The 112,684-nt window shown below is 46.3% G+C and carries 118 protein-coding genes, 1 tRNA gene and 1 other RNA gene (2 of these 120 cut by a window edge); 74 read left to right on the forward strand and 46 right to left on the reverse strand.

The window, feature by feature from the left end:
• The 4 genes in view from ICN15_RS00330 to glmS are tightly spaced (at most 30 nt apart) and all read left to right on the forward strand, a layout consistent with a single transcriptional unit that may run on beyond the window.
• Window positions 1–314, forward strand: the 3' portion of a protein-coding gene (locus tag ICN15_RS00330) for a dihydroneopterin aldolase (protein WP_216200528.1). Its footprint begins 82 nt before the window's first position; 314 of the gene's 396 nt are visible here — the last part of the coding sequence; its start codon lies off the left edge, out of view; the stop codon is at window positions 312–314.
• Between the two features lie 30 nt (window positions 315–344).
• Window positions 345–1,253 (forward strand): tRNA 2-thiocytidine(32) synthetase TtcA, encoded by a 909-nt coding sequence (gene ttcA, locus ICN15_RS00335; protein ID WP_216200529.1) that lies wholly within the window; start codon window positions 345–347, stop codon window positions 1,251–1,253.
• Window positions 1,250–2,713 carry a bifunctional UDP-N-acetylglucosamine diphosphorylase/glucosamine-1-phosphate N-acetyltransferase GlmU gene (gene glmU, locus ICN15_RS00340; RefSeq protein WP_216200530.1) on the forward strand — a complete coding sequence of 488 codons (1,464 nt, stop codon included), beginning with the start codon at window positions 1,250–1,252 and terminating at the stop codon, window positions 2,711–2,713. Before ttcA ends, glmU begins: the two co-directional genes overlap by 4 nt.
• Complete coding sequence (gene glmS / locus ICN15_RS00345) at window positions 2,713–4,545, forward strand: glutamine--fructose-6-phosphate transaminase (isomerizing) (protein WP_216200531.1); 1,833 nt, start codon at window positions 2,713–2,715, stop codon at window positions 4,543–4,545. Before glmU ends, glmS begins: the two co-directional genes overlap by 1 nt.
• A gap of 95 nt (window positions 4,546–4,640) precedes the next feature.
• Here the strand turns inward: glmS and ICN15_RS00350 are convergent, their stop codons facing one another.
• Entirely contained in the window at window positions 4,641–5,192 is a 552-nt protein-coding gene (locus tag ICN15_RS00350) for a hypothetical protein (protein ID WP_216200532.1), read from the reverse strand.
• A 425-nt stretch (window positions 5,193–5,617) separates the two neighbouring features.
• Here ICN15_RS00350 and ICN15_RS00355 point away from each other — a divergent pair, with 425 nt between their 5' ends.
• The 3 genes from ICN15_RS00355 (at window position 5,618) to ICN15_RS00365 (ending at window position 11,508) form a co-directional block, all read left to right on the forward strand.
• On the forward strand, window positions 5,618–7,159 hold the full coding sequence (locus ICN15_RS00355) for an efflux transporter outer membrane subunit (protein ID WP_216200533.1): 1,542 nt from the start codon (window positions 5,618–5,620) through the stop codon (window positions 7,157–7,159).
• A 166-nt stretch (window positions 7,160–7,325) separates the two neighbouring features.
• On the forward strand, window positions 7,326–8,465 hold the full coding sequence (locus ICN15_RS00360) for an efflux RND transporter periplasmic adaptor subunit (protein WP_216201471.1): 1,140 nt from the start codon (window positions 7,326–7,328) through the stop codon (window positions 8,463–8,465).
• A gap of 7 nt (window positions 8,466–8,472) precedes the next feature.
• Window positions 8,473–11,508, forward strand: a complete 3,036-nt coding sequence (locus tag ICN15_RS00365) for an efflux RND transporter permease subunit (RefSeq protein ID WP_216200534.1) — start codon at window positions 8,473–8,475, stop codon at window positions 11,506–11,508.
• Window positions 11,509–11,590: 82 nt separating this feature from the next.
• On the opposite strand, the gene ICN15_RS00370 is transcribed toward ICN15_RS00365, so the two are convergent.
• The 3 genes from ICN15_RS00370 to ICN15_RS00380 are packed head-to-tail and all read right to left on the reverse strand — an operon-like array spanning window position 11,591 to window position 13,097.
• Window positions 11,591–12,253, reverse strand: a complete 663-nt coding sequence (locus tag ICN15_RS00370; protein ID WP_216200535.1) for a glutathione S-transferase family protein — start codon at window positions 12,251–12,253, stop codon at window positions 11,591–11,593.
• 25 nt (window positions 12,254–12,278) lie between these two features.
• The gene (locus tag ICN15_RS00375; protein WP_216200536.1) at window positions 12,279–12,767 is read right to left on the reverse strand and encodes a flavin reductase family protein; all 489 of its coding nucleotides are present in this window, start codon (window positions 12,765–12,767) and stop codon (window positions 12,279–12,281) included.
• Between the two features lie 18 nt (window positions 12,768–12,785).
• Window positions 12,786–13,097 (reverse strand): hypothetical protein, encoded by a 312-nt coding sequence (locus tag ICN15_RS00380; RefSeq protein WP_216200537.1) that lies wholly within the window; start codon window positions 13,095–13,097, stop codon window positions 12,786–12,788.
• Window positions 13,098–13,184: 87 nt separating this feature from the next.
• Between ICN15_RS00380 and ICN15_RS00385 the strand changes: the two genes are divergently transcribed.
• On the forward strand, window positions 13,185–14,168 hold the full coding sequence (locus ICN15_RS00385) for an MDR family oxidoreductase (RefSeq protein WP_216200538.1): 984 nt from the start codon (window positions 13,185–13,187) through the stop codon (window positions 14,166–14,168).
• Window positions 14,169–14,184: 16 nt separating this feature from the next.
• On the opposite strand, the gene ICN15_RS00390 is transcribed toward ICN15_RS00385, so the two are convergent.
• The gene (locus tag ICN15_RS00390) at window positions 14,185–14,352 is read right to left on the reverse strand and encodes a DUF1289 domain-containing protein (RefSeq protein WP_370625406.1); all 168 of its coding nucleotides are present in this window, start codon (window positions 14,350–14,352) and stop codon (window positions 14,185–14,187) included.
• A gap of 31 nt (window positions 14,353–14,383) precedes the next feature.
• On the opposite strand from ICN15_RS00390, the gene ICN15_RS00395 reads away from it, so the two are divergent.
• The gene (locus ICN15_RS00395; protein ID WP_216200540.1) at window positions 14,384–15,469 is read left to right on the forward strand and encodes an MBL fold metallo-hydrolase; all 1,086 of its coding nucleotides are present in this window, start codon (window positions 14,384–14,386) and stop codon (window positions 15,467–15,469) included.
• On the opposite strand, the gene ICN15_RS00400 is transcribed toward ICN15_RS00395, so the two are convergent.
• Window positions 15,381–15,848, reverse strand: coding sequence for a PhaM family polyhydroxyalkanoate granule multifunctional regulatory protein (locus ICN15_RS00400; RefSeq protein WP_216200541.1), 468 nt, complete (start codon window positions 15,846–15,848; stop codon window positions 15,381–15,383). The genes ICN15_RS00395 and ICN15_RS00400 overlap by 89 nt on opposite strands.
• A gap of 77 nt (window positions 15,849–15,925) precedes the next feature.
• On the opposite strand from ICN15_RS00400, the gene ICN15_RS00405 reads away from it, so the two are divergent.
• Together ICN15_RS00405 and metH are read left to right on the forward strand one after the other, a co-directional pair.
• Complete coding sequence (locus ICN15_RS00405) at window positions 15,926–16,990, forward strand: homocysteine S-methyltransferase family protein (RefSeq protein WP_216200542.1); 1,065 nt, start codon at window positions 15,926–15,928, stop codon at window positions 16,988–16,990.
• Window positions 16,987–19,752, forward strand: coding sequence for a methionine synthase (gene metH / locus ICN15_RS00410; protein ID WP_255532805.1), 2,766 nt, complete (start codon window positions 16,987–16,989; stop codon window positions 19,750–19,752). The genes ICN15_RS00405 and metH overlap by 4 nt, the downstream gene beginning before the upstream one ends.
• Window positions 19,753–19,777: 25 nt before the next feature.
• Here the strand turns inward: metH and ICN15_RS00415 are convergent, their stop codons facing one another.
• Complete coding sequence (locus ICN15_RS00415; RefSeq protein WP_216200543.1) at window positions 19,778–20,095, reverse strand: DUF1840 domain-containing protein; 318 nt, start codon at window positions 20,093–20,095, stop codon at window positions 19,778–19,780.
• Window positions 20,096–20,130: 35 nt separating this feature from the next.
• Between ICN15_RS00415 and argS the strand changes: the two genes are divergently transcribed.
• Genes argS through ICN15_RS00430 form a run of 3 tightly spaced genes read left to right on the forward strand, consistent with a single transcriptional unit; the run spans window position 20,131 to window position 23,196 of the window.
• The gene (argS, locus tag ICN15_RS00420; RefSeq protein WP_216200544.1) at window positions 20,131–21,876 is read left to right on the forward strand and encodes an arginine--tRNA ligase; all 1,746 of its coding nucleotides are present in this window, start codon (window positions 20,131–20,133) and stop codon (window positions 21,874–21,876) included.
• Between the two features lie 52 nt (window positions 21,877–21,928).
• Window positions 21,929–22,537 (forward strand): SPOR domain-containing protein, encoded by a 609-nt coding sequence (locus tag ICN15_RS00425; RefSeq protein ID WP_216200545.1) that lies wholly within the window; start codon window positions 21,929–21,931, stop codon window positions 22,535–22,537.
• Entirely contained in the window at window positions 22,534–23,196 is a 663-nt protein-coding gene (locus ICN15_RS00430; protein ID WP_255532806.1) for a thiol:disulfide interchange protein DsbA/DsbL, read from the forward strand. Before ICN15_RS00425 ends, ICN15_RS00430 begins: the two co-directional genes overlap by 4 nt.
• A 10-nt stretch (window positions 23,197–23,206) precedes the next feature.
• On the opposite strand, the gene ICN15_RS00435 is transcribed toward ICN15_RS00430, so the two are convergent.
• From ICN15_RS00435 to ICN15_RS00455, 5 genes are read right to left on the reverse strand one after another with little or no spacing between them, the layout of a single operon-like run.
• Entirely contained in the window at window positions 23,207–23,983 is a 777-nt protein-coding gene (locus ICN15_RS00435) for an SDR family oxidoreductase (RefSeq protein WP_216200546.1), read from the reverse strand.
• The gene (locus ICN15_RS00440; RefSeq protein WP_216200547.1) at window positions 23,980–25,272 is read right to left on the reverse strand and encodes a cyclopropane-fatty-acyl-phospholipid synthase family protein; all 1,293 of its coding nucleotides are present in this window, start codon (window positions 25,270–25,272) and stop codon (window positions 23,980–23,982) included. The genes ICN15_RS00435 and ICN15_RS00440 overlap by 4 nt, the downstream gene beginning before the upstream one ends.
• A complete protein-coding gene (locus ICN15_RS00445; RefSeq protein ID WP_216200548.1) occupies window positions 25,269–26,054 on the reverse strand; it encodes a DUF1365 domain-containing protein in 786 nt (261 codons plus the stop codon). The genes ICN15_RS00440 and ICN15_RS00445 overlap by 4 nt, the downstream gene beginning before the upstream one ends.
• The gene (locus ICN15_RS00450) at window positions 26,055–27,443 is read right to left on the reverse strand and encodes an FAD-dependent oxidoreductase (protein ID WP_216200549.1); all 1,389 of its coding nucleotides are present in this window, start codon (window positions 27,441–27,443) and stop codon (window positions 26,055–26,057) included.
• Window positions 27,443–28,021, reverse strand: coding sequence for a glutathione peroxidase (locus tag ICN15_RS00455; RefSeq protein WP_216200550.1), 579 nt, complete (start codon window positions 28,019–28,021; stop codon window positions 27,443–27,445). The genes ICN15_RS00450 and ICN15_RS00455 overlap by 1 nt, the downstream gene beginning before the upstream one ends.
• Before the next feature lie 90 nt (window positions 28,022–28,111).
• Here ICN15_RS00455 and rfaE2 point away from each other — a divergent pair, with 90 nt between their 5' ends.
• Complete coding sequence (rfaE2, locus tag ICN15_RS00460; RefSeq protein WP_216200551.1) at window positions 28,112–28,606, forward strand: D-glycero-beta-D-manno-heptose 1-phosphate adenylyltransferase; 495 nt, start codon at window positions 28,112–28,114, stop codon at window positions 28,604–28,606.
• 33 nt (window positions 28,607–28,639) lie between these two features.
• On the opposite strand, the gene ICN15_RS00465 is transcribed toward rfaE2, so the two are convergent.
• Entirely contained in the window at window positions 28,640–29,461 is an 822-nt protein-coding gene (locus tag ICN15_RS00465) for a type III pantothenate kinase (protein WP_216200552.1), read from the reverse strand.
• Window positions 29,458–30,258 (reverse strand): biotin--[acetyl-CoA-carboxylase] ligase, encoded by an 801-nt coding sequence (locus ICN15_RS00470; protein ID WP_216200553.1) that lies wholly within the window; start codon window positions 30,256–30,258, stop codon window positions 29,458–29,460. Before ICN15_RS00470 ends, ICN15_RS00465 begins: the two co-directional genes overlap by 4 nt.
• Before the next feature lie 46 nt (window positions 30,259–30,304).
• Here ICN15_RS00470 and ICN15_RS00475 point away from each other — a divergent pair, with 46 nt between their 5' ends.
• Genes ICN15_RS00475 through ICN15_RS00505 form a run of 7 tightly spaced genes read left to right on the forward strand, consistent with a single transcriptional unit; the run spans window position 30,305 to window position 35,005 of the window.
• Window positions 30,305–31,399: a VanZ family protein gene (locus ICN15_RS00475; protein ID WP_216200554.1), complete on the forward strand. Its 1,095-nt coding sequence runs from the start codon at window positions 30,305–30,307 to the stop codon at window positions 31,397–31,399.
• A gap of 12 nt (window positions 31,400–31,411) precedes the next feature.
• Complete coding sequence (locus ICN15_RS00480; RefSeq protein WP_370625375.1) at window positions 31,412–31,720, forward strand: ferredoxin; 309 nt, start codon at window positions 31,412–31,414, stop codon at window positions 31,718–31,720.
• Between the two features lie 23 nt (window positions 31,721–31,743).
• The gene (locus ICN15_RS00485) at window positions 31,744–32,460 is read left to right on the forward strand and encodes an alpha/beta hydrolase (protein WP_216200555.1); all 717 of its coding nucleotides are present in this window, start codon (window positions 31,744–31,746) and stop codon (window positions 32,458–32,460) included.
• A gap of 26 nt (window positions 32,461–32,486) precedes the next feature.
• On the forward strand, window positions 32,487–32,756 hold the full coding sequence (locus ICN15_RS00490; protein ID WP_216200556.1) for a YbeD family protein: 270 nt from the start codon (window positions 32,487–32,489) through the stop codon (window positions 32,754–32,756).
• Window positions 32,757–32,764: 8 nt separating this feature from the next.
• Window positions 32,765–33,409 carry a lipoyl(octanoyl) transferase LipB gene (lipB, locus tag ICN15_RS00495; RefSeq protein ID WP_216200557.1) on the forward strand — a complete coding sequence of 215 codons (645 nt, stop codon included), beginning with the start codon at window positions 32,765–32,767 and terminating at the stop codon, window positions 33,407–33,409.
• A complete protein-coding gene (gene lipA / locus ICN15_RS00500) occupies window positions 33,406–34,425 on the forward strand; it encodes a lipoyl synthase (protein ID WP_255532807.1) in 1,020 nt (339 codons plus the stop codon). The genes lipB and lipA overlap by 4 nt, the downstream gene beginning before the upstream one ends.
• A 4-nt stretch (window positions 34,426–34,429) precedes the next feature.
• Window positions 34,430–35,005 (forward strand): hypothetical protein, encoded by a 576-nt coding sequence (locus tag ICN15_RS00505; RefSeq protein WP_255532808.1) that lies wholly within the window; start codon window positions 34,430–34,432, stop codon window positions 35,003–35,005.
• A 24-nt stretch (window positions 35,006–35,029) separates the two neighbouring features.
• Here the strand turns inward: ICN15_RS00505 and ICN15_RS00510 are convergent, their stop codons facing one another.
• Window positions 35,030–35,284 (reverse strand): accessory factor UbiK family protein, encoded by a 255-nt coding sequence (locus tag ICN15_RS00510; RefSeq protein WP_216200559.1) that lies wholly within the window; start codon window positions 35,282–35,284, stop codon window positions 35,030–35,032.
• Window positions 35,285–35,542: 258 nt separating this feature from the next.
• On the opposite strand from ICN15_RS00510, the gene ICN15_RS00515 reads away from it, so the two are divergent.
• The 8 genes from ICN15_RS00515 (at window position 35,543) to ptsP (ending at window position 43,144) form a co-directional block, all read left to right on the forward strand.
• Complete coding sequence (locus ICN15_RS00515; protein ID WP_216200560.1) at window positions 35,543–36,439, forward strand: TorF family putative porin; 897 nt, start codon at window positions 35,543–35,545, stop codon at window positions 36,437–36,439.
• Between the two features lie 25 nt (window positions 36,440–36,464).
• Window positions 36,465–36,803: a P-II family nitrogen regulator gene (locus ICN15_RS00520; RefSeq protein ID WP_216131138.1), complete on the forward strand. Its 339-nt coding sequence runs from the start codon at window positions 36,465–36,467 to the stop codon at window positions 36,801–36,803.
• A gap of 13 nt (window positions 36,804–36,816) precedes the next feature.
• Window positions 36,817–38,301 carry an ammonium transporter gene (locus ICN15_RS00525; RefSeq protein WP_216200561.1) on the forward strand — a complete coding sequence of 495 codons (1,485 nt, stop codon included), beginning with the start codon at window positions 36,817–36,819 and terminating at the stop codon, window positions 38,299–38,301.
• Window positions 38,302–38,407: 106 nt separating this feature from the next.
• Window positions 38,408–39,706: a glutamate--cysteine ligase gene (gene gshA / locus ICN15_RS00530; RefSeq protein WP_216200562.1), complete on the forward strand. Its 1,299-nt coding sequence runs from the start codon at window positions 38,408–38,410 to the stop codon at window positions 39,704–39,706.
• Between the two features lie 27 nt (window positions 39,707–39,733).
• Window positions 39,734–40,675 (forward strand): glutathione synthase, encoded by a 942-nt coding sequence (gene gshB, locus ICN15_RS00535; RefSeq protein ID WP_216200563.1) that lies wholly within the window; start codon window positions 39,734–39,736, stop codon window positions 40,673–40,675.
• 2 nt (window positions 40,676–40,677) lie between these two features.
• Window positions 40,678–41,112: a PTS sugar transporter subunit IIA gene (locus tag ICN15_RS00540; protein WP_216200564.1), complete on the forward strand. Its 435-nt coding sequence runs from the start codon at window positions 40,678–40,680 to the stop codon at window positions 41,110–41,112.
• A gap of 8 nt (window positions 41,113–41,120) precedes the next feature.
• Window positions 41,121–41,390 (forward strand): HPr family phosphocarrier protein, encoded by a 270-nt coding sequence (locus ICN15_RS00545; RefSeq protein ID WP_216200565.1) that lies wholly within the window; start codon window positions 41,121–41,123, stop codon window positions 41,388–41,390.
• A 2-nt stretch (window positions 41,391–41,392) separates the two neighbouring features.
• Window positions 41,393–43,144 (forward strand): phosphoenolpyruvate--protein phosphotransferase, encoded by a 1,752-nt coding sequence (gene ptsP, locus ICN15_RS00550; protein ID WP_216200566.1) that lies wholly within the window; start codon window positions 41,393–41,395, stop codon window positions 43,142–43,144.
• A gap of 18 nt (window positions 43,145–43,162) precedes the next feature.
• On the opposite strand, the gene ICN15_RS00555 is transcribed toward ptsP, so the two are convergent.
• The 3 genes from ICN15_RS00555 to gpmA are packed head-to-tail and all read right to left on the reverse strand — an operon-like array spanning window position 43,163 to window position 46,080.
• The gene (locus tag ICN15_RS00555; RefSeq protein ID WP_216200567.1) at window positions 43,163–43,915 is read right to left on the reverse strand and encodes a molybdopterin-synthase adenylyltransferase MoeB; all 753 of its coding nucleotides are present in this window, start codon (window positions 43,913–43,915) and stop codon (window positions 43,163–43,165) included.
• Between the two features lie 27 nt (window positions 43,916–43,942).
• Window positions 43,943–45,376 (reverse strand): S41 family peptidase, encoded by a 1,434-nt coding sequence (locus tag ICN15_RS00560; RefSeq protein WP_216200568.1) that lies wholly within the window; start codon window positions 45,374–45,376, stop codon window positions 43,943–43,945.
• Window positions 45,377–45,390: 14 nt separating this feature from the next.
• Window positions 45,391–46,080, reverse strand: coding sequence for a 2,3-diphosphoglycerate-dependent phosphoglycerate mutase (gene gpmA / locus ICN15_RS00565; RefSeq protein WP_216200569.1), 690 nt, complete (start codon window positions 46,078–46,080; stop codon window positions 45,391–45,393).
• Between the two features lie 22 nt (window positions 46,081–46,102).
• On the opposite strand from gpmA, the gene ICN15_RS00570 reads away from it, so the two are divergent.
• From ICN15_RS00570 to ICN15_RS00585, 4 genes are read left to right on the forward strand one after another with little or no spacing between them, the layout of a single operon-like run.
• Window positions 46,103–46,516, forward strand: a complete 414-nt coding sequence (locus ICN15_RS00570; RefSeq protein WP_216200570.1) for a rhodanese-like domain-containing protein — start codon at window positions 46,103–46,105, stop codon at window positions 46,514–46,516.
• Between the two features lie 17 nt (window positions 46,517–46,533).
• Window positions 46,534–46,788 (forward strand): glutaredoxin 3, encoded by a 255-nt coding sequence (gene grxC, locus ICN15_RS00575; protein ID WP_216200571.1) that lies wholly within the window; start codon window positions 46,534–46,536, stop codon window positions 46,786–46,788.
• Between the two features lie 22 nt (window positions 46,789–46,810).
• On the forward strand, window positions 46,811–47,332 hold the full coding sequence (gene secB / locus ICN15_RS00580; RefSeq protein WP_216200572.1) for a protein-export chaperone SecB: 522 nt from the start codon (window positions 46,811–46,813) through the stop codon (window positions 47,330–47,332).
• A gap of 26 nt (window positions 47,333–47,358) precedes the next feature.
• Window positions 47,359–48,381: an NAD(P)H-dependent glycerol-3-phosphate dehydrogenase gene (locus ICN15_RS00585; protein WP_216200573.1), complete on the forward strand. Its 1,023-nt coding sequence runs from the start codon at window positions 47,359–47,361 to the stop codon at window positions 48,379–48,381.
• A gap of 7 nt (window positions 48,382–48,388) precedes the next feature.
• Here the strand turns inward: ICN15_RS00585 and trmL are convergent, their stop codons facing one another.
• Together trmL and ICN15_RS00595 are read right to left on the reverse strand one after the other, a co-directional pair.
• On the reverse strand, window positions 48,389–48,859 hold the full coding sequence (trmL, locus tag ICN15_RS00590; RefSeq protein ID WP_216200574.1) for a tRNA (uridine(34)/cytosine(34)/5-carboxymethylaminomethyluridine(34)-2'-O)-methyltransferase TrmL: 471 nt from the start codon (window positions 48,857–48,859) through the stop codon (window positions 48,389–48,391).
• 25 nt (window positions 48,860–48,884) lie between these two features.
• Window positions 48,885–49,628 (reverse strand): ComF family protein, encoded by a 744-nt coding sequence (locus ICN15_RS00595; protein ID WP_216200575.1) that lies wholly within the window; start codon window positions 49,626–49,628, stop codon window positions 48,885–48,887.
• A gap of 23 nt (window positions 49,629–49,651) precedes the next feature.
• Between ICN15_RS00595 and ICN15_RS00600 the strand changes: the two genes are divergently transcribed.
• The 7 genes from ICN15_RS00600 (at window position 49,652) to ICN15_RS00630 (ending at window position 55,259) form a co-directional block, all read left to right on the forward strand.
• On the forward strand, window positions 49,652–50,455 hold the full coding sequence (locus tag ICN15_RS00600) for a methyltransferase domain-containing protein (protein ID WP_255532809.1): 804 nt from the start codon (window positions 49,652–49,654) through the stop codon (window positions 50,453–50,455).
• Window positions 50,456–50,641: 186 nt separating this feature from the next.
• Window positions 50,642–51,799, forward strand: coding sequence for a cytochrome c oxidase subunit II (coxB, locus tag ICN15_RS00605; RefSeq protein ID WP_216200576.1), 1,158 nt, complete (start codon window positions 50,642–50,644; stop codon window positions 51,797–51,799).
• A 40-nt stretch (window positions 51,800–51,839) separates the two neighbouring features.
• On the forward strand, window positions 51,840–53,459 hold the full coding sequence (ctaD, locus tag ICN15_RS00610) for a cytochrome c oxidase subunit I (protein WP_216200577.1): 1,620 nt from the start codon (window positions 51,840–51,842) through the stop codon (window positions 53,457–53,459).
• On the forward strand, window positions 53,443–53,574 hold the full coding sequence (locus tag ICN15_RS00615) for a cytochrome oxidase small assembly protein (RefSeq protein ID WP_216200578.1): 132 nt from the start codon (window positions 53,443–53,445) through the stop codon (window positions 53,572–53,574). Before ctaD ends, ICN15_RS00615 begins: the two co-directional genes overlap by 17 nt.
• A gap of 16 nt (window positions 53,575–53,590) precedes the next feature.
• On the forward strand, window positions 53,591–54,184 hold the full coding sequence (locus ICN15_RS00620; RefSeq protein ID WP_216200579.1) for a cytochrome c oxidase assembly protein: 594 nt from the start codon (window positions 53,591–53,593) through the stop codon (window positions 54,182–54,184).
• Window positions 54,181–54,375 carry a DUF2970 domain-containing protein gene (locus tag ICN15_RS00625; RefSeq protein WP_216200580.1) on the forward strand — a complete coding sequence of 65 codons (195 nt, stop codon included), beginning with the start codon at window positions 54,181–54,183 and terminating at the stop codon, window positions 54,373–54,375. The genes ICN15_RS00620 and ICN15_RS00625 overlap by 4 nt, the downstream gene beginning before the upstream one ends.
• Window positions 54,376–54,404: 29 nt before the next feature.
• On the forward strand, window positions 54,405–55,259 hold the full coding sequence (locus tag ICN15_RS00630) for a cytochrome c oxidase subunit 3 (RefSeq protein ID WP_216200581.1): 855 nt from the start codon (window positions 54,405–54,407) through the stop codon (window positions 55,257–55,259).
• Window positions 55,260–55,323: 64 nt separating this feature from the next.
• On the opposite strand, the gene ICN15_RS00635 is transcribed toward ICN15_RS00630, so the two are convergent.
• On the reverse strand, window positions 55,324–55,536 hold the full coding sequence (locus tag ICN15_RS00635) for a twin transmembrane helix small protein (protein WP_216200582.1): 213 nt from the start codon (window positions 55,534–55,536) through the stop codon (window positions 55,324–55,326).
• A 14-nt stretch (window positions 55,537–55,550) separates the two neighbouring features.
• Here ICN15_RS00635 and ICN15_RS00640 point away from each other — a divergent pair, with 14 nt between their 5' ends.
• Genes ICN15_RS00640 through ICN15_RS00660 form a run of 5 tightly spaced genes read left to right on the forward strand, consistent with a single transcriptional unit; the run spans window position 55,551 to window position 59,613 of the window.
• Window positions 55,551–56,330: an SURF1 family protein gene (locus tag ICN15_RS00640; RefSeq protein WP_255532810.1), complete on the forward strand. Its 780-nt coding sequence runs from the start codon at window positions 55,551–55,553 to the stop codon at window positions 56,328–56,330.
• The gene (locus ICN15_RS00645; RefSeq protein ID WP_216200583.1) at window positions 56,327–56,986 is read left to right on the forward strand and encodes a hypothetical protein; all 660 of its coding nucleotides are present in this window, start codon (window positions 56,327–56,329) and stop codon (window positions 56,984–56,986) included. Before ICN15_RS00640 ends, ICN15_RS00645 begins: the two co-directional genes overlap by 4 nt.
• Complete coding sequence (locus tag ICN15_RS00650; protein ID WP_216200584.1) at window positions 56,983–58,110, forward strand: heme A synthase; 1,128 nt, start codon at window positions 56,983–56,985, stop codon at window positions 58,108–58,110. The genes ICN15_RS00645 and ICN15_RS00650 overlap by 4 nt, the downstream gene beginning before the upstream one ends.
• On the forward strand, window positions 58,107–59,000 hold the full coding sequence (gene cyoE / locus ICN15_RS00655; RefSeq protein WP_216200585.1) for a heme o synthase: 894 nt from the start codon (window positions 58,107–58,109) through the stop codon (window positions 58,998–59,000). The genes ICN15_RS00650 and cyoE overlap by 4 nt, the downstream gene beginning before the upstream one ends.
• 7 nt (window positions 59,001–59,007) lie before the next feature.
• Window positions 59,008–59,613 carry an SCO family protein gene (locus ICN15_RS00660; RefSeq protein ID WP_216200586.1) on the forward strand — a complete coding sequence of 202 codons (606 nt, stop codon included), beginning with the start codon at window positions 59,008–59,010 and terminating at the stop codon, window positions 59,611–59,613.
• 2 nt (window positions 59,614–59,615) lie between these two features.
• On the opposite strand, the gene rpoH is transcribed toward ICN15_RS00660, so the two are convergent.
• Window positions 59,616–60,557 (reverse strand): RNA polymerase sigma factor RpoH, encoded by a 942-nt coding sequence (gene rpoH / locus ICN15_RS00665; RefSeq protein ID WP_216200587.1) that lies wholly within the window; start codon window positions 60,555–60,557, stop codon window positions 59,616–59,618.
• Between the two features lie 92 nt (window positions 60,558–60,649).
• Entirely contained in the window at window positions 60,650–61,540 is an 891-nt protein-coding gene (gene ftsY, locus ICN15_RS00670; protein ID WP_216200588.1) for a signal recognition particle-docking protein FtsY, read from the reverse strand.
• Window positions 61,541–61,580: 40 nt separating this feature from the next.
• Here ftsY and ICN15_RS00675 point away from each other — a divergent pair, with 40 nt between their 5' ends.
• The 5 genes from ICN15_RS00675 (at window position 61,581) to ICN15_RS00695 (ending at window position 65,759) form a co-directional block, all read left to right on the forward strand.
• On the forward strand, window positions 61,581–62,954 hold the full coding sequence (locus ICN15_RS00675) for a pitrilysin family protein (RefSeq protein ID WP_216200589.1): 1,374 nt from the start codon (window positions 61,581–61,583) through the stop codon (window positions 62,952–62,954).
• A complete protein-coding gene (locus ICN15_RS00680) occupies window positions 62,951–64,300 on the forward strand; it encodes a pitrilysin family protein (RefSeq protein ID WP_216200590.1) in 1,350 nt (449 codons plus the stop codon). The genes ICN15_RS00675 and ICN15_RS00680 overlap by 4 nt, the downstream gene beginning before the upstream one ends.
• 67 nt (window positions 64,301–64,367) lie before the next feature.
• Window positions 64,368–64,940, forward strand: coding sequence for a 16S rRNA (guanine(966)-N(2))-methyltransferase RsmD (gene rsmD, locus ICN15_RS00685; protein WP_370625407.1), 573 nt, complete (start codon window positions 64,368–64,370; stop codon window positions 64,938–64,940).
• 36 nt (window positions 64,941–64,976) lie between these two features.
• A complete protein-coding gene (coaD, locus tag ICN15_RS00690) occupies window positions 64,977–65,474 on the forward strand; it encodes a pantetheine-phosphate adenylyltransferase (RefSeq protein WP_216200591.1) in 498 nt (165 codons plus the stop codon).
• 18 nt (window positions 65,475–65,492) lie between these two features.
• Entirely contained in the window at window positions 65,493–65,759 is a 267-nt protein-coding gene (locus ICN15_RS00695) for a YfhL family 4Fe-4S dicluster ferredoxin (protein WP_216200592.1), read from the forward strand.
• 22 nt (window positions 65,760–65,781) lie between these two features.
• On the opposite strand, the gene pth is transcribed toward ICN15_RS00695, so the two are convergent.
• From pth to ICN15_RS00725, 6 genes are all read right to left on the reverse strand, one after another.
• On the reverse strand, window positions 65,782–66,378 hold the full coding sequence (pth, locus tag ICN15_RS00700; protein WP_216200593.1) for an aminoacyl-tRNA hydrolase: 597 nt from the start codon (window positions 66,376–66,378) through the stop codon (window positions 65,782–65,784).
• A gap of 89 nt (window positions 66,379–66,467) precedes the next feature.
• A complete protein-coding gene (locus ICN15_RS00705) occupies window positions 66,468–67,106 on the reverse strand; it encodes a 50S ribosomal protein L25/general stress protein Ctc (RefSeq protein WP_216200594.1) in 639 nt (212 codons plus the stop codon).
• 137 nt (window positions 67,107–67,243) lie between these two features.
• On the reverse strand, window positions 67,244–68,212 hold the full coding sequence (locus ICN15_RS00710) for a ribose-phosphate pyrophosphokinase (RefSeq protein ID WP_216862764.1): 969 nt from the start codon (window positions 68,210–68,212) through the stop codon (window positions 67,244–67,246).
• Between the two features lie 61 nt (window positions 68,213–68,273).
• Window positions 68,274–68,350 (reverse strand) — tRNA-Gln (locus tag ICN15_RS00715).
• A gap of 5 nt (window positions 68,351–68,355) precedes the next feature.
• Window positions 68,356–69,228, reverse strand: coding sequence for a 4-(cytidine 5'-diphospho)-2-C-methyl-D-erythritol kinase (gene ispE, locus ICN15_RS00720; RefSeq protein WP_216200595.1), 873 nt, complete (start codon window positions 69,226–69,228; stop codon window positions 68,356–68,358).
• Window positions 69,225–70,712, reverse strand: coding sequence for a lipoprotein insertase outer membrane protein LolB (locus tag ICN15_RS00725; RefSeq protein WP_216200596.1), 1,488 nt, complete (start codon window positions 70,710–70,712; stop codon window positions 69,225–69,227). The genes ispE and ICN15_RS00725 overlap by 4 nt, the downstream gene beginning before the upstream one ends.
• A 35-nt stretch (window positions 70,713–70,747) precedes the next feature.
• Here ICN15_RS00725 and mutM point away from each other — a divergent pair, with 35 nt between their 5' ends.
• Both mutM and mutY read left to right on the forward strand, forming a co-directional pair.
• On the forward strand, window positions 70,748–71,584 hold the full coding sequence (gene mutM, locus ICN15_RS00730) for a bifunctional DNA-formamidopyrimidine glycosylase/DNA-(apurinic or apyrimidinic site) lyase (protein WP_216200597.1): 837 nt from the start codon (window positions 70,748–70,750) through the stop codon (window positions 71,582–71,584).
• The gene (mutY, locus tag ICN15_RS00735; RefSeq protein ID WP_216200598.1) at window positions 71,569–72,708 is read left to right on the forward strand and encodes an A/G-specific adenine glycosylase; all 1,140 of its coding nucleotides are present in this window, start codon (window positions 71,569–71,571) and stop codon (window positions 72,706–72,708) included. Before mutM ends, mutY begins: the two co-directional genes overlap by 16 nt.
• Here the strand turns inward: mutY and rapZ are convergent.
• The 9 genes from rapZ to ICN15_RS00780 all read right to left on the reverse strand — a co-directional run bounded on the left by rapZ (window position 72,653) and on the right by ICN15_RS00780 (window position 79,123).
• On the reverse strand, window positions 72,653–73,543 hold the full coding sequence (gene rapZ, locus ICN15_RS00740; RefSeq protein ID WP_216200599.1) for an RNase adapter RapZ: 891 nt from the start codon (window positions 73,541–73,543) through the stop codon (window positions 72,653–72,655). The two genes, mutY and rapZ, sit on opposite strands and share 56 nt — an antisense overlap.
• Before the next feature lies 1 nt (window position 73,544).
• On the reverse strand, window positions 73,545–74,534 hold the full coding sequence (gene hprK, locus ICN15_RS00745) for an HPr(Ser) kinase/phosphatase (RefSeq protein WP_216200600.1): 990 nt from the start codon (window positions 74,532–74,534) through the stop codon (window positions 73,545–73,547).
• Window positions 74,531–74,989, reverse strand: a complete 459-nt coding sequence (locus ICN15_RS00750) for a PTS sugar transporter subunit IIA (protein WP_216200601.1) — start codon at window positions 74,987–74,989, stop codon at window positions 74,531–74,533. The genes hprK and ICN15_RS00750 overlap by 4 nt, the downstream gene beginning before the upstream one ends.
• A 33-nt stretch (window positions 74,990–75,022) precedes the next feature.
• Entirely contained in the window at window positions 75,023–75,346 is a 324-nt protein-coding gene (gene hpf / locus ICN15_RS00755) for a ribosome hibernation-promoting factor, HPF/YfiA family (protein WP_216200602.1), read from the reverse strand.
• Between the two features lie 191 nt (window positions 75,347–75,537).
• Window positions 75,538–76,305: an LPS export ABC transporter ATP-binding protein gene (gene lptB, locus ICN15_RS00760; RefSeq protein ID WP_216200603.1), complete on the reverse strand. Its 768-nt coding sequence runs from the start codon at window positions 76,303–76,305 to the stop codon at window positions 75,538–75,540.
• Window positions 76,302–76,874 (reverse strand): lipopolysaccharide transport periplasmic protein LptA, encoded by a 573-nt coding sequence (gene lptA, locus ICN15_RS00765; RefSeq protein WP_216200604.1) that lies wholly within the window; start codon window positions 76,872–76,874, stop codon window positions 76,302–76,304. The genes lptB and lptA overlap by 4 nt, the downstream gene beginning before the upstream one ends.
• Window positions 76,871–77,515, reverse strand: coding sequence for an LPS export ABC transporter periplasmic protein LptC (lptC, locus tag ICN15_RS00770; RefSeq protein ID WP_216200605.1), 645 nt, complete (start codon window positions 77,513–77,515; stop codon window positions 76,871–76,873). Before lptC ends, lptA begins: the two co-directional genes overlap by 4 nt.
• Window positions 77,516–77,526: 11 nt before the next feature.
• Window positions 77,527–78,099: an HAD family hydrolase gene (locus tag ICN15_RS00775; RefSeq protein ID WP_216200606.1), complete on the reverse strand. Its 573-nt coding sequence runs from the start codon at window positions 78,097–78,099 to the stop codon at window positions 77,527–77,529.
• A 31-nt stretch (window positions 78,100–78,130) separates the two neighbouring features.
• Window positions 78,131–79,123, reverse strand: a complete 993-nt coding sequence (locus ICN15_RS00780; protein WP_216200607.1) for an SIS domain-containing protein — start codon at window positions 79,121–79,123, stop codon at window positions 78,131–78,133.
• An 11-nt stretch (window positions 79,124–79,134) separates the two neighbouring features.
• On the opposite strand from ICN15_RS00780, the gene ICN15_RS00785 reads away from it, so the two are divergent.
• Window positions 79,135–81,117: a monovalent cation:proton antiporter family protein gene (locus tag ICN15_RS00785; protein ID WP_216200608.1), complete on the forward strand. Its 1,983-nt coding sequence runs from the start codon at window positions 79,135–79,137 to the stop codon at window positions 81,115–81,117.
• Here ICN15_RS00785 and uvrA read toward each other — a convergent pair whose 3' ends face one another.
• Window positions 81,118–84,006 (reverse strand): excinuclease ABC subunit UvrA, encoded by a 2,889-nt coding sequence (uvrA, locus tag ICN15_RS00790; protein WP_216200609.1) that lies wholly within the window; start codon window positions 84,004–84,006, stop codon window positions 81,118–81,120. It abuts the gene before it with no gap.
• A gap of 37 nt (window positions 84,007–84,043) precedes the next feature.
• On the opposite strand from uvrA, the gene ICN15_RS00795 reads away from it, so the two are divergent.
• Together ICN15_RS00795 and ssb are read left to right on the forward strand one after the other, a co-directional pair.
• Complete coding sequence (locus ICN15_RS00795) at window positions 84,044–85,228, forward strand: MFS transporter (protein WP_216200610.1); 1,185 nt, start codon at window positions 84,044–84,046, stop codon at window positions 85,226–85,228.
• Window positions 85,229–85,309: 81 nt separating this feature from the next.
• On the forward strand, window positions 85,310–85,765 hold the full coding sequence (gene ssb / locus ICN15_RS00800) for a single-stranded DNA-binding protein (protein WP_216200611.1): 456 nt from the start codon (window positions 85,310–85,312) through the stop codon (window positions 85,763–85,765).
• Window positions 85,766–85,839: 74 nt separating this feature from the next.
• Here ssb and queF read toward each other — a convergent pair whose 3' ends face one another.
• The 3 genes from queF to ilvA are packed head-to-tail and all read right to left on the reverse strand — an operon-like array spanning window position 85,840 to window position 89,124.
• Window positions 85,840–86,667, reverse strand: a complete 828-nt coding sequence (queF, locus tag ICN15_RS00805; RefSeq protein WP_216200612.1) for an NADPH-dependent 7-cyano-7-deazaguanine reductase QueF — start codon at window positions 86,665–86,667, stop codon at window positions 85,840–85,842.
• On the reverse strand, window positions 86,667–87,575 hold the full coding sequence (locus ICN15_RS00810; RefSeq protein WP_216200613.1) for a 5'-nucleotidase: 909 nt from the start codon (window positions 87,573–87,575) through the stop codon (window positions 86,667–86,669). Before ICN15_RS00810 ends, queF begins: the two co-directional genes overlap by 1 nt.
• 28 nt (window positions 87,576–87,603) lie before the next feature.
• Entirely contained in the window at window positions 87,604–89,124 is a 1,521-nt protein-coding gene (gene ilvA, locus ICN15_RS00815) for a threonine ammonia-lyase, biosynthetic (protein ID WP_216200614.1), read from the reverse strand.
• Between the two features lie 134 nt (window positions 89,125–89,258).
• Between ilvA and ICN15_RS00820 the strand changes: the two genes are divergently transcribed.
• The 13 genes from ICN15_RS00820 (at window position 89,259) to rnpB (ending at window position 105,137) form a co-directional block, all read left to right on the forward strand.
• Entirely contained in the window at window positions 89,259–93,098 is a 3,840-nt protein-coding gene (locus ICN15_RS00820) for an FAD/FMN-binding oxidoreductase (RefSeq protein ID WP_216200615.1), read from the forward strand.
• Window positions 93,098–93,487: a gamma-butyrobetaine hydroxylase-like domain-containing protein gene (locus ICN15_RS00825; RefSeq protein ID WP_216200616.1), complete on the forward strand. Its 390-nt coding sequence runs from the start codon at window positions 93,098–93,100 to the stop codon at window positions 93,485–93,487. Before ICN15_RS00820 ends, ICN15_RS00825 begins: the two co-directional genes overlap by 1 nt.
• 27 nt (window positions 93,488–93,514) lie before the next feature.
• Window positions 93,515–94,258: a bifunctional demethylmenaquinone methyltransferase/2-methoxy-6-polyprenyl-1,4-benzoquinol methylase UbiE gene (ubiE, locus tag ICN15_RS00830; protein ID WP_216200617.1), complete on the forward strand. Its 744-nt coding sequence runs from the start codon at window positions 93,515–93,517 to the stop codon at window positions 94,256–94,258.
• A gap of 57 nt (window positions 94,259–94,315) precedes the next feature.
• Complete coding sequence (locus ICN15_RS00835; protein ID WP_216200618.1) at window positions 94,316–95,224, forward strand: Tim44 domain-containing protein; 909 nt, start codon at window positions 94,316–94,318, stop codon at window positions 95,222–95,224.
• 52 nt (window positions 95,225–95,276) lie between these two features.
• Window positions 95,277–95,894, forward strand: a complete 618-nt coding sequence (locus ICN15_RS00840; RefSeq protein ID WP_216200619.1) for an SCP2 domain-containing protein — start codon at window positions 95,277–95,279, stop codon at window positions 95,892–95,894.
• A gap of 6 nt (window positions 95,895–95,900) precedes the next feature.
• Window positions 95,901–97,493 carry a ubiquinone biosynthesis regulatory protein kinase UbiB gene (gene ubiB / locus ICN15_RS00845; protein ID WP_370625376.1) on the forward strand — a complete coding sequence of 531 codons (1,593 nt, stop codon included), beginning with the start codon at window positions 95,901–95,903 and terminating at the stop codon, window positions 97,491–97,493.
• 52 nt (window positions 97,494–97,545) lie between these two features.
• Window positions 97,546–98,199: a DUF502 domain-containing protein gene (locus ICN15_RS00850; RefSeq protein ID WP_216200620.1), complete on the forward strand. Its 654-nt coding sequence runs from the start codon at window positions 97,546–97,548 to the stop codon at window positions 98,197–98,199.
• Window positions 98,200–98,215: 16 nt separating this feature from the next.
• A complete protein-coding gene (gene aspS, locus ICN15_RS00855; protein ID WP_216200621.1) occupies window positions 98,216–100,015 on the forward strand; it encodes an aspartate--tRNA ligase in 1,800 nt (599 codons plus the stop codon).
• Between the two features lie 22 nt (window positions 100,016–100,037).
• Window positions 100,038–100,481 carry a dihydroneopterin triphosphate diphosphatase gene (gene nudB / locus ICN15_RS00860; RefSeq protein ID WP_216200622.1) on the forward strand — a complete coding sequence of 148 codons (444 nt, stop codon included), beginning with the start codon at window positions 100,038–100,040 and terminating at the stop codon, window positions 100,479–100,481.
• Between the two features lie 24 nt (window positions 100,482–100,505).
• The gene (locus tag ICN15_RS00865; RefSeq protein ID WP_216200623.1) at window positions 100,506–102,329 is read left to right on the forward strand and encodes an ABC transporter ATP-binding protein/permease; all 1,824 of its coding nucleotides are present in this window, start codon (window positions 100,506–100,508) and stop codon (window positions 102,327–102,329) included.
• Window positions 102,330–102,338: 9 nt separating this feature from the next.
• The gene (locus ICN15_RS00870) at window positions 102,339–103,694 is read left to right on the forward strand and encodes a glycerate kinase (protein WP_216200624.1); all 1,356 of its coding nucleotides are present in this window, start codon (window positions 102,339–102,341) and stop codon (window positions 103,692–103,694) included.
• A complete protein-coding gene (gene pyrC, locus ICN15_RS00875; protein ID WP_216200625.1) occupies window positions 103,684–104,742 on the forward strand; it encodes a dihydroorotase in 1,059 nt (352 codons plus the stop codon). Before ICN15_RS00870 ends, pyrC begins: the two co-directional genes overlap by 11 nt.
• An 88-nt stretch (window positions 104,743–104,830) precedes the next feature.
• Window positions 104,831–105,137, forward strand: an RNA gene (rnpB, locus tag ICN15_RS00880) — RNase P RNA component class A.
• 11 nt (window positions 105,138–105,148) lie between these two features.
• On the opposite strand, the gene ICN15_RS00885 is transcribed toward rnpB, so the two are convergent.
• Window positions 105,149–105,574 carry an OsmC family protein gene (locus ICN15_RS00885; protein ID WP_216200626.1) on the reverse strand — a complete coding sequence of 142 codons (426 nt, stop codon included), beginning with the start codon at window positions 105,572–105,574 and terminating at the stop codon, window positions 105,149–105,151.
• Between the two features lie 416 nt (window positions 105,575–105,990).
• On the opposite strand from ICN15_RS00885, the gene rplM reads away from it, so the two are divergent.
• The 4 genes from rplM (at window position 105,991) to erpA (ending at window position 108,470) form a co-directional block, all read left to right on the forward strand.
• A complete protein-coding gene (gene rplM, locus ICN15_RS00890) occupies window positions 105,991–106,419 on the forward strand; it encodes a 50S ribosomal protein L13 (RefSeq protein ID WP_015422034.1) in 429 nt (142 codons plus the stop codon).
• Between the two features lie 9 nt (window positions 106,420–106,428).
• Window positions 106,429–106,830, forward strand: coding sequence for a 30S ribosomal protein S9 (gene rpsI / locus ICN15_RS00895; protein ID WP_216200627.1), 402 nt, complete (start codon window positions 106,429–106,431; stop codon window positions 106,828–106,830).
• Between the two features lie 112 nt (window positions 106,831–106,942).
• Window positions 106,943–108,001, forward strand: a complete 1,059-nt coding sequence (argC, locus tag ICN15_RS00900; RefSeq protein WP_216200628.1) for an N-acetyl-gamma-glutamyl-phosphate reductase — start codon at window positions 106,943–106,945, stop codon at window positions 107,999–108,001.
• Window positions 108,002–108,083: 82 nt separating this feature from the next.
• A complete protein-coding gene (gene erpA / locus ICN15_RS00905; RefSeq protein ID WP_216200629.1) occupies window positions 108,084–108,470 on the forward strand; it encodes an iron-sulfur cluster insertion protein ErpA in 387 nt (128 codons plus the stop codon).
• A 10-nt stretch (window positions 108,471–108,480) separates the two neighbouring features.
• On the opposite strand, the gene ICN15_RS00910 is transcribed toward erpA, so the two are convergent.
• Entirely contained in the window at window positions 108,481–109,611 is a 1,131-nt protein-coding gene (locus tag ICN15_RS00910) for an anhydro-N-acetylmuramic acid kinase (protein WP_216200630.1), read from the reverse strand.
• 88 nt (window positions 109,612–109,699) lie between these two features.
• On the opposite strand from ICN15_RS00910, the gene tyrS reads away from it, so the two are divergent.
• Window positions 109,700–110,932 (forward strand): tyrosine--tRNA ligase, encoded by a 1,233-nt coding sequence (tyrS, locus tag ICN15_RS00915; protein ID WP_216200631.1) that lies wholly within the window; start codon window positions 109,700–109,702, stop codon window positions 110,930–110,932.
• Window positions 110,933–110,936: 4 nt separating this feature from the next.
• Here tyrS and ICN15_RS00920 read toward each other — a convergent pair whose 3' ends face one another.
• Window positions 110,937–111,716 carry a MipA/OmpV family protein gene (locus tag ICN15_RS00920; RefSeq protein WP_216200632.1) on the reverse strand — a complete coding sequence of 260 codons (780 nt, stop codon included), beginning with the start codon at window positions 111,714–111,716 and terminating at the stop codon, window positions 110,937–110,939.
• A 15-nt stretch (window positions 111,717–111,731) separates the two neighbouring features.
• Window positions 111,732–112,684, reverse strand: the 3' portion of a protein-coding gene (gene ruvB / locus ICN15_RS00925; RefSeq protein WP_216200633.1) for a Holliday junction branch migration DNA helicase RuvB. It continues 124 nt past the right edge of the window; only the last 953 of its 1,077 coding nucleotides appear in the window; the start codon falls outside the window, past its right edge — the gene reads right to left on this strand; the stop codon is at window positions 111,732–111,734.

Below are 112,684 nucleotides of genomic sequence, written 5' to 3' on the forward strand. Positions count from 1 at the left end.
GTGTTCATGATTTTGAGAAAAAGGGTGAGCAGCGTGTCATTCTGAATGTAGACCTATACATTCCTTTGGATATGAGTACCCCTTCCCAAGATTTGTTAGAAGAGGTGGTGGATTATGACTTCATGCGTGAAACCATTAAGGGGCTGTCCTCTCAGGGCCATATCCATTTGCAAGAAACCTTTTGTGATGACATTGTCGCAGCCATGTTGCGACATCCCAAGGTCGTTGCTGCGTGTGTAAGCACGGCTAAGCCAGATGTCTATCCAGATTGCCACTCCGTTGGTGTTGAAGTGTTCCGCATGAAGCAAGCCTAAGAGCAGTAAGGTGAAAAGAATTTAACCGCTATGAGTGATATTCGTAAAGTTGTTTTTGAAGAAAACAAGCTGGAGAAAAAATTATGTCGCTTGGTTGGTCAAGCGATTGGTGACTTTGGCATGATTGAAGATGGCGATAAAGTCATGGTGTGTCTGTCGGGTGGCAAGGATAGTTACGCCATGCTCGATATTCTTTTGAAGTTACGTGAACGTGCCCCCATCAATTTTGAGATTGTTGCTGTCAATCTCGATCAAAAGCAGCCCGGATTTCCGGCAGAGACTTTGCCAAATTATTTAACTGCGCTAGGCGTGAAGTTTCATATTGAAAATCAAGACACCTATAGCATTGTGAAGCGCGTTATTCCTGAAGGCAAAACTACCTGTGGACTGTGTTCGCGTTTACGTCGCGGAATTTTATATCGCGTAGCCGATGAGTTAGGTGCTACTAAGATTGCTTTAGGCCATCATCGCGATGATATTTTAGAAACTTTAATGCTAAATATGTTCTTTGCTGGCAAGCTCAAGGGAATGCCGCCAAAACTGCGTTCAGACGATGGTAAGCACATCGTGATTCGCCCTCTCGCATATGTTCCAGAAAAGTTGCTCGAACGGTATGCCGTGGATATGAACTTCCCGATTATTCCGTGCAATCTTTGTGGCAGTCAGCCCAATTTACAGCGAGGCGCCATGAAAGAGATGTTGCGTGAATGGGAAAAAAAGCATCCCGGCCGAGTTGAGAATCTATTTCGATCAATGCACCATATCGTTCCCTCCCATTTAATGGATGGCGAAGCTTTTGATTTCAAAAACCTGGAGATCTCGACGGAGTTATCTGGTATTGCCGCGAGATCCGCTGGCGATAAGGCAATTGATGAAACAGAAATCGATGAATTAGCCTGCGGAACCCTGATTCAGGGGACTTATAATCCCTCCTTATGAACATCGTTATTTTGGCTGCTGGGCAGGGAAAGCGGATGAAATCCGCATTACCCAAGGTTCTTCAAACCTTGGCCGGGAAGCCGCTTCTCCATTACGTTCTCAATACGGCCCTGGTCTTACAGGGTAAAAATACCAAAATTGGCCCTATCGTAGTGGTAGGTCATGGTGCTGCTGATGTGAAGCAATTCCTGCAGGTCGCCAGTGAGCAGGATTCAAACTTGACTAGGGTGAGTACGGTATTGCAGGCCGAGCAAAAAGGTACAGGCCACGCCTTATTGCAGGCTCTGCCGAAATTGGATGTGAACGAGCCCACTTTAGTTCTGTACGGGGATGTTCCGCTCACAGGCAAAAAGACGCTGACTAAATTAGCCAAATTGGCCGACGGTGTGCGTGGCCAAGATGCTGCTGTAGCGCTACTCACTCAACACCTTCAAAATCCAACTGGCTATGGTCGCATCGTGCGCGATATTGAAGGCTCAGTAAAAGCCATCGTTGAAGAAAAAGATGCGACTGCTGAGCAAAAGCGCATTCAAGAAATCAACACCGGCATCATGGTATTGCCAACGAATTCATTGAAGAAGTGGTTGAAGGCTTTGCGCGCCAGTAATGCCCAGGGTGAATACTATTTAACGGATGTCATCGCGATGGCTGTTAAAGATGGTGTACCCATTCGTACATCCCAAGCTGATGCTGAATACGAGACTGTGGGTGTGAACAGCCGCGATCAGTTGGCTGCGTTGGAGCGTGTACATCAAATGAATCAAGCAAATGCAATAATGGACGCGGGTGTTTCTTTAGCAGACCCAGCGCGCATCGATATCCGTGGCACATTAGAGTGTGGCACCGATGTATTTATTGATGTTGGTTGTGTATTCGAAGGTTGTGTGACTTTAGCTGCTGGAACAACAATTGGCCCTTACTGCGTGATTCGCAATAGCGTGATTGGTAAGAGCGTCACGATTCATCCCTATAGCCATATTGATGGTGCTAAGGTTGGTGCCAATTCATTGATTGGGCCTTATGCTCGTTTACGTCCGGGAGCTGATTTAGCAAACGATGTGCATATCGGTAATTTTGTTGAAGTTAAGAACAGTAAGATCGCTGCTAATAGCAAAGCCAATCACTTGGCTTACGTGGGTGATGCCATTGTGGGCTCTAGAGTCAATATCGGTGCCGGCACAATTACTTGCAACTATGATGGTGTGAATAAGCATCAAACGATTATTGAGGACGATGTCTTTATCGGTTCTGATACTCAGCTGGTTGCCCCGGTCCGCGTAGGGCGCGGGGCTACTTTGGGTGCAGGAACTACTCTAACTAAAGATGCGCCACCGAATCAGTTAACGGTATCTCGTGCAAAGCAAATTTCTTTACAGTGGCAGCGACCAGTCAAGAAGACAACCCCAAAAGCGGCGGCAAAAAAAGCCAGCATTAAAAAATCCGTTAAGGCTAAAAAATAATGTGTGGCATTGTTGGCGCAGCATCGCGCAAGAATATTGTTGATGTGTTGATTGAAGGCCTACGTCGTCTTGAATACCGTGGTTATGATTCCTGTGGCTTTGCAGTGATTAATGGGGATGATGCTAAGCACCCGATTGAGCGCGCCCGCACTACTGCACGGGTTTCTGAACTAGCAGAGCAGGGTAAAGATTTTCACGGCACCCTCGGGATTGCCCATACCCGTTGGGCAACGCATGGCAAGCCAGACACCCAAAACGCGCATCCCCATATCTCTGGTGGACTCATTGCTGTCGTGCATAACGGCATTATTGAAAACTACGAATCCCTGCGTACTGAACTCAAGGCTGCAGGATATCTCTTTACTTCAGAAACAGATACTGAAGTGATCGCCCATCTGGTTCATCAGGCTTATACATCTAGCAAACAAGTGGACTTAGTAGCTTCAGTGCGCTCTGTATTGCCAAGATTGCATGGTGCCTATGCAATTGGCGTCATTGCGCAAGATCACCCTGATATGTTGGTAGGTGCGCGTGTTGGCTCTCCATTGGTTGTAGCACTTGGTGAACATGAAAATTTCCTCGCCTCCGATGCCTTAGCTCTGGCTGGCCGCGCGCATTCGATGATGTATCTGGAAGAAGGTGATGTTGCCATCCTGAAAGCGGATGGTGTAGAGATCGTTGATCAAGCTGGTAAGAGTATGCAAAGGGAGCATAAGGCAATGCCCGCACAAGCTGACTCTGTAGATCTAGGCCCTTATCAGCATTACATGCAAAAAGAGATCTTTGAGCAACCAAGAGCCATTGCCGATACGTTGGCTAATATTGCCCATTTTGGTCCAGAGCTTTTTCATGCCGATCCAAAGCAATGGGAGCAGTTTGATCAAATATTAATTTTGGCTTGTGGTACCAGCTATTACTCTGCCTGTGTTGCTAAGTACTGGTTAGAAGATCTTGCGGGAATTCCGACCCAAGTGGAGATCGCGAGTGAATATCGTTATCGCACCTCTGTACCGAATCCTAAGACATTAATCGTAGTGGTGTCTCAGTCTGGTGAGACTGCAGATACTTTAGCCGCCTTGCGTCATGCGCAAGCCTTGGGCCATCAGTACACCTTAGCCATTTGTAACGTAGCAAGCAGCGCGATGGTTCGTGAAACGAACTGGAATTTTTTGACGAAGGCCGGCACCGAGATTGGTGTGGCTTCTACTAAAGCATTTACAACTCAGCTCGTTGCACTTTATCTGTTGGCAGTGTCATTGGCTAAGCGTGCGGGTAAGGTGAGCCCCGAGCAAGAAAAGGCGCTGCTTAGAGAATTACGTCATCTCCCTAAGGCCTTACATGCCGTCTTAGCGCTAGAGCCGCAGATCATGGCATGGAGCACGGCATTTGCTAAATGTGAAAACGCTCTGTTTTTAGGTCGTGGCATGCACTATCCTATTGCACTTGAAGGCGCACTAAAGCTCAAAGAGATTTCTTATATTCATGCTGAGGCTTATCCAGCAGGAGAGTTAAAGCATGGACCTCTCGCACTTGTGACGGAAAAGATGCCAGTAGTTACTGTGGCTCCAAAAGATGACTTGCTGGAGAAGCTCAAGTCCAATATGCAAGAAGTCAAAGCTCGTGGTGGTAAGTTGTATGTCTTTGCTGACCACGATACCGATATCACTAGTAGTGAGGGCATTAACGTCATCCGTCTGCCGGAACACTACGGCAATCTTTCCCCAATCTTGCATGTTGTTCCCTTGCAGCTCCTGGCGTATCATACTGCTTGTGCCCTAGGTACTGATGTGGATAAACCGCGTAATTTAGCGAAGTCGGTTACGGTCGAGTAGTTATTTGTAGCAATACGACAATTGCGTAGCTGTAACAATTCGGCTGAATTAAAACGTTTACAACTTTGCTTAAAGACCAAGATGGTTAACTATTTCTAAATCATCCCTATTTTTTGATTGAGTACGACCAACCAATGTGGGTCAGCTTTGCCTGTCCCGGCGAAGATTACTTCGGGGTGTAATTTAAGTATTTGCTGTAAAGCCAATTCCTGACTGGGGTATAGGTCTATATAAAAGACATGTAAACCATCTTTTAAAACCTGCTTAAACTTTCCAAAAAGTGTGTTTTTCCTTTGGATGCCAATAAAACCACCCTCCCAAACACAAAACCAGAACAAGATTAGCGCAAGAAATATAAATGGTACCCAACCAGCACCAGATTTATACCAACCTAAATATTGTGTAAGCATTAGTACAGCTGAAAAAATACAGGCACCAACTGCAGCACCTATGAAGCCAGAACGAACTATGTCTAGTTTCATGAATGATCCAACTCCATAAAGGTGAGGGTGCTCTAGAACTCCTTCAACGTCATTGCTCAGTACGTGAATTTGTATGGGGGAAATAGCTTCTTTCCCAAGCTGTTTTTCGAATAGATCTAGATCGTCTAAGTTATTACTAATAAAGTAATGTCTTAATAATTTCATGATGCACTCCAAGTTGAATTAACCTGATCTCATCTTTAAGTCTTGATGTGGCCTTGCAAAAGTTAATGAAAAAATAAAAAGGAATGGAGATTTGGCGATTACAAGCTGTAAGTTGGAAAGCAGAAAAACTTCTTACTTATCGTTTCCTCTGATGTCTGCTTGACCACCCCTGAATTGACTTTATAGGTTTTGTTTGAAAACAAGGGTTCTACAGCACACATAGCCAATCTTTTATATTTTTCTCCAGGCTGTGAAAAAACAGCAAAATCACCTTCGGGCGGCGTTTACTATTTTTGTAGAGGTCCGTATAACTAGCTTACCTGTACGTTGAATTAATTTAAGCTGATAAATCAGGGCGTTAGAAGGCTGTGAATTGAAATCTGTGTTCAAATAACTCTTGTAAAAGAGGATATTTTTTGCAATTCATGTTTCTTTCAAAGGTAGCCCCATTCTCACGTTTGCATTTACTTGCGTTGATTTGCGTAGGTACGCTATCAGCATGCGCAGTGGGCCCAGACTTTAAGCAACCCGATCCGCCCAACACCTCTACCTATACAGAAACTACCCTTTCTCAAAAATTAGCTACTGCACCTGGCGTACCCGGAGGAACGGATCAAGAATTTGTCGTGGGCGCGGATATTGAGGCTCAGTGGTGGGAATTATTTAAGTCTCCCGAGTTAGATGCTCTGATCAAAAAAGCACTACAGCAAAATCCGAACTTGGGTGCTGCTGATGCAGCCTTGCGCGCAAGCCAAGAGAATGTGAGTGCACAAATTGGCGGGCGATACCTCCCGGCAATTGGTTTAAATGGGGGTGTTACGCGACAGTTGCAGCCTGCGGCTATTTACGGCCTACCTTTTGGCTCCGATACCTACAACCTTTATAACGCTTCAGTCAATGTTACTTACAAGCTAGACGTCTTTGGTGGCGCTCGCCGCGCGGTGGAAGGGGCAAGAGCCCAGGCAGAAATTGCCCAATTTCAATTGGAGGGCGCTTATCTTTCTTTAACGGCCAATATTGTTACTGGCGCTGTTCGTGAGGCAGCCTTACGCGCTCAGATGCAGGCTACGGAAGAAATCCTTAGTGCGCAAACTAATCTGGCTGAAGTCACCGAAAAACAATTAATCATTGGAACAGTTTCTAGAGTGGACGTGACATCACAAAGAACACTGGTATCGAATTCTCAAGTAGATTTATTTACCTACGAGCGTAATCTCGCATTTGCTCGTAATCAGCTGGCAGTCTTGGTTGGAGAGCTTCCAAGTAACGCCAATATTACCAAGTTTGATTTAAAGTCATTACAGTTGCCGGAGAAGTTGCCGCTGTCAGTTCCTTCCAGTTTGGTTCTTCAACGCCCCGATGTGCGCGCAGCCGAAGCGCAACTGAAAGCAACGAATGCTTTGGTAGGGGTTGCCACTGCGAACTTGTTGCCACAATTTAATATCACAGGAGCCATTGGCTCTGCAGCCTTAACCAGCTCAGCCTTGTTTGGGCCAAATGCCGCCTTATGGTCAATTGCTGGTGGTATCTTTCAGCCACTTTTTCAGGGTGGTCAGTTATTGGCGCAACGCCGTGGTGCTGTAGCCAATTACGAACAAGCTGTCTATCAATATCAAGCCACAGTACTCAAAGCATTTCAAGAGGTTGCTGATGCATTACGTGCTTTAGAGACCGGTGCGCAAGCCTTGAAGTCCGCATCTGATGCAGAGCGTTATGCATACGAAACTCTCGATTTAGTTCAGCAACAATATAAGTTAGGTACTGCCAGCTATCTGGCTGTTCTTTATTATCAGAATCAGTATCAAATTGCTAAAGTCAAATCCGTGTCTGCGCAAGCAACCCGTTTCTCTGATACGGCAGCATTATTTGCAGCATTGGGTGGTGGTTGGTGGAATCGCACCGGCCCAGCCTTTCAACCAAAAGCCATAGCGAACAAAGATCAAAATGAAACTTCTGGAAACAATTAAAACAAAAGTAACTGCTGTCGCAGTTGCTTCCTGGGCTTGGGTTCTTGCCAAAGAAGAAGAGTGGAAGCTACGCGAGAGGTTGGGCGGGCTATGGACACGGATTGGACAAAAATTGCGTCCACGCGAACGCTTTATAAAAACGAAGGCCTACGCGAAGTTGCAGGCCATGACTCCCCTACGTCGCCGCATGACCATCATGTTATGTGGGGTATTTTTATTGCTTGGATTGATCTTTGGTTTTAATCAACTGAAGACTTTTATGATTAAGTACTTTATTTCTGGGATGGGATTGCCTCCTGCAACTGTATCGACAATGGTGGTTGCTACTTCTGAATGGCAACCTCAGCTTTCTAGTGTTGGCAATGTTCGCGCTTACAGAGGGGTTGAGCTGAGTACTGAAATCGGTGGCCTTGTGCAAACGGTGCCTATTAAGTCCGGTATGGATGTGAAAGAGGGCGAGCTGCTGATTAAGTTAAATGATGCTTCTGATGTTGCGCAATTGAATTCATTAAAAGCCTTAGCAGATTTAGCTAAAGTAATTAATGAGCGCGATAGACAGCAATTAGAAATTCAGGCGATTAGTAAAAATGTCTTTGATACTAGTAAAGCGGATGCTAAATCTAAGCAAGCTCAGGTCGAGCAACAAACCGCGCTAGTGGCGAAGAAGAATTTAAAGGCCCCCTTCAGTGGACGCGTGGGCATTGTCATGATTAATCCTGGGCAGTATGTCAATTCAGGGGATAAATTACTCACTCTACAAACCTTAGATCCTATTTTTGTCGACTTCAATTTGCCACAAAGCAATGCCTCACAGATTCAGGTTGGGCAAGAAATCGTGGTCACCACAGATGCATTTAAGGACGCCAGTTTTGTTGGTAAGGTCACTGCAGTCAGCCCAAAGATTGATACTAATTCGCGCAATATTCAGATTGAAGCGCAGTTGGCTAACCCCGATAAAAAGATCCTGCCGGGTATGTTTGCTAATGTGAATATCAAACTGGGTGGTGAAGTAAAGCTTCTGACCTTGCCGCAGACAGCGGTGACGTATAACCCCTATGGATCTACAGTATTTATTGCGAAGACCACAGGTAAGAAAGACAAGCAAGGTAAGCCTGTCCTAGAGGCGCAGCAGGTCTTTGTTACTACAGGATCAACCCGTGGCGATCAAGTAGCTATTTTGAAGGGCATTGAAGAAGGTGCAACCGTAGTGACGAGTGGGCAGCTCAAGCTGAAGAATGGCACACCACTAATTGTGAACAATAAAGTGCAGCCTGCGAATTCTCCTAACCCACAGCCACAGGAATAAGTCCTAGATGAATTGGACTGATATCTTTATTCGCAGGCCAGTGCTATCGCTGGTAGTTAGTGCGGTTGTCTTGGTATTTGGCTTGAAGGCAGTGGGCTCTTTGCCGGTTAATCAATATCCTCAAACGCAAAATGCCATCGTTACGATTACGACGGCGTATTACGGTGCCGATCCAGAAACGATTGCCGGATTCATTACGCAGCCACTGGAGACTGCAATTGCCCAGTCTCAAGGCATTGATTACTTATCTTCAACGAGTGTCAGTGGAGTGTCCACCATCATCGCTACCTTGAAGTTGAACTATGACTCCAATGCAGCGTTGACGCAGATCCAGACGCAAATTAGCTCGGTGAAGAATCAATTACCGCCCCAAGCCCAGCAACCAGTATTGACAGTGCAAATTGGCCAATCCACTGCGGCGATGTACTTGGGTTTTTACAGTGATGAAATCCCCAATAATGCGATTACCGATTACCTATTACGCGTCGTCAAGCCAAAGTTAGATTCTATTGACGGTGTGCAGAATGCCGAGATTACTGGCGGTAGAAAATTTGCCTTACGAGCTTGGCTAGATCGCGAAAAGATGGCTGGTTTAGGCGTAGGTGCTGATGACGTGTATAGCGCAATGAGCGCTAATAATTACCTTTCAGCAGTAGGTAGTACCAAGGGCGATATGGTTGCCGTGGATTTGGTGGCAGGTACTGATTTACATACGTTGGATGAATTCCGTAAATTAGTTATCAAAAAAGACGGCATCAATATTGTCTATTTAGATCAGGTAGCCAGCGTGACCATGGGCTCCGAGGACTACAACACGAATGTGGCCTTTAGCGGTAAGCGGTCTGTGTTTATTGCGATTAAGGTGGCACCACAAGCGAACTTATTGGATGTTGCTGCTCGGATCCGTGCTGCAGTTCCCAATATTCAACAGCAATTGCCAACAGGCGTGTCTGGCAAGATAGTTTATGACTCTACTAAGTTCATTACGACCTCTATTGATGAGGTGGTGGCAACTCTAATAGAGGCATTATTGATCGTGACGGTAGTGATCTATCTCTTTTTAGGAAGTGCGCGTGCAGTGGTAGTTCCTGTGATTGCAATGCCACTCTCCTTGATAGGCACTTTCTTCTTAATGCAAATTTTGGGTTATTCCATTAATTTGCTAACCCTACTGGCCTTAGTGCTGGCAATTGGTTTGGTTGTAGACGACGCCATCATTGTGGTTGAAAACGTTGACCGCCATATGAAAGAGGGGAAGTCTCCGTTAGAGGCATCCCTCATTGCTGCTCGTGAATTGGGTAGCCCTATTTTGGCGATGACGGTTGTATTAATCGCAGTTTACATACCGATTGGTTTCCAAGGGGGCTTAACCGGAGCGCTGTTTACCGAGTTTGCATTTACCTTGGCTAGTGCTGTGGCGGTATCAGGATTAATTGCGTTGACGCTTTCTCCGATGATGTGTTCACGGATCTTTACTGAGGAGCAAGAGGTATCGCCTTTTGTACAAAAGATCGATCGCATTTTTGATAAGGTTCACCACGGCTATCAAACGACTTTGCGTGAGCTCTTAAGTACATGGCAAGTCATCATTGTGATGGGTGTCATTTTATTGGGCGGCGTTGCCTATCTGTACGCTACCGCCAGAGCTGAATTAGCTCCAACTGAAGACCAGGGCATTGTCTTGATGTCAGCTTCAGGACCGCCCAATAGTACGGTCAATCAGATGCAGACCTATGCTGACCAGATTTACCAAATATCAGCTGCAGAGCCTGAGTATGAGCAAATGTTCCAAATTACTAGCCCCACTAGTAGTTTTGGCGGCGTATTACTCAAGGATTGGGATCAGCGCAATCGCAATGCTACTAAGTTCCAGCAGGATATGCAGACTAAGTGGAATACGATTGCGGGAGCTCGAGTGGCTGCTTTTCAGTTCCCAGCTTTACCAGGTGCTCAGGGTTTCCCGGTGCAGGTAGTGATTAATACCACTGAGTCTTATGAATTACTCAACGAAGTATCTCAGGCTGTACTGGATAAAGCCCGTCGTAGCGGCAACTTCTTTTACGTGGACTCTGATTTAAAAATTGATAAGCCACAAGATGTTCTGGTCATTGATCGTGAAAAAGTTGCTGCACTTGGCATGACTCAACAACAAGTGGGTAGCGCTTTATCAGCGGCTTTAGGTGGCGGCTACGTGAACTACTTCTCTGTGGCTGGACGTTCTTATCGCGTCATTCCGCAAGTCAAGCAGGTAGACCGTTTAAACCCTGATCAGATCTTGGATTACTACATTCGTACTCCTAGTGGACAGATGATTCAGGCGCGGACGATTGCAAGCATTAAACAAAAAGTAGTTCCGCAATCGATTAATCACTTTCAGCAGCTGAACTCTGCAACGATCGCTGGCGTGAGTACTCCATTTATTTCTCAAGCTGATGTCTTGGAGTTTATGCGTCAGAGCTTAAAAGAGGTTGCGCCTAGTGGGTACTCCATGGATTATGCTGGCCCATCACGTCAATTTATGGCGGAGTCAGGTGGCTTCTTGGGCACCATGTTTTTTGCGATCTTGATTGTGTTCTTAGTGTTGGCTGCGCAGTTTGAAAGTTTCCGCGATCCTATTGTGATTTTGGTTTCAGTGCCACTGGCTTTATTTGGCGCACTCATTTTTATTAACCTCGGATTTACTACGCTCAATGTGTATACGCAGGTCGGACTAGTCACGCTGATGGGTTTAATTAGTAAGCATGGTATTTTGATTGTGGAGTTTGCAAATGAACTGCAAGAAGCAGGGCGTAGTAAGTTAGATGCCATCGTTGAGGCGAGTAGTGTTCGTCTGCGTCCGATCTTGATGACAACCGCTGCAATGGTATTGGGTGTGGTTCCACTGGTCATTGCCTCTGGCGCAGGTGCTGCAGGTCGTCAGTCAATGGGAATTGTGATCTTTACTGGCCTGTCGATTGGCACACTGTTTACGCTCTTCGTAGTCCCGGCGATGTATTTATTTATTGGCGCCGACCATCATCAGAAGAAATTTAAACAACAGTAATTCCTGATCAAGCCTCTAAGAAAAAGGGTGAACTTGATTCACCCTTTTTTGTATTTCAGGCCTATTAGACCTATCTGAATCACTACTTCGCAATATTAAATTCTTTTTCAGCTACCACGTGATACTGGGTGCCCTCTTCAATGCGCTTCATCCAAGCATCGATGTTATGTAGCTGGGGGCGTGGGCCTGTTTTATCTGGAAAGGTTTGATTCAGTAGAATCCATCGGCTCACGCAGAGTGCCAGCGTAATATCGCCAATCTGAAAAGTATTTCCTGAGCAGTACGCTTGAGTTGCTAACTGTTGGTCTAGCAAAGCAAGTAGTGTATTGGTATCTTGATAGGCTTTTTGAATGGCTACGTAGTTTCGTTCATTTTCAGGGACGCGAGTCAGGCCGAGAAAGGCAGGTCGTAAAGCGGGCCACATCGTTCCTAGCTGCCAATCCATCCACTTCTCAGATTGATACTGGGTTGTAATGTCGGCGGTGAAGCGTTTCGATTGATCGTGCTGACGAGCAAGATAGCGCAAGATGGTATTCGATTCCCAAAGCACAAGCTCACCATCTTCAAGCGTTGGCACTAGGCCATTAGGATTCAGCGCTAGAAATTCAGGTGTGCGATTTTTACCAAAATGGAGGCCCGCATCAATTTGCTCAAAATCTTTGCCTTCTTCAAATCCTAGCTCTGCAAGGCACCATAAAACCTTTTGAACATTGATAGAGCTTTTTCTTCCCCATAAACGTATCATATGAATTCCTATTATTGAGTATTTTTTAAAGCGGTAAATCTAGGCCAACAAATTGGCTATGAGCAAAAATGAGTGGTTGGCTTTCTGGGCTGTGTTTGAGGTGAAGCACTTTGGCAACAATAATATTGTGATCACCGCCGAGATGAACAGAAATCGTTTCGCACTCAAAGTAGGCGGCACATCCCTCGATTTGGGTAAGTCCACTGACTGCAATTTTATGTGGGATATCAATGAACTGATTTTCTTTTACCGTAGCGAAATGCATCGCCATGGCTTCTTGTGAGCGTGCCAGCACATGAATCAGTTGTTTGTGACCCACTTCAAAGTTAGGCATTAAGCGGGAGTGCTTCTTCAGACTCCAGAGAATGAGCGGCGGCTCCAACGAAACGGTATTAAAAGAACTGATCGTGATGCCATGAGCTTGTTGATTAGAATCTAAGCAGGTAATAACGGTAACCCCTGTTGCAAAACTAGAAAATCCTTTGCGTAACTCTTGAGAGGTAAATGGGGACATATTGTCTTATTGACCCGCTTACTTCGCTGCCGACGGGACAGGCACTTCAGCGGGAATGGTTGTGCCAGGAATAGGTGTCAGAATTTCATTCTCTTCAGCTTTTACGCATTTAAAGCGATATTCCTTACCAGCCTTGGAAAGAAAGCTAGCGCCTTGGTAGAAATCATTCTTACAGGTAGTATTGGCAAAATCCATGACATCTTGTGGCGCAGCGCTAGAGGTGATGAGGCGCATATTACCCATAGACATATTAATTTGGCTGGATGAACAACCAAGTAGCCCTAAGCCAGCCATGCCAGCAGTCGTAGTTAATAATAGAATTTTTTTCATGGAAACCTCCATAATTAGCAATGCTCGTTAGGATAAACCTATTACGTATTTGCTGTGGAAAATGCAGCGCTTTTAAAAGGAAGAAACATGTTTAAAGCGATTTTGGTAAATAAAGATGATCAAGGCTATCGGGCCGAACTTTCTCAGGTTGATGAGGCTAGCCTGCCAGAGGGCGATGTCAAAGTAAAAGTGCTTTATTCGACCCTGAACTACAAGGATGGCTTAGCCATTACGGGCAAAGGCCCGGTGGTGCGTAGCTTCCCTATGGTTCCGGGGATTGATTTTGCGGGCGAGGTCCTGGAGAGTGCGAGTCCAGACTTCAAAGTGGGCGATATGGTGCTTCTCAATGGCTGGGGTGTTGGCGAGGGCCATTGGGGTGGATTAGCCCAGCAGGCCCGTGTGAAATCGGAGTGGTTGATTCCTCTGCCGAAGGGTTTTACCCCAAAGCAGGCATTGGCCATTGGTACCGCAGGCTATACCGCCATGCTCTGTGTCATGGCCCTTCAAAAGCATGGTCTCAAGCCCAGCGATGGTGAGGTATTGGTCACGGGTGCGGCTGGTGGCGTTGGTAGTTTCGCAATTACGCTTCTGAGTAAATTGGGCTTTACTGTTGTGGCGAGCACTGGACGTATGGCTGAGGCTGATTATCTGAAGAGGTTGGGCGCAGCGGAGGTGATCGATCGCGCCACCTTATCCGCCCCTGGAAAGCCTTTGGCCAAAGAGCGCTGGGCTGCGGTGTTGGATAGTGTTGGAAGTCATACATTAGCTAATGCCTGTGCACAAACCAAGAGTGATGGTGCTGTTGCTGCCTGTGGACTTGCTCAGGGCATGGATTTTCCATCTAGCGTAGCGCCGTTTATTTTACGTGGCGTCACTCTGTATGGCATTAATAGCGTGCCTGTGCCAAAAGCAAAACGGATCGCAGCCTATGAGCAACTGAGTCAGTTAGTCGATCTGAAGACTTTAGAAGAGATCTCACATGAAATTAGCCTGGAAGATTCTTTGAAGTACGCTACAGAACTCATGGCTGGAAATGTTCGTGGTCGTTTAGTTGTGGATGTGAATAAATAACATCATTGAGAAATGCTTACTGAGTTGTTTGAGGTTTGCGGACGTTCAGTTTTGCTAATACTTCAAGCTTGTCAGAATGAGATAGTTCAGACCAGTCCGCAATCTCAGTCAGTGTGCGATAACAACCACGGCAAAAGCCGCTATCTGGATTGATATCGCACCAATTGATGCAGGGTGATGGCACTGTTGTCAAAGCAAACCTAGAATGGAAATAAATGAATACCAAAACCCAGCCCAGCGATCTTAGCGCTATTCATTATCCCCTAGTGGATGCTTTGCCAGAAATCGGTAGCTCGATAGAGCTGGCGCCTGGAGTACGTTGGCTCCGCATGCGCCTGCCCTTTGCTTTGGATCATATTAATTTGTGGCTTTTGCGAGATGAATTTGAAGAAGCCCAAGGATGGACGATTGTCGATTGCGGTATTGCTAACGACGAAACCAAAGCGGCATGGGAGCAGATCTTTGCTACCCAGCTAGAAGGCTTGCCTGTAATCAGAGTGATCGTTACTCATATGCATCCTGACCATATTGGACTCTCTCAGTGGTTATGCGAGAAGTGGAATGTGCCAATGTGGATTTCTATGACAGATTATTTGACTGCGCAATGGCTCAGCCACAAAGAGGGTGGCGCCGCAGTTGGTGCGCGTGCCGGTGGCGGCGGTTCTGCTGACCACTTTCAGAAACATGGATTAAGTGCCCCGGAAGATTTAGAGAAAATTCGGGCGCGCTCCAATTACTACAGCAATATGGTTCCAGGTGTACCTCGTCAATATCGTCGCATCATTGAGGGTGAAATGATTTTGATTGGTGGACATGAGTGGCAAGTCATGATGGGTTTCGGTCATGCGCCTGAGCATGCTTCACTATTCTGCCAAGATCTTGGTGTCTTGATTTCGGGGGACATGTTGTTGCCACGCATTTCAACGAATGTCAGTGTCTATGACGCCGATCCAGATGCTGATCCATTGGGCTTATATCTGAGCTCCTTAGATCGATATCTCCCTTTACCTGATGACACGCTCGTGTTGCCATCCCATGGCAAACCATTTACCGGCATGAAGCCACGAATTGACCAACTAAAATCCCATCATGATGCGCGTTTGGCTGAGACGATCGAGGCCTGTAAAAAACCGGCTACTGCTCGTGAGATAGTGCCGGTTTTATTTAAACGTGAATTAGATATTCATCAAATGACATTTGCTATGGGTGAGGCTATTGCTCATCTGAATTACCTACTTCGTCGAGGTAAGTTGAGTCGCCAGCTTTGCGACGACGGGGTGTTGCGGTTTTGCGTGGTTTAGCAGCTTTGGTAGTTTTATTAGCTTTTGTGCCGGAGTCAGCTGTTGATCCCCCGCTAGCAGCGGCAGCAGTTGCTGAAACAGCATCCCCAAAGGATTTGAGCGCCATCATGGTGGCATGTTGCACTTCTAAGCCTTGAATAGTTGACTTTAAGATATTGAGGTTGAGATTGAGCCAGTTTTCAACGCTTTTCAGGTCTTTGATGCGTTTCTCTAGTTCATCTGTATCGAGCCCAGGAAATGCGGCTCCAAAGCCTCCAGCAGCCTTGGAGGCATCCGTAGTGAAGGGAAATTGACCCGGCATCTGCCCAGCCGCTCCTTGACCCCACATGGTTTTCATCATTTCAAGGCTTTGATTGAATTCTGGGATAGTTCCAAACATATGAGGGCTCCGGGTCAGATAAAAGTGGCGTAATGCCAATACAATAGGAGATTCTAGAGATTAATTCCGGTTAAGCAATGCAATTTAATGGTTTATCGCAGACTTACACGCGTGGTCAGGCGCTTCCTGAGCTACTAAAGCAACGTATTCTGATTTTAGATGGTGCCATGGGCACCATGATTCAGCAATATAAGCTGACTGAGGCTGATTATCGCGGCCTACCTAGCAATAGCCGTTTTGCGGATCATCCGGGTGATATCAAGGGCAATAACGAGCTCTTAGTGCTGACCCAAGCTCACATTATCAGCAAGATTCATGAGCAGTATTTGGACGCCGGTGCTGACATTATTGAAACCAATACCTTTGGTGCTACTTCCGTAGCGCAAGAAGATTACAAGATGGCTAGCCTAGCGCGTGAGATGAATGTAGTCTCCGCCCAATTAGCCCGCGCCGCTTGTGAAAAATACAGTACCCCAGATAAACCCCGTTTTGCTGCGGGCGCGATCGGACCCACTCCAAAGACGGCTAGCATTTCTCCCGATGTGAATGATCCTGGTGCGCGTAATGTGAGCTTCGATACCTTGCGTGCTTCTTATCGAGAGCAGATTGAAGGCCTGTTTGAAGGCGGCGTTGATTTATTTTTAGTTGAAACGATTTTCGATACGCTCAACGCTAAAGCGGCATTGTTTGCCCTTGACGAATTTTTTGAAGAAACTGGCGAGCGTTTGCCGGTGATGATTTCAGGAACGGTGACGGATGCTTCCGGTCGAATCTTGTCGGGACAAACGGTTGAAGCTTTTTGGAATAGCTTACGTCATATTAAGCCCCTTACCTTTGGTTTGAACTGTGCTTTAGGTGCAGCGCTCATGCGTCCCTATATCGCTGAGCTCGCTCGTATCTGTAATACGGCTGTATCTTGTTATCCCAATGCTGGCTTACCTAATCCCATGAGCGATACCGGTTTCGACGAGACCCCAGATATTACTTCTAGCTTGGTAGATGGCTTTGCAAAAGATGGCTTGGTTAATCTGGTAGGTGGTTGCTGTGGAACCACTCCAGATCACATCCGCGCGATTGCTAATGCAGTGGCAAAGCGTAAGCCACGTGTTTTCTATCGCGAGAGCGCGGAGGAAGCAACATGAGCGCCAAAGACAGTCAGTTAGCAAACAAACCCGCTATGTCAGCAATGAAGTTGTCTGGTTTAGAGCCCTTCAATGTCACAAGCGATATCCGCTTTGTGAACATTGGGGAACGCACTAACGTCACAGGCTCTAAAGCATTCTCACGCATGATTCTGAATAATCAGTTTGATGAAGCATTAGTAGTGGCAAGGCAGCAAGTGGAGAATGGCGCCCAAATTATCGATATCAATATGGATGAGGCAATGTTGGATTCTGAAGCTGCGATGACCCGCTTCTTGAATCTGATTGCTTCTGAACCCGACATCGCGCGGGTTCCGATCATGGTGGACTCCTCTAAGTGGAGCGTGATTGAGGCCGGCCTCAAATGTATTCAGGGTAAGCCGATTGTGAACTCGATCTCTCTCAAAGAGGGTGAGGAGCCTTTTAGGAAACAGGCCCGTTTAATTCGCCGTTATGGTGCTGCGACTGTGGTGATGGCATTTGATGAAGCAGGCCAAGCGGATACCTTTCAGCGTAAAACAGAAATCTGTCAGCGTTGCTACGAGATCCTAGTCAATGAGATTGACTTCCCTGCTGAAGACATTATTTTTGATCCCAATATTTTTGCTATTGCTACTGGTATTGAAGAGCATGATAACTATGCGGTCGATTTCATCAACGCCACACGCTGGATTAAAGAAAATTTACCTGGCGCCAAAGTAAGTGGCGGGGTATCTAATGTCAGTTTCTCATTCCGCGGTAATGACCGTGTACGTGAGGCAATTCATACCGTATTTTTATATCATGCTATTCAGGCGGGTATGGATATGGGCATTGTCAACGCGGGGCAGCTTGGCGTCTATGCAGACTTAGACCCTGAATTGCGAGAGCGGGTTGAAGATGTCGTACTGAACCGATTTAAAGAAAAAGAAGGCAAAACTCCAACCGAGCGTTTGCTTGATATCGCCGATCAATTTAAAGGCGGTGGTGCAAAGCAGGTTGAGAATTTAGTTTGGCGTGACTCACTAGTTCGTGAGCGTTTAACGCATGCTTTAGTCCATGGCATCACGACCTTCATTGAAGAAGATACGGAAGAGCTACGTGCCCAAATCATGGGTGATGGCGGTAGGCCGATTGAGGTGATTGAAGGTCCGCTGATGGATGGTATGAACGTCGTCGGTGACTTATTCGGTGAAGGCAAAATGTTCTTACCTCAGGTAGTCAAGAGTGCGCGTGTGATGAAGCAAGCCGTGGCTATTTTGATTCCTTATATTGAAGAAGAGAAACGTCTCCATATTGCTTCTGGTGGCGAAGCAAAAGCCAAGGGCAAAATTGTCATGGCTACTGTGAAGGGTGACGTTCACGATATCGGTAAAAATATTGTCACTGTAGTGTTGCAATGTAATAACTTCGAAGTTGCCAATATGGGTGTGATGGTTCCTTGCGCAGAAATTCTGAAGCGTGCAAAGGAAGAGAAAGCCGATATTGTTGGTCTTTCTGGTTTGATTACGCCATCCTTGGAAGAGATGACTTATGTTGCCCAAGAAATGCAACGTGACGACTACTTCCGTGAACGTCAGATTCCACTCATGATTGGTGGTGCAACAACTTCGCGTGTACATACTGCCGTCAAGATTGCGCCACACTATGATGGTCCAGTAGTCTATGTCCCCGATGCCTCTCGCTCAGTCTCAGTAGCATCTAGCTTACTTTCAGATGAGAGCGCTAAGAAATTTATTCAAGACTTGCGGGATGACTATGTCCGCATTCGTGAACAGCACGCGAATAAAAAGGCAGCCCCAACTATTTCATTAGAAGCTGCGCGTAAGAATCGTGAGCTCATTGATTGGGCGCATTATGTGCCGCAGAAGCCCAAGTTTATTGGGCGCCGCCTCTTTAAGAATTTTGCTTTAAGTGATATCGCCAAATACATTGATTGGACGCCATTCTTCCAGACTTGGGATTTGGCCGGTAAGTTTCCCGCAATACTCGATGATGAGGTTGTTGGTGTGGAGGCTCGTAAAGTTTTTGAAGATGCTCAGGCGCTGTTAGATAAGCTCATCAAAGGCCAATGGCTTCAAGCGGATGCAGTGGTCGCTTTCTACCCCGCTAATACAGTTGGTGATGACATCATTTTGTACAGTGATGAAACGCGCGAGCATCCTTTGTTTGTTTGGCATAACTTACGCCAACAAGCTGAGCGTCCGATAGTCGATGGTGTGCGTCGACCCAATCGTTGTTTAGCGGATTATGTTGCCCCCAAAGATTTGCATGTGGCTGATTATCTAGGTTGCTTTGCAGTCACTACGGGGCATGGCGTTGAGAAGAAGGTTGCCGAGTTTCATGCTAAGCATGACGACTACAGCGCAATCATGTTGCAATCTTTAGCCGATCGTTTGGCTGAGGCATTTGCCGAGCTCATGCACCACCGTGTGCGAACGGATCTTTGGGGATATGCAACGGATGAGATTCTGACAAACGATCAAATGATTAATGAAGAGTACCGTGGTATTCGCCCAGCTCCTGGATACCCCGCTTGTCCTGCGCATGAGGTTAAGAAGGATTTATTGCGTGTGATTGGCTCTGAAGATATTGGCATGACCTTGACTGAATCGATGGCTATGAATCCCGCCTCAAGTGTCAGTGGTTTTTATTTAGCCCATCCAGATGCACAGTATTTCAACGTCGGTAAAGTTTCTGCGGATCAGCTAGAAGATCTCGCTAAGCGCCGTGATGAGTCTATTGAGGATGTGCGTCGCCAATTGGCTAGTTCAATCGATTAAATATTGATTGGGTGGGTGCGTAGCGTCAAACGCCCCACATTACTGGCTCATCTTGCTCCCTGGCCTGCTTCATAAGCTCTAAGAAGGGGTAGGCGCGCTGCCCTAGTCTATCCGCCAGCCTTGGCTTTTCACCTCCATCTTGTGCCTCTGGATTGCTATTAGCTCGATCTCCTAAATCTTTCAAAATGGCAGTTTCTAGGGCGGTTATCAAGAGTGGTAATTGCTCAACTGTCAAAATCCCTCTGGGCTCCAAGGGACGAGCCAAAATATCAAATATCCGCTGGGTCAGATCAGCCAACATAATGACATCTGGTCCTGCTTTCGAGCGAAATTGATAGATCATTTCAATAGCTTACCACCTGATAAACTCACTTATCTATGCTGTTAACTAATAAAAATCGTTTAATCGAAATGCTCAGCGTCGTATTGCAGAGCTTGGCTCAGGAGCGTGGTTTAGGCGAGGCCCCGCAGCCCCGTTTGGAGCGCCCTAAGTCCGTAGATCACGGAGATGTGGCGTGTAATATTGCACTCCAGCTCTCTAAGGCCTGGAAGCTCAATCCACGGGAATTGGCGCAAATACTTGTTGAGCGCTTAGAGAAGCAACCCGGTTATGGCGATCTAATTGCTGCTTGCGAAATTGCAGGCCCTGGATTTATTAACTTCCGACTGAGTAATGCTGCCAAAACTACAGTGGTTCAAGAGGTATTGACGGCAGGTTCCCAGTTTGGTCAATTGGCACCAGAGAATGCTCTAGTCCCAAGTGCCATGATTGAGTTTGTCTCCGCTAATCCTACCGGTCCATTGCACGTTGGTCATGGCCGACAAGCTGCGCTAGGTGATGCATTGGCAAACTTATTGGCAACCCAGGGAATCAAAGTACACCGTGAGTTTTATTACAACGATGCTGGTGTACAAATTGCCAATTTGGCGCTTTCTGTTCAGGCCCGATTAAATGGTCTCAAGCCTGGTGATGCTGCTTGGCCAGAAAATGCCTATAACGGTGAATACATTGCCGAGATTGCAGCCGCCTTTAAGGCGGCCCCAAGCCATCAAGAGGATTTATCTGATGCAGAAAAGCTTGAGACTATTCGTCAATTTGCTGTTGCTTACTTGCGTAATGAGCAGGACATTGATTTAAAAATCTTTGGTGTGAAGTTTGATTGCTATTACCTAGAGTCTTCCTTGTATACCGATGGTAGTGTTGCAAAAATTGTCGAAGAGTTGGAGAGTATTGGGAAGACCTATGAGTCTGAGGGTGCGCTTTGGCTTAAAACTACCGATGATGGTGATGACAAAGATCGCGTCATGCGCAAGTCTGATGGTAGCTTTACTTATTTTGTACCGGATGTTGCGTATCACACCAGCAAGTGGGGGCGTGGCTTTGAGAAGGTAATTAACGTTCAAGGTAGCGATCATCATGGCACGATTGCCCGCGTCCGCTCTGGCTTACAGGGCGTAGCACAGAAGCGTGGCTGGAATATTCCTAAAACCTACCCTGACTATGTACTTCACAAGATGGTCACGGTCATGCGCAATGGCGAGGAAGTCAAAATTTCTAAGCGCGCAGGATCTTATGTGACTGTGCGTGACTTAGTTGAGTGGTCTGGTGGGATTACGTCAGAGATGAGCTCTGAAGAGCGCGAGATCGCATTACAGCGTGGTAGAGATGCTGTGCGATTTTTCTTAATTTCACGTAAGGCCGATACTGAATTTGTCTTTGATATTGATTTGGCATTGCAGCAAAATGATGAGAACCCGGTATTCTATGTGCAATATGCGCATGCACGCATTTGTTCCATCTTGGCTCACTGGGGCGGGCAGGCATCTGACCTGAAGAAAGTCGATCTTTCTTTGCTGCAAAGTAAGGCCTCCGATCATCTACTTCGTCGCTTAGCTGAATATCCAGAGGTTTTGACTGACGCAGCCGCAGATTTAGCACCGCATGCCTTAGCGTTTTATTTACGGGATTTAGCGGGAGATTTCCATACCTTCTACAACGCAGATCGTGTCTTGGTGGATGATGCTGCCTTAAAGCTGGCTCGCTTGGCTTTGCTTTCTGCAACTCGCCAAGTGCTTGAAAATGGTTTAAAAGTATTGGGTGTTTCAGCGCCCGCTAAGATGTAAGCTATGAGTGTTTAGTAGCGCTAAAGAAGTAAAAAAGAAGCTTGGAGACGAAATGAAAAAAACGAATCAACAGAGTGACTACACTTCAAAATCGGATGCTTTAGGCTCAGAGTATGGAGGCACTATCTTGGGCTTTATCCTGGGCTTAGGAGTTGGCTTGGGTGTGGCATTTGTGATTGCGTTTTATCTCTCAAAAAACACTCCACAGGAACGTCCTGGAGTAAGGGCACCCAATCTTCCATTGACGATTAAATCTGGCTCGGCTGAAGGTGAGGCATCGGCGCCAGCAGGACCCTTAGATCTGAATAAACCTTTGCAAGGAAAACCTTCTGTACCTGCTGCCAATGGCCCAGATCCAATTGGCGACTTGGCTTCCGGTAAAAAGCCTACAGAGACGGCTCCAGCCCCGGCCGCAAAATCTGACGCGATCTATTTCTTACAAGTAGGCGCCTTTAATAAACAGGCAGACGCTGATGCACAAAAGGCCAATTTGGCTATTCAAGGGATTCAGTCGCAACTGAGTGAGATTACTAGCGAAGGTAATACCTTGTGGCGTGTTCGCGTAGGTCCATATAATAGTGTTGAAGAAAGCAATCCCGTGCGAGATAAGCTCAATGGCATGGGCATTAAACCTAGCGTTATTAAATCGAGCAAATCATGATGACCATATCTCAGTCGAAGCGAGCCCTTTTATCTATCACCATCCTCGGTTTTATTCTTTGCTTCTCCAGTCTTTCAGGAGCGCAAACTTCCAAGATTGAAGAGGGCTTTGACTACCGCATTCTGCCCATAGCTCAACCTGTTGAGTCCAAGGGTAAGGTTGAGGTGATCGAGTTTTTTTGGTATGGCTGCCCGCATTGCTATGACTTTGAGCCTGAGTTAAGCGCATGGGTTAAGCGCCAGCCTAAGGATGTGGTATTTCGTAGGGTGCCGGTTGCTTTCCGGGATGACTTTATGCCCCATAGCCAGTTGTTCTATGCCTTAGAGGCAATGGGTAAAGGCGATGCCATGAATGAAAAAGTCATGTATGCCATGCATAAAGACAATAAGCGTTTGATGACCGAAAATGAGATTGCAGATTGGGTAGCTTCTCAGGGAATTGATCGTAATACTTTCTTGGCGACCTACCGCTCATTTGCAGTGGTATCTAAGGCGCGTGCTGCAAGACAGTTAGCAGATACCTATCGGATAGATGGTGTGCCGACCATTGTGATGCAAGGCCGTTATGTCACTTCACCTTCAATTGCTGGAACAAAGGCCAAGACAATCACAGTGATGGATTATTTAGAGCAAAAAATCCGTAAGGATAAGTTCAAATAATTGCTAAGCTTTAGATTTTGACGAAGCGTCGGATAATCCAAAAGTAGAGTGGGTATGGCAGTATTCTAAGAAATTTCAAGAATCCTGAAAACCGCTTGGGGAAATGAATATCAAACTTTCCAGCCTGAATTCCTTCTAGAATTTCTTTAGCCGCTTCATCTGCAGTGATGAGTGCTGGCATTTCAAAATCATTTTGCGCAGTAGCTTCAGTAGCGACAAATCCTGGAGAAATCATGTGGACACTGACACCTTCCGGCAGCAAGTCGTAAAAGAGGTTTTCACAAAAATTAATAATTCCTGCTTTACTGGGTCCATAGGCCAAAGCTTTGGGGAGCCCACTATATCCGGCTACGCTACCTACAATTGCAATATGACCAGCATGGCTTTTGAGCATTTCAGGCAAGACAACGGCAACTGCTCGCATAGGCCCAAGCAGATTTGCATCAATTGTTTTCTGTGCAATCTCGAAGTCAAAATTATCAGCACGCAGTGGGGTATATACACCAGAGACAAACAACATTAAATCTAGGCCACCCCAGTTTTCGAGGATAGTTTGATAAGCCGATACTAGTTGATCTGTATGGGTAACATCGAGCGGAAGAACCAAGGTTTGCGCTTGATCTACTGATTGTGCAATGGAGTTTAGTCGCTCGGTACGACGACTTGAGAGCGCTATTTTTGCACCGGCCTTGAGAAAGGCTCTTGCACAGGCTTCGCCAATACCGCTAGAGGCACCAATCACCCAGATGCGTTTATTGGCAAAACTATCGATTCCCTTTTGTTTCATGATGCTAGTTCGGCTCTAGAGTGAATATTCTGATGTTTCAAGGTGTACTGCATGACATCAATATTCTTTTCAGCGAAACCAGCAGCGCAATACATGAGGTAAAAATTCCAGAGACGCACAAAAGCCTCATCGAAACCGAGATGATAAATTTCTTCTATTTTTTGATTAAAACTATCGCGCCAAAGGCATAAGGTTTTTGCGTAGTCAGCACCAAAGGCAAACTCGGATTCCACTATTAGGCCCGCCTTAGCAGCAGCTGCCTTGAATTTAGAGGGAGAAGGAAGCATGCCCCCGGGGAAAACATATTGCTGAATAAAGTCAGTGCTGTGGCGATATCGTTCAAATAGCTCTTCTGCGATCACAATGGTTTGTATGCACGCTCTACCACCTGCTTTGAGTCGTTTGGCAATCGTCTCGAAATATTCACCCCAATGGTTTTCTCCAACGGCCTCAAACATTTCAATAGAGGCGATACCGTCAAACTGCTCCTTGCAATCCCGGTAGTCTTGTAGGCGAACCTCAAATTTTTGCGAGCCACCTACTTCCGCCACAACTTTTTCTAGTCGAGACTCTGCAAAGACTTTTTGTTCTGTGGATAAAGTCAGGCCGGTGATCTGATTACCATTTCTTAAGGCTTCTTCCATGAAACCACCCCAACCACAACCGATCTCCAGTATTTGATCGCCTGCTTTGGTATGGATTGATTTAAGAATGCGCGTGATCTTGGCGCGCTGGGCATCCATCAGCGATTGTTTGTCGCCTTCCGAGAACCACGCACTGGAATAGCTCATAGTGGGGTCTAGCCAAAGCGTATAAAAGGTATTACCTAAATCATAGTGCGCATGAATATTTTTACGGCTACCCGATTTCGAGTTATCTCGAAACCAATGCTTCACGCGATAAGCAATAGAGCCTAACCAACTTCCATAGATGGCTTTTTCTAAGATGGCGCGGTTTCGAACGGTGAGCTCCAGAACAGCCTGGAGATTCGGTGTATTCCATTCGCCACGAATGTAGCTCTCAGCAAAGCCAATATCGCCATGCGACAACACTTGCTTAAATACGGACCAATCTAATACTTGGATTTCTGCATGAAGTTCATCGGACCTATTGCCAAACTCTTTTACTTCCTGGTTGGGCAAAGTCAGCTTAAGATGCCCACTGCGTAATTTGGATAGTAAGCCCAATAAGACTTCAGTGCTTGCACGATGTTGCTCTAGTTTAGATTGATGCTTCTCTGGACGAGAAAATATCAGACGGGATAGCAGAGATTGACCGGGGCGATTCATCGAGTAATTTCAGTTTCAGGGGGTTGGGGTTTTGAGTAAAAAGGAACGCCTTTAAGCCATAACTTCAAGGCTTGCCAATGGATTCTACCAATGACTCCTAAACTCATCAGCGGGTAACGCAGAAAGGCCAAATAGAGCGCACTTTTTTCCAAGGGTTGAGTGAGTCCACTAATGCTAGTGTTAATCAGCGGGGCCCCATCTTCATGGAGCTCAATACGGCAGACGAGGTTTCTTTTGGAACTACTGTCTTGGGGGAATAAAAAGCGAAAGTGATAGTTCCCACTGACATCGCAGAAAGGGGAAACATGAAACACTTTTTTGCTAACGAGCGACTCTCCAGACTTTAGGGGTTCGCCAGAATCATGGTACAGAAGGTAGCCGTGCCGCTCACCAAAGGTATTGTTGACTTCCGCCAGTACTGCTTGAACCTGACCATCTGATCTGGTGCAAATCCAAAAGCTCACGGGATTGAAAACGTAGCCCAGCACTCTTGGGAATGTTTGCAGCCAAATCTCCCCATCAATATGAGGAATACGACTCTCTTGAAGAATCTGCTCAACCCAGACGAGGCTATTCCCGCTACCCCTTCCATGATCTTGATCGTAGAATGAAAAAAGTCCGAATTGGTTATCTCTCAAGCCATGTTTGCTCAGCAGCGCCTTATCTGCTTTGCGCGCACGCATTGGAATGGATAAAGTAAATACACCATAACCAAATGCATTTTGGGCAGGACGAAAGCGCCGATGCTGCACCGCTCCAAAATTAATCGTGGGTAAATTCATCTACTCAGCATCTTGAGTCGAGTTTGATTGAACGCGATGGGAGATGCTTTCTATCAGATCCTTTGCTACTAGCTCGCCAGAGCGCAAGCCATCCTCATGAAAGCCGAAGCCCGTCCATGCACCGCAATACCAAATAGAGGCGTTGCCCTGAATCAGGGGCAGTTCTTTTTGCGCCTGCACAGCACGCATATCAAATACAGGGTGCGAATAATGAATTTCTTCGTGCACCAACTGTGGATTCGGGTCCGTTAGTGGATTTAAGCTCACAATAATTTGCGTGCCTTGAAGGGCCTTAGGCAAGGGCTGTAAGCGATTTATTAAATAATTTACGCTGACGTGTTGTTGTGCAGTAGGGGTGGCACCAGACTTTGCAGTGTAGTTCCAGGCCGCCCAGCAACGCTCATTGGCAGGCAAGAAGTCCGTATCGGTGTGCAAAATAGCCCGATTCTTCTGGTAAGGGATTGATGCCAGAATATTGCGGGTGTCTTGCGCAATGCCATGAACTAAATCTAAGGTCTGATCGCTATGGGAAGCCATTACTACTTCATCAAACCAATGTGAACCGGTGGATGTAATTACTTCTGCTTGGACCTGTTCATTTTGACTTGCATTAACACGGGTAACCGACTCGCGCAAAACCTTCACTTGGTGTTTTTCCAAGGCTGCTAGTAACAGCTTGACATACTCACGTGACCCCCCTTGAACAGTGAGCCACTGAGGGCGATTCTGAATTTGTAATAGACCATGGTTGTGACAGAAGCGCACCATCGTCTGAATCGGAAATTCCAGCATTTGCTCAACGGAACATGACCAGATTGCGCCAATCATTGGTAGGAAATAATTTTCTTTAAAGCTGGTGCTAAAGCGATTGCGATCTAAAAAATCTTTAATGCACTCATCCGGTTCAGAGTATTCCAGTTTGGCGCTAATTTGTTCTTCGGCTAGTTGAGTAGCTAGACGATTGAAGCGCAAGATATCGTAGGCCATCCTCCAAAATGATGGCGAGAACAGATTAGACCGTTGCCCAAAAAAAGAATTGAGATCATTTCCAGCCCATTCAATTTTTTTGGAGCGCCCCGTTTTTCCACTAGCATCAATCGATACCGAGAACGACATCTCAGATGGCGCAATCGGAACCTTGATCTCTTCAAAGAGGCGTACTAGGCGCGGATAGGTTTTGCGATTAAATACTAAGAACCCCGTATCTACTCCATGCGTCATCTTGCCTTGAGGGGTTTCTAGCGAGATGTCTACAGTATTACTGTGACCACCAATATGATTCCCGCCTTCAAATAGAGTGATGTCTAAATCAGGATGCTGTCTTAATGCATAGGCACAACCTAAACCAGAAATACCAGCGCCAACAATGGCAACTTTTCTCTTAACCACTAAATTTTTTCTCCAAGAAGTTTTTCAATCTCACCAGTAAGGCTGGCGCTAGTTGGTTTGGTCATACTGCCATACGCATCTATTACATTGCCGTTGCGGTCGATGAGATATTTGTAAAAATTCCATTTAGGTGTCGTACCGGTTTTGGCAATCAGCATCTTAAATAAGGAGTTAGGATTACTTCCGCTAACTGAGCTCTTGGCAAACATAGGGAACTTGACGTCATAGGTGTTCTTGCAGAAGTCCGCAATTTCTTTATTGCTGCCAGGTTCTTGTTGCCCAAAATCATTCGATGGGAATCCCAGAACAACAAGGCCACGATCTTTGTATTTGGCATATAAGCTCTCTAGACCTTCATATTGGCTTGTGAATCCACAAAAACTCGCAGTATTCACTACCAAGATCACCTTGCCTTGGTATTGGCAAAGGTTTTGGGGTGCCTCATCCTGTAGTCTTGGGAAGGTTTTTGATAGCAGGGGACTGCAACTTGTGGGTAGTGAAGGGGCGGCCTGTGTAAACTGGGTTGCTGAAATGAGCAACAGCAGTGCCAATAAATGCCTAGTTATATTGCAAATCATCTTGAGCCTTTTGCTTGGAATTTTATCTCCAAGTCTAAGACATTCTGGTAAATATCGTTGAACTCAGCTCAATGCCATTAATATGGCGCTATGACCACCATTCCGTTGCCCTCCTTTGAGCTCAAAGTCTGCCCCCCAAAAGAATTGGATGCCCGTATTGCCAAGCTTCCAAGACCAGTTGTGTTTACTAATGGCGTCTTTGATATTCTGCATCGTGGACATGCCAGTTACTTAGCTCAAGCTAGAGAATTGGGAGCTAGTCTGGTGGTGGGAGTGAACTCAGATGCTTCAGTAAAGATGCTTGGAAAAGGAGATGATCGACCCATCAATATCGAGGCTGATCGCCAGGCTTTATTGGCAGCTCTAGAGAGCGTAGATTTGGTGGTGTTATTCGCTGAGCAGACGCCAGTGAATCTCATTACCCAAATTCGTCCGGATATTTATATCAAGGGCGGTGATTATGAAATCGATACTTTAGAGGAAGCCCGCTTGGTCAAATCCTGGGGCGGTAAAGCGATCTCTATTCCATTTTTGTATGAGCGCTCTACAACGACCCTTTTAGGGAAAATCCGCACCAGAGACTAATTAGGGTGTGGAATGAAGACGGGCTCAGGAAGCTTAGATCTTGCTAAGTAGCCAAGCCCAAAGACCGCGTAAAACCAGACCTTCTATAGGTTCAATCGGCAGCGCTGCTAACTCTGGAAATTGCTTGATTTCATTTGCCAAAATTTTGGCATTACCACCATCAATCCAAATGCGCGCTACTGGATGATTTATTTCTTTAGCTAAATTAGCCGCGCGTAAGATTGCCCCGATTTGGGCTGCATCACAACCGCCCGTAATTGCCGCATTCGTTGTTGTGCCAAAACTGGCTTGAGTTGTGATGGTGCTGGAGCGAACTGCTAATGGGAGTTGCGCAGTATTGCTTTGCAGACTTTCTTGCATCAAACTTAGCCCCGGCAAAATCCAGCCGCCGTAGTGAACACCATTGCTACCTAGTAAATCAATGGTGGTTGCTGTTCCTGCATTAATTACCAGTGTGTTGGTGCTAGAGAGTGCTCTTGCGCCGATCAGCGCTGCCCAACGATCTGCACCCAACTTCATGGGTTCTTGATAGAGCGTACGCATTCCCTCATAGGGGCTATTGCCTTGAAGCTGTTGCCAATTGAGATCCTGCCATTGCGGAAAAAGACTACGCAGATTTTCCATTGCAGAATCGCCCGCCACACAGCAAAAGCCAATGGCATCGGGTCTTGGCAAGGTTTTAGAAATATATTCCGATAACTCTGCGCGAAGCTCGGCTGATTGGAAGGACTTGCTACTAATAGATCCAGAGTAGGCCCACAATTTTTTGTTGCGATCGGCAATGTTTTGCGTTGACTCAACGGCAGCCCATTTGAGGCGAGTATTACCAATATCAAATACCAAATAAAGACTCATGTTTGCACTCGCAAAGAAACATCACCCGCATGAATACTCATGGTTTTGTCATGTTGTTTTAGAAGAAGAGCGCCGCTGTCATCTACTCCGGTAGCAATGCCGATAATGGATTCATTGCTAGCACTAGAAATGCAAACGGTTTGTTCTGCGAAGGCATCCCACTGCGCCCAACTATTTTTAAAGTATCCAAAGCCATGGAGATCGAATTCGGTAATATGCTTTTCAAATGATTCAATCAATTTGAGCCAAATAAACTCGGTATCTGGAATCGGCATCTGATTCGGTACCAACTGATCTAAGGAAGCCGCACCGAGGGATGGCTGCGCCTCCAAACGATGCGAAATTCTGTCTGCGTTGCGCAAGTTTAGGCCAAGGCCGATCACCATCCAGGTGAGTGAGTTTGGATTGGTTTGACCGCCTTCAATCAGGATGCCGCCCAGCTTGGCATTATTTATTAGGAGATCATTGGGCCACTTCAGTCGCAAACCTTGTTGATATAAAGCGGCTTCACTGATTCCTAATGCCGCAGCAATACCAGCAATAACTGCTAAGCCTATTGCTAGACTGAGGCCGCTTACTTCATTTGGGCGCTTGTGGAAAGGGTGGGCTAAGGAGAAGCAGAGGGAATCTTCAGGATTGGATAACCACACTCTTCCAGCCCTCCCTTTTCCGGCAGTCTGCTCATGTGCTATCCGGGCAACGGGATCGATCAATTCTCCGGCACGCCAACGGGCCATTAAATCATCATTAGTAGATTGGCTTGTAGCGACGCGTTCTAGGATGCAATTCGGACTCATTTGCCTATTGTAGAAAGATCTGACCTGGCTGACCTAGAATAAGGGGATGCATCAAGAAGATCAGCGTCCTCGCAAGTTCATTTGGCCTCTCCAGGCAATGCCTTTGGCCAGAGCTATTAGCTTGAGTTATGCGCTATTAATCATTTACGTCAGCCTCAATCCCTTTGATTTCAACTTTCAGAATGGGATTGCAGCTTGGGCATGGCTAGATGCTCCTTTGCCACGGTTTATCACGCTTTTTGATGTCTCAGCAAATTTATTGGCTTACATCCCCCTAGGATTTTTGCTGGTCTTTGCCTGCTATCCCCGCTGGCGCAATTTTGTTGCCTTAGGCATTGGTTTGAGTTTCAGTGCCATCTTGGCTTTTAGCGTGGAATCCTTACAAACTTGGTTGCCCACTCGGATTCCAAGTCAGATGGATTGGTGGGCTAATGTTTTAGGTGGCTTGTTGGGTGGCTTATTGGCTATCCCTTTGGGTCCCCAGTGGCTATCTGGTAGTGCGGTTCGCCGACGATTTGATCAGTGGTTTGGTTTGAACTGGGCTGCCTGCGCATTATTTCTACTCTTCCCTTGGGCTCAGATTTATCCCCAGAGCTCTTGGTTGGGTACTGGGGTATGGGGGCATGCTATTTTTGCCTCCGTTGACTGGGGAACGATCGTGGTAAACCATGTCATCCAGGAGTCCATCATTACTGCAATGTGTTGGCTAGGTACAGGACTATTGCTGTCCTTAGGGATGCGAGCTAAGGCACCTCAGTGGGGCATCTTAAATGGCTTACTTTGTTTTACTGTATTAGTAAAAGTTATCTTCACGGCTTTGCAATTCGGGGCAGAATTCAGTTTGCTCTGGCTTACAGCTGGAGCTATCTGGGGAATGGTTTTAGGAAGTCTGTTGCTGAGATGGGCCTTACATTTTTCTGGTCTCAGTAAAGCTTGGCTTGCAGTCGTTTGTTTGGTCAGCGCCACCATCGCAATTAATCTTTTGCCGGACAATCCTTACTTTATTCTTGTCTTACGGCACTGGTACCAAGGGCGACTGTTGCACTTTAATGAATTAATGCGGTGGGTTTCAGTGGTATGGTTGCCATTAGCTTTACTTTGGGTGATTCGAAATAAATCTACCTTTAATCTAAAACCTTGAACAAGGCTGTGTATGAGTTTTAAACACCATGTATTTTTCTGCCTAAACCAGCGCAGTAATGGCGAAGACTGTTGTGATCGCCATAATGCATTCGCCTTATTTGATTACGCAAAAAAACGCGTAAAAGAATTGGGTCTATCTGGTTCGGGCAATATCCGCATTAATAAAGCGGGATGTTTAGATCGTTGCTCTGATGGCCCCGTCATGGTGGTATATCCCGAGGGCATTTGGTATACCTTTATTGATACAGAAGATGTTGAGGAAATTATTCAGTCTCATTTAATCCAAGGGCGTCCAGTAGGGCGTCTGCAGTTAGCTTAAAAAGATTTCAGAAAGCGCACTTCATGAATGGCCGTACAAAAATAATTCATATTGATGGTGTTGTAGGTAAGATTGAAATGTCGATTGATCTACCTGATGAATTAAAAAATAACCCAGACTTCTCAGTGAGGGGTTTAGCCTTGGTAGCGCATCCGCATCCCCTGATGGGTGGAACGATGGATAACAAGGTTGCGCAAACGGTCGCACGTACATTCAATCAGCTGGGTTACGTCAGCATACGTCCGAATTTTCGCGGAGTAGGCACTTCAGCAGGCGTGCATGACGACGGTATTGGTGAGATGGAGGATTTGCTGCATGTAGCTAATTGGATGCGTAACCCTGTAGGTTGGGGTCAAGTTGAGGCAGACTTACATCAAGCATGGATTCAGACTGTGAATACCTTACCTTTAGTAGTTGCAGGGTTTTCATTTGGCAGCTTTGTTGGCACTCATTTAGTCCAAAGGTTAGCAGATTTGGGTCGGCCAGCCGAGCGACTGGTCATGGTAGGTAGCGCAGCGGGCAAGTGGGTATTGGCTCCCGTACCTCCCGATACAATCCTGATCCATGGTGAATTAGATGAAACTATTCCGTTGATTGATGTGCTTGATTGGGCGCGACCTCAAGAATTAACGGTTCAAGTGGTGCCAGGTGCAGATCATTTTTTCCATCGGCGCTTGCATTGCATTAGAAACATCATTAGCAGTGCTTGGTTAGGCATGCCCAATCACCGCAATCCATAAAGTAAAAATGAAGAAAGAAAAAATGCATGACTGAAGAACAGAAATCTCTCATTGAATACCCATCGGAGTTTCCAATTAAGGTGATGGGTAAAGCCAATCCAGACTATCTTCCTGCGATCATTCATATTGCTCGTCAATTTGATCCGACATTTGATGAGAGCAAAGTTGAGCAAAGACCCTCGAAAGATGGAAATTATCTGGGTATTACTTTACCCATCACTGCAACAAGCCGTGAGCAGTTAGATGAGCTGTACCGCACTTTATCGACACATCCTTTAGTTAGTGTTGTGCTCTAAGCTAGCTCATGTCTTTCATAGTAAAACGTCTGGGAGTAGCTGATTACGAATGGACTTATCAAGCGATGCGGGATTTTACGCAACAGCGTAACGGCGATACGCTTGATGAAATTTGGATCCTAGAACATCCCCCGGTTTTTACTTTGGGCCTGGCAGGTGATCCAAGCAATCTGCATTCTCCCAGCAATGACATTCCTATGGTTCAAGTAGACCGAGGTGGTGAGATCACCTATCACGGCCCCGGACAAATCGTGGTCTATCTCCTATTAGATCTCAGGCGTTTGGGGATTTTTGTAAAAGAGCTGGTTTCTCGTATTGAACAGGCTTTGATCGACACCCTAGCGGATTTTGGTATTTCAGCAGAAAGACAGCTTGGCGCCCCTGGCATCTATGTGGCGCAGGGCCCCTCCTCTTCGTTGGAGCATCAGGGCGCGAAGATTGCCGCCCTGGGCCTGAAAGTCTCCAAAGGCTGCTCCTATCATGGCCTTGCCTTAAATGTGGCAACGGATTTGGCGGCATTCTCCCGTATCCACCCTTGCGGTTATGAGGGTTTAAAAACAGTTGATATGCAAACCTTGGGGATCAAGGACAATACGGACATGATTAGCCAAACCCTCTTAGGGCATTTGCAGAAGCAACTGATTTCATCATGACCACAAATAAGCTGGATCTCGATCCCATTACCGATACTAGTAATCCTCGGCAAGACTTAGACTACGATGCTTCACGCAAGCAGAAGTCGAGCGAGAAGACAGCGCGCATTCCAATCAAGATTGTGCCCCTGGAGCAAGTTCTCAAGAAGCCTGATTGGATTCGGGTAAAGGCAGCCTCCGGAAATTCACGCTTTTCAGAAATCAAACAGATTCTCCGTGAAAATGAATTAGTCACTGTTTGTGAGGAAGCGAGCTGCCCGAATATTGGAGAGTGCTTTGGCAAAGGCACGGCTACCTTCATGATCATGGGTGATAAATGTACGCGTCGTTGCCCATTTTGTGATGTGGGACATGGCAGACCAGATCCGCTGGATACAAAAGAGCCTGGTAATTTAGCGCGCACGATTGCTGCCCTCAAATTAAATTATGTGGTGATTACTAGCGTAGACCGTGATGATTTGCGTGATGGCGGCGCCATGCATTTTGTAGACTGCATTTCTCAAACAAGAAGTTTGTCACCGAATACACGCATTGAAGTGTTGGTTCCAGATTTTCGCGGACGCTTAGACAAGGCTTTGGATATTTTTTCTGAGCATGCACTAAACGGTTTACCCAATGTTATGAATCACAATTTAGAAACTGTACCGCGTTTGTATAAGCAAGCAAGACCCGGCGCAGACTATGCCCACTCTCTCAAGTTATTAAAAGACTTTAAGGAGCGCTTTCCTCACATTCCAACGAAGAGTGGCTTGATGGTCGGCTTAGGTGAAACCGATGAAGAAATTTTGGAAGTGATGCGCGATATGCGTGAGCACAATATCGACATGCTCACTATTGGCCAGTACTTAGCACCGTCTGGTCATCACCTGCCAGTGCAGCGCTACGTTCATCCTGATGTGTTTAAGCATTTCGAAGAAGAGGCATATGCCATGGGCTTCTCCCATGCTGCAGTAGGCGCTATGGTTCGGTCTAGCTATCATGCAGATCAGCAGGCACATGAAGCTGGGGTTGTCTAAACCCATGCTCCAAAAACTTGGAGTATTCCTAGTATTTTCATTTCTGTTGATCGCCTGTAGTCCCAAGTTGGATTGGCGCACTATACAGTCTCCCCAAGAAGGCTACAGCGCATTATTTCCAGGTAAGTCTGAGAAAATTGAGCGACGCCTTCCCTATCAAAATCAAGAGATACCACAGACGTTAGAAGCGGTAAAAATTGATGATGATATTTATTCAGTGAGTACTATTCGTCTGACTAAAGATCAAGTAACGCTTGTGCCAAAATTATTAGAGCAGTTGCAAGGCAATTTACTCAATAGAGCTAAAGTGAGTTTAGAAAGTGAAGTAAGTGTTGAAGCGTTTTATCAAACTACAAATCGCCAGCGGATTTCTACAAAAGATTATTTTTTAGAGTTGCAGTCTACAGGTGCCGTAGAGCAATCAATGCGAGTGCGTTGGATTACAAAAATTACCCCAGATAACGGCGCAAGGATCTATCAACTCTCCGTTTTGCATACTGCCCCAGCACGAGTCAATGCAAAACAGTTTTTTTCTGAAGAAGCCTACTCAAACTTCTTTGATGAGTTTCATCCGGAATAATTTCCGATGAAGTTGAAGTGCAGATTATGACTTTTCTAGAGCAGCAACTTTAGCCTCAAGGGCTTCTAACTTCTCTCTAGTCTTTGCCAAGACTTTCGATTGCAGCTCAAACTCATCGCGTGTTACTAGATCCATCTTCTGAAAGCCTTGGTTCATCATCGCGCGTACATTCTTTTCAATTTCTTGTGCAGGTGAATTACGAATGGCATCACCAACCTTGTTTTGCATATCGCTCGCAATGCGCTGAATTTGTTCTAGGATTTCGCCTGGTTTTTGCATGGTGTTGCCCGCCGTTCTGTAGAGAGTTGCTTAAAAGACACAATAACCATTTTAAGTTGTATAGCCAAAATCATGCAGAAACCGCTAAAAACAGGGGAAATGTACTAAAACGAACTGAAATGGTGCATTAGTAAGCACCAAAATCGTGCATATGCATTATTTGGGGGAATTGTGACAAATGCGTGAATCCCTCGCCATTCATGATCACTCCATGCAATAAGCATTTATCCCTTTTTCATGACCACTTAGGAGTTTTATATGAAGACGATTCAAAAGACAGCCATCGCTCTAGCGGCTTCCGGTTTATTCGCAACAGCAGCATTTGCACAAACAGCACCTGCAGCTGCCCCTGAGGCGCCAGAAGCTAGCCCGATTACTGCAAACGTAACAGTGGTAAACGACTATCGCTACCGTGGTCTCAGTCAGTCAAATTTTAAGCCAGCGATTCAAGGCGGATTTGATTACGCTCATGAAAGTGGTTTCTATATTGGTAACTGGAACAGCTCAATTAGCTGGATTGGGGATTCCTATGGCGCAGGTGGTTCGAATAATTATCCGGCAAATAGCTCAAGTAATGTGTCTGCTCCGATTGAAATGGATTTTTACGCGGGCTTCAAGAAGGAATTGATTGGCGAAGGTTTTGCAACAGATATCGGGTTCTTGCAGTACTACTACCCAACTTCTGGGATTCCTAATTCTGGTGGTAAGGCAGCAAATCCAAATACTAGCGAGGTCTACGTTGCTCAAAACTTTACATTTGGCCCGTTAAGTGGATTTGCCAAAGTTTCTTACGCAGTATCAACTTTATTTGGTACCGTAAACTCATCGGGCTCTTACTACCCTGACTTGACAGTTAACTATGACACTGGTTTTTATGGCATCACCGCGAACGGACATATTGGTTACCAATATGTTGCTGGAAATCAGCCTACTGTAAGTACCTTTGTGCCTGCAACTGTTAGTAATAGCACTGTTTATTCATACACCGATTGGAAGCTTGGCCTAACTAAGGATTTTGGAGCTGGTTTATCGGCTGCTGTAGCTTACGTTGGAACTAATGCAGCAACATACAAGGGAGCTTATGGTTACTACAATCCACAAGGTAAAAACCTTGGACGCTCTGGCGGTTTGATCTCTTTAACAAAAACTTTCTAATTCTTTCCTCTGAACGGAGAAACATATGAAATTAATTACCGCAATCATCAAGCCCTTCAAGCTTGACGAAGTGCGCGAAGCTCTCTCGGAAGTGGGAGTTTCGGGCATCACCGTCACTGAAGTTAAAGGCTTTGGCCGTCAAAAAGGTCACACCGAGTTGTATCGCGGTGCCGAGTATGTAGTCGACTTTTTGCCGAAGGTAAAAATTGAAGCTGCTGTTGAAGATGGCATCTTGGAGCGAGCGATTGAAGCAATTGAAAAATCAGCTCGTACTGGCAAGATTGGTGATGGCAAGATTTTTGTCTCCTCAGTTGAGCACGTCATTCGTATTCGCACCGGTGAAACCGGCGCGTCAGCACTTTAAAGAGAGGTTCAAAATGTTAACTTGGATTAAACGACTCGTTGCTGGTGGAGCTATGGCCTTGGCTATTGGTTCTACCGGTTTGATGGTGAGCGCACCAGCTTTTGCTGATGATGCAAAACCTGCTGTATCAGCGCCTGCAGCCGCTACAGCTGCTGCTGAGGCACCTGCTGCCGTGCTTTGCTCGGAAAAGTGTAATAAGGCCGATACCGCATGGATGATGGTGTGTACAGCTTTAGTGCTTCTGATGACACTGCCTGGTTTGGCTTTGTTCTACGGTGGCTTAACACGTAGCAAAAATATCCTGTCAATCTGCATGCAATGTTTCATGGTCTTCTCCATGATTACAGTGTTGTGGTCGATTTATGGTTACAGCTTTGCATTCACGGAAGGTGGGGCATTTATTGGTGGCCTAGATCGTCTGTTCTTGGGTGGTATGAATCCAGAATCAGTTGCAGCAACCTTTAGTAAGGGTGTTGTGATTCCTGAGTATGTATTTATGGCTTTCCAAGCAGTGTTCGCAACGATCACTTGCTGCTTGATCATCGGTTCTTTTGCTGAGCGCGCTAAGTTTTCTGCAATCTTAGCATTCATGATCATTTGGTTCACATTTAGCTACTTACCAATCGCTCATATGGTTTGGTTCTGGCCTGGTCCTGATGACATCAAAGATGCTGCATCGCTTGAGGCAATCACTGCTCGTGCTGGTTGGTTATGGCAGAAAGGTGTTCTCGACTTTGCTGGCGGTACTGTTGTCCATATTAATGCTGCAATGGCAGGTTTGGTTGGTTCATTTGTAATCGGCAAACGCTTGGGTTACGGCAAAGAAGCAATGAAGCCACACAACTTAGTTTATGTCATGGCTGGTGCTGCACTTTTGTGGTTCGGTTGGTTTGGTTTCAATGCTGGTTCAGCACTGGAAGCAAACGGTAGCGCTGCATTGGCTTTCGTAAATACCTATTTAGCAACTGCTGCCGCTGTTTTAGGCTGGTCTGTCGCTGAGTGGATTCTTAAAGGCAAGCCATCAATGTTGGGTGCTGCTTCAGGTTGCGTAGCTGGTTTAGTAGCTATTACCCCTGCTGCTGGTTTTGCTGGTCCGATGGGTTCCATCATCATTGGCTTGATTGCTGGTGTAGTTTGCCTTTGGGGTGTTACTGGTCTGAAGAAACTTTTGGGTTCAGATGACAGCTTAGATGTATTCGGTGTGCACGGCGTAGGTGGTATTACTGGAGCATTATTGACTGGTGTATTCGCTGACCCCGCATTAGGTGGCTCCGGTATTTGGGACTACGTAGCGAATGCAGTTGCTCCTGATTACTCGATTGCTAGCCAATTATGGATTCAGGCACAAGGCGTAATTACGACTGTAATCTGGTCTGGCGTAGTTTCTTTCATTGCCTTTAAATTGATCGATATGGTGATTGGTTTGCGTGTTAAGGAAGATGAAGAGCGCGAAGGCTTGGATATTAGCTCCCATGGTGAGACTGCATACGAGTCTTAATCAGTAGATTTACCCCTCACTGGGTGACTTTTGTTGGTTGCCCAGTTTTTAAGCGCGGAATCCTCGGATTCCGCGTCTTTCTTTCAAAAAATCTTACAATGGTGAGATGGTTCCACATCTCATCACAGCCCTTAGTGGCCCTCTGCTCGATCTCGAGTCAAAGGTATTAGAAGCAACCCCAACGATTGAGCGCTGGTTCAGGCTCGAATGGCAGGAACACACTCCGCCGTTCTACTGCTCAGTTGATTTACGTAATTCAGGCTTTAAGCTGGCCCCGGTTGATACCAATCTCTTTCCGGGAGGCTTTAATAATCTAGCCCCTCAGATGTTGCCTTTAGCAGTTCAGGCTGCCATGGCGGCGATTGAGAAGATTTGTCCCGAAGCAAAAAATTTACTGTTGATACCAGAGCGACATACTCGCAATACTTTCTATTTGCAGAACATTGCGCGCTTGTCCTCCATCTTGCGTCAAGCAGGACTCAATGTGCGCTTAGGCACTCTGTCTGATGAAATTAAAAAGCCCACTTGGATTGATTTGCCAGACGGCAATCGTCTTTTGATGGAGCCGCTGTCACGTCTTGGGCTCAAGAAGCAGCGCTTAGGATTAAAAGATTTTGATCCATGCTCTATTTTGCTGAACAATGATTTGTCGGCTGGCATTCCTCCCATTTTGGAAAACTTACACGAGCAATATCTTTTACCAGGCTTGCATGCAGGATGGCATGTCCGTCGCAAATCCAATCATTTTGCAGCCTATGACGAAGTGGCAAAGAAGTTTGCCAAAGTAGTTGATATTGATCCATGGATGATCAACCCTTATTTTGCGAGTTGCTCTAATGTCAATTTCCATGAGCGCATCGGTGAAGAAGAGTTGCAAGCATCTGTCGAGAAAGTCCTCAAAAAGACCGCCAAGAAATACCGTGAGTACGGCATTAAAGAAAAGCCTTATGTCGTTGTGAAAGCAGATGCTGGGACTTATGGCATGGGCATCATGGTGGTGAATGATCCTGCTCAACTTAAAGGCCTAAATCGTAAAGATCGCAATAAGATGAGTGTGGTTAAAGAAGGTCTTGAGGTAAGCGATGTATTAATTCAGGAGGGTGTCTATACCTTCGAGAAGGTTAACGAAGCTGTTGCTGAGCCGGTGGTATACATGATTGATCGCTATGTCATCGGTGGCTTCTATCGAGTGCATACAGATCGGGGTCCTGATGAGAATCTGAATGCGCCAGGCATGCACTTTGTGCCTTTGGCATTTGAGCAAAACTCCATACCAGACATGGGCGCTAAGCCTGGTAGTGCGCCACCGAATCGGTTCTATCTCTATGGCGTGGTAGCACGATTGGCTTTGTTAGCATCCTCCTTAGAGTTAGAACGCTCTGATCCTAATGCCGAAGTAGCTTAATTTACTTTCTTATATTCAGACACCAAGATGGATCTCCTTTTTATTGCTGACCCATTGGAATCTTTCAAGATTAGTAAGGATTCCACTTTAGCAATGATGCGTGTAGCACAGGCGGCTGGTCATCAGCTTTGGTTTTGTCAAAGCCGCAATGTCCTCTGGGGAGATGGTTTAGTAAAAGCTGATTGCCAAGCGCTTGCTATTAAGCCAAGTGATTCAGCTTGGTTTGAGTTGGGCGATATAGAGAGCCGCCCTTTAAATACCTTCAATGTAGTCTTGATGCGTACCGATCCGCCATTTGATATCGAATATCTCAATACCACTTGGTTGTTATCTGCTGCAGCTCGACAAGGCGCAAAGGTATTGAATAATCCCACGGCTATTCGTGATCACTCTGAGAAGATCTCCATTGCAGAATTTCCTGAGCTAATTCCACCAACCTTAATCACGCGTGAACTAAGTGCCATTAAAGCATTTCATTGCGAGCATCAAGACATTGTGATTAAGCCTTTGGACGGCATGGGTGGGATGGGCGTATTTCGGGTTGGCTCAGATGGCTTAAATCTCGCTAGCATTGTCGAGACCTTGGGTGAGAATGGTGTCCGTACTTTAATGGTGCAACGATTCTTGCCAGAAATTATTCAAGGCGATAAACGGGTTCTTCTGATTGGCGGTGAGGTAGTACCATTTGCATTGGCCCGCATTCCCCAAGGCAGTGAAATCCGAGGAAACTTAGCGGCTGGTGGCAAGGGTGTTGCAATGCCATTGACAGAGGCTGAGATGAAGATTGCAGTTCGCCTCGCCCCAGTTTTGAATGAGCGTGGTTTGTTCTTGGTAGGATTGGACTTAATTGGTGCTTACCTTACAGAAATTAATGTGACTAGCCCGACCTGTTTTGTAGAAATTACTGAGCAGAGTGGATTTGATGTCTCCCAGTTTTGGTTAACAGCGCTCGAAAAGGAATTGACATAAAGATGGTAGGAATCGTAATTGTGGCCCACACCCCAGTGGCAAGCGCGATGCTTGGTTTTGCTGAGCATGCTTTTGGTGTGTTGCCTGAGGGTGTGAGAGCGGTAGATATTCCGCCCTATGAAGATACCAAAGTGAGTTTTGATCGGGTTGTAAAGGCAGCTTATGGAGTGAATACGGGCCACGGTCTTTTGATCCTGACTGATGTGATGGGCGCAACTCCAGCTAATGTAGCCTCTAAGCTAGAAGCCTTAGGGCCATTGTCGGGTCTTGATACACCCATCATTGTGTTGGCTGGGTTGAATTTGCCAATGCTCATGCGCTGTATCTCCCATCGCGAAGAGGATTTAGAAGGCTTAGCTCACAAAGCGCTTCAGGGCGGCCAAAACGGAATTTTACGATTAGGCTCTAAAACCTCGCAAGAAACAACTGAGAAATAAGGTGGACTATGCCGGTTGCTGAAATAGAAATTATTAATAAGCTGGGGTTGCATGCGCGTGCATCTGCCAAATTGTCACAACTGGCTGCTGAGTTTCCTTGTGAAATTCTACTATCGCGTAACGGCCGTCAAATTAATGCTAAAAGTATTATGGGTGTGATGATGCTGGCTGCCGGTATCGGTAGTACGGTGACATTGGAGACGATAGGCGAAAAAGCGGATGAAGCGATGAGTGCTTTAACAGCGCTAATTAATAACCGATTTGGCGAAGGCGAATAAGGATGACTTTTGCTTTACACGGAACACCAGTCTCCAATGGTATTGCCATTGGCAAGGCGGTACTGATTTCGCGTGCAGCATTAGAGGTTAGCCATTACTTAATTGAAGTTGGTAAAGAAGAGGCTGAGTCTCAAAAGTTATTAGATGCTTTTGAACAGGTACGTCTTGAACTGGCACAGCTACGAAAAGGTTTGCCCAAGGACGCGCCTCAAGAAATGGCGGCGTTTTTGGATGTTCATGGCATGATTTTGTCGGATCCTGCTTTGACTGAGAAGCCGCTCACTCTCATCCGAACCCAGCGTTTAAATGCTGCTTGGGCTTTGACTACAGAGCTCAATGACCTCTTGGAGCAGTTCGCAGAAATTGAAGATGCTTATCTTAAAGAGCGGGCAAACGATATTCGACAGGTTGCGGAGCGAGTACTCAAGGCGCTCAATGCTCAGAAAAAAGACGCCTTAAGTGATTCAGATCTATTGTCGCCTAGTGATGTTGGAGTAGACGCCATTATTGTGGCGCATGATATTGCTCCGCATGACATGTTGCGCTTTAAAGAACATGCCTTTACCGGCTTTGTGACTGACTTAGGTGGCAAGACTTCTCATACTGCTATTGTTGCGCGCAGTATGGAGATACCTGCAGTAGTGGGTGTGCGGCATGCCAGCGAAATGATTCGTCATGGCGATTGGTTGGTGATTGATGGTAAACAGGGTGTCGTTGTAGTAGCTCCTGACGATCAATTGCTTGCCGAATACCGCCTCTTACAAGCGCAGGATATCCAGGAGACTCGCAAGTTACAAGAGCTTAAATACTCTCCTACTGCTACAGTGGATCATGTTTCGATTGAGTTATTAGCGAATATTGAATTACCGGAGGATGCAACTCAAGCTGTTGAATTAGGCGCAATTGGCGTCGGCTTATTTCGCTCAGAATTTTTATTTATGGACCGCAAGCAAGCGCTTCCAGATGAAGAGCAACAATATCAAGAATATCGTCGGGTAGTAGATTTGATGCAGGGCTTGCCAGTCAACATCCGTACTATCGATGTCGGGGCTGATAAGGCTCTGGGTGCAGGCTCTGATTTATCCGAGACAGGTACCTCACCTTTAGGTTTGCGTGCTATTCGATGGTCATTGACCGAGCCTGAAATTTTCTTGACACAATTGCGGGCCATCTTAAGAGCTTCAGCACATGGTCAGGCGCGCATCATGATTCCAATGCTGGCGCATGTTAAAGAGATTGATGAAACATTACGTCTCATTGAAAAAGCAAAGCAGCAATTACATCAGCGCGGGTTAGCATTTAATCCCGATATTCAGGTGGGCGCGATGATTGAGATTCCGGCGGCTGCTTTGGTATTGCCCTTGTTTATTAATCGATTTGATTTTTTATCGATTGGTACGAATGATTTGATTCAGTACACTTTGGCAATCGATCGGGCGGATCATGCGGTTGCCCATCTTTATGATCCCTTCCATCCGGCGATTCTGAATTTGCTTTTTAGCATTATTGATCAGGCCAAGCGCGCCAATATTCCTGTAGCGGTCTGTGGAGAGATGGCTGGAGATCCTTCAATGACCAAGTTGCTATTGGGCTTGGGTTTGACTGATTTCTCAATGCACTTCAGTCAACTGCTATTAGTCAAGCGCGAGATTTTGAAGGCAGACGTAGGCTTACTGAAATCTCGTATTGCTGCCGTATTGCAGGCAATTGAGCCAGAAGATCAGGCTAAGGCACTTCACAAACTGCTGTCCTAATCAATTCTGAGCCTAGGCTTACTGGGGTTGCCCACAAACTGCACACTCTGGGTTTCTGGAAATACGAATCTCATTAATTTGGGTGTTGAGCGCATTCCAAAGCAGCATTCTTCCCACTAATGGCTGGCCAAAGCCAATCAATACTTGTAATGCTTGCGCTGCTTGCATGGCACCAATAATGCCTACTAGAGGGGAAAAAATACCCATGCTGGCACAGCTGACTTCCTCGAATTGCTCTTTTGGAGAAAAAAGACAGGCATAGCAGGGCGATACTGGATTACGAAAATCAAAGACGCTTAATTGACCATCAAACTTCAGTGCCGATCCAGAAACTAAGGGAACTTGATGCCTAAAGCAAGCGGCATTAATCAGGTGGCGGGTAGCAAAGTTGTCCGTGCAATCCAATACGATATCCACTGTTGGGAGAAGCTTATTCAATAAATCCTCTGATGCCATTGCTTCAATCGCATCGATCTGCAGGGCTGGGTTGATACTTTGTAAAAACTGCCTGCCAGATTCCACCTTACTCTGCCCAAGAGAATCTTGGGAGTGCATGATTTGTCGTTGTAGATTCGTAAGTTCTACTTTGTCGTGATCTACCAGTGTAATTTTTCCTACGCCTGCAGCTGCTAAATAGGGTGTGGCCGCACTACCTAAACCGCCAGCTCCAATAACGAGAACATGCGAGCCAAGTAATTTTTCTTGGCCGGCGACATCAATTTCCTCGAGTAGTAAATGTCGTGAGTAGCGCAGTAGCTGCTCATCATTCATGTGCGTGCACCCAGCGTTGGTTAAAACTTATTCGAGCTTAGAGGCTGACCGTTTTACAGGTTCACCATTGATAAATGCTACAGCTTGAGTGAGCATAAAGTCATCGGCACTACCAAGTTCCACTGGCTTCTTGGACTTTTCTTTCTCTTTTTCTTCAGGAGTCTTCTTGGCATTTTTTTCTTCAATCCGTTGTAACTCTTCAAGGCGTCGTTTCTCACGATCAGCAATCAGTTTTTCTTCTGAAGACTGCTTATTACGTAAATGTTTCTCGCTATCAATCTCTCGTGTAATGAGGACATCATCTGGATCACCGTCTTTATTTTGATCGACGGCGATATCTGGCTTAATGCCATAAGCCTGAATCGATCTGCCGGTAGGCGTGTAGTAGTAAGCCGTGGTGATCTTGAGGGCTGAATCATTGGTTAATGGGCGAACAGTCTGTACTGAGCCCTTGCCAAAGGTAGTCTTACCAATAATGGTTGCCCGTTTGTAATCCTGCAATGCTCCAGCAACAATTTCAGAAGCAGAAGCAGAGTAAGCATTGACCAAAACAACCATTGGCAGCTTTTTGAAAATAGCAGGCACGCTGGCTAGAGGATCGCCGGACTCACTGAGTCGATACATCGCTGGTGTTGAACTAAAGACTTGCTTGGAGTCAGGTGTCTGACCTTTGGTTGAAACGATGACCGCATCTGCTGGCAAGAAAGCGGCAGCAACACCGACTGCGCCTTGGAGTAAGCCACCACCATTATTTCTGAGGTCAAGAATGATGCCTTTCAGTTTGGGATCTTGGTTTGCAAGATCGGCTAATTTCTTTGCTAGATCTGGAACGGTACGCTCCTGAAAGCTGGTCACTCTAACCCAAGCAATATTGTTATCCAATATTTTGGCTTTGACGGATTGCACTTTGATCTCCGCACGGGTAATCGTGACAGGAAAACTACGCTCTTCACTTTTGCGGAAGACGGTCAAGGTAATTTTTGTGCCAGGCGCGCCCCGCATAGTACGTACTGCTTTATCAAGCGACATGCCGCGAACGGGTTTGTCATCTAAGCGGGTAATTAAGTCACCCGCTTGTAAGCCAGCACGCGCTGCTGGACTATCTTCAATAGGGTTCAGAACTTTGACAACGCCATCTTCTGAAGTGATCTCAATGCCAAGGCCAGCAAACTTACCGCTGGTTTGCTCTTGCATTTCAGAGAAATCTTTTTTATCTAAATAAGTGGAATGAGGATCAAGACTGCTGACCATGCCTTTGACAGCATCCGTCAGCAATTGTTTATCTTCAATCGGCTCTACGTATTCACGCTTAATCTGGGCAAAGACATTAGACAGGGTACGCAGCTCATCTAAGGGCAGCGTAGCGCCCTGCTGGGCAGTTGCTGATAGCTGAATGGTGGCTGCAACCCCGGCGATGAGGCCAACAGCAACTAGGGCAAAGTTCTTAAAAAATGTGCGCATGCTACCGTTTTACCTTAATCCAAATAAAAATGCTGAAGGGGCTTTAGATTGTCGTCAAGCTCATAAATCAGTGGGATGCCATTGGGAACGCTAATTTCCATAATATCTTTGTCAGAAACCTGGTCAAGATACTTGATTAAAGAGCGAATACTGTTGCCATGCGCTACCAGCAATACCCGCTTACCCGCCTTAAGGGCTGGGGCAATGGATTCATTCCATAAGGGTAAGACGCGCTCGACATTGTCTTTTAAGCACTCACCTAAGGGGATATCAGAGCGATTGAGCTTTTCGTAGCGACGATCTTTTTGTGAATTACGCTCATCATGGGGCTCAAGAGGCGGCGGGGGTACATCGTAGGAGCGACGCCAAAGGTGGACTTGAGCATCTCCATATTGGGCTGCAGTTTCTGCTTTATTCAAACCAGTGAGGGCGCCATAGTGGCGCTCATTCAATCTCCAGCTATGAACCACGGGCAACCACATGAGGTCCATCTTATCTTGAACATGCCAAAGAGTATGGATGGCTCTTCTCAAGACTGAGGTGTAAGCCACGTCAAACTCATAGCCAGCGTTGCGGAGGGTTTCCCCTGCAGCAAAGGCTTGTTCAGTCCCTTTTGGGGTTAAGTCAACATCCGCCCAGCCAGTAAATCGGTTTTCAAGATTCCAAGTGGATTCGCCATGACGAATAAGGACAAGTTGTTTCATAGAGCCATTCTATAATCCGGTGATGAACTTTCTCACGCAAATTGATAATTTAGCGCTTATCGCCCTCATGTTGGTTTCGGGCGCGGCGCTTTTCCTTCCCACATTATCTACGCTAATCAGCGGAAAAGGCTTATCCCCTACCGAAGCGACCATTTGGATAAATCGTCGCAAGGCGGCTGTTCTAGACTTGCGCCCAGAAGAAGCATTTAAAGCAGGGCATTTGCCAGGCGCAAAGCATGTCCCATCCAATGAGATCGCCGCTAAGATTGAAAAGTTGAAGCTGGACCGTAAGAACCCACTGATTTTGGTTTGTGAAACCGGTGTGAGTTCTCGTAAGGCGATTGCAGAGGTGCAAAAGCTGGGCTTCGCTGAAGTTGGTGCCTTAGATGGCGGTGTTCAGGCATGGCAGGCTGCAGCGCTGCCATTGGTTAAATAATTCAGCGAGGTTTAGGTATGGCACCAGTCACGATGTACAGCACTCAAGTTTGCCCTTACTGTGTGATGGCAGAGAAGCTCTTGCAGAAAAAAGGTGTTGCTAATCTAGAGAAGATTTTGATTGATCGGGACCCTGCACAGCGCGAGCTCATGATGACTCGTACGGGGCGCCGTACTGTCCCTCAAATTTATATTGGGGAAACTCATGTTGGTGGTTACGACGATCTAGTTGCTTTAGACCGTGCTGGCCAACTTGACCCTCTATTAGCTTAAAAATTTACTCAGAAAGTTCCCCATGACTGAACAAACTACTTCCGCTCCAGATGCAGTTGATAACTCAAAAAATCCTGGTTTTCGTATTCAACGGATCTATCTCAAAGACTTATCTTTAGAGCAGCCGAATGCCCCGCAAATTTTATTGATTGCAGCTGAGCCACAAGTAGAGGTTGAAGTGGATGTTGAAGTAACTCGCTTGGGTGATGAGATGTTTGAGGTTGCCTTAATTTCGACAGTCACTGCCAAAGTGGAGGGCAAGGTACTCTTTTTGGTTGAGGCAAAGCAGGCTGGCATTTTTGAATTTAATAACATCCCTCCCGAGCAAATTGATCCTATGTTGGGCATTGCTTGCCCAACTATTTTGTATCCTTACTTGCGTTCGAATGTTGCCGATACCATTAGCCGTGCTGGCTTCCAACCAATTCATTTGAATGAAATTAACTTCCACGGTATGTATGAGCATCGCATCATGCAAGCCGCACAAGCTGCTGCAACGGAGAGTAGCTCTGCAGATGAAAGCAAAATTATTCTTCCGCACTGAACCTGATTAGCCAAAGCCCACAGATCATGAAAGTGACACTGCTTGGAGCTGGCTCTTGGGGGACTGCTATGGCGGCGCAAGCTGCGCGTTATCTTCAAGCGGGAGAAGTTTGTCTTTGGTCGCGCAATGCCAAGCAGTTAGAGGGTATTCAAAAGACGGGTGAAAATACAGCGTATTTGCCTGGCGTCACCTTGCCTGCGGGTCTGCAATTAGAGGATGTTTTTGAGCGTGCTATTACACGCCTTTCGGAAAATGATCTTCTGGTAATCGCCACCCCAATGTCAGGATTGTCAGAAACCGTGGCAAAGGTATTACAGCTTGCTAAACATTCACTTAATATAGTTTGGTTATGTAAGGGTTTAGAGCCCAGCACCGCGTTATTGCCACATCAAGTAGTTGCTCGCGAAGATCATTTGCATAGCCACGGTCTGCAACATGCGTATGGCGCACTGTCTGGGCCTAGTTTTGCTCAAGAGGTTGGCAATGGCATGCCTTGCGCACTAACAATTGCTAGCAAATCATCTGCATTGTGCGACCTGGTTCAAGGCGCCTTTCATCATGGCAATATGCGTATCTATGCCAGCGATGATTTAGTCGGTGTTGAATTAGGTGGCGCTATTAAGAACATCTTAGCCATTGCGGCTGGTATTGGTGATGGTTTGGATCTGGGACTAAATGCACGAGCCGCAGTCTTAACCCGTGGTCTCGCCGAGATGATGCGCTTGGTTAAGGCAGCTGGTGGTAGGCCAGAGACCTGCATGGGATTGACTGGTGTAGGCGATTTGATTCTGACTGCTACTGGTGATCTCTCTCGCAATCGTCGGGTAGGTCTCGCTCTTGCTGCAGGAAAACCATTGCCTGAAATTTTGGATAACTTAGGGCATGTTGCAGAGGGCGTCTTGTGTGCTTCTGCTGTCGGTAGTCTTGCTAGTCGCCTGGGTGTCGAGATGCCCATTACTGCCATGATGAGTGAGGTGTTATCCGGAAAACTCTCGCCGCAGAACGCGCTTAAAAAACTGATGGGGCGCGATCCTAAGGTTGAAGCCTAAGTTTCGTCTAGCCTCCTCCTAGCAGTTCATTTTGGCGCCAAGCTTCATACACCACAATCGCTACCGTATTTGAGAGATTCAAACTGCGACTGCTGTCTTGCATTGCTAGGCGCATTTGATTAGGTATTGGAATAGCGCTCCTAACTTCTTCCGTAATTCCTTTGGTCTCCGAACCAAAAATAAAATAATCATCAGGCAAGTATTTGCCATCATGAAACTTTCCAGATCCTTTGGTCGTTAAGGCAAAGAGGCGATCAGGTTGCGGCTGTTCATTTGCCAGAAATTGAGCCCAATTTTGATGTACTTTTACTTTGGCGAACTCATGATAGTCAAGACCTGCTCTACGCAGTTTGGCATCTTCCATCGGAAAACCCAGTGGCTCGATTAAATGTAACTTTGCACCTGTATTTGCGCAGAGGCGAATGATGTTGCCTGTATTGGGTGGGATTTCTGGTTCAAATAAAACGATATTAAACATAGCCTGATCTTTGTACCATTCTTCGTTACGCTGGGCGAAGTGTTCTGAGTAGAACCCAATTAATCACCCGGGATACGCCATTGTCCTTCAGAACGTAGGCGATTTCATTTAAGGTGGCTCCGCTGGTCATCACATCATCAAATACGATGACGGTTGTAGACTCCAGGCTTTCCCAATATTGAGGGTTAATGTAGAACATGCCCTCAATGGCTTTGTAACGATTGATGCGAGTTTCATTCGCCTGATGTTGTGTGTGATGGTGACGCAGCAAAATATAAGGATTTTTATTTATTTGGCTCGCACAGTGAATACGCCTAGCTAACTCCCAACTTTGATTAAATCCTCGAGCGCACAGTTTTTCTTGGCTTAGGGGAACTGGTAGTAAATAATTTGCATGAAGATTGCTTAAACTCGCGGCCATCAATTGACCCCATGCAGATGCAAGTCCATGAGCGCAAGCTAAGCGCCGCTGATATTTCAGTTGATGTAGGGCGGACTGTAATTTACCTTCATAGCGATCAAGGCAGTATGTTGCATCAAAGTAGGGTGGATGAGTTACGCATTCAAGACAACGTTGTTCACTAATTTCATTGATCTGAAGGGGGAGGCCACACTGCTGACAACATTCATAGTTTGAAAGTTGTTCTGTGGCTAAGCCCGCGGCGCATTCAAGACAAAGAGTGTGTTGTTGAAATATCCCGCAAACAATACAGGCACTAGGCAATAAGTAAGAGCAAATAACTTGAAGTAGATTCTCTATTGGATGCATGGGCCGCTGAGTATACTGAGCCAATGACCCAATCAATCAGATGGCTTCAGGATGAAATTGCAGACCGAATGCTGCAAAAATTAAACATCGTGAAACTGGAGGTAAAGGATGTACTTGTCATTCCAGATTTCCCCGGTACACATGCGCATTTTCTGACAACCCGTTTCCCGGGAATACGTTTTCATAGCGCACCTGAAGTAGCGTTATCTGGCTTTGATTTATTGAAATTGAGGGCGACGCGTTTTTGGAATTCCAGAATGCGATCTATATCCTCACTTTCCTTGGATGACTACAAAAAGACAGGGCGATTTAATCTTCCCGATCATTCGGTTGATTTGGTGTTCAGTGTCTTGTTCATGCATGATTTAGTGGAGCCAAAGCGTTTTTTGCAGGAGTGCTGGCGAGTGCTGAAAGAGGGAGGGTTACTCACTTTTAGTTATCTAGGCCCAGATACTGCTAAGGAGCTTTTCTCTGAGGATTTGTTACAGCAACTACCCCTGACTAGGTTGGCTAGCCCATGGGATATGCACGATATGGGTGATGCCCTATTGGGCCAACGTTTTTCTGATCCAGTGATGGATATGGAGTTCCTGAACTTAGACTATGAGTCTGAAAAAGTTCTTTTGGCGGATGCCATGGCCTTACAGTTGCTTGAGCTTGAAGGTCAAAATAGCGCGCCAGCCAGTCCATTACCTAAAAAGCTCACTTTAGAAGTAATTTATGGACATGCCTGGGCTTTGGGAAAGCATTTGGCTAAAGCGCAGGATCATGTTGCTTATATTGATCCCAGCCAAATTGGACGCATTACTAGAAATGATTCTGCTTAAGTGTAAGTATTCACTATCTTTTTCACCTTTGCTTGATAATGCCTGAGACAAGCCTGGGTAGCTTGGTTTGTCGTTCATCCGAATTAACCCTATAATCAGGTCTATCGAAATAGCTTGATACCGCATTTTTTGACTCTCTGAGGCTGTATTGCTTCGGAATTTCAGAAAAGATAAACAGAGAATAAGATGAATTTATTTGGAAAAGTCACTAGGGCATCGCTCTTTTTAGTCGCTGCGTTTGGCACAGCGTTTGCTCATGCTGCAGAGAACATGCCTGGAGGTCCAGCCGTAAATCAGCTCAATTTTGCTGCACCCGCAACAAAAATTATGCAAGAGATCCATTGGCTACATTGGATGATGTTGGTAATTTGTGCGGTGATCTTTTTTGGTGTTTTTGGAGTGATGTTTTATTCCATCCTCAGGCATCGCAAGTCATTGGGAGCAAAGTCCGCTTCATTCCATGAGAGCACAACAGTTGAGATTATTTGGACCGTGATTCCATTGCTGATCGTGATTGGAATGGCTTTGCCAGCAACAAAAACAGTAGTAGCTATGAAAGATACTACTAATTCAGATATCACCATTAAGACCACTGGTTATCAATGGAAATGGGGCTATGACTATATTAAGGGTGAAGGTGAAGGCATTAGCTTTTTATCCACACTCGCTACTTCGCGTGAAGCCATTAACAATCTAGCACCTAAATCAAATACTTATCTGATGGAAGTAGATAACGAAATGGTTGTGCCAGTTGGTAAAAAGATTCGCATGATTACCACTGCAAACGATGTCATTCACTCCTGGACCATTCCCGCATTTGGCGTGAAACAAGATGCGATTCCGGGCTTTGTTCGTGATGCTTGGTTCCGTGCTGACAAGATCGGCGTCTACCGTGGTCAATGTTCGGAATTATGTGGCGCACAGCATGCATTTATGCCGATTGTTGTGAATGTCGTTTCTCAAGAGGATTACACCAAGTGGGTAGAGCAGAAGAAAAAAGAAATGAGCTCTACCGCAGATGATCCATCCAAGGTGTACACCTTAGAAGAGCAAAAAGAGCGTGGTGCAAAAGTGTATGCAGCAAACTGTGCAGCATGTCACCAGCCTAACGGCAAAGGTGCCGGTACATTCCCCGCTTTAGATGGCAGCAAGGTTGTCAATGGACCTAAAGAAGGTCAATACAACATTTTGCTTAACGGTAAGGGTGCAATGCCGAAATGGGCTGGCGTACTTTCTGACGGCGACATCGCTGCAGTTATTACGTATACCCGTAATTCCTGGGGCAATAAAACGGGTGACATTGTTCAGACTCAGGACATTATTACTACTCGCGCAGGCAAGTAATTTATTTATTCATACAGATCAAACTAAACCGGAGTAATCCATGAGCACCATTTCCACTTCCCACGATCAAGCACATGATCATGCGCATGATGATCACACGCCGCACGGATGGCGTCGTTGGTTGTTTGCAACCAACCATAAAGATATCGGTACGATGTATCTCATCTTTTCATTCGTTAGCTTGCTAGCGGGTGGGGTAATGGCCATGGGGATTCGTTTGGAGTTGTTCCAGCCAGGCTTGCAATATTTCCGCCCGGAATTTTTCAACCAGCTCACCACCATGCATGGCTTGGTAATGGTGTTTGGCGCAATCATGCCGGCGTTCGTTGGATTTGCAAACTGGATGGTGCCATTGCAAATCGGCGCATCCGATATGGCCTTTGCCCGTATGAATAACTTTAGCTTCTGGATTCTTCCAGTAGCGGCTACTTTATTGTTCGGCTCTTTCTTAGCTCCTGGCGGAGCGCCAGCCGGCGGTTGGACTTTGTACGCACCATTGACTTCACAGATGGGCCCAGGTTTAGATATGGCCATTTTTGCGCTTCACTTATTGGGCGCTTCTTCCATCATGGGCTCGATTAATATCATTGTGACCATCTTGAATATGCGTGCTCCTGGCTTGACCTTGATGAAAATGCCCATGTTCTGCTGGACTTGGCTCATCACTGCTTATTTATTGATCGCTGTGATGCCAGTGTTGGCTGGTGCGATCACCATGGTTCTCACAGACCGCCATTTCGGTACCTCTTTCTTCTCCGCAGTGGGCGGTGGCGACCCAATCATGTTCCAGCATATTTTCTGGTTCTTTGGTCACCCAGAGGTCTACATCATGATTCTTCCAGCGTTTGGAATTGTGAGTGAAATTATTCCTGCTTTTTCTAGGAAAACATTGTTTGGTTACAGCTCCATGGTGTATGCAACTTCATCCATTGCGATCTTGTCATTCATCGTATGGGCTCACCACATGTTTGCAACCGGTATGCCAGTGACAGGTCAATTGTTCTTCATGTACGCGACGATGTTGATCGCTGTTCCTACTGGTGTAAAGATTTTCAACTGGGTAGCCACGATGTGGAAAGGTTCAATGACCTTTGAAACTCCGATGTTGTGGTCAGTTGGCTTTATCTTTGTCTTTACGATGGGTGGCTTTACTGGCTTGATCTTGGCGATGGCGCCAATTGATATTGGCTTGCAAGATACCTATTACGTAGTTGCTCACTTCCACTACGTCTTAGTAGCAGGCTCACTATTTGCAATGTTCGCTGGTTTTTATTACTGGTGTCCTAAGTGGACTGGCTACATGGCCAATGAAACTCGCGGCAAGATCCACTTCTGGACTTCCATGATTTTCTTCAACATCACCTTCTTCCCAATGCATTTTCTGGGCTTAGCAGGTATGCCACGTCGTTATGCTGACTACCCAACTCAGTTTGCGGATTTCAATATGTTGGCTTCTATTGGCGCTCTTGGATTTGGCTTATCTCAGGTTTACTTCTTAGTATTCGTGGTGTTGCCAGCTTATAGCGGTAAGGGCGAAAAAGCGCCTATGAAGCCATGGGAGGGCGCTAAGGGCTTGGAGTGGACTGTGCCATCACCAGCGCCACACCATACCTTTGAAACTCCTCCCACTACTGAAGAGTTAAATGCTGCAGGAGTCTAAAACTGCTCTACAAAAAACCCAGTCTGCCCGTAATCGCAGATTGGGATTGATTCTTTTAAGTGTTGCTGCGGTTTTCTTTATCGGTATCGTTTTTAAGTGGAGCGTATTGAACTAATATTCAATCAATACTCATGTCTGCTATTGCTTCCATCAACCGCCAAATATTGCTGAAGTTACTGATTGCCTCAGTAATGATGTTTGGTTTCGGTTATGCATTAGTGCCAATGTATAAGGCCTTATGCGAAGTGACGGGTATCAACGTAATCACAAACAAGAATGATTATGGTATCCGAGCTTATAGCCCCAATAAAGTGGGTAATACTCAGGTGGATTACTCTCGCGTGGTGACAATTGAGTTTGACTCTAATAGCCGCGGCCCATTTACATTCCGCCCTGTAAAGAATTATCTGGAAGTGCATCCAGGTGAAATGACGGAAATTGTGTATGAAGTCACTAACAATATGAGTCGCCCAGTAGAAGCCCAAGCTATTCCGAGTTACGCACCTAAAAGTGCCATGGAGTTTTTTACGAAATTAGAGTGCTTCTGTTTTCAGCAGCAAACCCTGGCAGCTCATGAAGTTAAAAAAATGCCAGTGGTATTTGTGATTGATGCAGGCTTACCCGCTGATGTAAAAACCATTACTTTGTCCTATACATTTTTTGAGTTGGGTGTTGGTCAGCAACCAGCAGGCTCAACAACGCCTAAGTCGAAATCGGCATCATGAGTAAGAAAAATACTTTTATGCAATCCATGATCGCTGTCATGTGGGCTTTTTTGGGCGTGCGTAAGAAATCAGGATTGCAAGAAGATGTCGCTTCACTTAGTTTTGTCCACATTATTATTGCGGGAGTACTTGGTGCCTTAGTATTTATGGGCGCACTCCTTTTGATAGTTAAAGCAGTTGTTTCCCATTGATTATTTTTTGATTGAATAGAGAGAATAAGATGTCATCCAATTCAACCCCCTACTATTTTGTCCCTGGACTATCTGGTCATCCCGCTGCAGCAGCATTAGGTTTACTTGCCTTCACGGCTGGTATGTCTGGTTGGGTAAATCATGCAGCCTGGGGCGGTCCTGTTACCGCAGCAGGTGTTCTTTGGGTTTTGTTTGTTCTGTATCAATGGTTTGGTGAGACTATCGCTGAATCCAATGCGGGCAAGAACGGCATTAACGTTGATATCTCCTATCGTTGGTCGATGGCCTGGTTCATCTTCTCCGAGATCATGTTCTTTGCTGCCTTCTTCTCAGCCTTGTTCTATGCCCGCAATATTGCAATGCCTTGGATGGGTGATGTGGAGAGCAAATTACTATGGCCTAACTTCACGGCTGTATGGCCTAATGATGGCCCTGCAGGCTTGGTCGAGAAATTCACAACCATGGGCCCATGGCCAATTCCGACTATTAACACCTTGCTACTCTTAAGCTCAGGCGTCACTGTGACTTATGCTCATCACGCGATTCGTGAAAATCACATGAAGCAGGCTATTTATGGCTTGGCCGCTACGGTAGCTCTGGGTCTGATCTTCTTAGGATTTCAGGTATATGAGTATTACCATGCTTATCATGAGTTAAATTTAAAGTTAACTTCAGGCATTTACGGCTCCACCTTCTTTATGTTGACAGGCTTCCACGGCTTCCACGTCTTTCTGGGTGGCTTGATGCTAGCAATTGTCTTGCGTCGGATGATTCGCGGTGACTTTACCGCTGAGAACCACTTTGCTTTTGAAGGTGCGGCCTGGTATTGGCATTTTGTGGATGTGGTCTGGCTTGGTCTCTATATTGCCGTCTACTGGATGTAACGAATAAAAAATCGGGGCTTCATGCCCCGATCTAATTTAGATTGCTGCTTTTGCTGCGAATAGCTTAGTTTGTTCCGACCCGGACTCCGGTAGCCTCAATCCAGCCAAAATAGTATGCAATGAGTATCCCAAGAAATAGCATTACAGAAAGACCGATTCGTAGCATTAATGAATAAACCATTCTTGAGCTACCGCCCTTATCTTTCATCATGAAATACAGCGCAGAGCCCAAACTCCCTACAATGAAGAGTAGTGCAACTGGAATAATCCATTTCATCTTAAAGTCCTTAATTGAATATTTTTTCTAGCTTAATTACAAGTCGTATGGTCGCTACTTTATCAGCCTTAGTAGTGATTGGTATCGGTTGTAGTGCGGGTATTTGGCAATTAAACCGAGCAGAACAAAAAATACGCTTGGGTGAATCTCTGGCAATTAAGTTGGCGATGCCGATACTGAACGCGAATACTACAGATTTGTCCTTAGAGTTGGCTACAGAGCGCCGCATCACAGTGCGTGGACGCTTCCTAGTAGAAGAGGCAGTATGGCTTGAGAACAGACCAAGGCCGATTCCAGAGGGGATCGCTAATAGTGCACAGGCTGGTTTTTATTTAATGATGCCGCTGCTACTGGAGGATCAAAAAAAAGTGCTTTGGATTAATCGGGGTTGGGCTCCACGTAATAACCTTAATCGGGTGGAGTTGCCGCCAATTAGTACGCCAGAAAGTGCTGTAGTAATTGATGGAGTGGGTTTCTCACATCCTGGGAAGGTTTATGAGCTAGGGCAGCAGGCTGAGGTAATGAGTAAACCACGCATCGAGCAAAATTTTGATTTAAGTAAAGAAACCAAATTGCATTCTTGGAATCAACTCCCCTTTATTGTGAGGGAGTCTAGCTCTAATAAAAGTGATGGTTTAGTCAGAAATTGGCCCTTACCAACAAATGGTGTCGATCGCCATTATGCTTATGCCTTCCAGTGGTTTGCATTAGCCTTATCAGGATTCTTATTTTGGCTCATCACTGGGTTTCTGAAATATCGGCGAGAACGCGTTGTTAATGGAGATAGAGTGTGAGTGATAAAGAGTTGTTAATTCCAGCTTCACAAATAGATGCATCTGCGATTAATGCGCGGACCCGACGTGGTCGTCTGCAGATGTTGTTCTTATTACTTGCATGCGCCTCGCCTGTCATTGCCTCCTATTTAGCTTATTACGTTTTTAAGCCCGAAGGTGCTAAGACAAACTTTGGAACATTGGTACAGCCAGTCCAAGAGATGAATGCTGCCTGGTTTGATATTCCATTTAATGGGAAGTGGACTTTATTAGTTGCGAGACCTGCGGGCGAGTGCACTGTTAAAGATGAATCTTGTTTAGAAGCATTATTTTTAATGCGTCAATTACGTATTGCTGTGGGTCGAGAAAGTGGCCGTGTACAACTTGTTTGGGTCAATATCGATGGTAAGCCGGTGGATCCTGAGGTCTTGGCTGCTTATGACGAGCAAAAGGCTGGATTTAAAGTATTGCCATTGCCTGCAGATCCAAAATTAACTGCAGATTTTTTAGCTTGGCTTAATCAGGATGGAGCAGGTCAGAAGATTCAGTTGATTGATCCAAGTCCTGCCAAGATGATGGTCTTTCCGGTAACGAGCTCGCCTAAAGAATTTGGCAACATCAAAAAAGATCTTGAGAAACTATTACGCCTGAATCGTAGGGGCGAGAAACTGCAATGAGCAGTCTCTTACTATTCGGTGAGCTTGCTGCAATTGCTCTGATTTTTGCTGGCCTTCCTTTGCTCTACCTATGGACAAGGCCAGGCTATAACTTTTTCCAAAAGCTCAATTGGGTATTGGTCTTCATCACCTTTGATCTGATTGTATTTGGTGCTTTTACTCGCTTAACCGACTCCGGTCTAGGTTGTCCTGATTGGCCAGGCTGTTATGGCACCTCAAATCCGTGGCATGCACTGGGAGAGATCAATCTGGCTGAAGCGGCAATGCCTACTGGTCCAGTCACAGTCATTAAGGCTTGGATCGAAATGATCCACCGCTATTTAGCAATGACGGTAGGTGCCTTGATTTTGATTCAGGTGGGCTTTGCCTGGACTAAAGTGAGTCGTTTAGGTAAAGCACCTTTGATGGGCAGTTTGGGTTTGTTGATCTTGGTTTGTGCGCAAGGTGCTTTTGGTGCCTGGACAGTCACTCTGAAGTTGCAACCGATTATTGTCACCATCCACTTAATGCTTGCATTAGTTCTATTGGCTTGCTTAACAGCGTATGCGCAGCATACTTGGCAAGATCCATCTTCTTCAGTGCGACAGTTGCAATTGCAACCACTGTCTGCGAAGTTCTTCTTATTGGCTTCTGTTGTTTTGGCTACCCAAATCTTTTTAGGTGCGTGGGTCAGCACAAATTACGCTGTGCTGGCCTGCCCTGATTTTCCGACTTGTATGGGTTCTCTCTGGCCAGAGACGGCCTGGCAAGAAGGTTTTTCATTATGGCGAGCACTAGGCATGAATGCGCAAGGTGAATTTATTTCTCCAGTAGCCTTGCAAACTATTCATTGGGCACACCGCGTCTTTGCAATCCTGGTTTTGATCGTTCTAGGCAGCTTCGCTATTAGTGTATTGAAAGTGAGTAATCCCGCTTTGTCACAGATGTCTCGTTTTGCAAAATTATTATTAGCGCTTCTAGTTCTACAGCTGTTGACTGGCATCTCCAATGTGGTTTTTCAATGGCCGCTAGCAGCTGCCCTCATGCATACTGGAGGTTCTGCTGCATTGGTTTTTTGCTTAGTGAGACTAAGTCAATGGGCCTCTTGGAGCCCCTCCATTCCTATGAAGATGGCTAAATCATGAGTAAATCCATATCCTCTGTTCCTGGGTCTATGCCACGCTGGCGCCAGTATTGGGTGTTGACTAAACCACGCGTCACTCAGCTCGCTGTTTTTTGTGCCGTCATTGGGATGTTCTTGGCAACGCCAGGAATGGTTCCTTATCCTGTACTAATTGGCGGTGTTGTAGGCATTTGGCTTTTAGCGGGTGCAGCCTTTGCAATGAACTGCTTGATTGAGCAGGCAGTAGATGCCAAGATGAAGCGGACTTCGTGGAGGCCATCTGCTACTGGTGAGGTCACCCCCGTGCACATTACTATTTTTTCAATGTTGATTGGTAGTGCAGGCGCAGTCATTTTGTGGGTTTTCTGTAATCCATTGACGATGTGGCTCACTGTTGCAACCTTTGTTGGTTATGCGGTGATCTACACCTGGCTTCTAAAGCCTGCAACTCCTCAGAACATTGTGATTGGTGGCCTCTCTGGCGCAATGCCCCCTGCTTTGGGTTGGGCGGCCGTAACTAATACCGTCTCTCCTGAAGCATGGCTTTTAGTGCTCATCATTTTTGTTTGGACTCCTCCACACTTTTGGGCGCTAGCTTTATATCGCCGTGATGATTATGTGCAAAGTGGATTGCCGATGTTGCCAGTGACGCATGGTGAGCGTTTTACGCTGCTCAATATTTTGTTGTACACCTTGATCTTGATTGCTGCGACATTACTTCCCTATATATACGGCATGAGTGGCTTGGTATATTTAATTTCCGCCATTATTCTGGGCTTGATATTTTTGGCCTATGTGATTGCTTTATTTATTTCTTATAGTGATGCACTAGCGAAAAAGACATTTAAGTTTTCTATTACCTATTTATCGCTACTGTTTGTAGTGCTGTTAATAGACCATTACTTCATTTGAGATCAACATGAATTTATCAACCTTGAGCATTCGTGCTGCCCGCATCTTGATGTTGTCATTATTGGTTTTGACTGTTTTGGCTTGCAGCCCAAAGCCCAGTTTTAATAATGTGGATATCACGGGTGGCAAGGCATTTGGTACCGACTTCAGTTTGCTTGATCCCGATGGCAAGGTGAGAACCTTAGCTGACTTTAAAGGTAAAGCAGTCATCATGTTCTTCGGTTATACCCAGTGCCCAGATATTTGCCCTACGACGCTCACAGAAATGCAGCAGGTCATGACTTTATTGGGTCCACAGGCCAATCAGGTGCAGGTTTTATTTGTGACGGTGGATCCTAATCGTGATACTGCAGCAATACTCAAACAGTATGTTCCCGCATTTGATGCCCGTTTTTTGGGTTTGCGTCCAGCGGATGAAGCGGCTCTAGAGAAAGTGGCTAAGGACTTCAAGATCTATTACAAGAAAGTGCCTGGTATCAGCTCTGGTTCATATACCATGGATCACACAGCAGGAAGTTATGTCTTTGATCCAGAGGGAAATCTACGCTTGTACATCAAGCATGCGCAAGGCCCAGAGGCCTTGGCGCACGATCTCAAAGCATTGCTGAAATAAAGTTAGGCGCCTTGAGCTTGAAGAAGTCCGCGCATTTTTTTGAGAGCAGCAGTCTCAATTTGGCGAACACGTTCTGCTGAAATACCATACTCACTAGCGAGATCATGTAAGGTTTTGGTACCGTTGCCCTCTGCGTCCATCGCCAACCAGCGTGATTGCACAATGTTACGGCTGCGATCATCCAAAGCCATGAGTGCTCGATCAAGCTGAGGACCATGTAATGCATCCGTTGCAGCTGCAGCCATTTTCTGAGTGGGCTCTTGGCTGTTATCAGCCAACCATTGAATCGGTGCATAAGCTGACTCATTGTCATTGTCATCGCCCTCTAAGGCAACATCGCCACCAGCAAGCCGCATTTCCATTTCCTTCACATCAGACCCTTTGACATCAAGAGCCTTTGCTAAGGCTTCGACTTCACTTGGAGTCAGTGCGCTGAGTGTAGGTTTGTTGCTACGCAAATTAAAGAATAATTTACGCTGGGCTTTAGTGGTGGCTACTTTTACTAAACGCCAATTCTTGAGAATGTACTCGTGAATGTCCGCCTTAATCCAGTGGATTGCATAAGAGACTAAGCGCGCACCTTGACTAGGGTCATAGCGTTTAACCGCCTTCATGAGGCCAATATTGCCTTCTTGAATTAAATCCGCATGGGGAATGCCATAGCCAAGATATTGGCGTGCAACTGACACCACTAAACGTAGATGCGAGAGAACTAACGTTTTAGCAGCGTCGACATTTTCAGTGCGACGAAATTCCTGCGCGAGATGCAGTTCTTCTGCAGCGCTCAGCATAGGTACGCGATTGACGTACGAGATATAAGAGTCGAGCGTGCCAACCCCAAGGGAAGGCAGCATCGGAAAGGCAAGCGAAGCCGCGGCAGTCTGCGCTGCCGGCAATGTTTGCCTTGCTTGCAATTGCGGTTTGTATGCTTTCTTTTGAACCATTTTTTTATTTAATTTTAGGTGTTTATAGAGTTCTATTTTAGCACTCTTGTCAAGAGAGTGCCAACAGTTTTTTAACTCTATAACTATCTGATTTAATTGAATAATTCTGAGGAATATTGGGCTGCAGTAAAGGGCGCTAAATCGTCAATTCCCTCTCCTTTACCCAGGGCTAAAACCGCTGGTTTTGGGCCATTATTTAAGGTGTGGGCAAGAGCGCAAATCACTCCCCCCTTGGCGGTGCCATCCAGTTTTGTAATGATCAATGCAGTTAGCCCTAAAGCAGTATGAAAGGCCTTCACTTGGCTTAAGCCGTTTTGACCAGTATTGCCATCAAGCACCAATAAAGTCTGGTGAGGCGCTCCAGGAAGAGCCTTGCCAATGACTCTTTTAACCTTTTTGAGTTCTTCCATCAAATGGTCTTGGGTGGCCAATCGTCCGGCGGTATCAATAATCAGAATGTCACTCTTCCGAGAAATCGCTGCATGAATGGCATCGTGCGCTACTGCTGCAGCATCGCCACTCTCTTGCATGATGACGTCTACCTGGTTACGCCCACCCCACTCAAGCAGCTGATTACGGGCTGCCGCCCTAAACGTATCTCCTGCCGCTAGAAGAACAGATTTACCTTGAGACTGAAAGAGGCGGCAAAGCTTGCCGATGGTGGTGGTCTTGCCAGCCCCATTGACGCCAATCACCAGCCAAATCTCAGGCATCGTTTTTTGTTCGTGCACATATAAAGGGTTAGGAATCGGCTCTAAAGGCAGCAATAGAGCGGTAACCTCTTGAATCATGAGTTTTTGGAGATCTTCTGGGCTATTGGCTTTTTCAGCTTTAGCAGCCTTGCGAAGTTTGCCCATCAGTTGCTCAGTCGTAGGCAGGCCCACATCACTGAGGATGAGGGATTCTTCTAGAGCATCAAACCAAGCTTCATCAGTCTGATTGGATTTAAAGAGGGATCCGAGGGTTTTACGTAGGCTGAACATAATCGATACAATTTAATTTTTGGTATAGGTGATCTTACAGATGCGTTCTACTTTACTGCGTTTCTCTATCTGTTTAATGCTCTTCTGCTCATGCGCTTGGGCAGCCCTAGATGCTGGTACCTTAGATACCCATGAGTTTCAACTCTCCAATGGACTGAAGCTCATCGTGCGTGAGGATCATCGAGCACCTACAGTGGCACACATGGTTTGGTACCGCGCCGGCTCCATGGATGAAGTCAATGGTCGGACTGGGGTTGCGCACGTGCTAGAGCATATGATGTTTAAGGGTACCGACAAAGTAAAGTCAGGCGAATTTTCTCGGCTCGTTGCTGCAGTAGGTGGGCGAGAGAACGCTTTTACATCCCGTGATTACACAGCCTATTTTCAGCAGGTTGAAAAGTCTAAGCTAAATGAAGTCATTAAGCTGGAGGCCGATCGAATGAGTAATCTCAATTTTGATGATGCCGAATTTTTAAAAGAAATTCAGGTGGTCATGGAAGAACGTCGTCTGCGTACCGAGGATAACCCCGGTAGCTTACTCAATGAATCCTTGATGGCAACTGCCTATATGAGTTCGCCATATCGTCATCCAGTAGTGGGATGGATGAATGATTTAGAGAATATGAAAGCTGCAGATGCTCGTGATTGGTATCGTAGTTGGTATAAACCGAATAATGCTACTGTTGTGATTGTCGGTGATGTGGATCCCAAACTAGTTTTACAGGCGGTAGAAAAATATTATGGCGCTGCCTCTGTAAAAGAATTGCCAGAACGCAAGCCCCAAGTAGAACCGCCACAAAAAGGTATTAAGCGGGTACTAGTAAAAGCACCTGCAGATAGTGCGCGGCTAGCGATGGCCTGGAAGGTACCGAAACTACAGCCTGGAAAATTGGATGATCCTGAGCCATATGCTTTAGAACTATTGACTGCGGTATTGGATGGCTACGATAACGCGCGTTTAAATCGTCAGCTGATCAAGCAAGAGCGGGTGGTGGATGATGTCGGTGTTGGCTATGACATGATCTCCAGGGGACCAGAACTGTTTTTAATTAGTGCCAGCATGGCCAAAGGTAAAACAGTCGAGCAGGCTGAGAGCAGTATTCGCAAGGCATTAAAAGAGGTTGCGGATCAAGGCATCCTCGATTCAGAGTTAAAGCGCATCAAGGTACGCATCTTGTCCGATCAGATTTATAAACGCGACTCTATTTTTGGCCAGGCAATGGAAATTGGCAGCACGGTGATGGCAGGATTTTCTTGGCGAGAAATTGATCTGATGTTGGAGAAGATGCAAGCGATTACTCCTAGCCAAGTCCAGGCTGTTGCAAAAAAATATTTAGTTGATGAAAGGCTAACTATTGCAGTCTTAGATCCTCAGGCGCGCAAGTCTGTTGATAGCAAGCAAGGGAGTAAATGATGTCAGTAAATAAGTCGATCAAATATCTGATTCCTGCATGCCTACTGGCGTTTGGTTTAATTCAGTCTGCCCATGCCATTCTGCCAATTGAGCAGTTAGATTCAGTTAAAGGTGCAAAAGCCTTTTTAGTACAAACCAAATCCTTACCTATGGTAGATATTGAGATCAGTATCGACGCAGGCGATCGTTATGATCCCACTGCTAAAAGCGGCTTAGCCACGGTAACAGGGCAGTTGATGAACTATGGCGCCAAATCTGATGGAGGTTTGCTGAGCGAAGCTCAAATTGCAGACGAGTTAGCAGACTTGGGTGCAAATCTGGGAATCTCCGTCAGCGGCGAGCGTGCAACCATGCGTATTCGGACTCTGAGTAGAAAAGATCTGCGTGATCGTGCCGTTCAATTAGCCTCAGCAATGTTGAGTGCGCCTACTTACGATGCCAAAATATTGGTGCGCGAGAAGCAAAGAATCACTACGGCTTTACTAGAGTCTGAGACTAAGCCGGAGGCAGTCCTAGATCGTCGCTTCAAAAAATTGATTTATGGCAACTATCCACTAGGTAATTCAGCTTCAGTACAAACAATCGCCAATATCAGCACTACCGACTTGAAGCAGTTCCATCAGCAGTTTTATCGTGGCGATAGAATGATTGTCAGTATTGTTGGTGATGTTAGTAAGGCTGAAGCTGTGGATATTGTTCAGCGCTTATTACAAAAAGTTCCTCAATCTGGACCTCCTATCGCTAAGTTGCCTGAGTTTGAGCGCTCGCCAGTAGAGCCCTTGAGTCAACGTGAAGTGAGTATTCCGTTTGATTCTCAGCAAGCGCATATCGCAATGGGAATGACGGCAGTCACGCGGAGCAACTCGGATTACTTTCCCTTACTAGTTGGTAACTACATCTTGGGTGGTGGTGGATTTGTTTCGCGCTTAATGTCAGAGGTTCGTGAACAGCGGGGACTGGCATACAGTGTTTACAGTTATCTTTCTCCGGGTAAAGATGCGGGAATATTTCAGGCGGGACTTCAAACTAAAAATGATCAAGCGGCCTTAGCTCTTGATGTGATGAATTCCACGATTGCTCAATTTATTGCTAATGGCCCCAAACAATCCGAACTTGATGCTGCTAAGGCGAATTTGATCAATGGCTACCCCCTAAGAATTGATAACAACCGCAAGTTGCTTGATAACGTCTCATCAATTGCCTGGAACAATTTACCGCTCGATACGATGGATGTATGGACTAAGCAAGTGGAAGCAGTGAGCTTGGAGCAGGTCAAGGCTGCTTTCCAAAAACACTTAGCGATGGACCGTATGAAGATAATGGTTTTGGGGGCTAAAAATAAATAAGCAAGTTCAGTGCGCTCAGTCAGGTCAGTCAGCCCAGCCAGGAAAGCGTTCCGAACCCCCAAAGAAAATCCGCATTATTGGAGGAGTCTGGCGCAGTCGTTTATTAAACGTGTTGGATCTGCCGGGTTTGCGTCCGAGCACAGATCGGGTTCGTGAAACATTATTTAATTGGCTTGGCCAAGATCTCGTGGGTTTGCGTTGCTTAGATTTATTCGCCGGTTCTGGTGCCTTAGGTTTTGAAGCCGCCTCACGGCATGCCCAGGTAGTGGTCTTGCTGGAGAGGGATAAAAAAGCCTACGCTAATCTTTTGGCCAACTTTGCCTTGCTCCAGTCTTCACCGGCTTCTGGTGAAGTGCAAATTTTGCATCGAGACAGCCTGGAATTTTTAAAGCAACAAGCGGATCATTCAAGCAATGTGATTTTTATAGACCCCCCCTTTCAGGACGAAACTTTACTAAATCAGACGCTGATAGAGGCGGCTCGTATCTGTGATGACAGACCTGGTGGGGGGATTTATGTGGAGTTTCCAGCAAGTCGCTCCCGTGAGCAGATTGAAGCCTTGCTGCCGGATTGGCATTGTGGAAAGTACTTAGAGGCTGGTCAGGTAAAAGCTTGTCTATTTCGCTCTAGAAGGGACTAAAATCTCACCTCTAGCTGATAAAGCCTTAGGAGCCTTATGACTGTTGCTGTTTACCCTGGAACATTTGATCCCTTTACTCGTGGTCACGAGGACTTGGTGCGTCGTGCTTCAAGTATTTTTGGCGAGTTAATTGTTGGTGTAGCCGATAGCCGCAGTAAGCGCCCCTTCTTTAGCCTGGAAGAGCGTATCGCCATCGCTCAAGAAGTACTCGGCCACTACTCCAATGTCAAGATTGTCGGCTTTACGGGCCTCTTAAAAGATTTTGCTCGCGAGCATCATGCCCGCGTGATTGTGCGAGGCTTACGTGCGGTTTCCGATTTTGAATACGAGTTTCAGATGGCTGGTATGAACCGCTATTTATTGCCTGATGTTGAAACTTTGTTTTTGACACCATCAGACCAATATCAATTTATCTCTGGCACCTTTGTTCGTGAAATTGCTTCCATGGGTGGCGATGTCAGTAAGTTCGTTTTCCCATCAGTCGAAAAGTGGCTGGTAGAAAAAATTGCCGCCTCTAAGCAAATTAAAGAATAAGGCTAACAGGCAAATAGCATGGCTTTAATGATTACGGACGAATGCATTAATTGTGATGTGTGTGAGCCTGAATGTCCGAACGATGCTATTTATATGGGGCTAGAGATCTATGAGATTGATCCCAGCAAGTGTACTGAATGTGTAGGTCACTATGATGCTCCTCAGTGTCAGCAAGTCTGCCCGGTAGATTGCATTCCGATGAACCCTGAGTTCTCAGAAAATCAAACACAGCTCATGGCAAAGTACCAAGCTTTAACTGCTGCCAAAAAAGCGCTCCCTAAATAACAGTGAAGCAATTTCGCAGTTGTTAATTTGTTTTGGAATGTAATTCCAACATAGCAGTTTGAGTATCCCCCTTTAGAAACAGGGGCAAAATGCGCAAGCCATCCTCAATGCTTGCATCAATCTGTTTCTGCTCTGCTTGCAGTGGCCTTCTTAATACATAGTCAGCGACGTCCATTGTACGAGCACCTTCAGCAGCGAGGTCTCGCGGGTGACCAATACCTAGACGTAGACGCCAGTATTCAGGGGTACTGAGATGGGCTTGGATGTCCTTTAGACCGTTATGGCCGCCAGTGCCTCCGCCCAACTTGATGCGCGCCGTACCAGGTTTGAGATCGAGTTCGTCCTGCACAACTAGGACATCTTGCGGTGTAATTTTATGAAAACGACACAGCGCGCCGACTGACTGGCCACTCAGGTTCATATATGTGTTTGGTTTGAGCAGGAAGAGATCTTGCCCATGCCACTGCGTCTTCGCTACCTTTCCCTGAAAGCGTTTTTCAGTTTCAAAGCGGATGTTTAATTGTTTGGCGAGGGCGTCGACAAACCAGAAGCCAGCGTTATGCCGATCTTCTTTGTGTTCATCGCCTGGATTGCCAAGGCCAACAATTAATTTAGTCATGATTAGTGATTAGGATAAAAGTATTTCTGCAAAAAAGAAAACCCGCTTGGTAGCGGGCCTCCTCTGTCGCAAAGATCAGGCTTAAATCATTAAGCTTTATCTTTTGGAGCTTCAGCAGCAGGAGCCGCAGCAGCTACAGGAGCAGCTTCAGTATCGGCAGATTTCACTGCTGGGATACGTGCGTTAGCTAATACTGGGTTTTCTTGCTCAATATGCAATACCAATGAAACACCTTTTGGCAATGCGAGGTCTTTGGCATGAATACCGTGACCCACTTCAATTTTGCTCAAGTCCACTTCAATAAACTCTGGCAAGTCTGCTGGTAAGCAAGAAATTTCCAGTTCAGTCGAGATGTGGCTAATGACGGCGCCTTGCAATTTCACTGCAGCTGAAACATCAGCATGAATGAAGTGCAATGGAACGCGCATATGAACTTTCTCAGTTGCGGATACGCGCTGGAAGTCAATGTGCAGCACCAAAGGCTTAAATGGATGCATCTGGTAGTCGCGCAACAACACTTTTTGTGCTTTGCCACCGACTTCAAGATCAAGGATGGATGAGTGGAATGCTTCTTTGCGGAGAGCATGGAACAGTGCATTGTGATCCAACTCAATGACGGTTGCGGCGTCTTTACCACCATAAATAATGCCCGGAGTTTTACCGGAGTTGCGCAGACGGCGGCTCGCACCCGTTCCCTGTACGCTTCTTTCAAAGGCTACTACTTTCATATCGAATTCCTAAAATTAAGGTTAATTTCCGTTCGCGACCAAACAGAAAAGTCTTCGATTATATCGTGGGAAAGGCAGTTTTTGCCTAGAAATGCTTGAAAAGCATAAAAAACAGGGGCGGAAACGCTATTTTTGACTTATTCGGCAAACATTGACATCACCGAATCACCCTTGCTAATGCGGGACAGGGTCTCGGCGAGAATCGGGGCGACGCTTAATTGACGGATTTTTGCTACCTTTAGCGCTTCTGCAGTCAATGGAATGGTGTCAGTAACGACTAATTCATCTAATTGCGAGGCAGCGATTCGGGCTACAGCGCCACCAGAAAGAACGGCATGAGTACAGTAAGCAGTAACAGCCTTGGCGCCCCGCTCTTTAAGGGCATCAGCAGCTTTGCAGAGGGTTCCGCCAGTGTCAATGATGTCATCCATAATCACGCAGTGACGGCCCTCTACTTCGCCGATGAGGTGCATTACTTCTGAGACATTCGCTTTGGGACGGCGCTTGTCAATAATCGCTAAATCGGTACCTAATTGCTTAGCCATTGCGCGGGCGCGAACCACGCCGCCAATATCTGGTGAAACAATGATCAGATCTTTTTGAGTCTTCTGCGCTTGGAGATCAGCAAGCAATACAGGGGATGAGTAGATGTTATCTACGGGAATATCAAAGAAGCCCTGAATTTGGTCAGCATGAAGATCCATCGTTAAAACCCGCTCAATACCTGCAACGGATTGCAGCATATTGGCAACGATTCTGGCGGAGATGGCAACCCGTGCAGAGCGTGGGCGCCGATCTTGTCTGGCGTAACCGAAGTAAGGGATCACTGCGGTTATACGGCTTGCCGATGCTCGTTTTAGGGCATCAATCATGATCATTAGCTCCATCAAACTATCGTTTGTTGGGGCGCAAGTAGACTGAATTACGACGACATTTTTACCGCGAACATTTTCTTGAATTTCAACCTGGATTTCCCCATCAGAAAATCGACCTACGAAGGCTTTTCCCATCGGCAGATTGAGCTCTTGGGCTACTGCATGCGCCAAAACTGGATTTGCATTGCCTGTAAAAAGAGTCAGTAAATCAGAGTTGATTGGGGCGGACATAGGTAATTTTAGGAGTTTGGTAGGGGTCTAAAGGATGTCTTTTGATCTTATCTACAGTGGTTGGCAGGGGAAGAAGGATTCGAACCTTCGCATGCTGGAATCAAAATCCAGTGCCTTAACCAGCTTGGCGATTCCCCTACAGCTTAATCTGAAGAAACCAAATTGTAAGCGGGATTTTTATTTAAGCCCCGAACAATTCGACCCATCCATCCTTTTGGAAGATTTTGCAGAAGATTTTCTAGATTTGCAGTGTCGGCCTCAGGATCTAAGGCGCTAAATACGCTACTTCCAGAGCCGGACATGCATGGCGCCGAGTTCGGCACTGCCTTGCGAATCCAATCTAATGCTTGCTTCACTTCAGGACAATTCCGCACCGCTACTGCTTGGCAATCATTTGACTGAAAAGACTTTGGCGATGCTAGAAAGCCATCTATTGTAATCGGAGCGTGATCTCGGGTCAATTGAGGGTCTTGAAAAATCTGTGCTGTCGCGACGGCTTGATTTGGGAATATCACTACAAAGTCTTGAGTTCCTAAGGAGATTGCATGTAATTTCTCCCCCACACCTTCTACAAAGGCATTTTGGCCAAAGATGAAAAAAGGCACATCTGCTCCTAGTTTGAGACCCAGTTGGCTTAAGGTATGCGTATCGAGACGCAGATCCCAAAGTTGATTCAAGCCGATAAGTGTGGAGGCAGCATCAGAGGATCCTCCTCCTAGACCTGCACCCATTGGGATTAGTTTTTGCAGGCCGATTTCAACGCCATGATCAACCTGACAGAAATCTTTTAACAGTCGGGCAGCGCGGACTACTAAATCATGTTCTGGAGGTACGCCTGGAATGGGATCGATTCTCCGTATCTCCGCTTCTGAAATACGCTTCAGTGTGAGGACATCGCACCAGTCAATCAGTTGAAAAACTGATTGAAGAAGGTGGTAACCGTCCTCACGACGTCCAACAATATGTAAAAAGAGATTGAGCTTTGCTGGGCAGCGAAGTGTTAATGAATTACTCATTCCGGAGTATCGAATACCAGGCGGATATCAATAGATCCAATGTTGGAACTGCGAGTCATGGTCAGTTTTTCTAAGTACTGAGTATTTTTCCAGTTGTAATTTAAGGTCCAACCATCCTGCGTCATTTTACTCACTTGCCCTTTTGCATCTCGTTCAACGCTGGCATTGCTACCAGGACGAGTTTTGCCGCGTAACCAGTCGGATAAACCGCGAGCAGGTAATGGCAGTCCTAAGGCATTTTGAATCAGAGTATCAGCATCGATTGCGGTTGTGAGCTGACCATCTCTCTCTAAGATAGCCTCACCAGGCTTAATCGTAATTTTGGCAATAGATCCACCAACTGGGTTGCGTATTTCTAATACATCCGTCTGCGCATCTTGTGTCAAGGTAAAGCCGCCTGAACCGCCTTGATTTGTACCTTCAGTTAAGCCGATCACCCTCACTGCAAAACGACCATCCCATGTGCCTTTCAGGGCAGTGTCTGCTAATGACCAATCTGGTTTTAAGCGTTTGAGTGTTTCTTTGAGGGTGGGATTATTAGCATCGAGCTGTTGCCCTTTGCGCCACATCTCTTCTGCCTCAGTTGGGCGATTCATGACCCATAAGACTTCACCAATATGAGCAGCAATATCTGCCTCAGGTTTAATACTGAAAGCCTGTTGTAGTTGTTCGAGGGCGAGTGCATTTTTACCCATACGAAAGTTCACCCAACCAAGGCTATCCAAAATAAAGCCATCCTTGGGTGAGAGTTGATGTGCTTTGCTGACGAGCTTAAATGCTTCCGGTAACTTCTGGTTGCGATCAGCCAGTGAGTAGCCTAGTGCATTAAGACTATTCACGTCATTGGGGTTTTTACGCAAGATTTCACGTAAGGTTTTTTCCATCACGTCGATATGCCCTGATTTTTCAGCAGACATTGCGAATGTATAAAGCAGGCTAGGATCTGTTGGGGCTGGCTTTAATGTCGAAACGATTTCATAGAACGCTTTTAAAGCTTCTGTTTCATTAGTGGCCTTGGGGAGTAAGGCCTGAATCTGCAATAAAGTATTTTCACGCTGTGCCGGAGTTTGCTGGTTTAAAAGCGCAATGGCTGGCTTGACAGCATCCGACCAGCGTTGATTCAGAATTAAGAGGGTAACAAGCACTTCCTTGGGTTTCGTCTGCTTGGACCCTGCCAATCCATCCCAGGTTTGTGCAGCTTGTAACGCTAAATCCGGTGCCCCTGCTGCAATCGCAATCTCCATGGCCCTTTGTGCTAAGCGGGGGTCATCAAGCTGGCGAGAGAGCTCCAAATAGGTCCCATAAGCAAGGCCAGCTTGACCTCTTTGCAGGGCAATCTCTGAAGCTAAGACCTCAAATACGGCCTCCCCACTGTCCAAGCGACTATTTTGGGCAAAGGCATGGCTAGAAGAGCAGAGGCTGATGCCCAGTCCACTTGTCAGCAATAGAGCGCATACAGATGGCTTTAGTGAAAATTTGGTCATAAGCACATTCTAATCTGCGAATCTACAATGCATTGATGCCAGAACTCCCAGAAGTCGAAGTTACCCGCCTGGGTATCCAGCCCCATTTAGAAGGGCAAAAGATCAGCACAGTCCAGATTATTGACGGTCGTTTGCGTTGGCCGGTACCCAGTAATCTGAAAGTATTACTTTCTGGTCGAAAGGTGCTGGGGATAGAGCGACGTGGCAAATATCTATTGATGGAGTTCAATAGCGGTTATCTATTGCTCCATCTGGGTATGACAGGAACCCTGCGGGTGCTCCCTAGTAGCGATCCGTTGAAGCTGCATGATCGCGTGACATTTGAATTTGGCAAACTCAGTTTACGTTTACATGATCCTCGAAAATTTGGCGCTGTTTTATGGCACCCAAAATCTGAGGGACCGATAGAGGGTTATCCGCTTTTACAAAAACTCGGAGTCGAGCCTTTCTCGCCAGAATTTTCTGGCGAACTTGGTGCGCAAGTGTTGTATCGGCATTCTCGCAAACGCAGCGTTGCAGTGAAACAATTCTTATTGGCAGGACAGGCTGTAGTGGGTGTTGGCAATATTTATTGCTCAGAAAGTTTATTTGAAGCTGGCATTCATCCAGCAAAGGCCGCTGGAAAATTAACGCGTCCGCAGTGTTCTCGACTGGCCACCGCTGTGAGATTAATTCTAAAGAAAGCCATTGCTGCGGGTGGTAGCTCATTGAAGGACTTTGTCAACAGCGAGGGCGATCCTGGCCACTTCATGGTTCAAACTAAAGTCTATGATCGTAAAGATCAACCCTGCAAGGTATGCAAAACGCCAATTAAGCAGATAGTACAAGGTCAACGCTCCACCTATTTTTGCCCCCAATGTCAGAAGCGTTAATAAAGAACTTTGCCAAAAAACTAATCACCTGGCATGGTTTGGATGGGCGCCAAGGTTTGCCTTGGCAAGGCATACGTGACCCCTACGCAGTTTGGGTTTCAGAGATTATGTTGCAGCAAACTCAAGTAGCCACTGTCTTAGAACGTTATCCGCGTTTTATGAAACGCTTTCCCACAGTCACTCACTTGGCTGCTGCACCATTAGATGATGTCTTGGCAGAATGGGCGGGACTTGGCTATTACTCTCGTGCCCGTAATTTGCATGTCTGCGCCAAGCAAGTCATGGAAGAGTTTGGAGGAAAGTTTCCGAGTGATCCTGCATTGCTTGAGCAGCTTAAGGGAATTGGCAGATCTACTGCGGGCGCGATTGCAGCCTTCGCATTTCATGAGCGGGCACCAATCTTAGATGCCAATGTCAAACGGATTCTGGCGCGCTTGTTTGGCATTGTTGGCGCTGTTCAAGAAAAAGTGGTTAATGATCAATTGTGGTTTTTAGCGCAAGAACTGCTCCCCCAAAATGCTGAAGATATGCCGGTGTATACCCAGGCCTTAATGGATTTTGGGGCAACTTGGTGTACTTCTCGCAAGCCAGTATGTATCAGCGGCAATAAGAAATGCCCTTTCGAAAAAACGTGTCAAGCTAACCTCAGTGATCAGGTATTGCTGTTACCGCGTAAAGTTGTAAAGGCAAAATCTCCCGAATTTAATTGCGACATGTTGCTGCTTCGGTGCGGTGACTTAGTGTTGCTGCAAAAACGTCCAGAGAAAGCCATTTGGGGCGGTCTTTGGTCTTTACCTGAATCTGTATGGAGAGCGAGAGAAAAAAATACAAGCCATTTAACTGCAAAAGAATTACTGAGGATGGTTTTGCCGGAAGAAAACGTTTCCACTACGTTGAAATCTTATAATTCCTTAGAGCGGGGTTTAGAGATTAAACATATCTTTACCCATCGATGCTTGTGGATGCAGATTTGGAATTTATCAATCAGTAACGCTATAGAATTTTCAAGCTGTGACCTGAAGTGGGTCTCTTTAATGCAATTAGGAAAGTACGGCTTACCGCAGCCGGTTAAATTGCTTTTGCAGGGATTGAGTCTAGCTCGCGATGACGACTTAAAAAATTAATCTTTAGTGCGGCCAAATCTTTTTGCGGCAGAAAATGCGCAATGATGCGGCTCACAAGATAGACCGAGCGATGTTGTCCACCGGTACAGCCGATAGCAACCGTGAGGTAACTTCGACCATCCGCAATATAGTGGGGCAACCATTTTTCAACGAACTGAATGATGTCGCTTTCCATGCTGACTACTTCAGGAATTTTTTCTAAGAATTCTCTTACGGGCTGATCTTTGCCAGAAAGAGGGCGTAAGACCTTGTCGTAGTGCGGATTTGGCAGGCAGCGTACATCAAATACTAGGTTTGCTTCACTTGGCAAACCTTTTTTGAATCCAAAGGACTCAAAAATCACAGTGAGTCCTTGAGGCTTATCTTTTAGAAGATCATGAATCCAAGAGCGCAATACATGTGCGGGAAGGTTGCTCGTATCTATACTATGCGCTTGTAAGCGCAAAGGCTCCATGAGGCTACGTTCTTGATCAATTGCCTCGACGAGAGTTGCAGATTGAGTATTTTGCGTTTTACCAGAAAGAGGATGACGCCTGCGGGTTTCAGAAAAGCGTTGTATGAGGGTGTTGGTATCTGCGTTGAGGAAAACAACACGTACTTCATGATTTCGACGTAGATTTTCTAAGATTTTCGGTAGCTGTGTAATCGACTCTCCACGGCGTGCATCAATTGCTACGGCCACACGCTCACTTTTTTCACTCTCTAGTGTAGTGATCAGATTTTCTAACAGGGCTACTGGGAGGTTATCCACGCAGTCATAGCCTGCATCCTCAAAGGCTCTCAGTGCAACCGATTTACCTGAGCCTGAAATACCGGTAATCAGATTGATTTGCATATTAGAGGAGGCGACCCTGTGACTTACTTAACTCTGCCTCTGCGATCATCTGCATACGCTGGCGCTCAATAAACTCTTTTAAGGTGTCAATGCCACGTAATTGCAAAATGGTGTTGCGGACAGCAGCTTCGACTAGAACGGCTAAGTTACGACCTGCAGCCACTTGAATTTTTACAGTTCTGATACCGATGCCTAAAACATCAATATGCTGTGCTTCCAAAGGCAGGCGCTCAAACTCACCATCATTACGACGCACTAATTGCACGATTAAGCGTAATTTCAATTTTCGGCGCACAGCGGTTTCACCAAAGATGGTGCGAATATCTAGTAAGCCCAGTCCACGAACCTCCAACAGGTTGCGCAGGATCGTGGGGCAACGACCTTCAACATAGTCTGGGCCAAGGCGAGCAAAATCAACTGCATCATCCGCCACTAGACCGTGACCGCGAGAAATCAGTTCCAGACCTAATTCACTTTTGCCTAGGCCAGACTCACCAGTAATCAATACACCTAAGCCCAAGATATCCATAAATACGCCATGCATAGTAATCTGAGGCGCACCAATTTTGGTGAGATAGATACGCAGATGGTCAATGACCTCAGCAGCAGAAACCGCAGTAGTAAAAAGAGCTGTGGATGATCTTTGGCAAAAGAGTTGTAGATCGGGGTCGGCTGCTTTACCGTCTGCCACAATTACACAAGGTGGCGTTTTTGAAATCAAGTTAGAGATTTGCTCTTGTCTTTGCTTTGGCTCAAGTTCGGCGTGATAGTCGACTTCTTGTTCGCCGAAAATCTGAATCCTGCTTGGATGAATCAGATTTAAGTGACCCACCAAGTCAGAACTGGCTGCGGCTGCTTTAACGGCCTCTGGAGGAAAAGTGCGGTCTGCCCCTTCAAGTCCCCCAATCCAGGAAAGTTTTAAGTCTGAGACGTTGTCATCAAAGATCTGCTGGGCGGTCACTCCCTCTAGTAGTAAGGGCTGAGTTGTCAAGCAACCCCCCACGTTTGTAAAAGTTGACACACCTTCTCTGGACTATTTTCTGAGGCAAGAGACTTACGGGTATCTTGGTCCGATAACAGCTGCGCAATTGAGGACAAAATTTCTAAATGCTGCTGAGTTGCCTTTTCGGGAACAAGTAGAAAAATCAGAATAGAGACAGCCTCCCCATCGGGTGCAGCAAATTCGATTGGCTCTTTTAATTTCACGAATGCTGCAACCGGGTTTTTGAGTCCCTTGACGCGTCCGTGAGGGATGGCAACACCTGCTCCCAGGGCGGTGGAGCCCAAGTCTTCCCGGGCATTTAGAAAACCCACAATTGCATCAGCTTCAAGGCCAGCTTGCTTCGAAAATAGCTTCCCTACGGTCGCAAATACCTCGGTCCGATTGGTAGCGGGATTATCTAAGGCAATGCGGTCGAGGGTAAAAAGATCAGTCAGGGCATTCATATCCAATGATTATAGGTGTCCTGAAGTAAATGATTACTCAAAATGCTTTTCGTGATGATGATCTTGGATCTTTTCTTTATGTTTAATCACTTGACGCTCGAGTTTCTCGACTACTGCATCCATGGCGTGGTAAAGATCGGCGTTGTGTGCTTCGGCGAACAGTTCCTTGCCTTTAAGGTGAATAGTAATCTCAGCAGCTTGACGAAGATCTTTTTCTTTGGCGTTATCAATAATTAAAAATGCAGAGGCGTCAAGGACGTGGTCAAAGTGTTTACGAATTTTGGCCAACCCAGTTTCGAGATGGGTGCGCATAGCTGGGGTAACTTCGACATGACGGCTATTAATTTTTAAATTCATCAGCAGCTCCTATTCATAGCAAAACAAAATGCATGCGCAAATAATTCCCCGGGGTGCGCAGCATGCCCCAGTAACGTTGAACTTGTTTAGACGGAAATGAACTTCATGAGCCTCCAGCGTATCAGTCATTTTGCTGAAAACCAAGGGGGCAGATCATTTTTATTTAATAAATATGCGAAAAACCAGCCTATTTACATGCGGAAGTTTTCACCCAGATAGACTCTTCTGACGGCGTCATTTTCAATGATTTCATCTGGCTTCCCTTCCGCCAAAACGCTACCCTCGCTAATAATGTAGGCGTGATCACAGATGCCCAAAGTTTCACGAACATTATGGTCTGTAATGAGCACGCCAATTTGGCGGTCTCGTAAGAAGCGCACAATCCGCTGAATCTCCCCAACTGCAATAGGGTCAACTCCAGCAAATGGCTCATCCAACAAAATGAACTTCGGTTGTGAGGCTAAGGCTCTGGCGATTTCAACCCGTCGACGCTCTCCGCCAGATAAAGAAAGTGCTGGGTTATCACGCAGATGGCTAATTTGAAGTTCGCCTAACAGCTCATCTAAGCGATGGGCAATTTCAGGCTTGCTCAGAGGTTTACCACCTTGCACTTGAAGCTCCAACACCGCCTGAATATTTTCAGCCACATTGAGCTTTCTGAAAACGGAAGCTTCTTGCGGGAGGTAGGACAAGCCCATACGGGCTCGCTCATGAATAGGCAGGCGAGTGATATCAGTGTCGTCTAAAACAATACTGCCACCATCTAAAGGAACCAGGCCAACAATCATATAAAAAGAGGTCGTTTTGCCGGCGCCATTTGGTCCTAAGAGCCCAACTACTTCTCCGCACTTTACTTCCAATGAAACATCCCGCACTACCGTGCGAGAACCATAGCGCTTTTGGAGAAGCTGAGCGCTTAAGGTTGCTGATTTTTGAGTGCCGCTTGAATCGGGGATCATTTTTCTAGTGTAGCTTTTCTTCTTGGTGAAAGGAGGGCTCTAGCGAGCGGTAGATCCTCCACTTTGGCATTAGTAGGAGGATAGACTTGATAGCGCTGTGTGACGTCGTTATAGTCAATTTTCCAGCCACGTAATTGATCGAGCATTTGCATATTATGGAGGCGCTTTAAGCTAGCATCCCCGGTAAGGATTAGGAGTTCAGTTTTGGCGTTGTAAGAAACTGTTTGGCCAGTACCTTGCATAAACTCATTGGCCGGGCCTTCACGCCGCTGTCTAAAGCTAGCAGTCGATTCAGGTTTACCTTGCACATCAATGTATTCATAGCCTTCGGGGTCAACCTTGATGTTGCCTTTCTCGCCAGTAATCAGAATACTTCCTTTGGTAAGGAGCAGGCCACCTTCAAGATCATAGACTTGCTGCACATCATTTACTGATACCTTTTCAGACTCTAAAATGACGGGCTTGTCTTGATCTGCCTTTTCAGCACGGGCATTATTAGTGATGGCGGATACCAATACCAAAGTAAGTATTGTTAAGTGACGCAATACATTGAAGGGCATCAGGTTCATGGCTGTGCTCCCGGATTTATACGCTCTATGCGACCTTTTACATGCCCTGATAAAACCATGCTTTGCTCGATGTTGTTGAAAATGCCACCTTCAGTTGACTGCATGATGGAGACGCCTTGCTCAAGTGTAATCGGCTTATCCGTCTTAATAATGTCATCGTTAATCAGCACTTTGAAATAAGAAGAGCGTGCAAGCATGCGTGGTCTTGCAGGCTCAGTCGCTGTGGCAGCTTGGGGCGGCCTAAAAATTTCTGCGTTATGAATTAGATCTAGAGTAGTGAGGTCACCATCTAAATGTCCTGTATCTGCCTTGACGGTGACTGGTGATTTTTCCGGCGGGAACAGACGTATACGGGGTGTTTCAATATCGATTGAAGCGTCATCATCATAGTGGATCACTTTTTTGCCAAGTACACGATATTTAGTGTTGCCGAATTCATTTAAGGCGGAAAGTGCACCACTCGTAATAGTGTAATCAGGTTCATGTAACCGAACTCGTTCTATGGCGGATTTTTCAGCTGGTACATTTTTTTTTACCAGCCAAAACGTCGCGAGAGTGAGTGTGCCCATCAAGATTAAGGGCGTGAGGCGTAATAAGGCTTGCCCTATGCTGAGTTTGATTTTTTGAGCGTTGATTGGCATCGCTGAAGGTCTTAAGCGCGCGCCTGTGAAAGCAATTCTTCATAGCGATTTTGCGCTTTCAAAAGCAGATCGCAGAGTTCGCGTACTGCACCACTACCCCCAGAGCGGGAGGTAACAAAGTGAGCAATTTCTTTTACGGCTTCATGGCCTTGCGCAGGGCACACCTTTAATCCGGCAGACTTCATCATTTGGAAGTCAGGCCAATCATCACCCATAACTGCGCAATCGCTAGACTTAAGTCCGAGACTTTGCGCAATCTCTTCTAAAGCCGCAGCCTTATTTTCAACGCCCATTTGGACATGTTTAATGCCGAGCTCTTCACAGCGCGCCAACACCATTTTAGAGCTACGCCCTGTAATGATGGCAGTAGAAATACCAATTTTTTCTAAAAGCTTGATTCCCAATCCATCCTGAATATCAAAAGCCTTAAGGGATTCTTTGCCATCATCGCCAATAAATACCTGACCATTTGTGAGAACGCCGTCGACATCTAATACCAAGAGTTTTACTGTGCCAGCGCGATCCCAAGCCTGAGGATATTGGCTTAATGGGTTAGTGTTATGGGGATGAAAAGCGGTTGGCATAGGTAGAGATCGATGAAGGTTTGAGACTGTCTTAAATGACCTTGGCCGCAAACAAATCGTGTAGATTGAGTGCGCCAAGCAATGTGCCGTGAGAATCGGTTACTACTAAATGGTTGATGCGATGTTTCTCCATCATCTCAATAGCTTCTTCTGCCAACAGCTCAGGAGGAATGGTGCGAGGAGCTGAGGTAATGGCCTGCTTTAGAGTGAGCCCATCTAGATTGGTACTTTTCTCAAGCAGGCGTCGTAAGTCGCCATCCGTGAAAATGCCGGTGACTTTATTTGCATGATCCAAAGTCACAACCATACCCATTCGCTTGGCAGTCATCTCTAGAAGCGCTTCTTGGAGTGAAGCAGAAATTGCAATTTTCGGAGTTTCATCTAGGGTTCGCATGACTTCACTAACGTGCATGAGCTGTTTGCGACCTAAGCGCCCACCCGGGTGGGAGCGTTGAAAATCTTCCGCTTGAAAGCCGCGAGCATCTAGCAATGCAACTGCGAGCGCATCTCCCATGGCTAGCGCAGCGGTTGTACTAGTAGTCGGTGCAAGATTTAGAGGGCAAGCTTCTTTTTCAACACTAGTGTCTAAATGGGCATCTGCCAATTTCGCTATTGAGGATTGTGGTGCGCCGGTGAGTGCAATCAGTTTTGCGCCTGTACGTTTAACGATTGGAACAATAGTCAGCAGTTCATCGGTTTCACCAGAATTTGATAAAGCAACAAAGACATCGTCACGAGTTACCATACCCAAGTCACCATGACTAGCTTCAGCAGGATGAACAAAAAATGCGGGGGAGCCTGTGGAGGCAAAGGTGGCAGCAATCTTACGGGCAATATGCCCCGATTTGCCGATCCCAGAAACCACAATGCGACCTTTACAGGAATGAAGCAGGTCGACCGCTAAAACTAAGGCGTCAGCATTCGCGCCTTCAAGGCGGTCACGCATGGTGTGCAGTGCAGCAGCCTCAATGGTGAGGGTGTCGCGGGCAAGCTTTAGGGTTCGGTCACGAGTCTTAGCTATCATGGGGTGAGTATATGCCGTCAGTCCTTCAGTTAACTCTCATCTTGCTGGCCTCTGGAGTAGCCGGGGTAGTTATTTTCCGCTATTTTGGGCTACCCCCTATTTTGGGCTATTTAGCCATTGGTGTCCTCATTGGTCCCCATGCCCTCGGATTGGCCAGTGATTCGGCTACGGTGAAGTATTTAGCCGAATTTGGCGTGGTTTTCCTCATGTTCTCGATTGGCTTGGAATTTAACCTCCATAAGTTGCGGGCTATGCGAACCATTGTTTTTGGGCTCGGTGGCAGCCAGGTCATTTTGACCATGATCTTGGCGATCCCTGCTAGCCTACTCATGAACTGGATCTACCCAATTTCCTGGGAGGCTGCCATTGCGCTCGGTGGCGCTTTGGCAATGTCTTCCACCGCAATTGTGACCAAGCTCATTTCAGACCGCTCTGAAGTTGAAACTGAGCATGGTCGGAACATCATCGGTATTTTGCTATTTCAGGATTTGGCAGTCGTTTTCCTCTTAATTTTGCTACCTTCATTGGGTAAAAATCCAGGGGATCTATTCCTTGCGCTTACTGCAGCTTCTATCAAGATTACGGTGGCGCTTGTGCTCATTTTTGTAATTGGGCAAACCTTGATGAGCCGGTGGTTTGGCTTGGTGGCTAAATTGCGCTCCCAAGAGCTTTTCATGCTCAATCTCCTGCTGATTGTTTTGGGTATGGCTGGACTGACAGAGCATTTTGGATTGTCCCTAGCGCTAGGTGCTTTCTTGGCAGGCATGTTGATTGCAGAGACGCCATACCGCCATCAGGTGGAGGAAGACGTTAAGCCATTTAAGGATGTTCTGCTTGGCCTGTTCTTTGTTACGATTGGCATGCTGCTAAATTTTGAGGTGATTTATCAGCAATGGTTATTAGTCTTGCTACTATTAATAGGCCCGTTGATTTTTAAGTTTAGCTTAATTGCTTTACTATCGCGTGCCTTTGGTTCGAGCCCAGGCATCTCTATTCGGACTGGTTTATGTTTAGCGCAAGCAGGTGAATTTGGCTTCGTTTTATTAAATCAAATTGATGGTTTAGATTTGATTGATCCTGCACTTAGTCAAGCAGTGTTAGCGGCGATGTTGTTATCGATGTTTGGCGCACCCTTCCTGATTCAATACAGCGATCGGATTGCCATGCGCTTCTCGAGTAACGAGTGGCTTTTGCAATCATTGGCACTCACGCGAGTAGCGGCAAAAAGTGTCCGTACTGAAAACCATGTAGTGATTTGTGGTTTTGGTCGCTCAGGCCAAAGTCTGGCACGGATGCTAGACCAAGAAAAAATCCCCTATATTGCTTTAGACATGCATCCCGATCGCGTGAAAGAGGCTGCCGCTGCCGGCGACAATGTGGTTTATGGCGATGCTAGTAGAGAAAACTATTTAGTTGCTGCGGGTTTGGCTAGGGCAAAAGCAGTGGTCATTACTTATGCAGATACCCCTGCCACATTAAAAGTATTACATCAGGTGGAGCATCTCCGTCCCGGTATGACTGTTCTAGTGCGCACTAAAGACGATGCCGATTTAGCTAAGCTTCAAGCTGCTGGAGCAACTGAGGTTGTACCAGAGTTAATTGAAGGTAGCCTCATGATGGCCTCGCATGTTTTGCTGATGATGGGCGTACCCATGCGTAAGGTGGTACGTCGCATTACAAGTGCGCGTGAAGCCCGTTATAGTTTATTAAGGGGCTACTTCCGTGGCGCTGCTGATGAGGATTTTGGATCTAATGAATCCTGGCGTTTGCACTCCGTAACCTTGTTACCAGAATCCATCAGTATTGGTAAAACACTCGAAGAATTGCATCTCGAAAACGAAGGTGTGAGTATTCAGGCGGTGAGACGGAAGATAGGCGGCTCTGACTACATCAAGCTAGAGCTCGTTCCAGAATTGCGTCTACAGGCTAACGATATCCTGGTGCTCTCAGGCAACTCAGAGGCGACGGATCTAGCCGAATCTAAGTTGCTCTGATTACTTCTTCTTGTTAGCTGGGACCTGTTTCCGAATCAGTAATGGCGCCAAGTAATGACCTGTAAAGCTAGCTTTATTTTTTGCCACTTCTTCAGGTGTGCCTGTAGCAATAATCTGCCCACCACCAGCGCCACCTTTAGGTCCTAAGTCAATAATCCAATCGGCAGTCTTGATCACATCTAAATTATGCTCAATGATGACGATCGTATTGCCTTGCTTCTTCAAGGTCTGCAGAACGGTTAGCAGCAGTTGAATATCATGGAAGTGCAAGCCCGTAGTTGGCTCATCCAGAATATACAAAGTCCTACCAGTGTCACGCTTTGAAAGTTCTAAGGAGAGTTTGACGCGTTGTGCTTCGCCGCCGGATAAAGTAGTGGCGCTTTGACCTAGTTTGACATAGCCCAATCCTACATCGAGCAAGGTTTTGAGTTTGCGTTTGACTATGGGTACTGCTTCAAAGAATTCATGTGCTTGCTCGATGGTCATCGACAGCACTTCATGAATATTTTTACCTTTGTAGCGAATATCCAAGGTTTCACGGTTATAGCGCTTACCGTGACACACATCACACGGGACATAGACGTCCGGCAAGAAGTGCATTTCTACCTTAATAACGCCATCACCTTCGCAGGCATCACACCGGCCCCCTTTGACATTGAAAGAGAAGCGACCGGCTTCATAACCGCGCTCGCGCGAAGCGGGGACGCCGCAAAAGAGTTCCCGAATGGGTGTAAATAGTCCGGTGTAAGTTGCAGGGTTAGAGCGGGGCGTTCTACCAATCGGAGATTGATCAACGCTAATGACCTTGTCAAAATTCTCAAGACCCTTAATCGCATCATGCGCTGCGGGCTCTGCATTAGAGCCATAGATATGTTGCGCAACTGCGTGATGTAGTGTGTCGTTGATAAGGGTGGATTTACCAGAGCCAGAGACACCAGTGACACAGGTTAACAAGCCTACAGGAATCTTTGCATGAACTGCTTGCAAGTTATTTCCTCGTGCTCCAATAATTTCTAAGAACTTGTCATTGACCGGAATTCGTTTTTCAGGAACGGCAATCCACTCCCGACCAGATAAATAAGCGCCTGTCAGAGACTTTAGATTGGCTTCCACTTCGGCAGGAGTACCTTCAGCGACGACTTCACCACCATGAATCCCGGCACCAGGGCCAATATCAATGACATAGTCGGAAGCGCGAATCATATCTTCATCGTGCTCAACTACCAGCACGCTATTCCCTAAATCACGCAAGTGTTTCAAGGTACCAATGAGACGATCATTGTCTCGTTGATGCAATCCAATGGAGGGTTCATCTAATACATACATCACGCCCGTAAGACCAGAACCAATCTGAGATGCCAACCGAATACGCTGTGCCTCGCCACCAGAGAGCGTATCAGCACTGCGCTCAAGTGAGAGGTAGTCCAAGCCCACATCATTTAAGAAACGCAGCCGCGAGCCAATTTCCTTTACAATCTTATCGGCGATTTCTCGCTTGGCGCCTTTAAGCTCTAGTGCTTCAAAATATTCTTTGGCTTCTTTTAAAGGCAGTGCACTGATTTCATAAATAGCGCGCGATTGCTTGCCATCACCCACTTTGACAAAGCGCGCTTCTTTGCGTAAACGACTGCCACTACATGCCGGGCACGTTTGCACATTTTGATAGCGAGACAATTCTTCTCGCACCGTCGCAGAGTCAGTCTCGCGATAGCGTCGCTCAAAGTTAGCAACAATGCCTTCAAAGGCATGCTCACGAATACTATTTTTGCCGCGCTCATTAATGTATTCAAACGGAATGGTAATGTCACCCGAGCCTAACAAAATCAAATCTTGTTGTTTCTTATTGAGCGTTTCAAATGGTTTCTCAACATCAAAGCCGCCATGCTTTGCTAGCGTCTGCAAAAGCTTAAAGTAAAACTGATTGCGACGATCCCAGCCTTTGATGGCACCGGATGCTAAAGACAGGTCTGGATGAGCAACGATCCGCTTTGGATCAAAAAAAGATTGATGACCTAAGCCGTCGCAAGACGGGCAGGCGCCCATGGGATTATTGAATGAGAATAGTCGCGGCTCAAGTTCTTGTAATGAGTAGGAGCAAATGGGGCAGGCAAACTTGCTCGAGAAAATCATGTCTTTGCCCGTATCCATATTGACGATCATGGCTTTGCCATCAGCTAGGCGTAGGGCAGTCTCAAAAGATTCTGCCAAACGTTGCTGAATATCCGGGCGAACTTTAATCCGATCCACTACCACTTCAATGGAGTGTTTATCGTTTTTCTTAAGTGTCGGCAATTGGTCGACTTCAAATATTTCTGCTTTGGCGGCATTGGTTGTACCGCCACCAGAGCGCACCCGAAAGCGGACAAAACCTTGGGCTTGGAGATCCTGAAATAAATCAACAAATTCTCCCTTACGCTCACTCACTACTGGAGCAAGGATCATGAGTTTAGTGTCTTCGGGCATCGCTAAAACGGTATCCACCATTTGAGAAACGCTTTGCGCCTCTAATGGGAGATCATGGTCTGGGCAGTGCGGAGTGCCAGCGCGGGCAAATAACAAACGCAGGTAGTCATGAATTTCGGTCACTGTCCCTACGGTTGAGCGCGGATTATGGCTAGTTGCCTTTTGCTCAATCGAAATCGCAGGAGAGAGCCCTTCAATCGTGTCGACATCCGGCTTTTCCATTAATTGAAGGAACTGGCGGGCGTAAGCAGAGAGGGATTCTACGTAGCGACGCTGACCTTCGGCATACAGGGTGTCAAAAGCGAGAGAGCTTTTCCCAGAGCCAGAAAGACCAGTCAAAACGACTAATTTCTCTCTAGGGATATCTAGATTGATGTTTTTGAGGTTGTGGGTGCGGGCACCGCGGATCTTGATTTCGTTATTCATGATTTTTTAGCGTAACTTGTTAATATAGCCCTTTCCCATGAATTCTTCTGAACTTCGCTCCGCTCTTGCCTTGGCAGGCATCTTTGGCCTTCGTATGCTGGGCCTTTTCCTGCTTTTGCCCGTTTTTAGCATTCACGCCAAAGACTTGCCTGGGGGCGATCAAGCCTTTTTGATCGGGCTGGCATTGGGAATTTTCAATATCGTTCAGGCCTGCTTCCATATTCCCTTGGGCAGGCTTTCTGATCGAATCGGTCGAAAAACGGTCGTTTTATGGGGTCTGTCCTTGTTTGTTGCGGGAGCCTTAATTTGCGCCACCAAGGACGATCTGCTTTGGATTGCAATTGGAAGAGGTGTCATGGGTGCTGGCGCCATTTCTGCTGCGGTTTCTGCTTGGGTTGCTGATCTGACTCGGGAGCAAGTGCGTAGTCAAGCCATGGCTTTGGTTGGCGCCAGCATATCTCTATCATTTGCGGTATCTCTGGTAGTTGCTGCCCCGCTTTATCGCATGATTAGCCTTAGCGGGATGTTTTTGGTATTGGCAATCTTAGGTGCCGTGGCAATGGTAGTAGCCTATTTTGTATTGCCAAATAACAAACCTGAAGTTCAGGCGCAACAAGATTCACTCAAAGTCGTATTTTTACGCCCAGAGCTCATGCGCCTCAATGTTGGCGTATTTGTTTTAAATGCTACCCAAGTAGCGATGTTTTTGGTGGTGCCACGCTTATTAGAAGAGGCGGGATTTCCATTGAGTGCACACTGGCAAGTCTATCTATCAGTCGTTTTGCTCTCTTTTGTATTTATGGTTCCGCTCTTAATTTACGGCGAAAAAAAACAGCGCATCCGACTTGTTTTATTGATAGCGATCGTTCTCCTCATTGTTGCTGAAATCATCTTCACTCAAGCTGCATCTGTGATGCTCATCGCTGTGGCACTGTTGATTTATTTTATCGGCTTTAATCTACTAGAAGCGTTACAACCCTCTTTGGTCACCCGTTATGCAAAAGAATCCAAGGGCACTGCTCTCGGTGTTTACAACACTACCCAGTCGATTGGACTCTTTATGGGGGCTGTCATTGGGGGCTGGCTAATGGATAGCCATGGTAATTTATCGGTCTTTTTCAGTGGTGCAGTCTTGCTTTTATGCTGGCTTATAATTGCTTGGTCAATGCGCGAGTTACCTGCGAGAACAGTGGATTCAAAGGATTTAACTGCAAAGGCATAGTCGTAGCTTTACTGATTCCATTTTATTTTTTAGCTACATTTCAGATTTAATTAATCGCATTATTTTTCTTCGGGAGACAACATGGCTTCGGTAAATAAGGTCATAGTGGTAGGTAATGTAGGACGTGATCCAGAAACACGCTACATGCCAAGTGGCGACGCAGTAACCAACATTTCAGTAGCGACTTCAGATCGCTACAAAGATAAGCAGTCTGGCGAAATGAAAGAAACCACAGAATGGCACCGAGTTGCTTTCTTTGGAAAGCTTGCAGAGATTGCCGGCCAGTATCTTAAAAAAGGTTCGCAGGTTTATGTAGAAGGTCGTTTGCGGACGCGTAAATGGACTGATGCTAGTGGCCAAGAAAAATATTCTACCGAGATTGTTGCAGAAACCATGCAAATGCTCGGTGGCAAGCCAGTAGGTGGCGGTGGTGATGGTGGTGAAAGCTACAGCCGCTCAAAGCCGGCTGAGCAATCTGCACCAGCATCTTCTAATGCTGCGTCACTTGGCGCAATGGATGACGATATTCCGTTTTAAATATTGCGTTCATTAGAACTGCCTCAAATAAAAAGCCCTTCTCGAAGGGCTTTTTATTTATCAATATATTTCGATTACTGTCTAGCATGACGCGTATTTTCCGGCCAAGGCGCATTGTGATCGGTGCGGAAAGGGTTGATATCTAAGCCACCACGGCGAGTGTAGCGAGCATAGACGGAGAGCTTCTCTGGTTTGCACTGTCTCTTAATATCGCAAAAAATTGTCTCAACGCAATGTTCATGAAACTCACCCAATTGCCTAAAGCCAATCAGGTAGCGCAATAAACCTTCTTCAAGAATTGGGCGCCCTTGATAACGAATTTGTACGCTCGCCCAGTCGGGCTGACCTGTAACGGGGCAATTAGATTTGAGTAGATGAGAAACCAAGCACTGCTCAATGGGTCCAAATGATTCATTCACCTCTAGTAAAGCGGGATCTGCTGCTAAGTTTGGATCTACATCTATATCAAGCCGGTCCATCAGTACCCCGCTCATTTCTTGCATCCCCTGTTTAGCAACTACTTCAGTTGGATGAATGCGAGTAGAAATTTTGCTGCCAGCCACCACTGATAAATCTACGATCAATCGATCCCGTACTTCACTTTCATCTTCAAAGCGAGCGCTATTGAAACTATTGAGATAGAGCTTAAATGATTTGGATTCAATCATATTTGGCGAGTTAGCTGGCACTTGAAATTCTGCTAAAGCAATCTGCGGTTTGCCTTTTTTATTCAGCCAGCTGAGCTCGAAGGCATTCCAAATATCCACGCCTACAAAAGGCAGTGCCTGATTCGGTTTGATATTAAGCTTTAGACGATTCTCAGCCCGCGGAATAGGAAATAGCAGGCTTGGATCATATTGATCGGGGTATGGTGTTGCTTGACCAAGAGAAATCGTAGGCATTAGGTTTTTTGTTTGTTAGATACGCCAGATACGACATGACCAGTAGGCGCTACTGATGCAGCGGACTGGCAGTGACCGGTTTGATCATCAAAGAAAAAGTCTGGCTCGAATTCACGTAGGAATTCCCCTTTAGAAAGTCCGCCGAGAAACATCGCCTCATCAACATCAATGCCCCAAGCCATTAGGGTACGTATGGCGCGCTCATGTGCAGGTGCAGAGCGAGCGGTCACTAGGGCGGTGCGGATCCGCATGCCTTTCTCGCTGGTCGAGCGTTGTAATCGATGCAGCGCTTCTAGCAGAGGCTTAAATGGTCCTGGCGGCAATGGGATAGCAGCCTTCTTGCTCTCATGATCAACAAAAGCCACCAAGCCTTCGCTCTGAAACACTTGCTCTGCTTCATCTGAAAAAAGTACTGCGTCTCCGTCAAAGGCGATGCGGATTTCTTTAGGGTGCGACTCTGCAGTTTTACTCGATTCTGGGTAGACACGTGCTGCAGGAAAGCCTGCATCAATCGTCGCACGCACATCATCTTCGTTAGCAGAGAGAAATAAGTTCGCTTGTAACGATCTTAAGTAGTGATAGGGTGGGCGTCCTCGGGTGAATACACCGCGCTCCAAACGTAAGCCGTGATGCTCCGCAGACCGAAATACCCGGAGGCCACTAACGGGATCATTGCGCGAGAGGATCACAACTTCAACACGTTGCTCACCCTCTTCATTAAAAGCCAGTAATTTTTTTACCAGGGGAAAGGCAACCCCGGTCTGAGCTGCTTCAGATAAGCGTTCTAATTGCAACTTCATATAAGCACTGTCATCAGTTGATTCGAAGATACGATTTTCTTCTTCGAAGTCAAACAATGCGCGCGATGAAATCGCTACAACGAGTTTTCCAGAGAGGGTGTATGACATTTACGAATTCGATCTTATATAAAAACGCTCATTTAAGAAACAGACGATAAGCTGGATTTTCGGTTTCATTCCAATGTGGATAACCGAGTGAAACCAAAAAGTTTTTAAACTTCTTCTGCTCATTTTTTGGTACTTGAATACCAACTAGAATGCGACCATAGTCAGCACCGTGGTTGCGATAATGGAAAAGACTGATATTCCAGTTGGGCGCCATGCTAGTTAGAAATTTCATCAGTGCACCTGGACGCTCAGGAAATTCAAAGCGGTAGAGCAATTCATCTTCTGCTAGTGCAGAGTGGCCCCCCACCATATGACGTAGGTGAGACTTGGCGAGCTCATCATGAGTCAGATCGATCGTTGCAAATTTTGCTTTACGGAAATGTTTAGCAATAGTTTCACTATCTGACGCCTTCTGTGTCCCAATGCCAACGAAGATATGCGCTTCACTTTGATCAGCGATACGATAGTTAAATTCTGTCACGTTGCGCTTGCCCAGTAATTCGCAGAAGCGTTTAAAGGAGCCGCGCTCCTCCGGAATAGTGACTGCAAAAACCGCTTCACGGAATTCGCCAACGTCAGCACGCTCAGCCACAAAGCCTAGGCGACTGAAATTCATATTCGCGCCACAAGCAATGGCTACTAATGTTTTCTTCTTAAGGCGATGTTTTTCAACATACTTCTTCATGCCCGCAATCGCTAAAGCGCCAGCAGGCTCCAGAATGCTGCGGGTGTCAGTAAACACATCACTGATGGCTGCGCAGATCTCATCGGTATCTACGGTGACAATCTCATCCACAACCCGTTTACAAATGCGGAAAGTTTCTTTGCCTACCAACTTCACTGCAGTGCCATCTGAAAAGAGACCCACATCCTTTATTTCGATGCGCTTATTGGCTTCTAGCGATCTTCTCATCGCATCTGAATCTACTGACTGAACACCGATGACTTTAGTCTTGGGACTAACTGCCTTGACGTACTCACCAATGCCGGAGATTAGGCCACCACCTCCAATCGCCACAAAAATGGCATCAATCGGCTCTTGGTATTGCTGAAAGATTTCTTGTGCAATCGTGCCTTGTCCAGCAATGACATCGGGATCATCAAAAGGATGTACAAAAGTTAAACCCCGTTTTTTCTCTAAAAGTTCGGAGTATTTGAACGCGTCACTATAGGATTCACCATGCAAGATCACCTCGACCCAAGACCCGCCTCGCGCCTTGACCGCATCGATTTTGACGCTCGGGGTCGTGAGGGGCATCACGATGACCGCTTTGCACTTCATTTTTGCCGCTGCGAGGGCAACGCCTTGGGCATGATTACCTGCTGAGGCTGCAATGACGCCTCTTTTTAGTGCTTCTGGAGGCAAATGCGCCATTTTGTTATAGGCGCCACGAAGTTTGAAGGAGAAAACCGGTTGGTTATCCTCCCTTTTGAGTAAAACTTGGTTACCTAAGCGCTTGGCGAGTTCGGGGGCTGCTTGGAGCTCTGTTTCCCTAGCCACATCGTAGACTCGGGCCGATAAAATTTTCTTTAAATAATTCGTTGCCATGCAATGAGCGTACCATGAATGGGCTCTAAGCCCTTAAATTTGCAAGGGTTTATCGCTTTGATCGACATCTTTCTTGGTTTCCTGCCAATATCGATCTCCCTCCACTAAAATGCATATTTACCAGATATGACTCCATGAACGCTCCACTCGCTTTGAATCAGTTGCTCGATGCAGAAGCAGATTTACCTCGCCTCCGAGAAATCCCTTACAACTACACCTCTTTCTCCGATCGCGAAATCGTCATTCGCTTATTGGGAGAGGAGTCTTGGCGCGTTTTAAGTGATTTGCGTGGGGTTCGTCGTACTGGCCGTTCGGCTCGTATGTTATTCGAGGTATTGGGCGATATTTGGGCAGTTCAACGTAATCCTTTTCTACAAGATGACTTGTTGGATAACGCCAATCGCCGTCAATTAATGATTGATGCCCTGTGGCATCGTCTGGGCGAGGTAAAGAAGAGATCGAGCGTTGAGTCTATTGAGCAAGTTCAGGTCTTATTAAATGCCGCCCATCATGCTGTTGACAGTTTTGAGCAGGGCTTTAAAGAAGTCGCTGAGGTGCGAAAGCGGGCTCGTAAAGAGCTAGGCCGCATTACCGCTCCTGACAATATTTGCTTTGATGGCGTCTCACGTGCGGCGCATGTGACTGATGCCACTGACTGGCGCGTTGAATTTCCGCTAGTAGTACTCAAGCCCGATTACGAATCTGAAATTCCCGGTTTAGTGAAGGCTTGTATTGAATTAGGTCTCACGATTATTCCGCGTGGGGGCGGCACTGGTTATACCGGAGGCGCCATTCCACTGTATGCCATGTCGGCAGTCATCAATACTGAGAAGCTTGAACAAATTGATAGCGTCAAGTTGAAGCGTTTGCCAGGCGTAGACCAGGAAGTGTCAACTATTTTTACTGGCGCTGGTGTGGTGACGCGCAGAGTTGCAGATGCCGCAGAGCGTGCCGGCTTAGTCTTCGCAGTTGACCCTACTTCTGCAGATGCTAGTTGTATTGGTGGCAATATTGCGATGAATGCTGGTGGTAAAAAAGCAGTCTTATGGGGCACGGCATTAGATAACTTAGCTAGCTGGCGCATGGTCGATCCAGAGGGCAATTGGCTAGATGTAGAACGCTTGGATCATAACCTTGGAAAAATTCACGTTGTAGAAAACGTGCGCTTTCAATTAACTTGGTCCGATGGTTCTAGTGAGCCTGGCGAACGTATCTTAAAAACAGAAATTCTGGAAGTAGAGGGCAAACGCTTTCGTAAAGAAGGTTTAGGTAAAGATGTGACTGATAAGTTTTTATCAGGATTGCCTGGCGTACAAAAAGAAGGCTGTGACGGATTAATTACGAGCGCCACATGGATTTTGCATCGTATGCCGAAGTACATGCGCTCCGTTTGCTTAGAGTTTTTCGGGCAGGCACGTGAAGCAGTCCCCAGCATTGTCGAGATTAAAGCGTACTTAGATGGCTTATCTAAAAATGGTGGTCCTATCTTAGCTGGCTTAGAGCATTTGGATGATCGCTATTTGAAAGCAGTTGGTTACTCCACTAAATCGAAGCGTAAGAGCTTGCCAAAGATGGTATTGATTGGTGATATTGCTGGCGATGATGAAGAGGCTGTCGCTGCAGCGACTAGTGAAGTCGTGCGCATGGCCAATAATCGGGTTGGCGAAGGTTTTGTGGCTGTGAGTGCTGAAGCGCGTAAGAAATTTTGGTTGGATCGCGCACGTACTGCGGCGATCGCACGCCATACCAATGCTTTTAAGATTAATGAAGATGTGGTGATTCCGTTGCCACGCATGGGTGAGTACACCGATGGTATCGAGCGTCTCAATATTGAACTCTCATTAAAAAATAAATTACAAATACTCGATGGTCTTGAAATATTCTTGAAGAAGAAGGCATTGCCATTAGGAAAGGCATCCGAAGACTACGAAATCCCCACTGCAGAAATTTTGGGTGATCGCGTTCAGCAGGCGCTGGAGTTAATTAATAAGGTCAGAGAACGTTGGTCTGATTGGCTTACGCAGATGGATGCCTATTTCCCCGATCTGCAAAGTGACAGCCTGCGAGCTTCTTGGAAGACGGAAGTTCGGGCTGAGCTCAGAATTATCTTCGGTGGCCTCGCATTTGAGCCCATTCTGAGTGAACTGGAAGCGATCCATAAAAAAATTCTGCGTAAGCGAGTATTCATAGCGCTGCATATGCATGCCGGTGACGGAAATGTGCATACCAATATTCCGGTGAACTCGGATGACTATGAAATGCTGCAAGACGCACATCGTGCTGTCGATCAGATTATGAAATTGGCTCGCTCATTAGATGGCGTTATTTCTGGTGAGCATGGCATTGGCATTACGAAGTTAGAGTATCTGTCTGAGTCAGAGCTAAAGGATTTCCGCGCGTACAAAATGCGTGTTGATCCAGAGGGTCGCTTCAACAAAGGCAAATTAATGCCGCATGCCGATCTCAGTATTGCCTATACCCCAAGTTTTGGTTTGATGGGGCATGAGTCCCTCATCATGCAGCAGAGCGATATCGGTGCGATTGCTGATAGTGTGAAAGATTGTTTGCGCTGCGGTAAGTGCAAGCCTGTGTGTGCTACCCATGTACCACGAGCGAATTTACTTTATAGCCCGCGCGATAAAATTTTGGCGACTTCTTTGTTAATTGAAGCCTTTTTATACGAAGAGCAAACGCGTCGTGGCATATCGATTCGCCATTGGGAGATGTTTGATGACGTCGCGGCGCATTGTACGGTTTGTCATAAGTGCTTGACACCATGCCCAGTCAATATTGATTTTGGTGAAGTGACGATGAACATGCGTAATTTATTGCGCAAGATGGGTCAGCAACGCTTCAATCCTGGAACAACAGCATCGATGCTTTTTTTAAATGCGACTGATCCTGACACGATCAATTTAGTTCGCAAGACAATGATTGGTTGGGGTTATAAGTTACAGCGTTTTGGTAATGATATCTTCCGTAAGTGGGCTCGCAAGCAAACTGCACACCCCCCTTCAACGGTGACCAAGCCAAATATAAAAGAACAAGTCATCTTTTTTGTGAATAAGAAGATGCCTGGCAACTTGCCCAAGAAAACGGCTCGTGCACTTTTAGATATTGAGGATGCGAATTACGTCCCCATTATTCGGGATCCCAAAACCACTTCTGCTGATACTGAAGCGGTATTTTATTTTCCGGGTTGCGGTTCGGAGCGTTTGTTCTCACAAGTAGGTTTAGCAACACAGGCCATGCTGTGGAATGTAGGGGTGCAAACCGTCTTGCCCCCCGGCTATCTCTGTTGTGGCTATCCCCAGCGTGGCAATGGCGACTTTGATAAAGCGGACAAGATGATTACGGATAACCGTGTTCTCTTCCATCGGGTTGCAAATACGCTCAATTATTTGGATATCAAAACCGTCGTGGTTTCTTGCGGAACTTGCTACGATCAGTTGGCGGGTTATCAGTTTGAGCAGATTTTCCCTGGTTGTCGCATTATTGATATCCATGAATATCTGCTCGAGAAGGGTGTCAAACTGACCAATGTGACGGGTGTGAAGTACATGTACCACGATCCATGCCACTCCCCAATGAAGTTGCAAGACCCACTCAAAACAGTGAATGAGCTAATACAACTAGAAGATGGCAAGGCGATTCAAAAGAACGATCGTTGCTGTGGTGAGTCTGGAACGCTGGCGGTAACCCGTCCGGATATTTCCACTCAGGTGCGTTTCCGCAAGGAGATTGAAATGGAAAAGGGTGCCGATGAGTTGCGTAAAGGGAACTTCACTGGCGATGTGAAGGTGCTGACAAGCTGCCCATCCTGCTTACAGGGTTTAGCGCGCTTTGATGCTGATAGCGGTACTACTGCAGATTACATCGTGGTCGAAATGGCCCAAAAGATATTGGGCCCCGACTGGATGCAAGAGTATGTTGCCAAAGCCAATCAAGGCGGTATTGAAAGGGTATTAGTTTAATGATTCCAACTAATATTCTTGTTCATCAGCAATCCAAAGTATTAGAGCTGAGCTATAGCAATGGCAATACTTATCGCCTCCCTTTTGAGTTCTTAAGGGTAGTCTCGCCCTCAGCTGAAGTTCAGGGCCATGGACCTGGGCAGGAGACTTTACAAACCGGTAAACGTGAGGTTTTGATTGCTAACCTAGAGCAAGTGGGACGCTATGCGCTCAAGCCTTCTTTCTCTGACGGGCATGATTCAGGTTTGTATACTTGGGATTTTTTATACTTTTTATGCGAAAACCATGAGCAGTTATGGCAGGAGCATTTGGATAAATTAGCCGCTGCCGGTTTAGAGCGGGATGCTCCAATGAATGCTGCTGGCGGACAATCTTGCGGCAGTCATTAGCGATGGTTTCAGTAGAGTAAACAGAATATGAGCAAAACCCATTTCGGATATCAAAGTGTCGATGAGGCTGAAAAAGCTGGCAAGGTAGCAGAGGTATTTCATTCTGTCGCTAGCAAATACGATGTGATGAATGATTTGATGTCATTTGGTCTTCATCGCCTATGGAAGAAGGTGACGATTGCTTGTGCTCAAGTACGTCTTGGTCAAAAGGTGCTCGATATTGCTGGTGGTACAGGTGACTTGGCTGCAGTATTTGCTCGTGCAGCAGGCTGGGGTCAAAATCCTGAGGCGCAAGTGTGGTTAAGCGATATCAATGCCTCGATGCTGGGAGTTGGCCGAGACCGTCTTATGGATCAGGGTTTAGCTTTACCTTGCGTTCAATTTGATGCGGAAAAAATTCCATTTCCTAATAATCATTTTGATGCTGTCACCGTCGCATTTGGATTGCGAAATATGACCCATAAGGATGTGGCTTTGGCAGAGATGCTTCGTGTCATTAAGCCTGGAGGCAAGGTGTTGGTGCTGGAGTTCTCTAAGCCGGATGCCTTTTTACAGCCGGTATATGACACCTATTCATTCAAAGTGTTACCTTGGTTGGGCGAGAAAATTGCCCAAGACTCTGAGAGTTATCGCTATTTAGCGGAATCTATTCGGATGCATCCAGACGCCCAAACCCTTAAAGAGATCATGTTAGGGGTCGGTTTTGATGAAGTGGATACCCATAGGATGACTGGGGGTATCGTTGCTTTACATATTGGTATTAAATACTAGTAAATTTGTAGTTATAAGCTTTCAAGAATTCCAGTTGTTCGATAAAGGGGTAAAAATATGAATAAGCATTTTTTCAAGGCGGTCCTAATAAGTGTCAGCTTAATATTTGCTACTGTTGGTCATGCTGATGCGGCACGACTGGGTGGCGGCCGTAGTATCGGTAAAGCCCCTAGTGCGCCAATGCAGAAACAGGCTGCGCCTGCACAAAAGCAAGCTCAACCGGCTGCTGCACCAGCACCAGCCGCTGCTCCAGCCGCTGCGCCAAGCCGCTTTGGTGGCATGGGTGGACTACTGGGCGGTCTTGCTGCTGGACTGGGTATTGGCTATCTCTTGTCCCATTTTGGTTTGGGCGAAGGTGCATCCTCTTTAATTACCGGCTTGTTGATTGCTGTTTTGGCAGGCTTGGTCATCATGTTTGTCATGAGAAGAATGTTCCCAGCATTATCTGGCGCTAACAAAGGCCCTCAAGTCTCTTCACAGGGTATGCAGCGTGCCAATCTAGATCAGGCGCCAAGACAAGCCCCAGGCTTTACTCCAGCTGCTAATACCTTAGGTGGTGTTGCCGCTGAGCCTGCACCATTTCAGTCAACCTTGCCCCCCGGTTTCGACGAATATGCTTTTTTAGAGAATGCCAAGCAATATTTTTCAGGTCTTCAAAAAGCGTGGGATCAAGGCGACTTAGTGGCATTACGTGAATTCACTACCCCTGAGATGTTTGCTACGATCGAGCAAGATCTTGCGGGTCGCGCTGATGGTGCTAATCAAACGGATGTAGTAACTCTCAATGCGCAACTATTAGGAATTGAGACGACTAACAATACGTATTACTGCAGTGTGCAATTCACTGGCATGATTCGTGAGCAAGCCGGCGCACAGGCAAATAATTTCTCTGAAATTTGGAACTTAAGTAAGCCAGTCACAGGCCCTGGCGGCTGGGTACTAGCAGGTATCTCTCAGTTAGTTTAAGCTTAGGGTACTTTCCATTGAAAGCCCGCACTTGTGCGGGTTTTTTACGCTTATGACTACCGCAACACCAACCACGCACCATCTTGCTACTGCTACCGCTTGCCGAGGGATTAATCATGTTCTCAAGGGAGAGCCATGGGCCATGGCTGAGTTGTCGAAACATGCTGGCAAAGTCATCTTGCTCAAGCTGCCAGTTGGAAAACTCTGTTTTGCACTGACTTCTGAGGGTGCCTTAACCGCTTCAACGGATGTCGATGCCACTGCATTGGAGCTGGAAGTCTCGGCGGATTCACTGAGCACTCTGGCAACTGGGCCTGGAAATTTACAAGAGCAGGCAATGAAGTCAGTCAAAATCACGGGCGATGCTGATCTGGCCCAATTATTGGGGCGTCTAGCAGGACAAATTCGCTGGGAATATGAAGAGGACTTGGCGCGCTTCATTGGTGATGCGCCTGCAAACTTTGCAGTCAGTCGGGGCAAGAAATTCCTCTCTGCTGGTCGATCTGCCGCTTCTGACGTGTTGGCGAATGTAGTGGAATATGTCAGTGAAGAAAGAAAAGTACTTTTGAATAAACGGGATTTTATGATTCGCAAAAATGAATTAAACGCGTTACGTGATGCAGTTGATCGTATGGAAAAGCGGATTCAACTACTAGAGCGAAAAGGTTAATTCATCGTGCGTCGAATTGCTCGTCTTTGGTTTATTTTTTTTACTGCTTGGCGCTTTGGTCTATTACCCTTATTGCGCGATAACTTAAAGCATGGAGTGATCCGAGCTTGCTTGTCGATCATCTGCTGGATATCGCCTGGCGCACACTTATCCAGGGGTGAACGCATTCGGTTAACACTGGAATCCTTGGGCCCTATTTTTGTCAAGTTCGGTCAAGTGCTCTCAACTCGGCGGGATTTACTGCCAGAGGATATTGCGAATGAGTTGACCAAGTTGCAAGATCAAGTGCCACCATTTTCTAATGCAGAATCACGGCGCCTTATTGAGAAAGCATTAGGCTTACCTATTGAGGAAGTCTTCATTAGTTTTGATGCAACACCAGTAGCTAGCGCCTCTGTAGCCCAAGTTCATTTTGGAACTTTACGGGCCACTGAGAGACATCCAGATTGGCATGAGCGTGAAGTGGCTATTAAAGTTTTACGTCCAGGCATCCTCCCCATCATTGAGAGCGATATCGCCTTAATGTATGACTTAGCAAAAATTATTGAAAAACTGTCTTCTGATGGACGCCGGTTAAAGCTGACTGAAAATGTCGCTGAGTTTGATCGACATTTGCATGATGAACTCGATCTCATGCGTGAGGCTTCTAACGCTAGTCAGTTAAGAAGATATTTTGCTGACTCAGACAAGCTCATGATTCCGGAGATGTATTGGGATTTATGTCACACCAACGTCATCGTGATGGAAAGAATGCACGGTATTTCTATCGGACGTTTTGATGAATTACGTACCGCCGGAGTAGATTTTAAAAAATTAGCAGCAGAGGGTGTTGAGATATTTTTTACCCAAGTATTCGAATATGGTTTTTTCCATGCAGATATGCATCCGGGAAATATCATGATTAGCTTGGAGCCAGATACCTTCGGGCGATTCATTTCTCTAGATTTCGGCATTGTGGGCGCATTAAGTGAATCCGATAAAAATTACTTAGCCCTCAACTTTTTGGCTTTCTTCAATCGAGATTACCGGCGCGTAGCAGAATTGCATGTGGAATCTGGTTGGGTGCCTGCAGATACCCGTGTGGAAGAATTAGAGGGGGCAGTACGCTCTGTTTGCGAACCTTACTTTGATCGACCCTTAAAAGATATTTCTTTAGGTATTGTTCTGGTGCGCTTGTTCCAAACATCGCGTCGCTTCAAGGTTGAGGTGCAGCCTCAGCTATCCCTCTTATCGAAGACATTATTAAATGTGGAGGGTCTGGCGCGTGAGCTAGATCCCGATCTCGATCTTTGGCAGACTGCAAAGCCGATTTTGGAGAAATGGATTAGTCAACAGCTAGGTTGGCGCGGACTGATTGAAGGGCTTAAAAGTGAGGCCCCATCCTGGGCAAAAATACTGCCAACCCTACCTCGACTGTTGGCAGAGAGCCTGAAGCATGGTCAAGAACATGGCCAGAAAAAAGAGGAAAACCAACAAATAGAGCTCTTAAAAGCACTTTTACGAGAGGAAAGACGTACGCGCCGTATTTTGGTGGGTGCTTTGCTGTTTGGGGGTGGTTTCTTGGTGGGAATGGTAATAGTTGGGCGGCATTTTTATTAGTCTTTCGCTGGTTTTGGGCTATACCGCTAAAATAGCTGGTTAGGCAAAACACATGAAAAAATACTTTATCGCTGGAATCCTGGTTTGGGCACCGCTGTCGATCACCATTTGGGTAATCGCCTCGGGCTTGGGCGTGCTTGATGGTGTATTTGGTTCTGTAATGCATGCAATCATTGTGGTCCTTCCGCATGATGCCGCTATAGACGTTCAGCATTTCCGCGAGCTTCCCGGCGTAGGGATTTTGATTGTGATTGCAGTGATTATGTTCACTGGATTACTGGCGATTAGTTTTGCAGGGCAATGGTGGTTAAAGATATGGGATAAGCTGGTTAATCGCATCCCCATTGTTCGCTCGATTTACTCTAGCGTCCAGCAAGTTTCTTCTACTTTATTTTCAGGCAGTGGTCAGGCTTTCAGTAAGGCATTACTGATTCGCTACCCCCATGCAGATTCGTGGGCTATTGCTTTTCAAACGGGTACGCCTGCAAGAGAAGTAACAGCCAAGCTCGGTGAGGGCTACGTCAACGTATTTTTGCCAACAACCCCCAACCCTACTTCTGGTTTTTTTATGATTGTGCCGCGAGCGCAAACCATTGAACTCGATATGAGCGTGGAAGAGGCATTGAAGCATATTGTTTCAATGGGATCTGTTCCACCAAATAGTCTAAGTGGATTGGCTGCACCCCAGCCACCACACCATGTTTGATTTATAGGAAATTGTTATGTCGATGCGAAGTCATACCTGCGGTCAAGTAACTGAATCACTTATTGGTCAAGAAGTGACCCTCTCTGGTTGGGTAAATCGCCGTCGTGATCATGGCGGCGTGATCTTTATTGATTTACGTGATCATCAGGGATTTGTACAGGTAGTGTGTGATCCAGATCGCCCGGATATGTTTGCCTTGGCCGAGCAGGTTCGCAACGAGTTTTGTATTCAGATTAAGGGTTTGGTGCGGGCGCGTCCTGCTGGTACCGAGAATACCGATTTAGTGAGTGGCAAGATAGAGGTACTTTGCCATAGCCTGGTGATCTTGAATGCCTCTATCACTCCGCCGTTTCAGTTGGAAGATGAGAACCTTTCCGAGACAACCCGTCTAACGCATCGCGTTTTAGATTTACGTCGTCCGCAGATGCAAAAGAATTTGCGCCTGCGTTATAACGTCGCAATGGAGTGCCGCCGTTATTTAGATGCTGCCGGTTTCATCGATATTGAAACCCCGATGTTGACCAAGAGTACTCCTGAGGGTGCACGTGACTATTTAGTCCCTTCACGCGTTCATGATGGCCAGTTTTTTGCTTTGCCACAATCTCCTCAACTGTTTAAGCAGTTATTAATGGTGGCAGGCTTTGATCGTTACTATCAAATTACCAAGTGTTTCCGTGATGAAGATTTACGGGCTGATCGTCAGCCCGAATTTACGCAGATCGACTGTGAAACTGCCTTCTTGGATGAATTAGAAATCCGAGCGTTATTTGAAAACATGATTCGTCATATTTTCAAAACTACGATGAATGTAGAGTTACCCAATCCATTTCCAACGATGCCTTACTCAGAGGGTATGGCGCGTTTTGGTTCTGACAAGCCAGATCTGCGTGTGAATTTTGAATTCACTGAATTGACTGACTTAATGAAGGATGTTGATTTCAAGGTCTTCTCTGGTGCAGCTAACCAGGAGGGTGGCCGCGTTGTGGGCTTATGTGTTCCTGGCGGTGCAGAGATTAGTCGTAGCGAGATTGATGACTACACCCAGTTTGTTGCAATCTATGGCGCTAAAGGTTTGGCGTGGATCAAGGTGAACTCCGTTGCGGAAGGTCGCAATGGTTTGCAATCACCGATTGTGAAAAATCTGCACGATGCCGCTATTGAAGGCATCTTGAAGCGTACAGGCGCTAAAGATGGCGATATTATTTTCTTCGGTGCTGATAAAGAAAAGGTAGTTAATGACGCTATCGGCGGCTTACGTCTGAAGATTGGCCACTCCACTTGGGGTAAAGAGCATGGTCTTTCTGCTGAAGGCTGGAAACCATTATGGGTAGTTGACTTCCCCATGTTTGATTACGATGAAGGTGAAGCCCGTTGGGTAGCTTGCCATCATCCATTTACTAGCCCTAAAGACGAGCACATGCAGTATCTCGAGTCTAATCCTGGTAAATGCTTGGCTAAGGCCTATGATATGGTCCTGAACGGCAGCGAAATTGGTGGCGGATCTGTTCGTATTCACCAAGAGGCCGTGCAGAGCCAGGTATTCCGCGCCTTGAAGATTGGCGCTGAAGAAGCGCAGGCAAAGTTTGGATTCTTGTTAGATGCGCTTCAATACGGCGCACCTCCGCATGGTGGTATTGCGTTTGGCTTGGATCGGATCGTGACAATGATGACGGGTGCTGAGTCCATTCGTGATGTGATTGCTTTCCCTAAAACACAGCGAGCACAGTGCTTGCTCACTCAGGCACCTAGCCCAGTGGATGAGCGCCAGCTAAAAGAGCTACATATTCGTTTGCGTCAAGCCACTCCAGCTGCCTAAGTAGGAAAGTATTTAAAGCACCTTGAAAATTCCCATTTCAGTTTTAGTCGTGATTTATAAATCGAATGGGGAAGTTTTGCTCATAGAGCGGGCAGATAAGACTGGCTTTTGGCAATCGGTTACCGGCAGTGTCGATGCCATCGATGAAGATCTCAGCGTAGCAGCTGCACGAGAAGTGCTTGAGGAAACAGGCATTGATACTCAATCTCTTCCAGCGAGCTCCTTAAAGAATATGCACCATCAGATTCAGTATGAAATTTATCCCCAGTGGCGCCATCGGTATGCACCTGGGGTCACGAGCAATACAGAGCATTGGTTTTCATTACTTGTTCCAGATAACACCTCCGTCACCTTGGCGCCAAGAGAACATGTAGCCTATGAGTGGCTTCCCTTCACAGAAGCGTCAAGAAGATGTTTTTCTCCCAGCAATGGTGATGCCATTCTGCAATTGTTTTCTACACACTAGTTGATAAGTAACTAAGAAAGAGTAATGAGACCTTCATCTGGGCACCATCATTCAGGAGCAGATTCCAAGCTTTCACAGGGAAGTGATTGGAAAGTCATTCGAGATTTAATTCCCTACCTATTGGAATATAAATTTAGAGTAGCGATTGCCCTAGCTTGCTTAGTGGCTGCTAAGATTACCAATCTCGGTATCCCAATTTTGCTGAAGCGTTTAATTGACGATTTAAATATTAAGGTAGATTCTCCACAGGCTTTGCTTGTGGTTCCAGCAGGGCTTATTTTGGCTTACGGACTCCTCAGAATGTCCGCCTCCTTATTCGCTGAATTGCGCGAGTTTCTCTTTGCGCGAGTGACCCAAAATGCTGTCCGTAAAGTAGCCCTCCAAGTCTTTGAGCATTTACATTCTTTAGCATTGAGCTTTCACTTAGCCCGTCAAACCGGAGGGGTCAGTCGGGATATTGAGCGCGGTACCCGTGGTATTCAGTCTCTGATTGCTTACTCTTTGTATAGCATCCTACCAACCTTAGTTGAATTCATGTTGGTGTTGGGTTACCTAGCGTATTCATACGATATCTGGTTTGCAGCCATTACCTTATGCGCCTTAGTTTTTTATATCATTTTTACTGTGGTGGTGACGGAGTGGCGTACCCATTTTCGTAAGACCATGAATGACATGGATTCAAAGGCAAATCAGAAAGCAATTGATTCTTTATTAAACTTTGAGACCGTGAAGTATTTTGGTAATGAAGCCTTTGAAGCAAGTCGCTACGATCAAAATCTCATGCGTTACCAGGCTGCTGCTGTTAAGTCGCAAAAATCGTTGGCGATTCTTAATTTTGGTCAGCAAACAATCATTGCCATTGGCCTGATCCTCATTTTGTGGCGCGCTACGCTTGGTGTAGTCGATGGCACTATGACGCTAGGAGACCTCGTTCTCGTTAATACCTTAATGATTCAGTTGTATATCCCCCTCAATTTCTTGGGAGTGATTTATCGCGAGATCAAGCAGTCCTTAACGGATATGGAGCGGATGTTCTCTTTACTCAACACCGATAAAGAGATCGCTGATTCTCCCAATGCCCAGATATTACATATTCAGGATCACGGCCTTGGGCCTGATGTCCGTTTTGAAAATGTCTCATTTCACTATGACGCTAAACGTGAAATCCTTCGTGATGTGAGCTTTCATATTCCAGCAGGAACGATTACGGCAGTAGTGGGTCAGAGCGGGGCTGGCAAGAGTACTTTAGCGAGACTGCTATTTCGTTTTTATGATGTGCAAGCTGGCGAGATCTTGATTGATGGTCAAAATATTCAAGATGTCACGCAAGCGAGTTTACGTAAAGCCATTGGTATTGTTCCTCAGGATACAGTCTTATTTAATGACGCTATTGGCTATAACATCGCCTATGGCGATCCTAGCGCTTCTATCGAGGCTGTTCATGAGGCAGCAAGAGCTGCACAAATAGATGGTTTTATTAAGCGCTTACCAGATGGATATGAAACTCAGGTGGGTGAGCGAGGCTTAAAACTGTCTGGCGGTGAGAAGCAGCGGGTTGCCATTGCGCGAACTTTGCTCAAGAAGCCTGCCATGTTAATTTTTGATGAAGCCACTTCGGCTTTAGACTCTAAAACTGAAAGAGCATTTCAAGAAGAGCTGCTCAATTTGGCTAAAAATCGTACTACTCTGATCATTGCTCACCGCCTCTCGACGATTATTCATGCCGATCAAATTTTGGTGATGGATCATGGGCAGATCGTAGAGCGGGGTACACATAGTGTGCTTTTATCTGCTAATGGCCGATATGCTGAAATGTGGCAAATGCAAGAACGCGCTGCTATTGATTAGAATAGTTTCATGAACAAACTTCATACTCAGACCACATCCTTGAAAGACGTTTTAAAAAATGCCTTTGCAGCGGCTGTGGCTGTGGCTGATCCTCAAGTTATCGTTCCGCAGTATTTAAACAAGATTTTTCCTGCTGGACATGAGCCTCGGGGGCGATGCTTAGTGGTAGGGGCGGGTAAGGCAAGCGCTTCGATGGCAAGTGCTCTTGAGGCTTATGCAAAAGCACATTGGCCCCAAGTAAAGCTAGAAGGTGTCGTTTTAACTCGCTATGGACATGCGTCGCCTACTAGCCATATTCAAATTATTGAAGCTGGTCATCCAGTTCCAGACCAAGCAGGCATGGATGGTGCTAAGGCAATCTATGCGCTTTCTAAAACATTAGAGCCTGACGATGTGCTGATTGCTTTAGTGTCTGGTGGTGGATCTAGCTTACTGACTTTGCCTCAATCAGGTATATCCATTGACGATATGCGTCAGACTACGGAAGCACTTTTGAGAAGCGGTGCACCCATTGAAGAAATGAATGTGGTGCGTAAACACCTGTCTGCAATCTTGGGCGGTAATTTAGCGAGAGTGGCAATTACGCAAGGTGCACGAGTGGAAGCCTTATTGATTTCAGATGTGACCGGCGATGATCCTGCGGATATTGCTAGCGGCCCCTGTGCTGCTGATTATTCGACCTATCTTGACGCTTTAAATATCTTGGATAAATACAGTCTCGACAGTAAAGAGATTCCCGCTTCAGTGCTCAATCACCTGAAGCAAGGTTTGGCAGGTGAAATCCCGGAGACTTTGAAAGAGGCGGATTTAGTCAATGCCCAAGTGGCTAATCATGTAATTGCAACAGCTTACAAAAGTTTGGAGGCTGCGGCCGACTATGTGCATGCCCAAGGATATGAACCTATTATTCTAGGTGACACGATTACTGGTGAAGCGCAAGAAGTGGGCATGAGTCAAGCGCAATTAGCTAGAGAGTATTTGCCAAAACTGACCGATAAGCCAATCGCTTTGATTTCGGGTGGTGAATGCACGGTTACTATTCCTGCCGGCATTAAAGGTCGTGGTGGTCGGTGCAGTGAATTTCTCCTCTCGCTGTTTGCCGCCTCAACAGATTTACCCAATTTGGCAGCGTTAGCTGCAGATACTGATGGTATCGATGGTAGTGAAAAGAATGCCGGGGCATGGTTTTCTGGGGATATTCGTCAGACTAGTATTGATCGGGGCGTGGCAGCTGAGTCATTCTTAGCTGCCCATGATTGCTATGGTTTTTTTGCAGAATTAGATGCTTTAGTTGAAACTGGCCCTACACTGACGAATGTGAATGATTTCCGCATCATCTTGCTTAATAAATACAATGTCCAATAGCCCTAAACAAATTCAGTTGATCCAACCAGATGATTGGCATTTACACATTCGTGATGGTGAAGTCATGAAAGATGTTTTGGTCGATACTGCACGTCAATTCGCCCGCGCCATCATCATGCCGAATTTGAAGCCACCTGTCACCACAGTAGCGTTAGCAAATGCCTACCGCACTCGGATTGAAGCTAGCCTAGAATCATTAGGCATTGTTCGCTTTACACCATTGATGACTTTGTACCTTACAGACAACACTTCTGCTGATGAGGTGCATAAGGCAAAAGCTGCGGGTATTACCGCGTTTAAGTTATACCCTGCTGGTGCAACTACCAATAGCGATGCTGGTGTAAGTGATATCAAGCGTTGCTACGGCGTTCTGGAGGCGATGCAGACTGTAGGCATGCCCTTGTTAGTGCATGGGGAAGTGACTAGTGCCGACATCGATATCTTTGATCGTGAGGCAGTATTTATTGATCGAGTTCTTGAGCCCTTACGCAAAGATTTTCCTGAGCTCAAGATTGTGTTTGAACACATCACCACTAAGCAAGCTGCACACTATGTGCGAGATGCGCAAACCAATGGAAAAAATAGCTTAGCAGCGACCATCACTCCACAACATTTGTTGATGAATCGGAATGCTATTTTTGCTGGCGGTATTCGTCCACACAATTATTGCTTACCAGTTCTCAAGCGCGAAGAACACCGCGTTGCCTTGCTCGAAGTCGCTACGAGTGGTAGCCCGAGATTTTTCCTAGGTACAGACAGTGCTCCTCACTCCAAGGGTGCAAAAGAGGCTGCTTGTGGATGCGCAGGTTGTTACAGTGCATTTAATGCTTTGGGTTTATATGCTGAAGCATTTGAGAGTGTTGGAAAGCTTGATAAGCTTGAAGGTTTTGCCAGTCTATTTGGCCCTGATTTTTATTCTTTGCCACGGAACACCAAAACAATCTCTTTGGTTAAGCAAGCGCAAAGCATTCCTGCTGAGCTGCCACTAGGGGATGAAACCATTGTGCCTCTGCGTGCAGGTGAGGCCATTGCTTGGTCACTAGCTTAAGTCGCTCTTAAGCCCACCTTCAGTCACCCCGCATTCCCGCAATTCATTTTTAAACTAAATTTCCGCGACTGCGTTAGACTGCAGGCGCAGAGTCAATTGGGCAATCGCCGCCTCTTTATTGAGGGGGAGGAAAGTCCGGACTCCATAGGGAAGGGTGATGGCTAACGGCCATCCACGGCAACGTGAGGAATAGGGCCACAGAGACGAGCGTATTTAGTTACGGTGAAACGCGGTAACCTCCACCTGGAGCAATCCCAAGTAAGCAGGCGATGAGGCGTCCCGCTGAGTCTGCGGGTAGGGAGCTTGAGCCGTCAGGTAACTGCCGGCCTAGAGGAATGATTGCCCCTAGATGCAAATCTAGGCGACAGAATCCGGCTTATCGATTGACTCTGCACTTTCAAAATACTTATTCGTCATTCAGCATGTCGATGGAATAAGTTATTTCTGCCGTTTTGGCCAGCATGGTTGTGGCTGAGCAATACTTGTCGTGGGATAACTTCACAGCACGCTCAACCTTAGTCAAATCGAGGTTTTTTCCTTTGACCGTGAAATGCAAGTTAATTTTCGTAAATACTTTGGGCTCTGTGTCCGCTCTCTCTGCTGTGAGTTGCACATCACAGGCGCTAATCTCTTGGCGAGCCTTTTGTAGGATTAAAACGACATCAAATGCAGAACACCCCCCGGTCCCAGCCAAAATGAGTTCCATCGGTCTTGGCGCACTGTTTTGACCACCGGCGTCGGGAGGACCATCCATTTTGACAAGATGACCACTACCTGTTTCTGCTGAAAAAGCCATGCTGCCATTACCCAACCAAGAAACTCGACATTCCATAGGAGCAACCTTTAAATTAAAAATTAATCAATAATATCAATAGTTTACCAATACTTACCGGATTTGGTCCGGGGCGCATAATGACTACAAAACATCCAAAAATTGATTTAGATCAATTTTCTTGCATTGCACCATATTGATGGGTACAATAACCATATTGGTGATCAGTCTTATATAAGAGATTGATCCTCCTTCCAGTGTCTCCTCCACTTAAACATCAGTGGATTCCAGCCCAGGACTCGGTCCTGGGTTTTTTTTGGGTTACAATTCAAGGCTTTACTAAATTACCGAACCAGTCAGCGGTAATGGTTGTACCAAGTAAATTGCAGAATCTGCGAGCTTGCAAATATAAGCAGGGCCAAGGTGGACGTAGTTTGTTGGGAGTAATTTTTTTGACTATAACAATTTGAGAAATCATGAAAACTTTTTCTGCAAAATCCCATGAGGTAGTGCATGAATGGTTCGTGATTGACGCTACGGACAAAGTCCTCGGTCGTGTCGCCAGTGAAGTGGCACTCCGTCTACGCGGCAAGCATAAACCTGAATACACCCCACACGTTGATACAGGCGACTTTATTGTTGTCATCAACTCTTCTAAGCTGCGTGTCACAGGCACAAAAGGCTTGAACAAAATTTATTACCGTCACAGCGGATACCCAGGTGGTATTAGCTCGACCAACTTCGATAAGATGCAAGACCGTTTTCCAGGTCGTGCCTTGGAGAAAGCTGTGAAGGGTATGTTGCCAAAAGGCCCACTAGGCTACGCCATGATTAAGAAATTAAAAGTCTATGGCGACGCCAGTCATCCGCATGCGGCTCAACAGCCAAAAGCGTTAGAGATTTAAGGAAACCAAATGGCTATTAATTACGGAAATTGGAATTACGGTACTGGTCGTCGCAAGAGTTCTGTGGCGCGTGTATTCATTAAATCTGGCAAGGGCGAAATCATTGTGAATGGCAAGCCAATTGATGCTTATTTTGCTCGTGAAACATCACGCATGATTGCACGTCAACCTTTGGCTCTCACAGCCCACTTAACGACCTTTGATATCAAAGTTAACGTTTCTGGTGGCGGTGAAACTGGCCAAGCTGGTGCAGTTCGTCACGGTGTTACTCGTGCATTGATGGATTACGACATCAGTTTGAAGCCAGCCCTGTCTAAAGCAGGTTTGGTTACTCGCGATGCTCGTGAAGTTGAGCGTAAAAAGGTTGGTCTGCACGGTGCGCGTCGTCGTAAGCAGTTCAGCAAGCGCTAATTTCTTTCAGTCGCTTAGTATTATTGAAAGGGTCGCGCAAGCGGCCCTTTTTGTTTCTACAATCTAGGTATCAAAGAAATAAAATGCATCAGTCAGTATTTTGGAGAATGGCATGATTAAAGTTGGTATCGTCGGTGGAACTGGATATACCGGAGTGGAATTGCTGCGTTTATTAGCACAGCACCCCGAGGTAAAGATTCAGGCAATTACTTCTCGCACAGAAGCTGGCATGCCAGTAGCTGAGATGTTCCCATCCTTGCGTGGCCGTATTGATCTGAAATTTACCACCCCGGATGAAGCTAAATTAAATGAATGTGATGTCGTATTCTTTGCCACACCCCATGGTGTAGCAATGGCACAAGCAAAAGAGTTGCTTGCGAATAATGTGAAGATTTTGGATCTCGCGGCAGACTTTCGCTTGAAGGATGTTAAAGAGTTTGCCAAGTGGTACGGGATGGAGCACGGCTGCCCAGAAATTTTGGCTGAGGCGGTGTATGGTTTGGCGGAAATCAATCGTGAAGAAATTAAAAAAGCACGCGTAGTGGGTTTAGCGGGTTGCTATCCCACTTCTGTCCAGCTTGGGCTTGCTCCTTTGCTCTCACCAAAATCAACCGGCGGCAAACGGCTGATTGATGGCACACATATTATTTCTGATTCAAAGTCAGGAACTTCTGGTGCTGGGCGTAAAGCCGAGATCGGTACCCTGCTGTCAGAATCTAGCGATAACTTCAAGGCCTATGCTGTTAAAGGCCATCGCCATCTCCCTGAAATTGTGCAGGGATTGAAAGCAATTGCGGGCCATGATCAGATTGGTCTGACCTTTGTGCCGCATTTAACTCCAATGATTAGAGGGATTCATTCGACCTTATATGTGCGTTTGACCGAAGCGGGAATGGACATTGACTTTCAGAAGCTCTACGAAGGCTTCTATCAAGGTGAGCCCTTTGTGGATGTGATGCCTGCGGGTAGCCATCCAGAAACACGCTCTGTCAGGGGTAGCAATGGTTTGCGGATTGCCGTCCATCGTCCAAGTGGCGGTGACACTTTAGTCATTTTGGTAGTTGAGGATAACTTGGTGAAGGGGGCCTCAGGTCAGGGCGTTCAGTGCATGAACCTCATGTTTGGCTTGCCTGAGACCACTGGATTAACTCAAATTGCTGTTTCTCCCTAGTTTGGGTGTAATAATGACCTTTCAGCAAGTTTGGTATTAAAAGCCTAGAATAGATTGTTGTCCTTTGAATTAGGAGTAAATCATGACCCAATTAGCTACGCAGGAAACTGTACAACCTTCCTCAGATTTAGCCGAGCCACCAACCCCATTGGTGTTCACAGATAGTGCCGCTGCGAAAGTAGCCGACCTAATTGCTGAAGAAGGTAACCCAGAATTAAAGCTGCGTGTATTTGTTCAAGGCGGTGGTTGTTCAGGTTTTCAGTATGGCTTCACGTTTGATGATGCTGTAAACGAAGATGACACTCTGTTTGAAAAAAATGGCGTGACTTTGTTAGTCGATTCAATGAGCTTCCAGTATTTAGTGGGTGCTGAGATTGATTACAAAGAAGATATCAATGGCTCACAGTTTGTCATTAAAAATCCCAATGCCCAGACAACCTGCGGTTGTGGATCTTCTTTCTCAGCGTAAGGAATTCCAATTACGCTGGATAGCAAGCGCCTAAAATTCTAGGGCCCTTCGCTCCCGTAACGGCTGGCAAATTTGCTGGCCGTTTTTCCTTATGGGCCCAAGCGAGCCAGGCAAAAGCAAGACCTTCTACGAGTTGCGGATCAAGACCTAGTGCATCACTCGTCACGATTTCTAAAGATGATGTCAATAATGTAGTGGAGTGATTTTTAAACACCTTGATAAGTGCAGCATTTCGTGCACCACCACCACAGACAATGAGTTTCTGGGTTTGCGGTGCATACTGCACGAGAGCTTGTAATGCTGTGATGGCTGTTAAATGAAGCAAGGTTGCTTGTATATCTTCTGCATTGATATTTTCATTCTGAATCTGTTTTTGTAACCACTCCAGATGAAAGTCATCACGCCCCGTACTCTTTGGTGGCGCCTTAGTAAAGAATGGATCGGCTAACATTCTTGAGAGTAGTGATGGATTGACTTCGCCCTGTGATGCCCAGGCACCATTTTCATCAAAGGGGTGCCCTTGTTGTTCAGCAATCCACGCATCCATCAACAGATTTCCGGGGCCACAATCAAACCCGCTTACTTCACCATTTCTTGGAAGTAGAGTGAGGTTAGCAATACCACCCAGATTCAGAACAGCGATATTTTGATCTGCAGAAAATTGTTGCGCATGAAATGCGGGAACTAATGGCGCACCATGCCCACCCGCAGCTAGATCACGACTTCTAAAGTCGGCAATGACATCAATCTCCGTTAGCTCTGCTAAAAGAGCCGGATTGAGGGTTTGGTGAGTGTAGGCAAGGGGATGAGCCAGATCTGCTTGATGGCGAATAGTTTGACCGTGAGCGCCAATGGCGCTGATATCTGAAGCCTGGAGATCCACCTGCGTGAGCAAGTCTTGAACGACCTCTGCATACTCTAAGGCAAGGGCATTTCCGGCTTGTTTTTCCCGATGCAGCTCATTGGGTCCTGGTGATTGCAGATCTAGCAGAGCTTTGCGCAATAGAGGTTTGAAGGGCTTACTAACAGCTCCCATCAGAGTTGCGCCACCACGGGCATCAAGCTTTGCTAGCACGGCATCTATCCCATCTAGGCTGGTGCCAGACATCAGGCCAATATAGAGGGAGTGCGGCTTATTCATGCGTTATCAGGACTTTGTTCTCAGGAATGCGACAATTATGCTTTAGCAATCTAATACTAATTTAACTGAATCCGCTTACCAAATCAGCATGCCGGCTAAACCAGACAAAACCTACCCACTGACTCCCGAAGTTTTTGCAGCCCTTGAAGTCACTAAACGCGGCTGTGACGAGCTATTGGTTGAGGCAGATTGGATACAAAAACTGGCTCGTAGCCAGGCAACAGGTAGTCCCCTGCGCATTAAATTGGGCTTAGACCCAACGGCACCTGACATTCATTTGGGTCATACGGTCGTCTTGAATAAATTGCGCCAGTTGCAAGATTTGGGGCATACGATTATTTTCTTGATCGGTGATTTCACGAGCATGATTGGTGATCCCTCTGGCCGCAATGCGACACGACCGCCGTTGACTGCTGAAGAAATCGCAATCAATGCGCAGACTTACTATCGTCAAGCGAGTATGGTTTTAGATCCCGCTAAAACGGAAGTCCGCTATAACAGCGAGTGGTGCGATCCATTAGGCGCGCGCGGCATGATTCAGTTAGCGGCTCGATATACCGTTGCGCAGATGCTAGAGCGTGATGACTTTACAAAGCGCTACCGCAGCGGCGTGCCAATCTCTGTACATGAGTTCTTGTATCCCTTAATGCAAGGTTATGACTCTGTTGCTCTGAAGAGCGATCTAGAGCTTGGTGGTACGGATCAGAAATTTAATCTCCTAGTTGGGCGTGAGTTACAACGCGAGTATGGGCAAGAGCCACAATGTATTTTGACTATGCCATTGCTAGTTGGTTTAGATGGCGTAGATAAGATGAGTAAGTCCAAAGGCAATTACATTGGTATCAGCGAGCCTGCTAGCGAGATGTTTGGCAAGCTTATGAGCATCTCCGATGACTTGATGTGGGATTACTTCACATTACTGTCATTCCGCCCAATGGCGGAGATTGATTTAATGAAGCAAGAAGTTGTCGCTGGCCGTAATCCGCGTGACTGCAAAGTGCTGCTCGGTCAAGAAATCGTCGCACGCTTTCATTCACAAGCTGCTGCGGAAAAAGCTTTAGAGGACTTTAACCATAGAGCTAAAGGTGGTGTGCCTGATGAGATTATCGAAGTTAGTCTGATTGGTGCCCCCATGGGAATTGCTAATCTTCTGAAGGCTGCTGGATTGGCTCCATCAACCTCAGAGGCTAATCGCAATATTGATCAAAACGGCGTGAAGATAGATGGTGTCACTATTGCTGATAAGCAATTAAAGATGGAAGCTGGCGTGTATGTAGTGCAGGTGGGTAAGCGTAAGTTTGCTAAGGTCACATTAGGTTAAGGCTTTATTTAAAGCGATACGCTAAAGCCGCAACAATATTATCCTGAAATGAGCGATTCATCACAGGGCTATTATTAATTCCGCTGCCCATCCATTTGCGCTTGCCGTAGATATTCATATACCAGTTATCCATGATTGGGATTTCAATCATGACTCCGGCTATCAAGTTATTAGTTGCTGATGCCGTAAAGGCGTTATAGCCTGTAAGAGCGGATTCTCCGGTGTTGATACTGTAGTAATAGTTTGCATACTGCGAAGATTGTCTTTCAATACCCACTTGAGGGTAGATGACTATTTTCTTATAAGTCTCTAGCTCAGTAAAGTAGGATGCTTCATAGAGAGCCCCTTTTGATTTACCGAAGTCATGGTATGCGTTGACAAAAAATCCCCCAATGGGTGTTTCCTGAAATGTACTAAACCCTAAGGGGATGGGGGAGCCTTTATTGATGGAATTGCCATTGATGGGGGACTTCACCTTATAGCTATCTAAGCTAATTTTTCCAGAGACCTCAAGGTATCCGTAACCCATCTTAAAGGTCTTGATACCAACTTGATCTATGCGCGCAAAAAAACGTTGGTAATCAAAAAAGGCATAAGGTAGGACAAGGGATTGAGCTCCTTCGGTACCGATATGCAAGTTAGAGGAGTAAAAAGCACCCCCTATATCGCCAACAATACGATCCGGTAAGCCATTGGGAATGTCATCCAATGCATAGCAAGGGGGTATAAAGGCAACACACAAGAGTAGCAGGATGAACTTGATATTTGATTGCCTTAGCATCATTAAGAAACTTTGCATCTACTCTAGCGGCTCTGGACTCAATAAACTGCTTGGTGGTGCTAGACCAAAGTGTGCATAAGCCTGTCTAGTTGCTACTCTGCCGCGAGAGGTTCTTTGTAAGTAACCCTGCTGAATCAAATAAGGCTCTAAGACATCCTCTATAGTGTCGCGTTCCTCACCGATAGCTGCAGCTAAGTTATCAATCCCAACTGGGCCACCATCAAACTTATGAAGGATGGCTTCTAATAGTTTTCTATCCATCACGTCAAAACCGCTGGGGTCTACATCCAGCATCTGCAGTGCTGCATCAGCCATCGCTTTAGTAATAGTGCCGGTACCTTTTACTTCAGCATAGTCACGAACACGACGTAATAAGCGATTGGCAATACGGGGAGTACCGCGAGCTCGCTTAGCAATCTCAATAGATCCCTCAGGGTCAATATCTGCTTTTAGTAAGCTGGCGGAGCGCGTAATAATTTGGGTGAGCTCTTCTGTGGTGTAGAACTCCAGCCTTGCCACAATGCCAAAGCGGTCGCGCAATGGATTTGTCAGCATGCCGGCGCGGGTAGTGGCGCCGATCAAGGTGAATGGCTTGAGATCAATTTTGACACTTCGTGCCGCAGGACCTTCGCCAATCATGATGTCTAGGCTGTAATCCTCAAGCGCTGGATACAGAATTTCCTCAACTACGGGAGATAGGCGATGAATCTCATCAATAAAGAGTACGTCATTCGCTTCTAAATTCGTCAGCAAGGCAGCAAGATCACCGGGTCTATCTAAAACGGGGCCACTGGTTTGTCGTAAGTTCACACCAAGCTCTCTGGCAATGATGTGAGCAAGGGTTGTTTTACCTAATCCAGGAGGGCCAAATAACAGGACATGATCAAGCGCTTCTTGTCTTGCTCTTGTGGCAGTAATAAAGATTTCTAATTGGGCGCGCGCCTTGGTTTGGCCAACATACTCGTCGAGTT

This window comes from Polynucleobacter sp. CS-Odin-A6 (genome assembly GCF_018882095.1).
In the GTDB taxonomy this organism is placed as follows: domain Bacteria; phylum Pseudomonadota; class Gammaproteobacteria; order Burkholderiales; family Burkholderiaceae; genus Polynucleobacter.

Coding starts and splice junctions, on each gene's coding strand:
- ttcA (WP_216200529.1), top strand. CDS start 345: ATGAGTGATATTCGTAAAGTTGTTTTTGAAGAAAACAAGCTGGAGAAA.
- glmU (WP_216200530.1), top strand. CDS start 1,250: ATGAACATCGTTATTTTGGCTGCTGGGCAGGGAAAGCGGATGAAATCC.
- glmS (WP_216200531.1), top strand. CDS start 2,713: ATGTGTGGCATTGTTGGCGCAGCATCGCGCAAGAATATTGTTGATGTG.
- ICN15_RS00350 (WP_216200532.1), bottom strand. CDS start 5,192: ATGAAATTATTAAGACATTACTTTATTAGTAATAACTTAGACGATCTA.
- ICN15_RS00355 (WP_216200533.1), top strand. CDS start 5,618: ATGTTTCTTTCAAAGGTAGCCCCATTCTCACGTTTGCATTTACTTGCG.
- ICN15_RS00360 (WP_216201471.1), top strand. CDS start 7,326: ATGACTCCCCTACGTCGCCGCATGACCATCATGTTATGTGGGGTATTT.
- ICN15_RS00365 (WP_216200534.1), top strand. CDS start 8,473: ATGAATTGGACTGATATCTTTATTCGCAGGCCAGTGCTATCGCTGGTA.
- ICN15_RS00370 (WP_216200535.1), bottom strand. CDS start 12,253: ATGATACGTTTATGGGGAAGAAAAAGCTCTATCAATGTTCAAAAGGTT.
- ICN15_RS00375 (WP_216200536.1), bottom strand. CDS start 12,767: ATGTCCCCATTTACCTCTCAAGAGTTACGCAAAGGATTTTCTAGTTTT.
- ICN15_RS00380 (WP_216200537.1), bottom strand. CDS start 13,097: ATGAAAAAAATTCTATTATTAACTACGACTGCTGGCATGGCTGGCTTA.
- ICN15_RS00385 (WP_216200538.1), top strand. CDS start 13,185: ATGTTTAAAGCGATTTTGGTAAATAAAGATGATCAAGGCTATCGGGCC.
- ICN15_RS00395 (WP_216200540.1), top strand. CDS start 14,384: ATGAATACCAAAACCCAGCCCAGCGATCTTAGCGCTATTCATTATCCC.
- ICN15_RS00400 (WP_216200541.1), bottom strand. CDS start 15,848: ATGTTTGGAACTATCCCAGAATTCAATCAAAGCCTTGAAATGATGAAA.
- ICN15_RS00405 (WP_216200542.1), top strand. CDS start 15,926: ATGCAATTTAATGGTTTATCGCAGACTTACACGCGTGGTCAGGCGCTT.
- metH (WP_255532805.1), top strand. CDS start 16,987: ATGAGCGCCAAAGACAGTCAGTTAGCAAACAAACCCGCTATGTCAGCA.
- ICN15_RS00415 (WP_216200543.1), bottom strand. CDS start 20,095: ATGATCTATCAATTTCGCTCGAAAGCAGGACCAGATGTCATTATGTTG.
- argS (WP_216200544.1), top strand. CDS start 20,131: ATGCTGTTAACTAATAAAAATCGTTTAATCGAAATGCTCAGCGTCGTA.
- ICN15_RS00425 (WP_216200545.1), top strand. CDS start 21,929: ATGAAAAAAACGAATCAACAGAGTGACTACACTTCAAAATCGGATGCT.
- ICN15_RS00430 (WP_255532806.1), top strand. CDS start 22,534: ATGATGACCATATCTCAGTCGAAGCGAGCCCTTTTATCTATCACCATC.
- ICN15_RS00435 (WP_216200546.1), bottom strand. CDS start 23,983: ATGAAACAAAAGGGAATCGATAGTTTTGCCAATAAACGCATCTGGGTG.
- ICN15_RS00440 (WP_216200547.1), bottom strand. CDS start 25,272: ATGAATCGCCCCGGTCAATCTCTGCTATCCCGTCTGATATTTTCTCGT.
- ICN15_RS00445 (WP_216200548.1), bottom strand. CDS start 26,054: ATGAATTTACCCACGATTAATTTTGGAGCGGTGCAGCATCGGCGCTTT.
- ICN15_RS00455 (WP_216200550.1), bottom strand. CDS start 28,021: ATGATTTGCAATATAACTAGGCATTTATTGGCACTGCTGTTGCTCATT.
- rfaE2 (WP_216200551.1), top strand. CDS start 28,112: ATGACCACCATTCCGTTGCCCTCCTTTGAGCTCAAAGTCTGCCCCCCA.
- ICN15_RS00465 (WP_216200552.1), bottom strand. CDS start 29,461: ATGAGTCTTTATTTGGTATTTGATATTGGTAATACTCGCCTCAAATGG.
- ICN15_RS00470 (WP_216200553.1), bottom strand. CDS start 30,258: ATGAGTCCGAATTGCATCCTAGAACGCGTCGCTACAAGCCAATCTACT.
- ICN15_RS00475 (WP_216200554.1), top strand. CDS start 30,305: ATGCATCAAGAAGATCAGCGTCCTCGCAAGTTCATTTGGCCTCTCCAG.
- ICN15_RS00480 (WP_370625375.1), top strand. CDS start 31,412: ATGAGTTTTAAACACCATGTATTTTTCTGCCTAAACCAGCGCAGTAAT.
- ICN15_RS00485 (WP_216200555.1), top strand. CDS start 31,744: ATGAATGGCCGTACAAAAATAATTCATATTGATGGTGTTGTAGGTAAG.
- ICN15_RS00490 (WP_216200556.1), top strand. CDS start 32,487: ATGACTGAAGAACAGAAATCTCTCATTGAATACCCATCGGAGTTTCCA.
- lipB (WP_216200557.1), top strand. CDS start 32,765: ATGTCTTTCATAGTAAAACGTCTGGGAGTAGCTGATTACGAATGGACT.
- lipA (WP_255532807.1), top strand. CDS start 33,406: ATGACCACAAATAAGCTGGATCTCGATCCCATTACCGATACTAGTAAT.
- ICN15_RS00505 (WP_255532808.1), top strand. CDS start 34,430: ATGCTCCAAAAACTTGGAGTATTCCTAGTATTTTCATTTCTGTTGATC.
- ICN15_RS00510 (WP_216200559.1), bottom strand. CDS start 35,284: ATGCAAAAACCAGGCGAAATCCTAGAACAAATTCAGCGCATTGCGAGC.
- ICN15_RS00515 (WP_216200560.1), top strand. CDS start 35,543: ATGAAGACGATTCAAAAGACAGCCATCGCTCTAGCGGCTTCCGGTTTA.
- ICN15_RS00520 (WP_216131138.1), top strand. CDS start 36,465: ATGAAATTAATTACCGCAATCATCAAGCCCTTCAAGCTTGACGAAGTG.
- ICN15_RS00525 (WP_216200561.1), top strand. CDS start 36,817: ATGTTAACTTGGATTAAACGACTCGTTGCTGGTGGAGCTATGGCCTTG.
- gshA (WP_216200562.1), top strand. CDS start 38,408: ATGGTTCCACATCTCATCACAGCCCTTAGTGGCCCTCTGCTCGATCTC.
- gshB (WP_216200563.1), top strand. CDS start 39,734: ATGGATCTCCTTTTTATTGCTGACCCATTGGAATCTTTCAAGATTAGT.
- ICN15_RS00540 (WP_216200564.1), top strand. CDS start 40,678: ATGGTAGGAATCGTAATTGTGGCCCACACCCCAGTGGCAAGCGCGATG.
- ICN15_RS00545 (WP_216200565.1), top strand. CDS start 41,121: ATGCCGGTTGCTGAAATAGAAATTATTAATAAGCTGGGGTTGCATGCG.
- ptsP (WP_216200566.1), top strand. CDS start 41,393: ATGACTTTTGCTTTACACGGAACACCAGTCTCCAATGGTATTGCCATT.
- ICN15_RS00555 (WP_216200567.1), bottom strand. CDS start 43,915: ATGAATGATGAGCAGCTACTGCGCTACTCACGACATTTACTACTCGAG.
- ICN15_RS00560 (WP_216200568.1), bottom strand. CDS start 45,376: ATGCGCACATTTTTTAAGAACTTTGCCCTAGTTGCTGTTGGCCTCATC.
- gpmA (WP_216200569.1), bottom strand. CDS start 46,080: ATGAAACAACTTGTCCTTATTCGTCATGGCGAATCCACTTGGAATCTT.
- ICN15_RS00570 (WP_216200570.1), top strand. CDS start 46,103: ATGAACTTTCTCACGCAAATTGATAATTTAGCGCTTATCGCCCTCATG.
- grxC (WP_216200571.1), top strand. CDS start 46,534: ATGGCACCAGTCACGATGTACAGCACTCAAGTTTGCCCTTACTGTGTG.
- secB (WP_216200572.1), top strand. CDS start 46,811: ATGACTGAACAAACTACTTCCGCTCCAGATGCAGTTGATAACTCAAAA.
- ICN15_RS00585 (WP_216200573.1), top strand. CDS start 47,359: ATGAAAGTGACACTGCTTGGAGCTGGCTCTTGGGGGACTGCTATGGCG.
- trmL (WP_216200574.1), bottom strand. CDS start 48,859: ATGTTTAATATCGTTTTATTTGAACCAGAAATCCCACCCAATACAGGC.
- ICN15_RS00595 (WP_216200575.1), bottom strand. CDS start 49,628: ATGCATCCAATAGAGAATCTACTTCAAGTTATTTGCTCTTACTTATTG.
- ICN15_RS00600 (WP_255532809.1), top strand. CDS start 49,652: ATGACCCAATCAATCAGATGGCTTCAGGATGAAATTGCAGACCGAATG.
- coxB (WP_216200576.1), top strand. CDS start 50,642: ATGAATTTATTTGGAAAAGTCACTAGGGCATCGCTCTTTTTAGTCGCT.
- ctaD (WP_216200577.1), top strand. CDS start 51,840: ATGAGCACCATTTCCACTTCCCACGATCAAGCACATGATCATGCGCAT.
- ICN15_RS00615 (WP_216200578.1), top strand. CDS start 53,443: ATGCTGCAGGAGTCTAAAACTGCTCTACAAAAAACCCAGTCTGCCCGT.
- ICN15_RS00620 (WP_216200579.1), top strand. CDS start 53,591: ATGTCTGCTATTGCTTCCATCAACCGCCAAATATTGCTGAAGTTACTG.
- ICN15_RS00625 (WP_216200580.1), top strand. CDS start 54,181: ATGAGTAAGAAAAATACTTTTATGCAATCCATGATCGCTGTCATGTGG.
- ICN15_RS00630 (WP_216200581.1), top strand. CDS start 54,405: ATGTCATCCAATTCAACCCCCTACTATTTTGTCCCTGGACTATCTGGT.
- ICN15_RS00635 (WP_216200582.1), bottom strand. CDS start 55,536: ATGAAATGGATTATTCCAGTTGCACTACTCTTCATTGTAGGGAGTTTG.
- ICN15_RS00650 (WP_216200584.1), top strand. CDS start 56,983: ATGAGCAGTCTCTTACTATTCGGTGAGCTTGCTGCAATTGCTCTGATT.
- cyoE (WP_216200585.1), top strand. CDS start 58,107: ATGAGTAAATCCATATCCTCTGTTCCTGGGTCTATGCCACGCTGGCGC.
- ICN15_RS00660 (WP_216200586.1), top strand. CDS start 59,008: ATGAATTTATCAACCTTGAGCATTCGTGCTGCCCGCATCTTGATGTTG.
- rpoH (WP_216200587.1), bottom strand. CDS start 60,557: ATGGTTCAAAAGAAAGCATACAAACCGCAATTGCAAGCAAGGCAAACA.
- ftsY (WP_216200588.1), bottom strand. CDS start 61,540: ATGTTCAGCCTACGTAAAACCCTCGGATCCCTCTTTAAATCCAATCAG.
- ICN15_RS00675 (WP_216200589.1), top strand. CDS start 61,581: ATGCGTTCTACTTTACTGCGTTTCTCTATCTGTTTAATGCTCTTCTGC.
- ICN15_RS00680 (WP_216200590.1), top strand. CDS start 62,951: ATGATGTCAGTAAATAAGTCGATCAAATATCTGATTCCTGCATGCCTA.
- coaD (WP_216200591.1), top strand. CDS start 64,977: ATGACTGTTGCTGTTTACCCTGGAACATTTGATCCCTTTACTCGTGGT.
- ICN15_RS00695 (WP_216200592.1), top strand. CDS start 65,493: ATGGCTTTAATGATTACGGACGAATGCATTAATTGTGATGTGTGTGAG.
- pth (WP_216200593.1), bottom strand. CDS start 66,378: ATGACTAAATTAATTGTTGGCCTTGGCAATCCAGGCGATGAACACAAA.
- ICN15_RS00705 (WP_216200594.1), bottom strand. CDS start 67,106: ATGAAAGTAGTAGCCTTTGAAAGAAGCGTACAGGGAACGGGTGCGAGC.
- ICN15_RS00710 (WP_216862764.1), bottom strand. CDS start 68,212: ATGTCCGCCCCAATCAACTCTGATTTACTGACTCTTTTTACAGGCAAT.
- ispE (WP_216200595.1), bottom strand. CDS start 69,228: ATGAGTAATTCATTAACACTTCGCTGCCCAGCAAAGCTCAATCTCTTT.
- ICN15_RS00725 (WP_216200596.1), bottom strand. CDS start 70,712: ATGACCAAATTTTCACTAAAGCCATCTGTATGCGCTCTATTGCTGACA.
- mutM (WP_216200597.1), top strand. CDS start 70,748: ATGCCAGAACTCCCAGAAGTCGAAGTTACCCGCCTGGGTATCCAGCCC.
- mutY (WP_216200598.1), top strand. CDS start 71,569: ATGTCAGAAGCGTTAATAAAGAACTTTGCCAAAAAACTAATCACCTGG.
- rapZ (WP_216200599.1), bottom strand. CDS start 73,543: ATGCAAATCAATCTGATTACCGGTATTTCAGGCTCAGGTAAATCGGTT.
- ICN15_RS00750 (WP_216200601.1), bottom strand. CDS start 74,989: ATGAATGCCCTGACTGATCTTTTTACCCTCGACCGCATTGCCTTAGAT.
- hpf (WP_216200602.1), bottom strand. CDS start 75,346: ATGAATTTAAAAATTAATAGCCGTCATGTCGAAGTTACCCCAGCTATG.
- lptB (WP_216200603.1), bottom strand. CDS start 76,305: ATGATCCCCGATTCAAGCGGCACTCAAAAATCAGCAACCTTAAGCGCT.
- lptA (WP_216200604.1), bottom strand. CDS start 76,874: ATGAACCTGATGCCCTTCAATGTATTGCGTCACTTAACAATACTTACT.
- lptC (WP_216200605.1), bottom strand. CDS start 77,515: ATGCCAATCAACGCTCAAAAAATCAAACTCAGCATAGGGCAAGCCTTA.
- ICN15_RS00775 (WP_216200606.1), bottom strand. CDS start 78,099: ATGCCAACCGCTTTTCATCCCCATAACACTAACCCATTAAGCCAATAT.
- ICN15_RS00780 (WP_216200607.1), bottom strand. CDS start 79,123: ATGATAGCTAAGACTCGTGACCGAACCCTAAAGCTTGCCCGCGACACC.
- ICN15_RS00785 (WP_216200608.1), top strand. CDS start 79,135: ATGCCGTCAGTCCTTCAGTTAACTCTCATCTTGCTGGCCTCTGGAGTA.
- uvrA (WP_216200609.1), bottom strand. CDS start 84,006: ATGAATAACGAAATCAAGATCCGCGGTGCCCGCACCCACAACCTCAAA.
- ICN15_RS00795 (WP_216200610.1), top strand. CDS start 84,044: ATGAATTCTTCTGAACTTCGCTCCGCTCTTGCCTTGGCAGGCATCTTT.
- ssb (WP_216200611.1), top strand. CDS start 85,310: ATGGCTTCGGTAAATAAGGTCATAGTGGTAGGTAATGTAGGACGTGAT.
- queF (WP_216200612.1), bottom strand. CDS start 86,667: ATGCCTACGATTTCTCTTGGTCAAGCAACACCATACCCCGATCAATAT.
- ICN15_RS00810 (WP_216200613.1), bottom strand. CDS start 87,575: ATGTCATACACCCTCTCTGGAAAACTCGTTGTAGCGATTTCATCGCGC.
- ilvA (WP_216200614.1), bottom strand. CDS start 89,124: ATGGCAACGAATTATTTAAAGAAAATTTTATCGGCCCGAGTCTACGAT.
- ICN15_RS00820 (WP_216200615.1), top strand. CDS start 89,259: ATGAACGCTCCACTCGCTTTGAATCAGTTGCTCGATGCAGAAGCAGAT.
- ICN15_RS00825 (WP_216200616.1), top strand. CDS start 93,098: ATGATTCCAACTAATATTCTTGTTCATCAGCAATCCAAAGTATTAGAG.
- ubiE (WP_216200617.1), top strand. CDS start 93,515: ATGAGCAAAACCCATTTCGGATATCAAAGTGTCGATGAGGCTGAAAAA.
- ICN15_RS00835 (WP_216200618.1), top strand. CDS start 94,316: ATGAATAAGCATTTTTTCAAGGCGGTCCTAATAAGTGTCAGCTTAATA.
- ICN15_RS00840 (WP_216200619.1), top strand. CDS start 95,277: ATGACTACCGCAACACCAACCACGCACCATCTTGCTACTGCTACCGCT.
- ICN15_RS00850 (WP_216200620.1), top strand. CDS start 97,546: ATGAAAAAATACTTTATCGCTGGAATCCTGGTTTGGGCACCGCTGTCG.
- aspS (WP_216200621.1), top strand. CDS start 98,216: ATGTCGATGCGAAGTCATACCTGCGGTCAAGTAACTGAATCACTTATT.
- ICN15_RS00865 (WP_216200623.1), top strand. CDS start 100,506: ATGAGACCTTCATCTGGGCACCATCATTCAGGAGCAGATTCCAAGCTT.
- ICN15_RS00870 (WP_216200624.1), top strand. CDS start 102,339: ATGAACAAACTTCATACTCAGACCACATCCTTGAAAGACGTTTTAAAA.
- pyrC (WP_216200625.1), top strand. CDS start 103,684: ATGTCCAATAGCCCTAAACAAATTCAGTTGATCCAACCAGATGATTGG.
- ICN15_RS00885 (WP_216200626.1), bottom strand. CDS start 105,574: ATGGAATGTCGAGTTTCTTGGTTGGGTAATGGCAGCATGGCTTTTTCA.
- rplM (WP_015422034.1), top strand. CDS start 105,991: ATGAAAACTTTTTCTGCAAAATCCCATGAGGTAGTGCATGAATGGTTC.
- rpsI (WP_216200627.1), top strand. CDS start 106,429: ATGGCTATTAATTACGGAAATTGGAATTACGGTACTGGTCGTCGCAAG.
- argC (WP_216200628.1), top strand. CDS start 106,943: ATGATTAAAGTTGGTATCGTCGGTGGAACTGGATATACCGGAGTGGAA.
- erpA (WP_216200629.1), top strand. CDS start 108,084: ATGACCCAATTAGCTACGCAGGAAACTGTACAACCTTCCTCAGATTTA.
- ICN15_RS00910 (WP_216200630.1), bottom strand. CDS start 109,611: ATGAATAAGCCGCACTCCCTCTATATTGGCCTGATGTCTGGCACCAGC.
- tyrS (WP_216200631.1), top strand. CDS start 109,700: ATGCCGGCTAAACCAGACAAAACCTACCCACTGACTCCCGAAGTTTTT.
- ICN15_RS00920 (WP_216200632.1), bottom strand. CDS start 111,716: ATGATGCTAAGGCAATCAAATATCAAGTTCATCCTGCTACTCTTGTGT.